Here is an 83,426-nt window from a genome sequence, read left to right on the forward strand (position 1 = left end):
ACCGAAAACGGCGGAACGCCTCGCACCCCGTTGGCCGCCGGCAGACCTGGCCTCGCCGTTCCCCGAGCCCCTGACGGGGCTGAGCGGGGACAGCAGATGGCCATGGCAGCGGCGGGCCTCAAGACGGGGACCGGAAACGGCGGAACGCCTCGCACCCCGTTGATCGCCGGCAGACCTGGCCTCGCCGTTCCCCGAGCCCCTGACGGGGCTGAGCGGGGACAGCAGATGGCCATGGCAGCGGCGGGCCTCAAGACGGGGGCCCGAAACGGCGGAACGCCTCGCGCCCCGTTGGCCGCCGGCAGACCTGGCCTCGCCGTTCCCCGAGCCCCTGGATTCGCACCCCGAGCCTCTGGTTTCGCGCCCGCCTGCGTTGCCGGCTAGCCCAGGATGTTGACGACGTCGCCGATGACGATGACCGCCGGGGGCTTGATGCCCTCGGCGCGGACGGTGTCGCCGATGGTGGCGAGGGTGGCGTCGATGCGGCGCTGGGCCGCGGTGGTGCCCTCCTGGACGACGGCGACGGGGGTGTCGGCGGGGCGGCCGTGGGTGATGAGTTCGGCTGCGATCGCGGCGATCTTGTCGACGGCCATCAGCAGGACCAGGGTGCCGGTCATGCCGGCGACGGCCTGCCAGTTGGTGAGGGAGCGTTCGCCGGGGCCGACGTGGCCGGAGATGACGGTGAACTCGTGGGTGAGGCCGCGATGGGTGACGGGGATGCCGGCAGCGGCCGGGACGCTGATCGAGGAGGAGATGCCGGGGACGACGGTGACGGGCACGCCGGCGTCCAGGCAGGCGAGCAGTTCCTCGCCGCCGCGGCCGAAGACGTACGGGTCGCCGCCCTTGAGGCGGACCACGAACCGGCCGGCCTTGGCGTGTTCGATCAGGGTCCGGTTGATCGCCTCCTGGGCCATGTACCGGCCGTAGGGGATCTTCGAGGCGTCGATCACCTCGACGTGCGGCGGGAGTTCGGCGAGCAGTTCGCGCGGGGCGAGCCGGTCGGCCACGACCACGTCGGCGTCGGCGAGCAGGCGGCGGCCGCGCACCGTGATCAGGTCGGGGTCGCCGGGGCCGCCGCCGACCAGGGCGACGCCCGCGCCGCGGGCGCGGTACTGGCGGGCGGCCAGCGAGCCGTCGCGCAGGCCGGCCACGATGGAGTCGCGGAGGGCGGCGGAGTGCCGGGGGTCGCCGGTGAGGACGGCCACCGTCGCGCCGGCGTCGTGGCCGGAGGCGGGCGTCCAGGCGGTGGCGGCGGAGGCGTCGTCGCTGCGGGAGCAGAACACCCGCAGGCGCTCGGCCTCGGCGGAGACCGCGGTGTTGACGTCCGGGTCGTCGGTGGCGACCAGCACGTACCAGGTGTCGGCCAGGTCGCCGTCCGCGTAGGGGCGCCGGTGCCAGGTCAGTTCACCGGCGTCGGCCATCGCGGAGACGGCGGGGGTGGTGGCCGGAGATATCAGGTGCAGGTCGGCGCCGGCGGCGATCAGCGCGGGCAGTCGGCGCTGGGCGACCTGGCCGCCGCCGATCACCACGACGCGGCGGCCGGCCAGCAGCAGGCCGACGGGGTACGGGGTGAGGCCCTGGGTGGAGGGGTGCGGGTGCGGCGCGGTCATCGGGAGGTGCTCCTGGGTGGGCGGCGGTGCGGTGAGCCCCGTACCGGGCGCGCCCTCGGGCCGGGTACGGGCCGCTCGGGCCGGGTACGGGTCGACGGGCCGCCCCTTCGTACGAGGGGGCGGCCCGTCCGGTGGATCAGGCCTTCTCGGTGACCCCGGCGGAGTCGAAGGTGGCTACATCGTGCATCGCCCGGGCGGCGCTCTGCACCAGCGGCAGGGCGAGCAGGGCACCGGTGCCCTCGCCGAGCCGCAGGTCCAGGTCGATCAGCGGGCGCAGGCCGAGCCGGGCGAGCGCGGCCTGGTGGCCCGGCTCGGCGGAGCGGTGCCCGGCGATGCAGGCCGCCAGCACCTCCGGCGCGATGGCCTTGGCGACCAGCGCGGCCGAACCGGCGATCACGCCGTCCAGGATCACCGGGATGCGCAGCGAGGCCGCGCCCAGCAGGAAGCCGGCGATCGCGGCGTGCTCCAGCCCGCCGACGGCGGCGAGCACGCCGATCGGGTCGGCCGGGTCCGGCTTGTGCAGCTCCAGGGCCTGCCGGACCACCTCGACCTTGCGGGCGTGGGTGGCGTCGTCGATGCCGGTGCCGCGCCCGGTCACCTCGGCCGGGTCGGTCCCGGTGAACACCGAGATCAGCGCGGCGGAGGCGGTGGTGTTGGCGATGCCCATGTCGCCGGTGATCAGCACCTTGTTGCCGGCCGCGACCAGGTCGCGGGCGGTCTCGATGCCGACCTCGACGGCACGGACGGCCTCGTCCCGGCTCATCGCCGGGCCCTGCGTCATGTCGTCGGTGCCGGGCTTGACCTTACGCGGCAGAAGACCGGTGGTGCGGCCGTTCTGGACGGCGTCCGGCAGCTCGGCGGCCACGCCGACGTCCACCACGCACACCTCGGTGCCGATCTGCGCGGCGAACGCGTTGACCACCGCTCCCCCGGCCAGGAAGTTCCCGACCATCTGCGCGGTGACCTCCTGCGGCCACGGCGTCACGCCCTGGGCGTGCACCCCGTGGTCGCCGGCGAAGATCGCCACGCAGCCCGGCTCCGGGATCGGCGGCGGGCACTGCCGGGCCAGGCCGGACAGCTGCGCCGCGATGATCTCCAGCACGCCGAGCGACCCGGCGGGCTTGGTCATCCGCTTCTGCCGGTCCCACGCCTCGCCGAGCGCCTTGGCGTCCAGCGGGCGAATCCCGCGCAGCGTGTCGGACAGCAGGTCGTGCGGCTCCTCGCCGGGCAGCGCGCGGTTGCCGTACTGCTCCTCGTGCACCACCCAGGACAGCGGGCGCTTCTTCGCCCAGCCCTGCTGCTCCAGCTCCGGCTCGTCCGGGAAGGCGTCCACGAAGCCGACGCACAGGTAGGCGACGACCTCCAGGTGCTCGGGCAGACCGAGTTCGCGGACCAGCTCCTCCTCGTCGAAGAAGCTCACCCAGCCGACGCCCAGCCCCTCGGCGCGAGCCGCCAGCCACAGGTTCTCCACCGCCAGGGCCGCCGAGTACGGGGCCATCTGCGGCTGGGTGTGCCGGCCCAGCGTGTGCCGGCCGCCGCGGGTGCGGTCGGCGGTCACCACGATGTTGACCGGCGTCTCGAGGATCGCCTCGATCTTGATTTCCTTGAACTGCTTGGCCCGGCCCTTGGGCAGCGAGTCCGCGTACGCCTCGCGCTGACGCTCCGCCAGCCCGTGCATCTTCTTGCGGGTCTTCGCCGACCGGATCACCACGAAGTCCCACGGCTGCGAGTAGCCGACGCTCGGCGCGGTGTGCGCCGCCTCCAGCACCCGGATCAGCACCTCGTGCGGAATCGGGTCCGGCCGGAAGCCGTTGCGGATGTCCCGGCGCTCCCGGATCACCTGGTGCACGGCGTCCCGGCCGGCCTCGTCGTACCCGGGCGCGGCGGGGCCGCGGTCGGCCTCGGGGGTCTCGGGGGCTTCGGCGGTCTCGGGGGCTTCGGCAGTCTCGGCGGTCTCGGCGGTCTCGGCCTCGGGGGCTTCAGCGGTCTCGGGCTCGGCCTCGGTCTGCGGGACGGCCTCGGGCTCGACTGCGGCAGGCGCGTCGGCGTCGACGGGCTCGGTGGCCGCTGCGGGCTGCTCGGACACGGCGAGTTCGGTGGGCTCGGCGGCTTCGGCGGGCTCCGCAGCGGTCTCGGCGACGGGCTCGCCGGCGGGCTCCGGGGCGGCCTCGGCGTCGGGCTGCGGCTCGGCGGCGGCCTCGGGGGTCTGCTCGGCGGTCGGCTCCGGCGTCTCGGCGGCGGGCTCGGCCGGGGTCTCGGCCTCCACCGGCTGGACGGGCGCGGCGGCCTCCGCTTCCGCGGCGGCCTCGGCAGCGGGCTCGGGCGTCTCCACGGCGGGCTGCGGCTCCAGAACCGGCAGACCTGCGGGCGCGGCGAGGAACGCCGAGATGCGGCGGTGCGCACCCCGTCCGGCGGGCTTCGCGGCCTGCGCGGGGATCGGCTGCTGCTGCGGCACGGCTTCGGCGTCCGGAGTCTCCGGCTCGGCCGCCTGCGGGGCGGGCTGCTCGGGCGACGGCTCGGCAGTCGGCTGCTCGGTGACCGGCTGCTCGGTGACCGGCTGTTCGGCGGTCGGGGCCGCTTCCGGCTGCTCGGCCGACGGGGCATCAGCAGCGGCGGGCTCGGGCTGCGGCTCCGACGGCGCGTCAGCCGCTTCGGCGGCAGTCGGCTCGGCCTCAACCGGCTCGGCGGCCGGTTCGGCCTCGGGCTCGGCGTCGGTGGCGGCCGGGGCCTCCGCAGCCGGGGCGTCGGCGACCGGCGCTTCGGTGGCGGGCGCTTCGGTGGCGGGCGCCTCGGCAGCCTGTGCCTCCGCCGGAGCCGCTTCGACGGCAGGCGCCTCGACGGCGGGTGCCTCCGCCACCGGCTCGACCGCGGCGGACTGCGGCTCGACGACGGCGGGCTGCTCGGCGGCCGGGGCCTCGGCGGCGGACTGCTCGGCTGCGGGCTGCTCGGCCGCGGGCGCCGGGACGGTCGCGGTCGCGGCGGGCTCGACCGGCTCCACGAACACGGGCGTCAGGTTGGCGACGGGCGCGGCGACCACGACGGCCTCCGGCTGCGCCGGGGCCTCGGCGGGCGCAGGCTCGGCCGCGACGGGGGCCACCGCGATCGGCTCGGCGGCCACCGGCTCGGCAGGCACCGGCTCGACGGCGATCGGCTGCGCGGCGGCGACCTCGGGCTCCGCGGCGGGCGTCTCCGCCGCAGGCGTCTCCTCAGCGGGCACCACGGGCGCGGCAGGCGTGGCAGGCGCGACCGACTCGGCGACGATCGCAGCTGCGGCGGCCTCCACCACCTCCGGCTGCACGGGCGCGGGCACCGGCACCGGCGCGGCCGGCACCGCCTGGGCCTGCGCGGCCTGCGGCTGCTGCACCGTTTCGGCGGTGACCATCGGCACCCCGAAGGCGGGCGTGCCGCCGGGGGTGGACGGGCCGCGGTCGGCCAGCGAGCGGACCGGGACGTGACCGGTCATCAGCGACGGGTCCGGGATCGGCGGCCCGGCGTGCAGCGGGCGGCGCTGGTGAGGGGGCGTCAACAGCGGGCCGGCGGCGGGCTGCGCCTGCGGGGCACCGGCCGCCGGGGCGGCGACCGCCGGCGCGGCCTGCTCGGCCGGCGTCTCCGCGGTGAGCACGGGCGGGGCGAGCGGCGGCCAGGACGGTGCGACGGGGGTGCCGGGCGGCTGTTCGACACCCGGCTCGCCCGCAGCAGGGCCGTCGGTCGGCTCGGTCGCGTCGACGGTGCCGTGCACGTTGTCGCCCCAGGCGGTCTGCGGGGCGGGCATCAGCAGGACGTCATCGTCCTCGTCGCCGTCGGGCTGGTCGAGGAAGGTGTACGCGGGCCGCTGTTCGCCGTGCCATCCGGCGGCGGCCGGCGGAAGGGGCGCGCCGAGGTGGTGCTCCGGGACGGGTCCGCCGGGCCCGGTTTCGGGCGCGAGGGGACCGGCGTGGGGGGCGTGGCCGCCGTCGGTCATGTCAATGCTCCTTCCAGGCCGCTTGCGCGTCCTCGGCGGGTGTCCCGGAGGTCCCGCCCACTTCGCCGGGGCGGAGCCGCACCGACCCGTCCCTTGGTCCATCGGTCGTCACCCTCAGGGGTGGCGTGCCATCAGAAACAACGACAGCCCCGGGCAACCGGCACGACGGCGCGGCCGCTTTCGGACCCTCACGGCATTCTTCCGGGCGGGTGCGCACCACGTCGAATGCCCGCGAAGCGGGCCGTTCGGGTTGCAGCCCGTCAAATCGGTGGCAAACGTGCCGAATCGGACACGTTGCCGCCTTGACGTGATGCCCCCGGGGAAAACCCTACCGGGCACGGCCGAACCGTTCTCGAAACCCTGTCCGGATGCGACGGGGATCACCGTACCGTCGGGGTCCGACAGCCGGTCGGGATTGCGGACGCCCGGTCAGTCCTGCGGTTCGCCCCAGATCAGCAGGGTGTAGTCGCCGCGTCCGAAGGAGGGGCCGGCGCCGCCGGCCGGTTCGGCGCGCAGCGGGGCGGACTGGAGCAGCAGGCCGTCGGTGCGGTAGCCGGCGGCGTCGAGGATCTGTCGGGTCTCGCCGGCTTCGGCGAGGCTGCGGGCGACGGCGACGACGCGTTCGGGTTTGCGGGCGACGACGGCGCGGACCATGGCGGGGCCGCCGTGTTCGACGGCGACGGCGTCGGGTTCGGGGAGGACGCCGAGGACGTCGGGTCCGGTGCCGGTGGCGGTCTCGATCTCGACGCCGGCCTTGCGGGCGTTGGCGGCGATCCGGGCGCAGTCGGCGGGTTCGGCTTCGACGGCGACCACGGCGGCGCCGAACCGGGCGGCTTCGACGGCGAGCGCGCCGTCGCCGGCGCCGACGGTCCACAGCAGGTCGCCGGGGGTGGGCGCGAGGCGGGCGAGGGCCAGCGCGCGGACGTGCGGGGGCAGTGCGCGGGGGCGCCTGGTGTCGGCGTCCGCGCCGGCGTACGCCCTGTTGGGGAGCGCCCAGCCGCGCTGCGGTCCGGGGTGGTCGAGGGGTTTGCCGGCCAGCCAGCCGGCGGCGGCCTCGGTGGGCGGGACGTTGCCGATGACCAGGACGACGGAGGGGTCGCGCCAGTCGTGGTCGGGGACGCGTTCGGAGGTGAGGACGGTGACGTCCTCCTCGGGGGTGCCGAGGGCTTCGCAGACCACGAAGGTGCGCGGGACGCCGCGCAGCATCAGGGCGAGTTCGCTGGGGCCGGCGTCGGCGGTGGTGAGGACGGCGACCTTGGGGTGGGCGCGGCAGATGTTGGCGGCGCGGCGCAGCCGTCCGCCGTGCGCGGAGACCACCTGGGCGTCCTCCCAGGGCATGCCGGCCCGGGCGAAGGCGGCGGCCACCGAGGAGACGGCGGGCAGCACTTCGAGTTCGAGGCCGTACTCGGGGCGGCGCAGGGTGCGGACGACGCCGAAGAAGCCCGGGTCCCCCTCGGCGACGACGACGGCGGTGCCGCGGTGGTCGGCGAGGCGGCGGGCGGCGGCCCGCAGGTCGCCGAGGCCGATGCGTTCGGCGCGTTCGGGGACGGGGAGAGCGGCGAGCTGGTAGCCCGCTCCGGCGACCAGGGTGGCTGCGGCGAGTGCGCCGGCGGCTGCCTGGGTCAGTGGTGTGCCGTCCCACCCGATGACCGTGATCCGGTCAGCCATCTGCGGCTGTTCTCCCTATGCCGTGTTCCGCCCCTGGTGAGGGATGCCGCTGGTGCTGTCCGGCGCTCCCTGGGGCAGAGGCTACCGCCTGGCGGGGGTGGTGCGGAGCAGTGGCGCGCGCCCGGGGCGCGTTCAGCGGCGCAGGGCGTGCGGCCGGTCGGCGGGGTGGGCGGGTTCCGGCGGGTCGAGGTCCTCGGGGAGCAGGCTCCACACGATCAGGTCGGTGTGTTCCTCCGGGCCGGGGCCCCATTCACCGCCGCGGACTATCGCGGCGTTGCGGAGCACGCCTTCGCTGATCGCGCCGGTCTTCTGGGCGACCTGCTGGGCGGCGGTGTTGCCGGCGGCGGTGCGCAGTTCGAGGCGCTGGAAGCCGCGGTCCTCGAACAGCCACTGGGCGGTGCCGAGGACGGCTTCGGGGGCGTAGCCCTCGCCGCGGGCCCAGGGGGCGGTGACGTAGCGGACCTCGGCGGCGCGCAGGTGCCAGTCGGTGCGGTCGAGTTCGAGCAGGCCGACCAGGCGCTGGGTGAGGTGTTCGGTGACGGCGAAAACGATTCCGCGCCCGCGGGCGCGGCGTTCGGGCGCCTGACGGGTGATCAGGTCGTGGGCGTCGGCGCGGCCGTAGGGCCGGGGGTACCCGGTCCAGGTCTGGACGAGTTCGTCGGAGAGCATCGCGGTCAGGCCGGGGGCGTCCTGTTCCTCAAGGGCGCGCAGCAGCAGCCGGTCGGTGCTGATGGCTGTCTCGGGGAAGTTCGCAACCATGCCGTCTCTCCTCGCCGGGTCGTGGACACACCGTACGCCCCGCCCTCTTCGGGCGTGTCAGCGTACCTGTTCCGGGCCTCACGGCTCGTCAGCACGGTGCCCCCGGCGGGGAGGCCGGGGGCACCGTGAGGGCTGAGCGTCGATCAGGGCGCGGCTCAGAACGCGGGGACGACGGCGCCCTGGAAGGTGTCCTCGATGTACTTCTTCACCGCGTCGGAGTGCAGCAGCTCGGCGAGCTTCTTGACCCGCGGGTCGTCCTGGTGGCCCTTCTTGACGGCCAGGATGTTGGCGTACGGGTTGCCCTGGGCCTTCTCCAGCACCAGCGCGTCGGTGGACGGCTTGAGGTTGGCGCCGAGCGCGTAGTTGCCGTTGATGACGGCGGCGTCGACGTCGTCCAGGGAGCGCGGCAGCTGGGCGGCCTCCAGCTCCTTGAACTTCAGGTGCTTGGGGTTGGAGGCGATGTCGTCGGCGGTGGCGGTGGTGCCGGCGCCGTCCTTGAGGGTGATGACGTTGTTGTCGGCGAGCAGCTTGAGCGCCCGGCCCTCGTTGGTGGCGTCGCTCGGGACGGCGATCTGGGCGCCGTCCTTGAGGTCGGCGATGCTCTTGACCTTCTTGGAGTAGACGCCGAGCGGCTCCAGGTGGACGGTCTCGACGGAGACCACGTCGGTGCCGTTCTTCTTGTTGAAGTCGTCCAGGTAGGGCTGGTGCTGGAAGAAGTTCGCGTCCGCGGATCCGTCCTGGACCGAGGTGTTGGGGGTCACGTAGTCGCTGACCTCCTTGATGTCCAGCTTGAGGCCGGCCTGGGCCGCCAGGTTGTCCTGCACGAACTTGAGGATCTGCGCGTGCGGGGTGGAGCTGGCGGCGACCACCAGGGGCTTGTTGGGGTCGGCCGAGGCGGCGGAGTCGGAGCTGCCACCGCTGGAGCAGGCGGTGAGGCCGACGACGAGGCCGGCGGCGGTGGCGGTCAGGACGGTGGTCTTCAGAAACTTACGCACGAAAAGTGCCTTTCTGCGGGTGCGAACGGCCCGGGTGGGCCGGGGGCCGCTCCTGGTGGGGAGCGGTGGTCAGGGGGAGGAGACGAGGTCCTCTGCCGTCTTCTCCGTACGCGGCGCGCTCGGCGCGGCCTTCGCGGGACGGAGGAAGCTCAGCGGGCTGCGGTAGTTGCCGCGGTGGGAGAGCCGGCGGGCGATCAGGTCGCCGAGCAGTTGCAGCGCGGTGACGATGATCACGATCTCGGCGACGATGACCCACATGAAGGCGGTCTCGAAGCGCTGGTAGCCGTAGCGGATGGCGAGGTCGCCGAGACCGCCGCCGCCGACCACGCCGGCCATCGCGGAGTACCCGATCAGGGCGATCAGCGTGGTGGTGAAGGCGGAGACCAGCGAGGGCAGGCTCTCCGGCAGCAGGGTCTTGCGGACGATGGTGCCGGTGCCGGCGCCCATCGCCTTGAGCGCCTCGATCAGCCCGCCGTCCACCTCGCGCACCGAGGTCTCCACCAGCCGGGCGAAGAACGGGATGGCGCCGATGGCGAGCGGGACGGTGGCGGCCTGCCAGCCGAGCGAGCTGCCGCCCGCGACCAGCTTGGTGAACGGGATCACCGCGACGAGCAGGATGACGAACGGGATGGAGCGCCCGACGTTGACGATCACCCCGAGCACCCGGCTGACGGCCTGGTTCTGGAGCAGGCCGCCCTTGCCGGTGAGCACCAGCAGCAGCCCGAGCGGCAGGCCGACCACCAGGCTGGCGAGGCCGGCCAGGCCGACCATGCCGAGGGTCTCCCAGGTGGCGGGCCACATCAGTTCCTGCATCCGGTCCCAGGTCATGCCGCCGCTCCGTTCGACAGGTCGAGGACGTCCACCTGGAGTCCCTGTTGGCGCAGGTAGCCGATCGGCACCACGTTGTCGGTGTGGCTGCCGGGCAACTCGACCCGCATCCGGCCGACCAGGCGACCGGCGATGGTCTCCACGGCGGCGCCGAGGATGTTGATGTCGATCTGGTAGGTGCGGGCCAGCTGGGAGACGAACGGCTGGGCGGGCGCGTCGCCCTGGAAGGTGATCTCCAGGACGGTGCGGTCGGGGTGTCCGGAGCCGAAGTCGCCGAGCGGGAACAGGTCGCGGGCGATCCGCGAGTGGCCGTCCGCGAGCAGGTCGGTGAGCTGCCCGGTCTCCACGACCCGGCCGCCGCGCATCAGGGCCGCGGAGTCGCAGACCGACTTGATGACGTCCATCTCGTGGGTGATCAGCAGCACGGTGAGGCCGAGCTGCTGGTTGAGGTCGCGCAGCAGCTCCAGGATCGAGCGGGTGGTCTCCGGGTCGAGGGCGCTGGTGGCCTCGTCGGAGAGCAGCACCTTGGGGTCGCCGGCCAGGGCGCGGGCGATGCCGACGCGCTGCTTCTGGCCGCCGGACAGCTGGGCCGGGTAGCTGCCGGCCTTGTCGGCGAGGCCGACCAGGTCGAGCAGTTCGGCGGCCTTGCGGCGGCGGTCGCGCCGGTCCAGGCCGATGATCTCCAGCGGCAGTTCGACGTTCTGCTGCACGGTGCGCGAGGACAGCAGGTTGAAGTGCTGGAACACCATGCCGATCTTCCGCCGGGCCTCGCGCAGTTCGCGGCCGGCCCGCTGCTCGCTGCCGGCCAGCGCGGTCAGCTCGACGCCGTCCACGGTGACGGTGCCGGAGGTGGGGCGCTCCAGCAGGTTGACGCACCGGATCAGGGTGGACTTGCCGGCGCCGCTGGTGCCGACGACCCCGAAGACCTCGCCCTCCCGGACGTGCAGGTCGACGTCGTCCAGCGCCCGGACGTCGCGTCCCCGGGAGCGGTAGACCTTGGTCAGGCCCTTGGTGGTGATCACAGCTGCTTCCATCTGTTCGTCAGCGGACGGCCGTGCGGACATCCGCGCCAATGGCGGGGAACGGCACCTGGTGCCGGGAGGAAGATCGGGGGGCTGACGTCGTGTCGGTCACGGCCGCCGGTCGGACGGGCCGCGCGTGGGCGCGGCCTCGACGGTTCATCGGCGGGCGGAACGTCAGCGGGCGCTGGGCAGAAGCCCTCAGCGACAACACATTCGACGCATTCGACGGCACATGCGTCGCTCACCTGCCGGCGTCGCGCCGGTGGGGATGCATGTCGTCGTCGTGGTCATGGAACCCAGTAAATCAGACAATTGGTGAACGTCCCAATTCCCAGGACGCCCTGTCCGGCATGCGGACACGACCCTTGCGGGACAAGCGCTGCGGCACCCGACCGATGTCCGGTTCGGGTGCCGCGCGGGTGCTTCAGGCCGCCAGCGAGGCCTCGCCGGGCTTGGCCAGGGTGACGATCGACAGCCGGCGGGAGACCTCGCGCACCTCGGTCTCCTGGTAGCCGAGGCTGCGGTACAGCCGCAGGTTGCCGAGGCTGCGGTGGCCGGTGAACAGCTCGAAGCGGCCCGCGCCGTCCTGGGCGAGCCGGGCCTCCAGCCCGCTCAGCAGGCGGCGGCCCAGGCCGTGCCGCTGCATCCGCGGATGCACCACCAGGCGGCCGATCTGGCCGACGCCGGCCTCGTCCACCCAGCCGCGCACCGAGCCGACCACCTCGTCGCCGAGGCGGGCCACCAGGACGCGGCGCTCGGCGAGTTCGGCCTGGAGGCTCTCCAGGCTCTGGGTCAGCGGGTCGAGGGTCCAGTCGCTGTACAGCTCCGCCTCGCTCTGGTAGCCGAGGTACTGGAGCTTGAGGATCTGCTCCGCTTCATCCGGTCGTGCCGCTGCGATGATCACACTCATGCCCATGGATGGGGCCTCCATCGTCAATCGCCCGGCGCGCGCGAGTGAGGGTCCGGCACCGGCCTTGTCCGAGGTGTGCCCGGACGGGGATCGGCCCGGCCCGGGAAAAGCGCGTCACGTCCCACCGGACGGTGGTCCGGGACGCCGGAACTGACGCGCTCGGGCTCAGTATCCGGACGGTCGGACTACCGTCAAGAGAGACGTTCGCCACCGCTCTACCCAGGCGACCGCTTCTCTCAACCTCCCGGATGCCCGACGTGGCGAGCGTCACGCGCCCCGCGCACGCCCCCGTTCACCCGCTCGGGCGAATGTTCTGGTTCACCCGGAACAGGTTCCCCGGATCGTAGTGGTCCTTCAGCGCCACCAGCCGCTCGTACTTCGCCAGCCCGTACGCCTCCACCACCCGGCCCTGCCCCTCCAGGCCCATCAGGTTCACGTACGCCCCGCCCGAGGAGAACGGCCGCATCGCCTCCAGGCACTGCCGCACCCACGCCACCTGCGGCTGGGCCGGGCCCGTGGTCCAGCGGCCCACCGCGCTCAGCAGGTACGGGGCCTGCCGGTAGGTGTACGCGCTGTCCTCCGCGCCCACCCGGGCCACCGCACCTCCCAGGAACGCCAGTTGCGCGTGGGCGTCCGACGAGGGCAGGGCGACGACCTGCTCCGCCAGCCGGTCGATCGCCGCGTCGTCCAGCACCGACAGGAACTCCGACCGGCCGAACACCCCCGCGCCCGGGCCTCGGCCGGTGTCCAGCATCTGCTGCCACAGCGTGTACGGGCGGGTCTGCACGGTGTCCGCGACCACGCCCGGCAGGGCGCGCAGCGGCGCCACCACCTCCCGGCCGCGGTCCGCCCGCCCGGCCCAGCACAGGCCGATCCGCACCGCCGGCCCCGCCGGCAGCTCCGGCACCCCGCGCGCGTGGCCGAACTCGCAGCACACCGTCAGTCCGTCCGGGGCCTGCGCCATGAAGTCCCGCACCGCCGCCACCGTCGCCGCCAGCGCCTCCCCCGGCAGGTACAGCGCCCCGCACAGCAGGTGCGGGCCCACCCGGTGCAGCCGGTACGTGAAGGAGGTGACCACCCCGAAGTTCCCGCCGCCGCCGCGCAGCCCCGCGAACAGCTCCGGGTGCGAGGCCGCACTCGCCGTCAGCAGCCGGCCCTCGGCCGTCACCACGTCCGCCTCGACCAGGTTGTCGCAGGTCAGGCCGTACGCCCGGGTCAGCCAGCCGATGCCGCCGCCGAGCGTGGTCCCCGCGATGCCCGCCCCCGAGTACGGCGCCCCCGGCGTGGCCAGGCCGAACGCCTGCGTCTCGTGGTCGAAGCCGCCCCAGGTCGCCCCCGGCTGCGCCCGGGCGGTCCGCCGCTCCGGGTCCACCCGCACCCCCGTCAGGCCGGACAGGTCGATCAGCAGCGCGCCCTCGCCCGTCCCCAGCCCCGCCACGCTGTGGCCCGCGCCGCGCACCGCCACCGGCAGTCCGTGCTCCCGGGCCACCGCGACGGCCTGGAGCACGTCCGCGACGCCGGTGCAGCGGGCGATCACCTCGGGCCGGCGGTCGACCGCCGCGTTCCACACCCCCCGCGCCCGGTCGTACTCCGCGTCCCCGGGCACCACGATCTGCCCCCGGAACCCCTCGGCAAGCGCCACGGCTGCGTCGGCCATGGGGCCACCCTAGGCAGAAAACCCCTCCCGGGGCCCGACGACGAACGCGTGTCGGGTGCCCTGGGAGGGGTTTCGGGATGCTGCGGGTTCAGCCGAGCCAGGCCTGCTGGGCGGCCAGGTCCTGCTTGATCTCGGCGAGCTGCACGGCGACCGCCGAGGGGGCGGTGCCGCCGCGGCCGTTGCGGGAGGCGATCGCGCCGTGGACGGACAGCACGCTGCGGACGTCCGGCGTCAGGTGGGCGGAGATGGCGGCGAACTGCTCGTCCGTCAGGTCGGACAGCTCGATGCCCTCGGCCTCGCAGACCTTGACGCAGGCGCCGGCCACCTCGTGCGCGACGCGGAACGGGACGCCCTGCTTGACCAGCCACTCGGCGATGTCGGTGGCGAGCGAGAAGCCCGCCGGGGCGAGCTCTTCGAGGCGCTCGCGGTGCACGGTGAGGGTGGCGATCATGCCGGTGAAGGCGGGGAGCAGGACCTCCAGGGTGTCGCAGGAGTCGAAGACCGGCTCCTTGTCCTCCTGGAGGTCGCGGTTGTAGGCCAGCGGCAGCGCCTTGAGGGTGGCGAGCAGGCCGGTCAGGTTGCCGATCAGGCGGCCGGACTTGCCGCGGGCGAGCTCCGCGATGTCGGGGTTCTTCTTCTGCGGCATGATCGACGACCCGGTGGAGAAGGCGTCGTGCAGCGTGATGAAGCCGAACTCCTTGGTGTTCCAGATGATGATCTCCTCCGCGATCCGCGAGAGGTTGATGCCGATCATCGCGGTGACGAAGGCGAACTCGGCGACGAAGTCGCGCGAGGCGGTGCCGTCGATGGAGTTGCCCACCGAGCCGCGCTCGAAGCCGAGTTCGGCGGCGACGGCCTGCGGGTCGAGGCCCAGCGAGGAGCCGGCCAGCGCGCCCGAGCCGTACGGGGAGACGGCGGTGCGGGTGTCCCACTGGCGCAGCCGCTCGGCGTCCCGGCCGAGGGACTGGACGTGCGCGAGCACGTGGTGGGCGAACAGCACGGGCTGGGCGTGCTGGAGGTGGGTGCGGCCGGGCATCGCGGTGTCCGGGTGGGCCTCGGCGAGGCCGACCAGGGCGTGCTGGAGGTCGAGGATCAGCGCGCCGATGGTCCTGGCGTGGTCGCGCAGGTACATCCGGAACAGCGTGGCGATCTGGTCGTTGCGCGAGCGGCCGGCCCGCAGCTTGCCGCCGAGGTCGGCGCCGAGGCGCTCCAGCAGGCCGCGCTCCAGGGCGGTGTGCACGTCCTCGTCGGCGACGGTGCCGACGAACGCGCCGGACTCGACGTCGGCCAGCAGCTGGTCCAACCCGCCGAGCATGCCGGTCAGTTCGTCGTCGCCGAGCAGGCCCGCCCGGTGCAGGACCCGGGCGTGCGCCTTGGAGCCGGCGATGTCGTAGGGGGCGAGCCGCCAGTCGAAGTGGACGGAGGCGGAGAGCTTGGCGAGGGCCTCGGAGGGGCCGTCGGCGAAGCGCGCGCCCCAGAGGCGGACGTCTGCGGGCTGTTCGGCGGTCATCGCGTGGGCTCCTTCGAAGGCGGGTCTGGGTGCGGAGGTGCCCCGGCCACCGTGGCGGATACGGCGGCCGGGGCAGGTACTGGGGGTGGATCAGGCCAGGTCGCGGCGGGCGGCGATCTTCGAGGACATGCCGAAGATCTCGATGAAGCCCTTGGACATGGACTGGTCGAAGGTGTCGCCGGTGTCGTAGGTGGCGAGGTTGAAGTCGTACAGCGACTGGTCGGACTTGCGGCCGTTGACCACGGCGCGGCCGCCGTGCAGGACCATCCGGATCTCGCCGGAGACGGCCTGGTTGGCCTCGTTGACGAAGCCGTCCAGGGCGCGCTTGAGCGGGGAGAACCACAGGCCGTCGTAGACCAGCTCGGCCCAGCGCTGCTCGACCTGCCGCTTGTAGCGGGCGAGTTCGCGCTCGACGGTGACGTTCTCCAGGGCCTGGTGGGCGGTGATCAGGGCGATCGCGCCGGGGGCCTCGTAGATCTCGCGGGACTTGATGCCGACCAGGCGGTCCTCGACCATGTCGAGGCGGCCGATGCCCTGGGCGCCGGCCCGCTTGTTCAGCTCCTCGATGGCCTGCAGGACGGTGACCTTGCGGCCGTCGACGGCGACCGGGACGCCCGCCTCGAAGGTGATGACGACCTCGTCGGCCTCTCGCGGGGTGGCCGGGTTCTGGGTGTACTCGTAGACGTCCTCGATCGGGGCGTTCCAGATGTCTTCCAGGAAGCCGGTCTCGACGGCGCGGCCGAAGACGTTCTGGTCGATCGAGTACGGGTTCTTCTTGGTGGTGACGATCGGGAGGTTCTTGGCCTCGGCGAAGGCGATCGCCTTGTCGCGGGTCATCGCGTAGTCGCGGACCGGGGCGATGCACTTCAGGTTCGGGGCCAGCGACTGGATGCCGACCTCGAAGCGGACCTGGTCGTTGCCCTTGCCGGTGCAGCCGTGGGCGACGGTGGTGGCGCCGTGCTTCTGCGCGGCGGCGACCAGGTGCTTGACGATCACCGGGCGGGACAGCGCGGAGACCAGCGGGTACTGGCCCTGGTAGAGGGCGTTGGCCTTGAGGGCCGGCAGGCAGTACTCGTTCGCGAACTCGTCGCGGGCGTCGGCGACCTCGGCCTCGACGGCGCCGCAGTCGAGCGCGCGCTGGCGGATGACCTCCAGGTCCTCGCCGCCCTGGCCGACGTCGACCGCGACGGCGATGACCTCGGCGCCGGTCTCCTCGGCGATCCAGCCGATGCAGACGGACGTGTCCAGACCGCCCGAGTAGGCGAGTACGACGCGCTCAGTCACGGCTTTCTCCTTCAGTACAGGTTTCATGCGGCGTTAGGCATAAGTATGCACGAGTGCGTATGCATTGCCAAACCGGTGGCACTCGGTGGGTCTCGAACGGAGGAAAGGGCTACTGCGACTTGGCCTGGGCGAGCTGCATCAGGTGGTCGGCGAGCGCCTGCCCGCCGGCCGCGTCGCGGCTGATCAGCAGCACGGTGTCGTCGCCGGCGATGGTGCCGATGATCTCGAACACCTCGGCGGTGTCGATCGCGGAGGCCAGGAACTGGGCGGCGCCGGGCGGGGTGCGCAGCACGACCAGGTTGCCGGAGGCGGTCGCGGAGACCATCAGCTCGCCCGCCAGCCGGGCCATCCGGGCCTCGCTGGCGGACTCGCCCATGGGGGCGCGCGGGGTGCGGTCGCCGCCCTCGGCCGGGACGGCGTAGATGAGCGCGCCGTCCCGGTTGCGGATCTTCACCGCGCCGAGTTCGTCCAGGTCCCGGGAGAGGGTGGCCTGGGTGACCACGAGTCCGTCGTCGGCGAGCAGTTTGGCCAGCTGGCTCTGCGAGCGGACGGGCTGACGGGTCAGCAGGTCCACGATCCGGCGGTGTCGCGCGGTGCGGGTCTGCGGGACCTGCGGCGTGGGTCCTGCCGCGGGGAACTCGGGACGGGGTTCGGTCATAACTGAAGATTCTCCTGAAAGACGCTCAGCTGTTCGCGCCGGGGGCGGTTTCGCGGACCGTTCGGAGGATCGCGGGCAGCGCGGCGAGGAAGCGGTCGGCCTGTTCCTCGGTGAGGATCAGCGGCGGTACGAGCCGGACGGCGTCCTTGACGGCGGCGTTGACCAGGAAGCCGGCGTCCTGCGCGGCGGCCTGGACCCGGTCGGCGACCGGCCGGGTGAGCACGATGCCGAGCAGCAGGCCCTTGCCGCGGACCTCCGCGACCAGCGGGTCGCCGATCGCCTCGATGCCGCGGCGCAGGCGCTCGCCGAGCTTGGCGGCGTGCTCCAGCAGGCCCTGCTCCTCGATGGTGCGCAGCACGGCGAGGCCGGCCGCGGCGACCACGGGGTTGCCGCCGAAGGTGGTGCCGTGCTGGCCGGGGGCGAGCAGTTCGCCGGCGTCGCCGAAGGCGAGCACGGCGCCGATCGGCAGGCCGCCGCCGAGGCCCTTGGCGAGGGTGACGATGTCCGGGTCGGCGCCGTCCTCGGCCTGGTGGGCGTACCAGTGGCCGGTGCGGCCGATGCCGGTCTGGATCTCGTCCATGACCAGCAGGGTGCCGGTGGCGCGGGTGATCTCGCGGGCGGCCCTCAGGTAGCCGTCGGGCATCGGGATGGCGCCGTTCTCGCCCTGGACGGGCTCGATGAAGACGGCGGCGGTGTCGGTGGTGACGGCCTGGCGCAGGGCCTCGATGTCGCCGAGCGGGACGTGGGTGACGTCGCCGGGCAGCGGCTTGAAGGGTTCCTGCTTGGCGGGCTGGGCGGTGAGCGCGAGGGCGCCCATGGTGCGGCCGTGGAAGGCGCCCTGGACGGAGACCAGGTGGGTGCGGCCGGTCAGCCGGGAGATCTTGAAGGCGGCCTCGTTGGCCTCGGCGCCGGAGTTGCAGAAGAACACCCGGGCCGGGCGGCCGGCCAACTCGACGAGCTTCTCGGCGAGTTGGACGGTCGGCTCGGCCATGAACAGGTTGGAGACGTGGCCGAGGGTGGTGATCTGCCCGGTGACGGCCTCGACGATCGCGGGGTGCGCGGTGCCGAGCGCGTTGACGGCGATGCCGGCGACCAGGTCGAGGTACTCGTTGCCGTCGGCGTCCCACAGCAGGGCGCCTTCGCCGCGCACCAGCGGGATCCGCGGGGTGCCGTAGTTGTGCATCAGGGTGGTGCGGTACCGCTCGGTGATCGACGCGTTGCCGGTCGGTGTGTCGCTCATGCCAGGCCCCCCAGGACGGTGGTGTCGTCGTCGGGCACGACCATGGTGCCGATGCCCTCGTCGGTGAAGATCTCCAGCAGCAGGCTGTGCTGGACCCGCCCGTCCAGGACGCGGGCGGTGCCCACGCCGGAGCGGACGGCGCGCAGGCAGCCCTCCATCTTGGGGAGCATGCCGCTGGCCAGGGTCGGCAGCATCTCCTCCAGTTCGGTGGCGTTGAGCTGGCTGATCACGTCGTCGGAGTGCGGCCAGTCCTTGTAGAGGCCTTCGACGTCGGTGAGCACGACCAGCATCTCGGCGCCGAGCGCGACGGCCATCGCGGCGGCGGCGGTGTCGGCGTTGATGTTGTAGATGTGGCCGTCGGCGCCGCGGGCGATCGAGGAGATGACCGGGATCCGGCCGTCGGCGATCAGGGCCTTGACCGCGCCGGCCTCGATGTTGACGATGTCGCCGACCAGGCCGATGTCGACCTGTTCGCCGTCGACCACGGCGTAGCGCTTGACGGCGGTCATGGTGTGCGCGTCCTCGCCGGTCATGCCGACGGCGAACGGGCCGTGCGCGTTGAGCAGGCCGACGAGTTCGCGCTGGACCTGCCCGGCGAGCACCATCCGGACCACGTCCATGGTCTCGGGGGTGGTGACGCGCAGGCCGGCGGTGAACGAGGACTCCAGGCCGAGCCTGTCGAGCTGGGCGCTGATCTGCGGGCCGCCGCCGTGCACCACGACGGGGTGCAGGCCGGCGTAGCGGAGGAAGACCACGTCCTGGGCGAAGGCGGCCTTGAGGTCCTCGTCGACCATGGCGTTGCCGCCGAACTTGATGACGACGGTCTTGCCGTGGAAGCGCTCCAGCCAGGGCAGCGCCTCGATCAGGGTGCGGGCCTTGGGCAGGGCGGCGTTGCTGCGGGCCTGTTCGCCCTTGGGTGCGATCTGCATGGCGTGGGTCGATTCCCCCCGGGTCAGCTGGAGTAGGCGCTGTTCTCGTGCACGTATTCGGCGGTCAGGTCGTTGGTCCAGAGGCTGGCGGCGGCCCGGCCGGCCTTCAGGTCGGCGGTGATGACGACCTCGCGGCCCTTCATGGAGACCAGGTCGCGGTCCTCGCCGACGCCGCCGCCCCGGCACACCCAGACGCCGTTGATGGCGACGTCCAGCTGGTCCGGGTCGAAGGCGGCGGAGGTGGTGCCGATCGCGGACAGCACCCGGCCCCAGTTGGGGTCCTCGCCGTGGATGGCGCACTTGAGCAGGTTGCTGCGGGAGATGGTGCGGGCGACGTCGACGGCCTCGTCCTCGGTGAGGGCGTTGACGACGTCGATCCGGATGTCCTTGGACGCGCCCTCGGCGTCGCCGATCAGCTGGCGGGCCAGGTCGGCGCTGACGGTGCGCACGGCTTCGGCGAACTCGGCCTGGTCCGGGGCGAGTTCGGAGGCGCCGGAGGCGAGCAGCAGCACCGTGTCGTTGGTGGACATGCAGCCGTCGGAGTCGACCCGGTCGAAGGTGGTGCGGGTGGCGTCGCGCAGCGCGGCGTCCAGCTGGGCGGATTCGACCACGGCGTCGGTGGTGAGCACGACCAGCATGGTGGCCAGGCCCGGGGCGAGCATGCCCGCGCCCTTGGCCATGCCGCCGACCGTCCAGCCGGCCGGGCTGGTGACCTGGGCGGTCTTGTGCACGCTGTCGGTGGTCTTGATGGCGATCGCGGCTTCCTCGCCGCCGGTCGCGGACAGCGCCTCGACGGCCTGTTCGATGCCGGGCAGCAGCTTGTCCATCGGCAGCCGGACGCCGATCAGGCCGGTGGAGCAGACCGCGACGTCGATCGCGCCGACGCCGAGTTCGGCGGCGACCTTCTCGGCGGTGGCGTGGGTGTCCTGGAAGCCCTCCGGGCCGGTGCAGGCGTTCGCGCCACCGGAGTTGAGGACGACGGCGGTCAGCTCGCCGTCCTTCAGCACCTGCCGGGACCACTTGACCGGCGCGGCGTGCACCCGGTTGGAGGTGAACACGCCGGCGGCGGCGTGCTGCGGCCCGTCGTTGACGACGAGCGCCAGGTCGGGGGTGCCGGACGCCTTGATGCCGGCGGTGACGCCCGCCGCGCGGAAGCCCTTCGCCGCGGTGACGCCGAGGTTCCGAGTTTCCGTCATGGTGCGACTCCGTTCAGCGGAAGACCGAGCTCCTCGGGGAGGCCGAGGGCGATGTTCATGCTCTGCACCGCGCCACCGGCGGTGCCCTTCACCAGGTTGTCGATCGCGCTGATCGCGATGATCCGCCCGGCGTGCTCGTCCAGGACGACCTGGAGCACGGCCGCGTTCGAGCCGTAGACGGACGAGGTGTGCGGCCACTGGCCCTCGGGCAGCAGGTGGACGAACGGCTCGTCGCCGTACGCCTTCTCGTACGCGGCGCGCAGGCTCTCGGCCGTCGTGCCGGGCCTGGCCTTGGCGGAGCAGGTGGCGAGGATGCCGCGCGGCATCGGCGCGAGAGTGGGGGTGAAGGAGACGGTGACGGGCTCGCCCGCGAGCGGGGTGAGGTTCTGCGCCATCTCCGGGGTGTGCCGGTGGCCGCCGCCGACGCCGTACGGGCTCATCGAGCCCATCACCTCGCTGCCCAGCAGGTGCGTCCTGGCGGCCTTGCCCGCGCCGGAGGTGCCGGACGCGGCGGTGATCACGGCCTCCGGTTCGGCCAGGCCCGCGGCGTACATCGGGAACATCGCGAGCGTGACGGCGGTCGGGTAGCAGCCCGGCACCGCGATCCGCCTGCTGCCCTTCAACGCCTCGCGGTGGCCCGGCAGTTCGGGCAGGCCGTAGGGCCAGGTGCCGGCGTGCGGGGAGCCGTAGAACTGCTCCCAGTCGGCCGCGGACCTCAGCCGGTGGTCGGCCCCGAGGTCGACCACCAGGACGTCCTCGCCGAGCTGGGCGGCGATCTCGGCGGACTGGCCGTGCGGCAGGCCGAGGAACACGATGTCGTGCCCGGCCAGCGTCTGCGCGTTCGTCGGCTCCAGCACCCGGTCGGCCAGTCCGATCAGGTGCGGCTGCAGCGCGCCGAAGCGCTGCCCCGCGTTGGAGCCGCCGGTCAGCGCCCCGATCTCCACCTCCGGATGCCCTTGCAGCAGGCGCAGCACCTCGCCGCCCGCGTACCCGCTCGCTCCGGCGACGGCAACTCGCAATACCATGGCATTCCTTCCTGAAGCCCAGCATGAATATACGCACTCCAGTAAAATCATGCAAGAATGCCGACTGTCGTACCGGCCGCCTCCGGACTGTCGTACGCGGGTTCTAGCCTGCCGCCATGACCGAACTCGCCGTACTGGCCCGCCTCTCGGGCGACGAAGAATTTCCGGTGGAGCAGCTGACCTGCCACCCGCGGCTGCCGCTGGCCGTCGGCACGTCGAGCGGCTGCCGCTCCGTCCGCGTCCTCGACTGCGCCGAGGGGCGGCTGCGCGAGCTCGCCGTGCTCGACGTCGAACCGGGCACCACGCCGTGGGGAGACTCGGGGCCGCAGGCGGTGGCCTGGCATCCGCACCGGCCGCTGCTGGTCGTGGCGGACGGGGAGTCCCTGCTGCGGTGGACCGCCGACGGGCCGTCCGACCCGGTGCGCACCCCGGCCGGGGCGGAGTACGAGGCACTGGCGTTCAGCCCGGACGGGGGCTCGCTGTGGGCCACGCCGTCCGCCGAGGACGGGTGGGAGAGCTCGGACGTCCTCGACCCCGCCACCGGCGAGGTCACCGGCACCGCCCGGAGCTGGGACACCGGCGTCGGCGCCCACCCGTCCGGCGAGCTGGTCGCCACCCTGACCAGCGACCAGGGCGCCACCCACTGCCTGTTCGCCCGGCCCGGCGACACGGCCATGCGGGTGCAGCGGCAGGCGCTGATCCTGGACGTCGACGGCTACCGCGCCCCGCTGTTCAGCGCCGACGGGCGGCACTTCGTGATCCGCGGCAACGCGTACGTCGACATGCTGGAGGTCTTCGCGTTCCCGTCGCTGCGGAGCGTCCTGTCGACGACGCTCGACGAGGACCGGTCCGTCGAGTGGCCGCGCGAGAACCTCGCCTGGGACGCCCGGCCCGGCGTGCTGTGGATCGGCACGCCCACCGGCTCGCTCCTCGAACTCGACGTCGAGTCCGAGGAGGCCACCGAGCACGCCTCCCCCGACGCCCTCCCGATCTCCGCCCTGGCCGCCACCGCCGACGGCTCCCTGCTGGTGGCCCGTGACGACGGCGGACTCGTCCTGCTGTCGGTGCGGCCCGCCGCTCCCGCCCTCGAACCGAACAACGACGTCGCGGTGTTCCTCGCGGGGACGGAGGACGCGCCGCTGGACGGCGAGTTGGAGGACCACCTGGCCCTCACCGACGGCACCAGCAGCTGGACGGACGACGACCTCGCCACGATCACCGAGACCGGACCCGGGGACCCGACCTGGCTTCAGATCCAGGCCCAGATGAACCGCTTCCGGGGCCCGGCGACGACCTGACGCCCGATCGGGCCGGGGCGGGCCGGGGGCGGGCCGGTCCGGCGGCGCGCGCCCGGCGAGATCCGGAGGAGAGGGCCTAGAGTGACGCCATGGCGGCGGAGGGTGACACCGACAGCTACGCGGCCGCGGAGTCCGAGGAGGCGAGCGGCTCGCCGGCCCGCCTGGTCGCGCTGTCCGACGGCGTCTACGCGATCGCCTTGACGCTGCTGGTGCTGAACCTCTCCGTGCCGGCCGATCTGGAGCACGCGGGGTTCGCGCACGCCCTCCACGACGTGTGGCCCCGCCTCGGCACGTACGGCCTGAGCTTCGCCGTCATCGCCTCGCTGTGGCGGGACCACCGGCGGATCTTCCAGTTCGTCGCGCGGATCGACGACGCGGCCATCCGGCTGACGCTGGCGGGTCTCGGCGCGGTGGCGCTGCTGCCGTTCCCGACGACGCTGCTGTCCGACTACGGGGGGCACGAGCCGGAGGCGGTGACGTTCTACGCCGCCACGATCGCCGCGGCCAACCTGATGTACCTGCTGCTGTTCGTCAGGATCCTGCGGCACGCCGGGCTGCGGGCCTCCCCGATCCCCCGGCGGGTCGCCCGCGGCATGGCGACGGACCACGCCGGGACGATCCTGATCGCCGCGGCGACCGCGGCGGTCGCCTGGACCGTCTCGCCCGCCGCGGGTCTGTATCTGTGGCTCGCCGCGCTCCCGTGCGGCGTCGCGGCCCGCAGGATGCGTCGGCCGTCGCGGGCGCGACGGCCGAAGCGGGCGCGACGGCCGAAGCGGGCGCGGCGCACCGGTCAGAAGTCGGGCTGAGTGACCGTCAGTCCCCAGTGCACGTCGGGGGCGGAGGCGGTCACCCCCACGGAGAAGGAGCGGCCCTGTTCGGCCGTCACCACCGCCGAGCCGCGGCCGACGGCGTCGGCCGGGCAGGCGACGGTGAACTCCACCGGGGTGGCGTCGCCGTAGGAGGCCCGGTAGCTGACGTGCACCTCGCCGGCCCCGCCGCTGCCGCCCTGGCAGCCGACCGTGACGGTGACGGGCGGACCGTAGGCCGACGCACCGCCGGTGACCGCCCCGCCGTCACCGATCCAGTCCGGGATCCAGATCAGCCCGTCGGGCCCGGGGTGCGGCAGGATCTGGCCCGTCCCCGGCATCCCGTGCTCCGCGCCCCCGCTCTGCTCGGCGACCGCCGGCCCTGCCGCCACCACCAGCGCCGCCGCTGCGGCCGCCCAGGCGAAACTCGCGCGCCTCATGATGTGTCCCCCTCTGTTTCGGCCGGGCCCGGATGACCCGTCGTGTCCGAACAGTCTTGTCCGGCGCCGGCGGGGCCCACCTGAGTACGGGTACTCAGATTCCCGGGCCGCTTGGCGCGCCGTCAGGCCCTCGCGTCCGTCGAGGCCCGGACCACCAGTTGCGGGGCGAAGCGCTCCACGTTCTCCGCCCGTTCCCTGGCGGTGGCCTGAAGGAGTGTCAGGGCGCGTTCGGCCATCGCGGTGAGCGGGTGGCGGATGGAGGTGATCGGCGGGTCGAGGAGTTCGAGTATCTCGGTGTCGTCGAAGCCGGTGACGGCGATCTCGCCGGGGACGGACACCGCCGAGCGTTGCAGGGTGGAGACCAGGCCCACCGCGAGGACGTCCGCCCCGCAGACGACGGCGTCGATCTCGTCGCGCTGCGCGGCGATCCGCCGCCCGGCGGTGCGGCCGGCGTCGGTGGTGAAGCTGGGGAGCAGAACGGTGGCGGCGCCGTCCCCGCGCGCGGCGGTGAACGCGGCGAGGCGTTCCGCGCCGGAGGAGGAGGCCTGGTCGGCGGCGACCAGGGCGATCCGGTGGCGGCCAAGGCCGTCGAGGTGGTCGAGGAGCAGCCGCATCGCGGCGGCGTTGTCGAGGGTGACGGCGACCGTCCCGGAGTCGCTCGCCCAGCGGTCGAACAGGATGACGGGCGCACGTTCGGCGGCGGCCCGGACGGCGGGGCCGGAGGCTGCGGCGGAGACGGGGACGACGACCAGCCCGTCGACCCGTCCGCCGAGCAGCGTCTCGATCTGTTCGGCCTCGATCTGCACCGAGTTCGCGGCGTCGGAGACGACCAGTTGTCCGCCGGCGGCGCGGACCTGTTGGGCGATGGCGTCGGCGAGTTGGACGAAGTAGGGGTTGGCGAGCGAGGGGACGACGACGCCGATCGTGCCGGTGGTGCCGGTGCGCAGCGCCCTCGCGGAGTGGTTGGTGCGGTAGCCGAGTTCGCGGGCGGCGTCCTCGACGCGGCGGGCGAGTTCGGGGTCGACGTTGCGCGGGGTGCCGGCCAGGACGCGTGAGGCGGTCGCGCGGGAGACGCCGGCGGCTGCGGCCACGTCGAGGAGTCGGGGCGCTGTCACGTGGGGGTCCTCCGCGGTCGGGAAGGGCGCCAGGAGGCGTCGTCGGTAACGGTGTTGGTTGCGGCGCCGGCGCGGGTTCGGTGTCGGAACGGTGTCGGCGCGGTCTCGGATCGGGCGGCCGCGGACCGGTATGTCCGAGCTGGCGGAATGCGCAGCACGAGGGTACTTGACGGTCGGCGAGGGGTGGGCCAGAGTGTGGGAAATCGATCTCCCAAGGAGCTCCCGAGGAGCGCAGATGCCGTCCATCACCGTCGTCGGTTCGGTCAACCGCGATCTTGTGCTGACCGTTCACGGCCTGCCGCGACCCGGCGAGACCGTGCTCGCGGACGGCTTCGTCGAGGGCGTCGGCGGCAAGGGCGCCAACCAGGCCGTGGCGGCCGCCCGACTCGGTTCGCGCGTACGGCTGGTGGCCCGGGTGGGGGCGGACGCGGAGGCGATCCTGCGGGCGCTGGCCGCCGAGGGCGTGGACGTCGCGGCGGTGCTTCCGGCCGAGGACGCCAGCACGGGCATCGCCTCCGTGGTCGTCGACCACGCGGGCGAGAACACCATCGTGGTCAACCCGGGCGCCAACGCCGCGCTCACCGTCGACGACCTGCCGGACCGACTGGCGGGTCCGGGCGAGGTGTTGCTGGTGCAGCACGAGATCGCGGCGGAGGTGGTCGCCGCGGCGGTGCTGCGGGCCCGGGAGCAGGGCGGCACGGTCGTCCTCAACCCGGCGCCGGCCCGCCCGGTCGCACCCGAGGTGCTGGCGGCGGTGGACGTCCTGGTCCCCAACCTGGGCGAACTCGCCACCCTGCTCGACGTCGACCGGCCGGCCGGCCCGGACGGCGCCCGCGACCTGCTGGAGCGCACCGAACTGCCGTGCGGCGCCGTGGTGGTGACGCTCGGCGCGGACGGGGCGCTGGTCAAGCAGTCGGGCCGACCGGCCGTCCACCTGCCCGCGCCGGCGGTGGACGCCGTCGACACCGTCGGCGCCGGCGACACCTTCTGCGGGGCGCTCGCCGACTCCCTCGCCCGCGGCACCGACCTGCTCGTCGCCGCCGAACGCGCCGTCCGGGCGGCCTCGTTGGCCGTCACCGGGCTCGGCGCCCAGTCCTCCATGCCGACCGCGGCGCAGCTCGACTCCCCCGCCCCGGACGGTTCCTGACCACCCCCAGCCCAACTCCTCGCCCGTCGCCGCCCCTTGGCGGCACGTGCGTCAACTCGCCCTACGTCGGAAGATCCTGACGAATCGTCGGCTCCCCCGCACCACCAGTTCAACGGAGAACACCCATGCGCAGCCTCAAGCTCGGCCTGTTCGAGAACGCCCAGACCAACGCGAGCGGCACCGCCACCTGGCGCCACCCCGAGAGCCGTCGGCACCTGTTCGACACGCTCGGCTACTGGCGCGAGGTCGCGCAGCTCTGCGAGGACGCCAAGCTGGACTTCCTGTTCCTGGCCGACGCCTGGGGCTGGTCGGAGATCGACGGGGTGCGCCCGCCGATCGCCACCGAGGAGACCCTCGACCTGCCGCGCCTGGACCCGTTCGTGATCGCCTCGGCGCTGCTCGCCTCGACCACCGACCTGGGCCTGGTGGTGACCGGCTCGGTGCTGGTGGAGCCGCCGTACGCGTTCGCCCGCCGCCTGGCCACCCTGGACCAGCTGTCCGGCGGCCGACTGGGCTGGAACATCGTCACCACCGGCACCGCCGACACCGCCGTGAAGGCGTTCGGAATGGACATGGTGGCGCACGACGACCGGTACGCGATGGCCGAGGACTTCCTCGACCTGGTCTACAAGTACTGGGAGGGCTCCTGGGAGCCGGACTCCCTGGAGAAGGACAAGGCGGGCCGGTTCGCCGACCCGTCGAAGGTGCACCTGGTCGAGCACGAGGGCCCGTACTTCCGCTCGCACGGCTACGGCAACACGGCCCGTTCCCCGCAGGGCACCCCGGTGCTGTTCCAGGCCGGCGCGTCCCCGGCGGGCCGCCGGGTAGGCGGGCGGCACGGCGAGTGCATGTTCGTCGGCAGCGGCAGCGTCGCGCAGCTGGCGGGCCACACCCGGGCGATCCGCGAGGAGGCGGTGAAGGCCGGCCGCTCCGCCGACCAGGTCAAGATCATGTCGGCGTTCTCCTGCGTGGTCGGCGCGACCACCCAGGACGCCGAGCGCCGCTGGCAGCAGATCCTGGACGCGCAGCGCCCGGAGGTCACCGTGGCCTCGTACGCGATGTTCACCGGCCTGGACCTGTCCTCCTACTCGCCGGACACCCCGATGAGCGCACTGTCCACCGAGATGTCGCAGACCCAGGTCGCCCGGTTCGCGGACAAGACCGTCGGCGACGTGCTCGCCGACTGGCACACCCACGGCGTCGGCGCCCGCCCGGTGGTCGGCACCGCCGAGGAGATCGCGGACGAGATCTGCGCGCTCGCCGAGGGCGCGGACCTGGACGGCTTCCTGCTCTCGCCGCCCGTGCAGCCGCACTCCACCGTCGAGTTCGTCGAATCGGTGCTGCCGATCCTGCGCAAGCGCGGCGTGTTCCGCGGCGAGTACGCGGCGGGCGAGTCGCTGCGCGAGCGCCTGACCGGCGCCGACGACCGGGCGCTGCCGGCCAGCCACCCGGCCGCCCGGTACCGCCACTGATCCACCCACCCACGCCATTCGCGACGAGAGGACGGCGACGGCCATGGCCATTCCCGCCCACCACCCCACCACAGCCGGTGACTTGAGCGCCGACGCGCTGCGCCAGGCCTTCGGGGCGTACCCCACCGGCGTGGTCGCGATCGGCGGACTGCGCGAGGGCGCACCGGACGGGTTCGCGGCGAGCTCGTTCGTGTCGATCTCGCTGGAGCCGCCGATGATCGCGGTCAGCGTGGCCCGCACCTCGACCACCTGGCCGCGCCTCGCCGACCTGCCGGTGCTCGGGCTGAGCGTGCTCAGCCACGGCCAGGGCTCGCTCTGCCGCCGGCTGGCCTCGCGGGCGGGCGACCGCTTCGAGGGCACCGACTGGCAGGCGACGGAGGACGGCGCGGTGCTGATCGAGGGCGCCGCGCTGTGGCTGACCGCCCGGGTCGGCGCGGTGTACGACGGCGGCGACCACGAGATCGTCCTGATGGAGCTGCTCACCTCCGAGCTGTTCCCCGGCGTGGAGCCGCTGGTGTTCCACACCAGCCAGTTCCGCGAGCTGTCCCCCCATGCCTGACACCTCTCCGACCTGCCTGTCCGGCACCGTCGTTCACGGTGCCGGGCGGGGCCGGGGGCTGGGCTTCCCCACCGCCAACATCTCCCCCGACCCCGGTTCGGACGTCCCGCAGCCCGCCGTCTACAGCGGCTGGCTGACCCGCCCGGCCACCGGCGCCGTGCACCGCGCGACGATCAGCATCGGCACCAACCCGACCTTCGAGGACGGCCCGCGGATCCACACCGAGGTGTACTGCCACGACACCTCCGACGACCTGTACGGCGAACGCGTGTCGCTCTGGTTCGTCGCCCGGATCCGGGACACCGTCAGGTTCGCCTCGGTGGACGAGCTACTGCTCGCCGCCCGGGCGGACGTCCGCCGCTCGGAGGCGCTGCTGGACTCGGCGCACGGCCGCAACGTGCTGGCCGTAGCCACCGCCTGACGATCCGTCGGATTTCGGGTTCCCACAAGCCCGGTCGGCCCCGCACCCCCGCTTCCCCCGCGGGGCCGACCGTCCCCTCCCCTCCCCCTGCACGGCACGCACCCCCACCCCCACACCCTCGTCTGCGCCCAACGCCCGCGTGCCCGGCCGGCCCCGCCCCCGCTTCCCCCGTAGCGGGGCCGGCCGCTCCTCCCCCGCCTCGCTCCGAACGAACAAAGGTGTGAGTAATGAGCGCATTCCACTGGCTGAACGACCAGTTCAGCTTTTTCGGGCTCCCCGTCTACTGGTCCGACTTCCTGGGCAACATCCTGGCGCTCGCCACCGTCTGGCTGGCGCTGCGCCGGTCCCTGGTGGCCTGGCCGGTGCAGATCCTCGGCTCGGTCTTCCTGCTGATCGCCAGCCTGAACGTGCACCTCGGCGGCAACGCCGCCCGGCAGGTCGTGATCATCGTGTCGGCCAGCTGGGGCTGGGCCACCTGGAAGCGCAGCCGTGAGAAGGAAGGCACCATCCAGGTCCGCTGGGCGAGTTGGACCGAACGCATCGCCCTGATAGCCGCGATGGTGCTCGGCACCTGCGCGTTCGGCGCGCTGCTCAACTGGAAGGACGCCTCGTTCTACCCGGGCGCGCCCTGGTGGATGATCCTCGCCGACGCCTGGATCTTCATCGGTTCGATCCTCGCCATGTACAGCCAGGCCCGCCGCTACATCGAGTTCTGGTTCGTCTGGCTGGCCGTCGACCTGGTCGGCGTGCCGCTGGCCATCCACTCGGAGCTGTACTTCTCGGGCATCGTCTACGCCATCTTCTTCGTCATGGTGGTGATGGGCATCCGCGACTGGGCCTCCCGCAGCAAGCCGCAGGACATCGCCTCCCCGCTGGAGCCCGCCGTCCAGGTCGAGACCCGCCAGCACTGACCCACCCACACCCCCCACGCGCAGCAGGCCGGCTCCCACCCCCACGGAAGCCGGCCTGCTGTCTGCGCCGACGGCGGATCAGGACGCACTGTGTCGACGGCGGGCCTGGACGCTCTGCGTCGACACCGGGTCAGGCGCTCTGCGTCGACGCCAGGTCAGGACGCCCGGAGCGCGTCGTAAACGGCCGCGATCAGGCGGTGGTTCTCCGGGCCGGCGCCGTAGCGGGACGGGAAACCGAAGCGGCGACGGGTGTACGCGTATGCCAGGTCGCTGCCGGGGTCGGCGAAGCCGAGGGAGCCGGTCGCGCCGCTGTGGCCGAACGCGTCCGGGCCCAACGGGCGGAACCGGGCGGTGAGTTCCTCGAAGCCGAGGCCGAAGACGTCCTCGTTGCCGGTGATCACGTCGGTGCCGCGGAACTGCGGGCGGGCGAACTCGGCGATGGTCTCCGGCTTCAGCAGCGCCGCCCGGCCGGCCACCTCCCCGATCGCCGCCGCATACAAGCCCGCCACACCGCGGGCCGTGCCGACACCGCCGGTCGACGTCGGCCCGAGGGCCCGCACGGTGCGGTTGTTGGCGAATGCCACCAGCTCGGTCGGGGTCGCCCCGTTCCGGTTGCCGGCGACGGCGAGGATGCTGGTCGGGTCGTCCTTCCGGGCCGCGAGCCGCTCGGCCTGCTCCGGCGTCGGCCGCAGCGGCAGCGTCTGCGCCCGGCGCGCCTCCAACTCCTCGGGCAGGCCCAGGTAGAAGTCCAGCCCGTACGGGGCGCGGATCCGCTCCTCGAAGATCTGCTGGATCGACCGGCCGGTCACCCGCCGGATCACCTCGCCGGTGAGCGCACCGATCACGAACGCGTGGTAGCCGTACGCCGATCCCGGCTCCCAGAACGGCCGTTGGCCCGCCAAACGGGCCGCGATCACCCGGTCGTCCGCCAACTCCTCGTCGGTGAAGCCGCCGTCCGCCCCGGGCACCCCCGAGCGGTGCGCGAGCAGCTCGCGCAGCGTCAGCCGGTCCTTGCCGTGGACACCGAACTCCGGCCAGTACGAGGCCACTTCGCGGTCCAGGTCGAGCACGCCGTCCTGCACCAGCAGCGCCGCCACCAGGTGCGCCGCGCCCTTCGTGATGGAGAACACGCTCATCAGGGTGTCCGCGTCCGTCCCGCCCCCGGCCCACAGGTCGACCACCTGCCGACCGCCGACCCGCACCACCAGCTGCGCCTCCGGCGACTCGTGCATCTCGCCCAGCACGGCGGCGAATTCGTCCCGCACACCTTCGAATCCCGCCGCCACGGTGCCCTGCACCGCATCACCGTGCGCCGTATCACCCTGCGCCGTATCACCCTGCACCGTGTCGCCCTGGTACGCCATCGCCGTTCCCCCGTTTGTCCGATCGTCCGGCCCCGTCCGACTGTCCGCCGGTCGAAGATCCCAACTTCTGTTCCCCCACGAAGATTCCCACTCCGGGCGCGCTGCCGGGATCACCGCCGTGACCAGCCGCTTCCGCATCGACCGCGTCCTCGCCGACCGCCCCTTCGCCGAGGTCGGCGACCCGGCTCCCGCGGTGCCGGACGACCGCCGCGACCCGGCCGGCGGCACGCCGCGCCGGCGCTCCCCGCCGGGTGTTCCCCGCCGGGCGTTCCCCGCCGGACGTTCCGCACCGACCGGTCGGGAGCCGCGCCGGACGTCGACCACTACCACCGTCCATCCTGCCGACGAGGACGCCGAGTTGACCGTCCGTCGATCGCCTGCGGCACCGTTCGGCGACGCGGCCCGGTGACGGCCGGCTGCTCTCCTGCACCACATGAGGCGGGCGGACCTGCGCGTGCCATGATCGGGCCATGGCCGAACCGGTGATCCGCCCGCGACACGACGACGATCTGCCTGCCTGCGTCCGGACGTTGGCGGCCGTCCACCGGGCGGACGGGTATCCGGCGGCCTGGCCGGCCGAACCGGAACGCTGGCTGACCCCAAGGGAGTTGCTCGGCGTGTGGGTCGCCGTCGACGGGTCGGCCGTGGTCGGCCACGTGGCCCTCACCCGCACCGGCCCTGCACTGGCGGCTTCCGTCGGCCACCCGGAGGAACAACTCGGCGCGGTGGCCCGGCTGTTCGTCGACGTCCCGGCCCGGCGGGGCGGTCTGGCCGCCACGCTGCTGGCCCGGGCGGCGCGGGCGGCCGCCGAGGACGGGCGGCGGCCGGTGCTGGAGGTCGAGTCCGGTGCCGCCGGTGCAATCGCGCTGTACGAGCGCGCCGGCTGGCGGCTGGTCGGCACCGCCCCGGGAGACTGGCTGACGACCGCCGGGCAGCCCGCGGTGGTCCACACCTATGTCGGTCCGGTCTGACCCTCCCTCAGCACACCTTTCCGCCCATGGGACGATACGAACATCGGTTCGCATCCCGACTGCGACGCAGGAGACGTTTCCTGCCCGCGATCGCCGCGCCGATCATCGCCGTCCCGACGCCCCAAGGTGCCGCATGACCGTCCCCGTCCCGCCCGACCGCCCCGAGCCCGAGCCTGCGGCCACGCCCGAGGACGCGTCGACGCCCACTCGCCCCGCCACCGAGCCCGGCCGTCCCGACACCGCGCACGCGCCGGCGTCCGCGACCGAGAGCAAGCCCGGGTCCGAGTCCGACTCCGGGCCTGAGTCCAACTCCGACCCCGAGCCCGAGCCCGACTCCAACTCCGGGGACGCGTCGACGCCCACTCGCCCCGACGCCGCGCACGCGCCGGTGCCTGCGACCGAGAGCAAGCCCGAGTCCGGAGACGCGTCGACGTCCGAGGCGAACTCGTGGACCGCGCCCCCGTCCGTGCCCCTGCCCGCCAGCGGGCCGGCACCTGCCACCAACCCGTGGGCTGTACCGAATCCGAATGCGGCGCCACCGATTCACCCGGCGATGTCGGGCCCTGTTCCGGGTCCGTTCCCCGGCGCTGTTCCGCCGCACGTCCCGCCCCACATCCCGTCCCCGAACGGCACGTACTGGGGTCAGTACCCTGCGCCGGTCCCGCAGCCGCGGAACGGCCTCGGGGTGGCGGCCCTGGTGCTGGGGATCATCAGCCTGGTGCTCTGCCTGCCGCTGATCCTCTTCTGGTTCGCCTGGCTGCCCGCCGTACTCGCGGTGGTCTTCGGCTGCATCGGCCTGAGCCTCGCCCGCAAGCGCCAGGCCACCAACCGGCCGATGGCTCTCACCGGCACCGTTCTCGGCGCCGTCGCCCTGCTGGCCTCGATCGTCACCGGCGGCCTCCTGGTCGCCGATCTGGCCTCCTCCAACGCGGGGCCGAGCGTCACGGTCGGGATGCACGACGACTCCGAGGAGCAGCGCCTGGCGGACGAGCAGGCGAAGGAGGACGCGGCGAAGGAGGCGGACGAGAAGGCCCGGCACCTGTCGTTCGGCGGTTCCTACACGTACTCCGACGGCCTGAAGGTCACCATGGCCGAGCCGGCCGCCACCACGCCGGTCAAGAGCCCCGGCTCGCCGCTCCCGCAGGACGCGACGTTCGTCCGGCTCCAGGTGACCGTGGTCAACACCAGCTCCGCCGAACTGTCGCTGTACGGCTCGGGCCTGCTCATCGTCAAGGACTCCAACGACACCCTGCTCTACCCGCTGTTCGGCAGCGGCCAGTACCAGGGCCTCCCCAAGTCCCTCGCCCCCGGCCAGGAGGCCACCGCGGTGGAGACATACGGCCTGCCGAACGCCTCATCCGACCCGTTCACGCTCCGGTTCACCCACGGCACCGACCTCAGGGACGTCACCTGGATCGGCTCGCCGCCCCGCTGATCCATCGCCCCACTGTCCGACCGATCCACCGCCCCACCGCCCCACCGCCCCACCGCCCCACTGATTCGCCGGAGTTGACCCCCCGTGTCCGCCGTCTCCGAACTCGCCGCCCTCGGCGAACCCGTCCTCGCTGTCGCCGACCCCGCCCGACACCTGCTCGCCGTGGCATGCGCCAACAAGTACGGGGAGGCCCTGAAGCTCGGCCTGTTCGAGACGGGCGACCGGCCCCGGATGCTGCGCCGGATCAAATGCGAGCAGCACATCAACACGCTGGCGTTCCACCCGAGCAGCCCGCTGCTCGCGGTGGGCCTCGGCGACTACGACGGCGGCTACCACTTCATGGGTCAACTGTTGCTGGTGGGGCTCGAAGACAAGTCCAAGCGTCCGATGTTCGCCGAGTCCTGGGGCCGCCAGGTCATCACCGCCGAGTGGCTGGACGAGACCCGGTTGCGCATGCACCTGGCCCCGTACGACGACGACAAGGACGACGACGCCCACCACGAGGCCCACGTGGTCGTCCTGGACCGCCCCGACTGGACGACCGCACTCTCCCGCTCCATCCCCGACAAGCGCCTCCAGGGCCCGCGAATCCCGTTCCCCCGCCCGGCCCACGACCCCTCCGCCGCCCGCCAGTTGGCCACCCGCCTGCTCACCCCGCCGAGCCCGCGCCACCACTGACCGCCCGCGGAGCCCGCGACGGGGCGGTCAGCAACAGAGCTTCCCGACGGTCTCCTCGAACTCGGAAAACGCTACGGCCGCCTCCTCGATCACCCGGGCGACCGACCGCCGCCGCTCCGGCCTGAACTTCTCGGCGACAGCCAGCAGTTCACCCGAGACCGCGCCGCCCGCCCGCGCCGCAGTCGGCCCACGGCAACCTCCCCCGGCCCGAGCCCACCGGCCGACCGGCCGACCGGCAGCGGAACGCACCCAGGTCGCGGGCCGCCACGGCAGCCTCCCGCTCGGAACCGAGAAACACAACGGGCTGCTCAAGGAGCGGGCGCCCCGGCCAGCCCATCGGGGAACTAACGATCATCGGTGCTCATGTCGTGACGAGTCCGCTCGGACATCCGGCTTTCCAGGACCTCGGCCCGCCGCATGAGCCCGCCCGCGATGTCGTCCCAGTCCGGACCGTGGCACAACAAGCTCTGCGAGGCCTCCCGCAGGAGATCGGGCTCGTCGGGCCGTTGGAGCAGCACCAGCCGGTAGGCGAGGTTGCGGATCCATACCGGGAGGTTGCCGTCGACCAGCTGCGGGCTGAGCTCACGCAGCATCGGGAGGATCGCGTCGGCGTCCGCGAATGTCAGCTCCTCGACGAACTGGCGCTCGTCGCATCCCCGATCGCATGCCGGTGTCGGGCGGTACTCGTCTCCGTAGAGACACCGGGCGTATTCGGTCAGCGTGCTGTGGTGCATGCGCCGCAGCCTACGGTCTGGCGATCCGCCGGCCGGGGCCCCGCCCCCAGGTGCGCGGGCTACTGGGTCGTCGCTTCGTCCTGGCCCGGCATCAGGCGCAGCACGTCCGCCACCGGGAGTGCCGGGTTCGCGGCGGCAGCGACCGGACGTCACAACTGGCCAGCGGTGGCCGGTCGGCCCAGGGCAGTTGGGCCGGTAGCCGCCGGACGGGCTCGTGTCACCCACCCACCCGGCGCCTCCCGCTCCCAGGGGATCAAGCCCGCCGCAGGAACGATCGGCCGGCCGGGTTCCGCAGCCCCGCAGTCGCTGCCCCTCCCGCCGGGCAGGACCGATTCACCCACCGCCGAACGGCCCCGCCTGCCGGGCGATCTCCCGTACGAACACCACGCCGTCCACCGACCGCAATGCCTCCGGATCGAGCCCGAAGTATGTGTGGTCCGCCGGCACTCGGGGCTTCGCGCGGCCGGCCGGTGTTGCGGCCAGGAGGCGGGGGTCGAGGACGGTGCGGGGCTCGGGGAGGGTGGCGAGGTGGCCTTCGAAGGTGTCGGGGGCGGGGTCGTCGTCGGGGGCTCGGTGGCCGAAGGTGGTGGCGATGAAGGTGTAGCCGCCGCCGAGGCGGGTGGCGAGGAGGGAAGCGGTGCTCCACCAGCGGAGGTCGTGGGTGCCGAGCGGGATGTGGACGGCCTCGCGCTGGAGGTGGCGGTTGTGGGCGAAGATCAGCGTGGGGCCTCGCCGCGCTTCGCGCCGGGTGATCGCGTCGAGGTTGTCGGCCATCATCAAACTTCGTTGCCGCATCAGGGAGTTGAGCCGGTCCGGCCCGGTGTCCGCCATCGCCGCGTGGTAGCGCAGCAGCCCGGTCGCGGTCCGCGCGGCCAGCTGCGCCCGCCAGTGGCCCTCGGGGTCCGCCTCGGCCGCGAACTGCGGCCCGTGCGTCGCCAGCAGCGTCACCAACTCGTCGGCGATCAGCCGAAGTTGACCGGCCTCCGCCGACCGCCCGACCGACCGCTCGGGCTCGAACGCCGCCGCCGGCTCGGTCCACCGTTCGTCCGGCCCGCACAGCCGCCGCAACTCCCGATCCGGCAGCACGAGTTCAGCCGGAAGGTGCGCGGCCAGGAAGTCCCGCAGCCGGACCAGCGAGGGCCCGGGCGCCGCCGCACCCGTCATCTCCAGCGGGCCGTCCGCTCCGTAGAACCGCAGCCGCTCCTCCCGCTCCCCCAGCCCCAGGTTGAACTCGCGCATCCAGCGCACCAATTCGTGGTTCCCGGCGAACTCCCCGAAGCCGTGGCTGAACCCTTCCCGCACCACCCGGTCGAGTCCGGGTTCGCCGCCCGCACCGCCCACGCCGCCGCCCACGTCAGCGCCCACGTCAACACCCGCTCCGGCGCCCACGTAGGCGTCCACGTCGAGCGCCGCCAGGCAGTCGCTCTCGACGGCGATCGAGCGGTAGCCGTGTTCGGTGACCAGGTGCCGGAAGAGCTCGTTGCGGATGTCGAGGAACGCCTCGACGCCATGGGTGGGTTCGCCGAGGGCCAACACACGGATTCCGGGCGGCAGCAGGTCGGTGACGGCGGAGGGCGAGAAGGGGCGGGCAGCGCGCCGGAGCGAGGGCGAGACAGTCATGACTTCCACCGTATCGCTGAAGTGACGGTGTAAACTTTTCCGCTCTCAGCCCGAGAATCGAGCAGAAAAGTCTCAACCATGGCACTGCGGCCGATCGACCTGGCCCGGGAGCACGGCCTGTCCGCCCAGGCGGTGCGCAACTACGAGGAGGCGGGCATCCTGCCGCCCGCCGACCGTTCCCCGTTCGGGTACCGGCAGTACGGGGAGCGGCACACGGCTGCGCTGCGCGCGTTCCTGGCGTTGCTGCCGGGGCACGGCCACCGCGCGGCCACCGCGATCCTGTGCGCCGTGAACGGCGGGGAGCCGGACGAGGCGTTGCGGCTGATCGACGAGAGCCACGCCCGCCTCGCCGAGGACCGCCGCACCCTGGACGCGGTCCGCACCGCCCTGGAGCACCTGCCGCCGGGCCGACCGGAGACGGCGGACGCCGAGTTCACCCACATCGGCCCGCTCGCCCACCGTCTCGGACTGCGCCCGGCCACCCTCCGCGCCTGGGAGCGCGCGGGGCTGGTCGCCCCGCGCCGGGACGCCCGCACGGGTTACCGGACGTACACGCCGGACCAGGTCCGCGAGCTGGCGATCGCCGAGCAACTCCGGCGCGGCGGCCACGGGTTGGAGCGCACTGCCGAAATCCTGAGCCGCCTGCGCACGGCCGGGCACCCGGATGCCGTCCGCCCGACCCTGGCCGCATGGCAGGAGCGGCTCACCGCTCGCGGCCGCGCCCTGCTCTCGGGCGCGGCCGCCCTCCACGCCTACCTCGAACGGGCCGACGCCACGGACCCGGATCAGAGCTGACGGTTCGTCACCACGCCGTTGGACATGGTCAGCGGCACCGCCGTGGTCGCGAACTCGTCGGCCGGCGTGGTCAGCGGGTCGAGCGCGAAGGCGGTGAGGTCGGCGCGCAGCCCGGGCACGATGCGGCCGGTGTGGTCGAACTCGCCTGCGGCGCGGGCCGCGTGGGTGGTGTAACCCTCCAGTGCCATCAGGGCGGTGAGCGCCTGGTGGGGCGCGACCGGCGCGATGTCGGTGCCGGCGTGGCGGCGCAGCTGCGCGTAGGCGAGGACGCCGCGCGGGTCGTGGTGGGCGATCGGCCAGTCGGAGCCGAGGACCAGGGTCGCGCCGGTGTCGCGCAGGGTGCGGCAGATCCAGGCGCGTTCGGCGCGTTCGGTGCCGAGTCGGGTGGACCAGGCGTCGGTGTGGTCGGCCCGGGTGTACGCGGAGTGGGTGGGCTGCATGGATGCGTGGACGCCCAACTCGGCGAAGCGGACGGCCTGTTCGTCGCTGAGGGTCTCGATGTGCTCGATCCGGTGCCGACCCCGGGCGGTGTACGGCAGCTCGGCGATGGTGTCGAGGACGTGCCGCACGCCCGCGTCGCCGATCGCATGGGTCGCGGTGCGCACCCCGTACGCGTCCAACTGCCGGACCACGTCCGTGTATTCGGCCGGGTCGAGCCAGAGGGCGGCCGTTCCCTCGCCGTGGCAGTCGGGGCGTTCCAGCCAGGCGGAACCGCCCTCGACGGTGCCGTCCATGAACAGCTTCACGCCGCCGACCAGCCAGTTGCGGCCGGACTCGCCCTGGAGGTCGGCGAGTTGGCGCAGGTCGGCGGCGCTCGCGCCGGGCATGCACCAGGGGGCGATGCGCAGTCGCAGCGGCAGCGGGCGGTCGACCTCGATGGCGCGGACCAGTTCGAGGATGTCGCCGCCGGCGTCCATCACGTGCGCACCGGCGAGGCCCCCGGCGGCCATGTCGAGCAGCAACGAGTGGACCGTGTCCCGGCGTTCGGCGAGCGGGCGGCGGGGCATGACGGAGGCGACCAGGTCCATCGCGGCGAACTCGATCAGGTGGCCGGTGGGGGTCCCGTCGGGGTCGCAGACCACGGTGGCGCGCTGGGCGAAGCTGCGCGGCCCGGTGACGCCGGCGGCGCGCAGCGCGGCGCCGGTGGCGAGCGCGGAGTGGCCGTCGTAGAGGCGGATGAACGCGGGGACGTCGGGGCCGAGCACGTCCTCGATCAGGGCGCGGTGCACGGGCCGGTCGCCGAACACGTTGTGGTCGAGGTTCCAGGCGAGCACCCAGCCGTCGCGGCGTTCGGCGCGGGCGAGCGCGGCGCGCAGCCCGTCCAGGTCCTGGACGTCGGACAGGTCGACGCCTTCGGCGAGTTCGAGCCCGAACGCCGGGTGGCTGTGCCCGTCGACCAGGCCGGGGACCAGCACGGCGTCGCCGAGGTCGATGGTCTCGGTGCCGGGCCCGGCCCAGCCGCGGGCGTCGGCGGCGTCGCCGACGGCGGTGATCAGCCCGTCCTTCACCGCGACGGCGGTGACGGCCGGGTACGCGGCGTCGAGGGTGTGGACGGTGCGGGCGAGAACGATGGTGTCGGGCGACACGGTGTGCTCCTGTCGGTGCGTAGGTCTGCGCTGATTCCGGGTCAGACGACGGTCACGGGCGCGCCGTCCGAGGCGTCGACGCCCGCGGGCTGCCGAGCCGAGACGTCGACGCCCGCGGGCTGCCGAGCCGAGGTATCGGCATCCGAGGTGTTGACGTCCGAGGTATCGGCAACCGGGGCGTCGGCGCCCGAGGGTTCCTCCGCCGGTTCGGCCGCGAAGGCCGCGTAGACGTCCGGGCGCCGGGCGCGGGTGCGCAGCGCGTACAGCACGCCGGCCACGAAGACGGCGGGGACGATCGCGATCAGCACCCGGTTGACGGTGGCGGACGCGCCGGTGAGCAGCTCGATGTGGTCGACCACCAGCCACAGGGCGGCGGCCAGCAGCAGGGCGGCGACGACGGGGGCGACGACGGTGCGCAGCACGCCCTCGCCGTGGCTGCGGCGGCGGAACCAGCAGGGGACGGCGATCGCGGCCAGCAGTTGGAGGGCGACCAGCGAGAGCATGCCGGGGGTGTTCACCCAGAGCAGCAGCTGGGTGTAGGGGTCGGCGCCGGCGGCGGCGAACGCCAGGACGACGAGCAGTCCGAGGACGGTCTGGGCGACGCCCGCGACGTACGGCGAGCGGTGGCGGGCGTGGATCCGGCCGAGTGCGCGGGGCAGCAGGCCCTCCTCGGCGAGGGCGAGTCCGTAGCGGCTGGTGGCGTTGTGGAAGGCCAGCAGCGAGGCCAGGATGCTGGTGACGATCAGCACGTGCATCAGGTCCGCGGCCCAGCCGCCGACGTACTGGTCGATGGCGGTGAAGAACAGCCCGCCGGGGTCGGCGGCGGCGGCCGCGACCACGTCGGCGTCGCCGTAGGCCTGGATGACGGTCCACACCACGAAGGCGTAGAACAGGCCGAGGAACGCGACGGCCAGGTAGGTGGCGCGCGGGACGGTGCGGTCCGGGTTCCGGGCCTCGCGGCGGTAGATGACGGTGGATTCGAAGCCGGTGAACGCGGCGAACGCCATCGCGAGGACGCCGGGCATGCCGCCGGTCAGCACGTTCCCGGGCGCGAACGCCTGCAGGCTCAGGCCGTGCGCGCCGCCCTTGAGCAGCACGGCGGCGGCCAGCAGCGCCAGGATTCCGGTCTCGGCGAGCAGCAGGACGCCGAGCACCTTCGCACCAAAGTCGATGGACCGGAAGCCGCCGTACCAGATGACGACCAGTCCGAGCAGCGCCGGCAGCAGCCACGGGACGTCGTACCCGGTAAGCGCTTTCACGGTGTCGTGGGTGGCGGTGCCGAGCAGGCCGTACACGCCGATGTTCATGCCGAGGTAGCCGAGCAGGGCGAGCAGCGCGGCGCCGAAGCCGGCGGGCCGGCCGAGGCCGCGGGTGATGTAGGCGTAGAAGCCGCCGGCGTTGCGGACGTGTCGGCTCATCGCGGTGAAGCCGACCGCGAAGACGGCCAGCGTGATGCCTGCGGCGAGGTAGCCGGCGGGGGCGCCGATGCCGCCGATCAGCAGGGCGAGCGGGGCGACACCGGCCATCACGGTGAGCGGAGCGGCGGCGGAGACCACGAAGAAGGCGATGTCGGCGGTGCCGAGGCTGCCGCTGCGGAGCGTGGGCGCGGCAGTGGGGGATTCGGTCATGGGGGGAGCCCTTCAGGCGGCCGGCTGGTGGGGGTCCGGCTCCGGGGACCATAAACCTAAAGGTTGATGGTTTCCGTTGGTTTCGGCACCATAGCCCGGCCGACTACCCTCTGGGAAGACCCGATTTCCGCGGCGATTTCCGAGGTCAAGGCGTCGGCCACGACGCGCACGACAAGGACGGGAGCACCGGTGGGACGGCCCAGCAAGGCCCTGCTCGACCGCGAACGGATCGGCGCGACCGCGCTCGCCCTGGTCGACGAGCAGGGCGACTTCAGCGTCCCGCAGATCGCCCGCCGGCTCGGCGTGCAGACCGCCTCCGTCTACCACCACGTGGACGGCCGCACCGGCATCATCGAACTCCTGCGCATCCAGGTCTCCGGGGCGATGGACCTGGCCGCCCTCGACCTGCGCCCGTGGGACGCCGCACTCGACGCCTGGGCCCGCTCCTACCGGGCCGCGTTCGCCGCCCACCCGCGCGCCATCCCGCTGCTGACCATCAGTCAGGTCGCCGCGCCCGAGGTGCTGGTCCACTACGAACGGGCGGTCGCCCTGCTGGGCGAGGCCGGCTTCCGGCCGCCCGACGTGATGCCGCTGCTCACCGCCGTCGAGAACCTCGTCCTCGGCTCGGCGCTCGACCTGGCCGCGCCCACGACGGTCTGGGACACCGACGCCGACACCCCGCTGCTCGCCGCCGCCCTCGACGCCGCCGGCCCGTCCCGCACCGACGCCGCCTTCGAACTGGCCCTCGCCGCCCTCCTCGCCCAGGCCCGCACGCTGCTCCCCTGACCGCCCGGCCCGTACACCGCCCGCCGACCGCCCGCGGACGCCGACAACCGCCCGGGGGCGCCGACGCTTTCCCGACGGACCGTCAGCTCAACCTGTCCGAACCCTCCAAAGTCGCCGGACGGGAAACAGTGCCGCCCAGTACCCGAACTCCCGCATACCGCTTGGCAGAGTGGCTGTCACTGACCGAACCGGCCGATCGCCGGGGCGGCACTTGTTGTGCCCTCACCACAAAGGGAGTTCCATCGTGCGCAGGGAATCCGACAGCACCACCGGCAGCCTCGCCGACCCCACCGCCGACCACGTCCTGGTCACCGGCCTGGGGGCCACCACCCCGCTCGGCGGCACCGCTCCGGCCACCTGGCAGGCGATGCTGGACGGCCGGAACGGCATCCGGGCGATCGAACGGGACTGGACGGTCGAGCTGCCGATCCGGATCGCCGGGCAGCTCGCCGTCGAACCGTCCGAGGTGCTCGACCGGGTGGAGGCCCGACGGCTCGACCGCAGCGAGCAGTTGGCGCTGATCGCCGCCCGCGAGGCGTGGGCGGACGCGGGCCGGCCGGAGGTGGACGGGGAGCGGCTGGCGGTGGTGATCGGCACCGGCACCGGCGGCGCGGTGACCATGCTGGACCAGGACGACGTGCTGGAGCGCTCCGGCGTCCGCAAGGTCTCGCCGCACACCGTGCCGATGCTGATGGCGAACGGCCCGGCCGCCTGGGTGTCGATCGACCTCGGCGCCCGGGCGGGCGCCCACACCCCCGTCAGCGCCTGCGCGTCCGGCGCGGAGGCGGTCGCGCTCGGCCTGGACCTGATCCGCCTCGGCCGCGCCGACGTGGTCGTGGCCGGCGGCACCGAGGCCTGCCTGCATCCGCTGCCGCTGGCCGGGTTCGCCCAGGCCCGCGCGCACTCGCTGCGCAATCACGACCCGGAGCACGCCTCCCGCCCGTTCGACCTGGACCGGGACGGCTTCGTCATCGGGGAAGGCGCGGCCGTCCTCGTCCTGGAACGCGCCTCACTGCGCCCGGACCGACGCGCCTACGCGACGCTCGCCGGAGCCGCCGTCACCTCGGACGCCCACCACATCACCGCCGGCCACCCCGACGGCCAGAGCCGCGCCGTCCGCCGCGCGCTCGCCGAGGCCCGCGTCTCCCCGGAACAGATCGGCATGGTGCACGCCCACGCCACCTCCACCCCCAAGGGCGACCTCACCGAGGCGGAGACCCTGGCCCGGGTGTTCGGCCCGCACCGCCCCGCCGTCACCGCCACCAAGTCCATGACCGGCCACCTGTTCGGCGCGGCAGGCGCCCTCGCCGCCCTCGCCACCGCGTACTCACTCCACGACCAACTCGTCCCGCCCATCCGCAACTTGACCACCCCGGACCCTGCCGCCGATCTCGACCTCGTCACCGCCGCCGCCCGCCCCGTCACCACCGGAGCCGCCCTCGCCAACGCCTTCGGCTTCGGCGGCCACAACGCGAGCCTGGTCTTCACCCGAGCCTGACCCGCCACCGGCCCGCCGCCTGACCTGCCGTCGGCCCGCCGCCTGCCCCGCCGCGTCCAGCGCCTCCGCCAGTGCCGTCAACTCCCCTGCCCTCAGCACCCGTTCGGTCGGCGGGAGGGGCACGTGCAGCGGCGCAAGCCACTCCTCGGGGATCGCGTCGACGCCGTGCACCGCGCCCGCGAGGGCGCCGGTGACGGCGGCGGTGGTGTCGGTGTCGCCGCCGAGGTCGATGACGGCGCGCAGCGCGGCCGGGAAGTCTGCGGTGGTGCGCAGCGCCCAGATCGCGGAGCCCAGGCAGGGCCAGACGGCGCCGTTGCTCTCGGTGGCGAGGGACGGGTGCCAGTCCTCGGCAAGGACGCTCGCCCAGCGTTCGCGGTGCTCGTCCCGGACGGCGGCGAGGGTCGCCGGCAGCGCGGCGAGCGGGTCCTCGCCGTCGAGCGCGCGGCGCAGCAGTTCGTGCAGGATCGCGGTGCCTTCCCAGGCCGCGCCGTCGCCGTGGGTGAGTGCGGTGATCCGGCGGGCGGCGTCCATGGTGGCGTCGCGGCCCTGCGGGGCGAACCGGACGGCCGCGGTGACGGCTCGCATCAGTGCGCCGTTGCCGGCCGCCCGCCCCTCGGTCTGGAAGTGGATCTGTGCGGCGAGGTCCCAGGGCAGCCCGCTGCCGAGCACGCACTCGGTGAGGATGCCGATGTCCTTGGGGCCGGCGGCGGCCCAGGCCCGGAACCGGTCGAAGATCCCCGGCAGGTCGAGGCCGCCCGCTTCGAGCAGTGATTCGCCGAGGTGGACGGCCATCTGGGTGTCGTCGGTGGCCTCGCCGCGGTTCCAGCCGCCGCCACCGCACATCGACGCGGCGTACGGAAAGCGCTTGCCGACCACCTCCGGAAAGCCCGTGCCGGCCGCCTGCGGAAAGCGCTTGCCAGCCACCTCCGGAAAGCCCTCGCCAGCCACCTGCGGAAAACGCTTTCCGAACGCCCCGGCGGGGCCGAACTCGAACGGGGCGCCGAGCGCGTCGCCGACCGCCGAGCCGAGTACCGCCCCGACCACCCTGTCCCGCCGTCGCATGCCGCCCCCTCGCGCTCTGTCGCCGTCCGGCGACCCCCACCCCCTCCGATAGCCTGGGGGCACGATGAACAACTCTTTCACCACCGCCTGGGGCACCTTCGAGCTGGCCCGATTCCCGGAGAACCCGCGTGAGCAGCTGCGCGCCTGGGATGCCGCCGACGAGTACCTGCTGCGGTACCTGAAGGAGGGGTCGGACAGCGCCGGGCCTGTCTCGCCGGACGGCGCGGTGGCGGTCCTGGGCGACCGCTGGGGCGCCCTGTCCACGGCGCTCGCGGGGACGGCCGGGTCGCTGACGGCGATCACCGACTCGTACCTGTCCGCCCGGGCGATCGGCGCGAACCTGGCCCGCAACGGCCTCGACCCGGCGCGGGTGGACGTCCGCAGCACGCAGCAGGAGCCGCCGGCCCGGATCGACGTGCTGCTGGTGCGGGTGCCGAAGAGCCTGGCGTTGCTGGAGGACCAGCTGCACCGCCTGGCGCCCGCGCTGCACCCGGGCACGGTGGTGGTCGGCACCGGAATGGTGACCGAGATCCACACCTCCACCCTCCAGCTGTTCGAGCGGATCCTCGGCCCGACCCGCACTTCGCTGGCCGTCCGCAAGGCCCGCCTGATCCACACCACGCCCGACGGGGCACTCGACCGCCCGGCCAACCCGTGGCCGCTGCGCTACCGACTCCCGGACGGCATCGGCGTGCTGTCGGGCCGTCAGATCACCAACCAGGCGGGCGTGTTCTGCGCGGACCGCCTCGACATCGGCACCCGGTTCTTCCTCCAGCACCTGCCCGACCTGGGCAACGCCCGCCGGGTGGTCGACCTCGGCTGCGGCAACGGCATCGTCGGCACCGCCGCCGCCCTGACCGCCCCGCACGCCGAACTCCTCTTCGTGGACGAGTCGTTCCAGGCCGTGGCGTCCGCCGAGGAGACCTTCCGCGCCGCCCTCGGCCCGGACGCCCCCGCCGAGTTCCTGGTCGGCGACGCCCTCGCGGACGTCCCGACCGCCTCGGTGGACGCGGTCCTGCTGAACCCGCCCTTCCACTCCCACCAGGCCACCACCGACGCCATCGCCTGGCGCATGTTCACCGGCGCCCGCCGCGTCCTGCGCCCGGGCGGCGAACTCCGCGTGGTCGGCAACCGCCACCTCGGCTACCACGTCAAGCTCCGCCGCCTGTTCGGCAACTGCCGCACCGTCGCGGGCAGTCCGAAGTTCACCGTCCTCAGCGCGACCCGCCGCTGACGCCGCACAGACTGCGGGACGACGCCCGGGCTGCCGGAACACCGAGCGGGCAACGGCACACCGAGCGGGCCGCCGGCCGCCGCCCGCGCAGCACTCCGACCGAACCGGCAACGCGCCTTCGGCCGGTGCCGCCGGCCGGCCCTCCCCCCGTGACCGGCAGCGTCGATCCGCGGTCGAACCGCGGCCGGACCTCGGCCGAACCGCAGCCGAACCGCCCCGCGCGTACCTGGCAGGAGGCCGGGCAGGGCTGGTGTGCCGCCCGTCCGAGCGGTGCTCTAGGGTGAGCGCCGTTTCGCCGTGGATCATCGCCGTGGACGCCCCCGCGGCCGAGTACCACCGCCCAGGGGAGGCCCGTCTTGGACGCCGCAGAACCCGCCTCGGGAGCCTCCGCTCCCGAGGCCCCGTCACCGACCTGCTTCCGGCACGCCGACCGCGAGTCGTACGTCCGCTGCAGCCGCTGCGACCGTTACGTCTGCCCGGACTGTCGGCGTGACGCCGCCGTTGGCTACCAGTGCGTGGAGTGCGTCAAGTCCGGCCGGCAGGGCGTCCGGCAGGCCCGCACCGCGTTCGGCGGCCGGATCACCTCCCGGCCGTACGCCACCATCGTGCTGATCGCGCTGAACATCGCCGCGTACGTGGTCGAGGTGGTCCGGCCGGAGACCGTTCAGCGGTTCGCCATGCTCGGCTCGGCGCTGCTGCAGAACGACCCGCACGACGACCCGGACGACATCTCGACGCTGTTCCACCCGGCCGGCGTGGCGCACGGCGAGTGGTACCGGCTGTTCACCGGAACGTTCCTGCACCTGTCGCCGGACTCGGACACCTTCCTCGGTCCGATGGCGGTCGTCCACATCGTGTTCAACATGTACTGGCTGTGGTCGCTCGGCCGGGTCGTCGAGGACCGCCTCGGCGTGCTGCGGTTCACCGGCCTGTACCTGCTGTCCGCGCTCGGCGGCTCGACGCTGGTCTACCTGATCGCCCCGCACACGCTGACCGTCGGCGCGTCCGGTGCGATCTTCGGCCTGGCCGGCGGCTACTGGATCCTCAGCCGCCGCCAGGGCTACGACCCGCTCGGCGGCAACCAGATGATGGCCACCCTGCTGATGTGGATGGTGGTCTCGGCGACCTTCGCCTCCTGGCAGGGCCACCTCGGTGGCCTGCTCACCGGCATCGCCGCCGGCGCGGCCATCGCCCACGCCCCGCGCCAACAGCGCGGCCTGGTCCAGTCCATCTACCTGACCGCCGTACTGCTCCTGCTCGTCACCCTGATGTACGCCGCCACCAGCCACCTGAACGTCGGCTGACGTACCGCCGGCCCATCAATGGCGGGGCCGGCGCGCAGTCAGCTCGCCTCCCGCACCGCCTCGCCGAGCAGCGCCGCCGCATCCCGCAGCCGCTGCTCGGCAACTCCCGCGTACCCCAGGGCGATTGCCGGCCGACCGGGGGCGATCCGACCCGGCGCCACCGTCGCCACCCGCACCCCGCGGCGCAGCGCCGCGTCCGCCACCGCCTGCTCGTCCGCACCGTCCGGCAGGTCCGCGTACAGGTGCAACCCGGCGGCGACGCCCCGCAGTTCGGCGCCGGGCAGGTGTCGGCGCAGCGCCGCCACCAGGGTGTCGCGGCGGGCCCGGTAGCGGGGGCGGACGGCACGCAGGTGCCGGTCGTGAGCGCCGCTCTCCAGCAGTGCGGCGAAGGCGAGTTGGTCGATCACGCCGGTGCCGAGATCGGCGTACTGCTTGGCGTGCGCGAACTCCTCCACCAGCTGTTCCGGCAGGACGGCCCAGCCGAGGCGCAGTCCGGGCGCCAGCGTCTTGCTGAGCGAGCCCAGGTACACCGTCCGCTCCGGCGCCAACCCCTGGACGGCGCCCAGTGGTTCACGGTCGTAGCGGAACTCCGCGTCGTAGTCGTCCTCGATCACCAGCCCGCCGGCCCGCGCCCACGCCGCGAGTTCGGTCCGCCGCCGCGCCGACAGCACCACGCCCGTCGGGTACTGGTGGGCCGGCGTGACCAGCACCGCGTCCGCCCCACTCGCCACCAACTCCCGGACCACCAGGCCCTCTTCGTCCACCCGTACACCGATCGGACGGACCCCGTGCGCCCGCAGCAGCTCCAGCGCGCCCGGCGAACCCGGGTCCTCCACCGCGATCCGCTGCCGCCCGGCGGCCGTCAGCAACTGCACCAGCAGCGCCAGCCCCTGCCCCGTCCCGCTGACCACCGCCACCTGCTCGGGCCGTGCCACCACCGCCCGCACCCGGCCCAGGTACGCCGCCAACTCCCGGCGCAGCTGCGGAAGTCCGGCCGGATCCGGATACCCCAGCTCGCTGTTGGCCGCGCCCTGCAACGCCCGCCGCACCGCCGCCGCCCACGCGGCCCGCGGGAACGCCGCCAGATCGGGGGTGCCCGGCTTCAAGTCGTACCGCGGGGTGGCCGGCGCCGCCCGCTCCGCCCTTCCCGGCCCCGCCGGCGCCACCCCCGCCGCGACCCGCGTCCCCGACCCGCGCCGCCCCACCAGGTAGCCCTCCGCGACGAGTTGCTCGTACGCCTCCACCACCACCCCGCGCGAAACCCCCAACTCCGCCGCCAGCACCCGACTCGCCGGCAACCGCTCCCCCGCCGCCAACCGCCCTTCCCGCACCGCCGCCCGCAACCCCCACGTCAACCGCCCCGCGAGGCCTCCCGGCCCGTCCCCCAGCTCAATCAGCAACTCCCGCATGCCCGCCATCATCGCGTGCGCGCCCACGAACCCCTGGCGACCGCTCTCGATTGGTCCCCTTCAACAACCGCTCAGTGGCCCTGGGAACCGGACCACCTCACCCCTAGCGTCGCAGTCATGCCCACCGCCACCACCTTCCGCGCCACAGGCACGTTGCAGGCCGCCGCCGCGATGACGCTCCTCGGGTGCTCCACCGGCGTCACCGCCACCCTCTCCTCGTATCCGGTCGCCGCCGGCCAGGCCCTCCGCTACACCCTGGCGGCCGCCGTGCTGCTCCCCCTGGCCCGCCGCCAGGGGCGTCTTGCCGCCCGGCCGACGGTCCGTGAGGGGGCGCTCCTGCTCGCCCTCGCCGCCACCGGCCTCTTCGCGTTCAACCTGCTGATGGTCACGGCGCTGCGGCACACCGACCCGGCCGTGGTCGGCAGCATCGTCGGCTGCACGCCGCTCCTGCTGGGCGTCCTCGGCCCGCTGCTGGCCCGTCGCCGGCCGACCGCCCGGCTGCTCCTCGCGGCCGGCCTGGTGGTGATCGGCGCGGCGCTCACCCAGGGCTTCGGCTCCGGCGACACCGTCGGACTGCTGTGCGCCACCGGCACCCTGCTCTGCGAGGCGGCGTTCTCGCTCCTCGCCGTGCCGCTGCTGCCCCGGCTCGGACCGATCCGGGTCTCCGCGTACACCACCGCGCTCGCCGTGCCGCTGTTCGCCGTGACGGCCGCGGTCGACCCCGCGCCCCTGCGTCTGCCGACCATCGCCGAACTGCTCGCCCTGCTGTTCCTCGGGCTGCTGATGACATGTGTCGCGTTCCTGCTCTGGTACTCGGCGCTGAGCCGGCTCGCGCCGGAGCACGCCGGCCTGTTCGGCGGCCTGATCCCGCTCACCGCCGCCCTGTCCGGCGCCGTCCTCGCCTCCACCGCCCCCACCCCGCTCCAACTGCTCGGCGCCGCGCTGGTCACCGCCGCCCTGCTCCTCGGCCCGACCCGCACCACCCGCCGCCCGGCACCCGCCTGACACCCCCACGCCGCACCACCCGCACCACACCACCTGCACCGAACCGCCCGCATCCCCCGCTGCCCGACACCCGCCACCCGCCGCCCGGCACCCGCCTGACACCCCCGCGCCGCACCACCCGCACCACCGACCGCGTCGGCACCCGCCCGCCCCACCGCCCGCCGCCGGAACCCCACTCGTCCGGCCGGTGGCCGTTGTCGCACCCCCGGAACCTCCGCATAGGGTGGCCGCGATGACACTCGACCGCCGCAGTGTTCTGCGTTCCTCCGCCCGGCTGGCCGCCTTCACCGCCACCGTCGGCCTCACCGCCACGTGCAGCTCCGGGCCCGACGGCGGTCGCACGGGAGCCGCGTCCGTCGCCGCCCGCCCGCAGCCGTCGCACCTGACGGAGAGCCCGGGCCCGGCCGCCGGTGAGCCGTCCCCCGGGGAGCCGGGGCCGGCCGGCGGGGAACCGCCCGCGCAGCCGCCGCTCGCCCCGGACACCCCGCTGGAGGTCGTCACGGGCCCGCGCACCCGCCCGCAGCTCGCCCTGACGTTCCACGGGCAGGGCGACCCGGCGGTCGCCACCGCGCTGCTGACCGCCGCCGAGCAGCACGGCGCGCGGCTGACCGTGCTGGTGGTGGGCAGTTGGCTGGACGAGCAGCCGCAGATGGCGCGGCGGATCCTCGACGGCGGTCACGAACTGGGCAACCACACCCAGAACCACCTGGACATATCCTCGATGCGTCCGGAGCAGGCGCACGAGGAGATAGCCCAGTGCGCCGAGCGACTGCAGCGCCTCACCGGGTCGATAGGCCGCTGGTTCCGGCCCTCGGCCGCGCAGTACGCGACGCAGATGGTCAAGACCCAGGCCCAGCAGGTCGGTTACCAGCACATACTGTCCTTCGACCTGGACCCGCTGGACTACACCGACCCGGGCCCGGACACCGTGATCAGGCGGGTGCTGAAGTCCGCGGCGGCGGGCTCCGTGGTCGCCCTCCACATGGGCCACCAGGGCACCGTGGCGGCCCTGCCGGCCATCCTCGACGGCCTGGACGCCAAGGGCCTGCACGCGGTGACGGCCTCCGAGCTCTGCTCGTAGCAGAGCCCCGCCGCGAATCCCGCCCCACCCTCAACTTCCGCCCGCCACGCGTGCGATGCTCGGCCCATGCGCTACATCTTCCTCGGCGCCGGCGCGGTCGGCGGCACCATCGGCGGACGTCTCCACCGGAGCGGCCACGACGTGGTCCTGGTCGCCCGCGGCCCGCACCTCACGGCGCTGCGCAAGGACGGCCTGCACCTGACCACCCCGGACGGCGCGCACCTGCTGCCCGTCCCGGCGATCGGCGGGCCCGAGGAGATCGACCTGCGGCCGGACGACGTCCTGGTGCTGGCGGTGAAGACCCAGCACTCGGCCGAGCTGATCGACCGGTGGGCGCCCCGCCCGGTCGCGGGCGGCGGCACGGCCGGTGAGCGGCTGCCGCTGGTGTGCGCGCAGAACGGCGTGGAGAACGAGCGCCTGGCGCTGCGCCGCTTCGCCCGGGTGTACGGCATGTGCGTGTGGCTGCCGTCCACCCACCTGGAGCCGGGCCGGGTCTCGGCGGCGGGCTCGCCGCGCACCGGCATCCTGCACCTGGGCCGCTACCCGCAGGGGACGGACGGCCTGGTCGAGCGGATGGCGGCCGACCTCACCGGCTCGTTCTTCGACGCCCCGGTGTCCGAGCGGGTGATGGAGTGGAAGTACGCCAAGCTGGTGAGCAATCTCGGCAACGCGCTGGAGGCGGTGGGCGGCCCGATCGACGGCGAGCTGCGCATGCAGCTGTGGGAGCGGGTCCGGGAGGAGGGCCGGGCGGTGCTGGCGGCCGCCGGGATCGCCCACCCGTCGGCGGAGGAGCAGCGGGCGGTGCGCGGTGACCGGGTGACGCTGGTGCCGCTGGAGGGCATCGAGCGCGGCGGCGGTTCGTCCTGGCAGAGTCTGACCCGCGGCACCGGCGACATCGAGACGGACTGGCTGAACGGCGAGATCGTGCTGCTCGGCCGTCTGCACGACGTGCCGACCCCGATCAACGAGGCGCTCCAGCAGCTCTCCGGCGCCTTCGCCCGCGAGGGCCGCGCGGCGGGCTCGCTCCCCGACGCCGACCTCGCCGCCCTGCTCGACCTGTGACACCGCACGACCGACGCACGACTGACGCACGACTGACGCGCACAACAACACGCGACCGACACACACCGACGAACACCGACGAACGCCAACGAGCGCCGACGAACGCCGACGAACCCCGGCGCGCCGTCAGGCCATCGGATCGTCCGGCCCGTACGGCCGCAGCCGCAGCGTGCGCGCGTCGGCGGAGCGGATGGCCTCGGCGGCGCCGACCAGGGTCTCCAGGTTGTCGCGTCCGGCGTGCAGGAAGCGGCCGTGCAGGGCGTCGAACCGGCCGCGGGCGGCGTCCACGGTGACGGCGACCATGTAGGGGATGGAGTTCCAGTCCTTCTTGCCCCGGAACATCGGCAGGCCCGCGGTCATGTCGGTCTCGACGGCGCCGGGGCTGATGTCGAGCACCACGACGCCGTGCTGCCCGACCGAGTCGGCGATGTTGTCGGACAGCCGCAGCAGCGCGCCCTTGGAGGTGGCGTACGCGGTGTAGCGGCCGTCGGGGCGGAGCGCGAAGCCGCTGTTGAGGTTGACGACCCGGCCGCGGCGGCGTTCCACCATGCCGGGCAGGACGTGGCGCAGCAGGTTGTAGGGGCCGCGCAGGTTGGTTTCGACGACCTGCCACCACTGGACGGGGTCGGTCTCCCAGATCGGGGCTTCGGCGCGGTCGATCTGCCCGGCGTTGTTGACCAGCAGGTCGACGGGGCCGAGGTCGCGTTCGACGGCGCGGACGGCTTCGCGGACGGCGCCGGGGTTGTTGACGTCCGCGGTGACGGCGACGCCGCGCGATCCGTGCCGGACGCACTCCTTGAGGGTGTCGACCAGCGTCTGCTGGGTGCGGCCGAGCAGGGCGACGGCCATGCCTTCGGCGGCGAGGCCGACGGCGATCTCCCGTCCGATGCCCCGCCCGGCGCCGGTGACCAGTCCGACCTGGCCGGCGAGTGATCCGGTTCCCATCTGCCTGCTCCCTCCTGCGGCTGGACGTTCGCATTCTGGTCCCCGGCCGCGGGGCGGGTGCGGGCGCACCGCCGGTGCTCACCCGTTCGGAAGACCGGGGCCGGGGAGCGGTCCGGGGTGAACGAGCGTTAAGGCAGGTAGTACCGTCGTCCGGGCGGACCGTCGGGCCTCGACCGGGGCGCGGCGGCCGTGACACCACCGGCTGGGTGATCCCCAGCTCCACGTGAAGGGCATCTGAGTGAGTGACATCGCGCGCGTCGGAGTAGTCGGCTGCGGCCTCATGGGGTCGGGCATCGCCGAGGTCTTCGCCCGTTCCGGCCTGGACGTGCTGGTTTCGGAGGCCAGTGGCGAGGCGCTGGAGCTGGGCCGGACCAGGCTGACCAACTCCCTGGAGACCGCTGTTCGGCGTGGCAAGCTGACCGAGGAGCAGCGCGACGAGGCGCTGTCGCGGCTGGCGTTCACCACCGACCTGGCGGACTTCCACGACCGGGACCTGGTGGTCGAGGCGGTCGCGGAGCGCGAGGACGTCAAGGTCAAGATCTTCCAGACGCTGGACCAGGTGGTGTCCCGCCGGGACGCGATCCTGGCGTCGAACACCTCCTCGATCCCGATCGTGAAGCTGGCCGCGGCGACCGGCCGCCCGGAGCAGGTGATCGGCCTGCACTTCTTCAACCCGGCGCCGGTGCAGAAGCTGGTCGAGGTCATTCCGACGCTGACCACCTCGGCGGAGACCACCACCCGGGCCGAGCAGTTCGCCGTCGAGGCGCTCGGCAAGGAGCCGATCCGGGCCCGTGACCGGGCCGGTTTCGTGGTCAACGCGCTGCTGGTGCCGTACCTGCTGTCGGCGGTGCGGATGTTCGAGTCGGGCGTGGCGACGGCCGCGGACATCGACAAGGGCATGGAGGCCGGCTGCGCCCACCCGATGGGCCCGCTGCGGCTGTGCGACCTGATCGGTCTGGACACCATCGTCTCGATCGCCGAGTCGATGTACGAGGAGTACAAGGAGCCGCTGTTCGCGGCGCCGCCGCTGCTGTCGCGGATGGTGGACGCGGGCCTGCTGGGCCGCAAGTCCGGCCGCGGCTTCTACGACTACACCGCCTGACGTTCCGTCGGTGGCCTTCGGCCGTCCCCTGCTTCGTCCGGGGGCGGCCGGAGGTGTTTTCAGGGCGTGGCGTAGCGGGCGATGTCGACGACCCGGCAGCTGACCGGGCCTTTCGGGTCGGCGGTGCCCTGGGCCTGTTGGAGGGTGTCCTGTGCGGGGGCGAGGCTGCTGGCGGCGGCGACGCCTTCGGTGACCTGGCGGCCGGCGCCGTCGAGGAAGGCGATCTGCACCACGTAGTTGCTGGTGGTGGCGGAGTGGTTGGTGATCCGCACGGTGGCGGCGGGCCAGTGAAGTTGGTCGTCGACGGCGCAGGCGGTCAGTTCGACGTCGCCGCTGCCCCGGTCGGTGTCCGCGGCCAGGCCGTACCTGTCGCCGGCCGGTGCGCAGCCGCTCACCGCGAGGACGGCCGCCAGGCAGGCGGCGGTGACGGTCGCGCGGATGCGCATGGCTCCCCCTCGGAAACGGGCGCGGGTCGGGGCCGAGGCTACCGACCGGTCGGGGCGCGGCGTCCGATTGTGTCCGAGTTGTAATAACGGTGCGCATCACGTGTGTTGACGAACCATCGACAACACGGAGGGCGCCCGGCCCGCGCGGTGCGGGAGCCGGACGCCGCCCAGGAGTTCCGCTCAGCTGTTGATCTGGTACGGGTCGCCGTAGACCTTCCACTTCAGCGGCGGGTTGAGGTCGAAGTTCTTGGCGTTCAGGAACACCCGCTGCTCGGTGTCGATCCGGCTGGTGTCGGCGTGCGCCTCCTCCTTCTTCATGACGACCGCGCGGGCGTCCAGGAAGGCGTTCAGGTAGGTCGCCTCGTCGCCGCCCTGGGCGGGCGTCTTGGCCTTCTTCATCGCGGCGGCGCGGATCCCGCCGAAGGAGTCGGAGTCGGTGCCGGGGCCGTGCATCACGATGGCGTCGTAGTAGACGAACTGGCCGAGCGCCCGCAGCCCGTCGGACTTGGCCTGCTTCACCGAGGGGTTGAAGTACACCCGGTCGCGCTCGTCGTTCTGCGCGGTCTGGAAGACGGTGTCCTTGGCGGCGGTCTTCCAGTCGTTGACGAAGGCGGTGCCGAGGCCGGAGTGCGAGGAGCTGCCGTTGACCTTCTTCAGCGCGGGGAGGTACTTCGCCAGCACGTTGCCGGACTTCAGATCGGTGTAGTGCTGCACCAGGTCCAGCATGTCGCCGGTGCCGGAGCAGAAGCCGATGATCCCGGCGGTGTAGCCGCGGCCGTCGCCGATGTCCTCGATGTACTGGTACTGGGCCTTCCAGTCGAGCGAGGAGTTCTCCGCCGAGGAGACCAGCTCCATGGCGATCTCCTTCTTGTGCGCGTCGTCCAGGCCCACCGACGCGGCGGCGGCGGTGCCCGTCCCGGCGACCGCCAGGGTGAGCGGGAGGGCGGCGAACAGGACCGCGAGGGCGGCGCGGGTGGTGCGGTGCTTGGTCTGCATCTGACGCTCCGTCGGCCGGCTGCGGGCATGAGGGTGCCCGCAGGAGAGGGTTAGGAAAGTTTCCTAACCAGGATTGAAGCGTCCGTCCACCGCGCCCGCAAGACGTCCGACCGCATCTGACGGGTACTCGCCAAAGTTTGCGGCGGAAAACCGCTGGCCCACCGCCGACACCGCCCGCGACTGGTTGGCTGCTGACGGCCCCGAACCGCACCGTCGTCGCCGTCGACGACGACGGCACGGTCGTCGGCACCGCCAGGATGAACACCAACCAGTGGGGCAACGGCGCGCACGTCGCCGGCGCCGGCTTGTGGTCGACCCCGACCGCTCCGGCCGCGGCACCGGCCGCGCCCGGTGCGAGCACAGCCTCGACCGGGCCCGCCAACAGGGCTTCCGCGCCATGCAGTTCAACGCCGTGGTCGCCACCGACACCCGCGCCGTGCAGCTGTACCGGTCGCTCGGCTTCAGCGTCCTCGGCACCGTCCCCGAGGGCTTCCACCACCCCGTGCACGGCTACGTCGGACCGCACGTCATGCACCGCCCGCTGTGACGGCCGCGGCCTCCCGCCGCACCGCCCGGCGGGAGGCCGCCGTCACCGCCAACGAGGCCGCCGCCAGCAGTGCGATCGTCCACCCCGGCTCGACCACCTGCGCGACCGCGCCCGCGACGGCCGCGCCGATGCCCTGCCAGGTGATCCGCCCGGCCGACTCCACGCCCTGCACCTGGCCGCGCTCCGCGTCCGGCGTCAACGCCAACAGCCGTTCCTGCAACGGCAGCGTCGCCGCGAACCCCACCCCGGCCGCACCCACCAGCAGCGCCGCCACCACCACCGGCGGGCGCAGCGCCAGCAGCAGGAACGGCCCCGCCAGCAGCAGCCGCAGCCCGAACGCCCAGCGCGCCCGGGCGGCCGCGTCCAGCAGCCGGCCCGTCACCAGGTCGCCCAGCAGCATCCCCGCCGAACCCGCCGCCAGCAGCACCCCCGCCCGGCCGGGCGCGTACGGCAGGAGCAGCGCCTCGCAGCCCACCACCAGCCCGTTCGGCACCCACAGGTTCAGCAGCAGCGCCCGCCGCCCCGGCCGGCCCAGCAGGGCCGCGTTGCCCTGCCAGGTCTCCCGCAGGCCCGGCCGGCGCGCCGCCCGCACCGAACGCTCCCGCACCGTCGCCGCCACCACCACCGTCGCCAGCGCCCCCGACACCCCCGCCAGGCCGAACACCTGATACGGGCTCAGCACCGTCAGCAGCGCCCCGCCGAGCGCGAACCCGAGCACCGACGCACCGCCCGCCGTCATGTTCATCAGCGACCGCGCCGGCGCGTACCCGGACACCGGGACGATCTCCGCCAGCAGCCCCATCCGGGCGCCCGTGCCCAACGACTGGAAGAACCCCACCACCAGCAGCAGCCCGAACCGCGCGAGCAGCGGCAGCCCCGGCACGGCCTGCGCCGCCACCGCCGCCAGCCACAGGCCGTGCAACGCCACCAGGGTCCGCCGCGGCCGGCCGCCGTCCGCGACCGACATCAGCGTCAACGCGCCCGCCACCGCCGCGAACGACGACCCGAACATGCTCAACGCCGTCAGCAGCGGCGACCCGGTCCGCGCCTGCACCAGCGAACCCAACGCGAAGTCCGCCAGCGTCCCCGCCGCCGCCGTCAACGAGAAACTCACGTACAACCCGGCGAACTCGCGCTGCCGCAGCAGCGCCGCATAGCCCACCGGACGGGCGGACCCACCGTCCCCCGTACCCCACACCGTGTCAGAAGCCATAAAAAAAGCCTCCGACGCTGCCGCGGGCGCGTTCGGAGACCGACGGACGGACCATAGCAGCACGACCGCCCGGAGTGTCAACCGCGGCAGCCCGCACACCTTTTCGAGACCGGGCCCGCCACCCGGCGGCGGTCTGGCACAGTGTCCCCCATGCGATCCGTCATCACGCGAACCGCCGTCGGCTGCCTGGCCCTCGGCCTCGCCCTCACCCTCAGCTCGTGCGACTTCCCGGGCTCCAAGAGCGACGCCAAGAAGCCCGCCGCCGCCGCGTCCCCCTCGGACGACAACTGGGACCAGGCCGTCGACGCCGAGATCACCATGCTCACCGACCTGAAGGACATCGACCCGGCCCTGATCGACGACCAGCAGAAGGCCATCGACGCCGCCGCCGAGGTCTGCAAGGAGATCAGGAAGAGCAGCAGCGACAGCACGGGCCTCGGACAGGTCGCCGCGACCGGGTTCGCCGAACTCAAGAGCGGCCTCACCGCGCAGCAGGGCGACCAGATCGTCACCGCGCTGAAGGCCACCACCTGCAAGTGACCCCGTGACACGACAGAGCCCCGCCGCACCGGAACCCGAAGGTCCCGGCCCGGCGGGGCTCCTGCCGTACCGTCAGGCCCCGCGCAGCACCGCGCCGGTGCGCTCCGCGGCCACCGCGACCGCCGACTCGCGGGCCGCCGACGCCTCGTCCGCGGTCAGCGTCCGGTCCGCGGCACGGAAGCGCAGCGTGTACGCCAGCGACTTCTTGCCCGCACCGGCCTGCTCGCCCGTGAACACGTCGAACAGCCGCAGCGACTCCAGCAGTTCGCCCGCGCCCTCGCGCAGCGCCGACTCCACGTCCGCCGCGTGCACGCCCGCGTCCACGATCAGCGCCACGTCCTGCGTCGCCACCGGGTACGCCGACACCGGCGGGCCGGACACCCGGCGGCCGTCCTCGAACACCAGGTCCAGGTCGATCTCCATCGCGGAGGTCCGCTCCGGCAGGTGCAGCGCCTTGATGACCCGCGGGTGCAGCTCACCGGCGTGGCCGACGACCTCGTCGCCGACCAGCAGCTCGGCGCAGCGGCCCGGGTGCCACGGCGCGTACTGCGCCTGACGGACCGTCAGCTCCACGCCCGCGGCCGCGGCGACCGTACGGGCCGCCTCGATCGCGTCCGCCCAGCCGGACGGCGCGCCCTTGCCCCACCAGCCCGACGGCAGCCGCTCGCCGGCCAGCGCGACCGCGACCCGGCGCGGCTGGTCCGGCAGCGCCGCGTTCAGCTCGGCCAGCTGCTCCTCGGTGGGCCGGCGGTCCACCGGCAGCCGCGGCGCGACCTTCGGCTCCGCCTTCGGCAGGAACACCGTGCCCGTCTCGAACAGCGCCAGGTCGGTGTTGCCGCGGCCCACGTTGCGACGCAGCGCGCCCAGCAGGCCCGGCAGCAGCGTGGTGCGCAGCGCCGGCTCGGCGTCGTTCAGCGGGTTGACCAGCTTCACGGTGCGACGGCGCGCGTCGTCCGCGTCCAAGCCCAGGCCCTCGAACGCGGCCTCGCCGACGAACGGGTACGCGTTGATCTCCACGTAGCCCGCGCCGGCCAGCGCCACGCCCACCCGGCGGTGGAAGCGCTGCGCCTCCGACAGGCCGCGGCCCGGCGGGACGACCGGCATCCGGGCGGGGACGTTGTCGTAGCCCTCCAGCCGGACGACCTCCTCGACCAGGTCGTACGGGTCCGTCAGGTCGGGCCGCCAGGACGGCGGGGTGACCTCCAGGACGTCCGCGCCGACGACCGAGCAGCCGACCTCCTGGAGGCGGCGGGTGACGGTCTCGCGGCCGTACTCGGCGCCGGCCACCCGGTCGGGCAGGCCGGCGTCGATGGTGATGGTGCGCACCGGGCGCGGGGCGGCGATGTCGGTGACGCCGGCCTCGGCGGTGCCGCCGGCGATCAGCACCAGCAGGTCCACGGCGCGCTGCGCGGCGGCCCGGGGGGCCTCCGGGTCGACGCCGCGCTCGAAGCGCTTGGACGCCTCGGAGGGCAGCTTGTGGCGCTTCGCGGCGCGGGCGATCGCGACCGGCTCGAAGTGCGCGGCCTCGATGACGATCTCGGTGCTGCCGGTGACGACGCCGGTCTCCGGGTCGGTGACGGGCTCCAGGATCTCGGTGCTCGCCCCGCCCATCACACCGGCCAGGCCGATCGGACCGGAGTTGTCGCAGATCAGCAGGTCCTCGGCGGACAGCTTGCGCTCGACGCCGTCCAGCGTGGTCAGCGTCTCGCCCTCGGCGGCGCGGCGGACCAGGATCGGCCCGTCGACGCGCTCGCGGTCGTACGCGTGCAGCGGCTGGCCGACCTCCAGCATCACGTAGTTGGTGATGTCGACGGCCAGCGAGATCGGGCGGATCCCGGACTTCTGCAGGCGGCGCTGCAGCCAGATCGGCGACTGCGCGCCCGGGTTCACACCGGTGACGGTGCGCGCCACGAAGCGGTCGCAGCCGACCGGGTCGGCGACCTTCACCAGGTAGCCGTAGGAGTTCGCCGGCGGCACGTCCAGCAGCGCCGGGTCGGCCAGCGGCAGACCGTACGCGGCGGCGGCCTCGCGGGCCACGCCGCGCATCGACAGGCAGTAGCCGCGGTCCGGGGTGACGGCGATGTCGAGCACCTCGTCGACCAGCTGGAGCAGCTCGATCGCGTCGGTGCCGGGCTCGAACTCCGGCGGCAGCACGATGATGCCGTTGTGGTCGTCGCCCATGCCCAGCTCGCGGGCCGAGCAGATCATGCCGGCCGAGGTGTGGCCGTAGGTCTGCCGGGCGGCGATCGGGAACGGGCCGGGCAGCACGCCGCCGGGCAGGATCACCACGACCTTGTCGCCGACCCGGAAGTTGGTCGCGCCGCAGACGATCTCCTGCGGTTCGCCGGTGCCGTTGGCGCCGCCGACGTTGACGAAGCAGTGCCGGATCGGCTTCTTGAAGCCGGACAGCTCCTCGATGGAGAGGACCTCGCCGACCACCAGCGGGCCCTTGATGTCGGTGCCGAGCTGCTCGACCGTCTCGACCTCGAGACCCGCGCGGACCAGCCGGGCCGCGACGTCGCGTCCGGTCTCGCCCGCCGGCAGGTCGACGTACTCGCGCAGCCAGGAAAGCGGGACGCGCATCAGATCTCCATCCCGAACGGGAGGGTGAAGCGGACGTCACCCTCGACCATGTCGCGCATGTCGGCGACGTTGTGACGGTTCATCAGGATCCGCTCCAGGCCCAGGCCGAACGCGAATCCGCTGTAGCGGTTCGGGTCGATGCCCGCGGCGACCAGCACGCGGGGGTTGACCACGCCGCAGCCGCCCAGCTCGATCCAGCCCTCCGAGGAGCAGGTCCGGCACGGGCGGTCCGGGTTGCCCACCGAGGCGCCGCGGCACACGAAGCACTGCAGGTCGATCTCGGCGCTCGGCTCGGTGAACGGGAAGTACGAGGGCCGCCAGCGCAGCTCCAGGCCGCCGCCGATCAGCTTCTCCACCAGCACCTCGATGGTGCCCTTCAGGTGGCCGAAGGTCAGGCCCTCGTCCACCGCGATCGCCTCGACCTGGCGGAACACCGGGGTGTGCGTGGCGTCCAGCTCGTCGGTCCGGTACACCCGGCCCGGGGAGACCGCGTACAGCGGCGGCTCGCCGGCCAGCATCGCCCGGATCTGCACCGGCGACGTCTGGGTGCGCAGCACCATGCCGGAGTCGGCGGTGCCGTCCGGGGCCTCGACGAAGAAGGTGTCCTGCATCGAACGGGCCGGGTGGTCGGCGTGCAGGTTCAGGGCGTCGAAGTTCAGCCACTCCGCCTCGACCTCGGGGCCGGACGCCACCTGGTAGCCCATCGCGACGAAGGTGTCCTCGATGCGCTCGGCGAGCGTGGTCAGCGGGTGCCGGGCACCGCGCGGGACGCGGCCGTAGGGCAGCGTGACGTCCACTGCCTCCTCGACCAGCACCCGGGCGTCGCGCTCCGCCTCCAGCTCGGTCTGCCGCTTGGCGAGGGCCTGGTTCACCGCTCCGCGGGCCTGGCCGATCAGCTTGCCCGCGGCGGCCTTGGCCTGCGGGGGCAGCGCGCCGATCTCACGGTTGGCGAGCGAGAGCGGGGAGCGGTCGCCGGTGTGCGCGACCTTCGCCTGCTTGAGCTCGTCGAGGTCGGCGGCGGCGGCGAAGGCGGCGATCGCCTCGTCCCGGGCCTGTTCCACCACCTCGGGCTTGAGGGCCTCGACCTCGACCGGGTCGTACGACTTGTTGGGTGCCGACATCTCTATGCTTCCCGTGCTCCTGCTCGTGATCAGGTCTGCTGCCTCGCCGGGCGTCCGCGAGAACGCCAAGGGTCGAGTGTAGTCGCAGGCCGCGACCGGCCACGCTGGGCGACCGCGGGACGGTCGGGCTCGGGGCGCCTCAGAGCATGAAGTCGGGGATGCCCGCCGGGAGGACGAACCGGAACCGGGCGCCGCCGCCGTCCGCGCGGCTGATCCGGATCACCCCGCCGTGCGCCTCCACGATGCCCTTCACGATGTACAGCCCCAGGCCCGTCCCGCCGCGCTTGGACCCCCGCCAGAACCGGGTGAACACCCGCGGCATCGCCTCCTCCGCGATGCCCGCGCCCTGGTCGCTGACGGTGACGGCGGTGCCCTCGATCAGCCGGGGCAGCGACCCGGCGTCCTCCACCACGTCCTTCGCCGGACCCAGTTCGATGGTCACGGTGCCCTCGCCGTGCCGCACCGCGTTCTCCAGCAGGTTCGCCAGCACCTGGTCGATCTTGTCGGGGTCGCCCCACTGCTCGCCCAGCGGCCCCGCCACCCGGATGTCGAACCGCTCCTCGGGGATGCCCGCCGCGACCTTCCCCTCCACGTGTCGGCGCACCGCCGCCGCCAGGTCCAGGCGCTGCCGGCGGATCTCCAGCCGGCCCGCGTCGATCCGCGAGATGTCCAGCAGCTCCGCGATCAGCCGGGTCACCCGGTCCGCGTCCGCGTCGACGGTCTCCAGCATCACCCGCTTCTGGCCGTCGTTGAAGCGCTCCCACTTCGCCAGCAGCGTCGCCGTGAACCCCTTCACGCTGGTCAGCGGCGAGCGCAGCTCGTGCGCGACGGTCGCGATCAGCTCCGCGTGGCTGCGCTCGGTCCGCCGGCGCGCCTCGGTGCCGCGCAGCGTCACCACCACCCGCCGCACCGGCCCGCCCGGCCGCTCCCGCACGTACCGGGCGCACACCAGCACCTCGCGCCCGCCGGGCAGCAGCAGGTTCCGCTCCGGCTGGCCGCGGCGCACCGCCAGGCCGCCGTACGGATCGGTCAGCTGCCACCAGCGCCGGCCGTCCAGGTCCTCCAGCGGCAGCGCCTGTTCCAGCTCCATGCCGATCGCGCACGGCGCGGAGCGGCCGGTGATCCGTTCGGCGGCCCGGTTGAAGACCGCCACCCGGCCGTGCGCGTCCGCGATCACCAGCCCGTCCGGCAGGTCGTCCGGGTCCAGGGTCGCCAAGCCGTCGTCGCCGCCCATGGGTGTCCTCCCCCGCCCCGCACCGGCTTTGAGGACCGACCCTAGCGCGCTCAGGCCGTACCGCGACACCCGCCGGGGGAGCGCTGGGCGCGCGCGGAGGCGTACAGGCACACGGCGGCGGCCGTGGCGAGATTCAAGCTCTCCGCGTGCCCGTGGATCGGGACGCGCACCACCTCGTCCGCCAGCGCCCGGGTCTCCTCCGGCAGGCCCCACGCCTCGTTGCCGAACACCCACGCGCACGGCCCCTCGAGGGTGCCCTCGTCCAGTTCCTGGTCCAGGTCGCGCTGCCCGGCGCCGTCCGCCGCCAGCACCCGAACCCCGGCCTCGCGCAGCCGCGCCACCGCCTCCTCGACCGGCACACCGGTGGCGAACGGCAGGTGGAACAGGCTGCCCACGGACGCCCGCACCGCCTTCGGGTTGTACGGGTCCACCGACGCGTCGGTCAGCACCACCGCGTCCGCGCCCGCCGCGTCCGCGGTGCGCAGCACGGTGCCCGCGTTCCCGGGGTCGCGCACGTGCGCGAGCACCGCGACCAGCTTCGGCCGGGCCGCCAGCACCTGCTCGAACGGGGTGTCGATGAACCGGCACAGCGCGACGATGCCCTGCGGGGTGACGGTGTCGCAGATCTCCGCGATCACTTCCTCGGTGGCGGTCAGCACCGGCAGCCCCTCGGCGTGCGCGGTGGCCACGATCTCGGCGTGCCGCTCGGCGGCCTCCCGGGTCAGGTACACCTCCACCACGGTGTGCTCCCCGCCGGGCAGCCGCCCGAACGCCACCGCCTCCCGCACGGCCTGCGGGCCCTCGGCCAGGAAGCGCCGCTCCTTGCTCCGCTGGTTGCGCTTGGCCAGGCGGCGGGCGGCGACGACGCGCGGGGAGCGCAGGGAGGTCAGCAGGGGGGTCTCGATGCTCATGCTCACGTTCTTCGTCACGGAGGGGCGGGAGGACAAGGGCGTGTCCGCGGGGCACAACGCACGGACCCGCAGGCCGGGCGGCCTGCGGGTCCGGGAAAAGCAGTCAGGGCACGGCCTGGATCAGGCGGCGACCTTGGGGGCGTTGACGTCCTCCGGCAGCGCCTTCTGGGCGACCTCGACCAGCGCGCGGAACGCGACGGTGTCGTTGACCGCGAGCTCGGCGAGCATCTTGCGGTCGATCTCGACACCGGCGGCCTTCAGGCCCTGCACGAAGCGGTTGTAGGTCATGCCGTTGTTGCGGGCAGCGGCGTTGATGCGCTGGATCCACAGCTGACGGAAGTCGCCCTTGCGCTTCTTGCGGTCGTTGAAGTTGTAAACGAGCGAGTGGGTGACCTGCTCCTTGGCCTTGCGGTACAGGCGCGAGCGCTGGCCACGGTAGCCGGAGGCGCGCTCCAGGATGACCCGGCGCTTCTTGTGGGCGTTCACTGCCCGCTTGACGCGTGCCACTTCATTACTCCTTGGTTCCGGACCCCGGGTTCGTGCCGCCGGTCCGTTATTCGATTCGGTCGGTAAGGATCAGCTGTGCCCGCAGCGCGGCCGCGGGCGGGCGATCACTTGCCGAGAAGCTTCTTGATCTTCTTGGCGTCGCCGGGGGCCATCTCGGCGTTGCCGGCCAGCTTGCGGGTCAGCGTCGAGGGCTTGTGCTCAAGCAGGTGGCGACGGCCGGCACGCTCGCGCAGCACCTTCCCGGAGCCAGTGATCTTGAAGCGCTTGCTGGCGCCGCTGTGCGTCTTCTGCTTCGGCATGTCGCCGTATCTCCTCGTCGGTCCGTTCGCGGCCCGCACCCCTGGGTGCGGGCCGGAACTGGATGGATCACGCCTCCGGGACGGATGCCCCGGAACCGGTGCCGATCCCACCCGGAATCTGAACCCGAAGGCTCAGGCGTCCTGGGCGGTCTCGGCGGGCTGCTCGACCTCGGCGGGCTCGGCAACGGGCTCGACCTCGGTGGCCTCGGTCTCCTCGACCTGCGCCACCTCGTCGGCCTCGTCCGCCTGCTCCGTGGCCGGGCCGCGACCGAGCCGCTCCGCCTTGCGGGCGTCGGCGGCGGCGCGGGCCTCGGCCATCGCCTCGGTCTTCTTCTTGTGCGGGCCGAGAACCATGATCATGTTTCGGCCGTCCTGCTTGGCCGCGGACTCCACGAAGCCGAGCTCCTGGACGTCCTCCGCGAGCCGCTGCAGCAGTCGGAAGCCCAGCTCGGGGCGGGACTGCTCACGACCGCGGAACATGATCGTGATCTTGACCTTGTCGCCCTGCTTGAGGAACCGGACGACGTGACCCTTCTTGGTGTCATAGTCGTGCGGGTCGATCTTCGGCCGGAGCTTCATCTCCTTGATGACCGTGTGCGCCTGGTTCTTGCGCGCCTCACGGGCCTTCATGGCCGACTCGTACTTGAACTTGCCGTAGTCCATGAGCTTGCACACCGGCGGGCGCGCCGTGGCGGCGACCTCGACCAGGTCCAGGTCGTACTCCTGGGCAAGCTCCAGCGCCTTCGCGAGCGGGACGATGCCGACCTGCTCGCCGCTGGGACCGACGAGTCGCACCTCGGGGACGCGAATCCGGTCGTTGATGCGGGGCTCGGTGCTGATGGGGCCTCCTCGGTTGCACCTTCTTCGATGCGGCCGTCGGACGGCGGTCGCACGTAGTGGTTTCGACCACTGGGCGGGGCTTCATTCATGCTCCGCTGCCACTCTGCCGTCTGGCAGAAGCACCGAACGCACGAAAAAAGCCCCGCACGGTACAGGCGGGGCTCCACACGTTCCGGGATGCCCTGACGGGCACCACTGGCAGCGGGCAATCCTTGCGGCGCTCGCCACGGACCGGACCCGTCGGCCCTTCGGCCGCTCGGGTGGGAGACTGTCGCGGTTGCCCTCTCGGGCCTCCTGAGGTGGAGCCTCCACTTGCTGGCCGGGCATCCGTAGAGGATTCCTGGCCGGTCAGTCTCGAAGCATACCAGCGTTCCGGGACCGACCGGTATTCCGGCCCGCCTCCGCCCGCCTTGTACGCTCCCTTTGTACTGCGCTTTCGCACCAGCACCCCGGAGTGACACCTTGACCAGCCAGCCCGACCACTCGTCCGAGTCCGACCAGGCCCTCGGTTTCGACGACCTGACCCGCGACATCGCCGAGGTCCCCGCCGTCGAGGTGATCACCACCGTCGCCGTCCACCTGATGAGCGCCGCCGCCGTCAAGTGCGGCCTGGCCGAAGGCGGCGAGGCCGACAAGGACCTCGACGAGGCCCGCAAGCTGATCACCGCCCTCGCCGGCCTGGTCACCGCCGGAGCCCCCGAGATCTCCAACTTCCACGCCGCCCCCCTCCGCGACGGCCTCCGCTCCCTCCAGCTCGCCTTCCGCGAGGCCTCCCTCGTCCCGGACGCCCCCGGCTCCGGCCCCGGCGAAAAGTTCACCGGCCCGGTCTACTCCTGACCCACCCCGCCCCACCCAAGGCGCCTCCCGCAAACCCCCGCCGGAGGCGCCTTCGCCATCCCCACCCCCTGCCACCTTCGCTTCCCCCTCCCCTGCCCCGCAGGACCCCGCCCTCCCCTCCCCCGCACGACACTCCCCCGCCTCCGCCACGCCCGCCGCAGGCATCCCTCCCCCACCTCCCCGCCTCCGGCCAGGCCCGCCGCAGGCGCCCTTCCCCCTCTCCCCTCCCCGCCCCGCCAGGGGCGCGGGGAACTGCGCGCAGCGGAAGACCCCAACGCCAAAGCCGCCCACCGAAGCCAACCCCCTCGCCGGACGGCTCTCGCAATACGCTCCCGCCCTCCGCCCCCGCCTCCGCCACGCCCGCCGCAGGCGTCCTCCCCCACTCGCTCTCCCCTCCCCGCCCCGCCAGGGGCGCGGGGAACTGCGCGCAGCGGAAGACCCCAACGCCAAAGCCGCCCACCGAAGCCAACCCCCTCGGCGGACGGCTCTCGCCATGTGACTCGCGCCCCTGCCGCAGGCACCATCCCCCCCGCCCCGCCAGGGGCGCGCAGCGGAGGGCCCCAATGCCGAAGCCGCCCGCCGAGGGAACTCCTCCGGCGGGCGGCTTCAGCGCTGCGCGGTCACCGATCAGGCGTCGTACTCGTCGAGCGGCGGGCAGGAGCAGACCAGGTTGCGGTCGCCGTACGCGCCGTCGATGCGCCGCACCGCCGGCCAGTACTTGTCCGCCGGGTTGACGCCCGCCGGGAAGACGGCCTCTTCGCGGGTGTAGGGGTGCGCCCACTCGCCGGCCAGCATCGACGCGGTGTGCGGGGCGTTGCGCAGCGGGTTGTCCTCCGCCGCCCACTCGCCCGCGCCGACCTTCTCGATCTCGCCGCGAATGGCGATCATCGCCTCGCAGAACCGGTCGATCTCGTGCAGGTCCTCGGACTCGGTCGGCTCGATCATCAGCGTGCCGGCCACCGGGAACGACATGGTCGGCGCGTGGAAGCCGTAGTCGATCAGGCGCTTGGCGATGTCGTCGACGCTGACGCCCGTCTCCTTGCTGAGCGGGCGCAGGTCGATGATGCACTCGTGCGCGACCAGCCCGCCGGGGCCGGTGTACAGCACGGGGTAGTGCGGGGCGAGCCGCTTGGCGATGTAGTTGGCGTTCAGCACGGCCACCTGGGTGGCGCGCTTGAGGCCCTCGCCGCCCATCAGGCGCACGTACGACCAGGAGATCGGCAGGATCGCCGCCGAGCCCCACGGCGCGGCCGAGATCGGGCCGACGCCGGTCGCGGGGCCGGCCTCGGCCTGGAGCGGGTGGTTGGGCAGGTAGGGGGCGAGGTGCGAGCGCACCGCGACCGGGCCGACGCCGGGGCCGCCGCCGCCGTGCGGGATGCAGAAGGTCTTGTGCAGGTTCAGGTGCGAGACGTCCGCGCCGAACTTGCCGGGCTTGGCCAGGCCGACCAGCGCGTTCAGGTTGGCGCCGTCGACGTACACCTGGCCGCCGGCCTCGTGGACGAGCGCGCAGATATCGGTGATCTGGGTCTCGAACACGCCGTGGGTGGACGGGTAGGTGACCATCAGCACGGCGAGCTGCTCGCGGTGCTGCTCGATCTTGGCCTTCAGGTCCTCGACGTCCACGTCGCCGTCGGTCAGCGTCTTCACGACGACGACCCGCATGCCGGCCATCGCCGCCGAGGCCGCGTTGGTGCCGTGCGCCGAGGACGGGATGAGGCAGACGTCGCGCTGGGTGTCGCCGTTCGCCCGGTGGTACGCCCGGACGGCCAGCAGACCGGCCAGCTCGCCCTGCGAACCGGCGTTCGGCTGGATCGACACGGCGTCGTACCCGGTGACCTCGACCAGCTGCTGCTCCAGCTCCCGGATGAGCGTCAGGAACCCGGAGGCCTGGTCGACCGGCGCGAACGGGTGCAGCTGGCCGAACTCGGGCCAGGTGATCGGCTCCATCTCGGTGGTCGCGTTGAGCTTCATGGTGCAGGAGCCCAGCGGGATCATGCCGCGGTCGAGCGCGTAGTCACGGTCCGACAGGCGGCGCAGGTAGCGCAGCATGGCGGTCTCGGAGCGGTGGCTGTGGAAGACCGGGTGGGTGAGGTACTCGTCCTCGCGCAGCAGCGCGGTGGGCAGCGCGTCGGCGTCCTCGGCGATCTCCGCGCTCACGCCGAACGCGGCGAACACGGCGGCCAGGTGCTCGCGGGTCGTGGTCTCGTCGCACGACACCGAGACGCGGTCCGCGTCCACCCGGTGCACGTTCACGCCGCCGGCCAGCGCCGCGGCGACGACCTCGTCGGCCTTGCCGGGGACGACGGCGGTCACGGTGTCGAAGAACGCGTCGTGGGCGAGCTCGACGCCGCCCGCGCGCAGGCCGGCGGCGAGCGCCGCGGCGTAGCGGTGGGTGCGGCGGGCGATGTCGGCCAGGCCGTCGGGGCCGTGGTAGACGGCGTACATGGAGGCCATCACGGCGAGCAGCACCTGCGCGGTGCAGATGTTGGAGGTGGCCTTCTCGCGGCGGATGTGCTGCTCGCGGGTCTGCAGGGCGAGCCGGTAGGCGCGGTTGCCGTCGGCGTCGACGGAGACGCCGACCAGGCGGCCGGGCAGGTTGCGGGCGTACTCGGCGCGGACGGCCAGGTAGCCGGCGTGCGGGCCGCCGAAGCCCATCGGGACGCCGAAGCGCTGCGAGGTGCCGCAGGCGATGTCGGCGCCGAGCTCGCCGGGCGAGCGCAGCAGGGTGAGGGCGAGCAGGTCGGCGGCGACGGCGACGATCGCGCCGAGCCCGTGCGCCTGGTCGATGACGGGCTTGATGTCGCGCACCGCGCCGGACGCGCCGGGGTACTGGATCAGCATGCCGAACACGCCGCGCTCGGCGATCTCGGCGGGGATGCCGTTCGACAGGTCCGCGGTGACGACCTCGACGCCGGTCGGCTCGGCGCGGGTCTCGATCACGGCGAGGGTCTGCGGCAGGGTGTCGGCGTCGACCAGGAAGACCCCGCCCTTGACCTTGGTGACGCGCCGGGTCAGGGCCATCGCCTCGGCGGCGGCGGTGCCCTCGTCGAGCAGCGAGGAGCCGGAGGTGGCCAGGCCGGTCAGGTCGGAGACCACGGTCTGGAAGTTGAGCAGGGCCTCCAGGCGGCCCTGGGAGATCTCCGGCTGGTACGGGGTGTACGCGGTGTACCAGGCGGGGTTCTCGAGGACGTTGCGGAGGATGACGGGCGGCGTGAAGGTGCCGTAGTAGCCGAGGCCGATCATCGAGGTGAGGACCTGGTTGCGGCCGGCGAGCTCGCGCAGTTCGGCGAGCACCTGGGCCTCGCTGCGGCCGGCGGGCAGGCCGAGCGCGGTGAGGCTGCGGATGGCGTCCGGCACGGCGGCGTCGGACAGTTCGTCCAGCGAGCCGTAGCCGACCTGGGCCAGCATCTTCTGCTGGGCGTCGCTGTCGGGGCCGATGTGGCGGTGCTCGAAGGGGCTGGCCTGCTCAAGGTCGGTGAGCGTCGGCTGGGCGTTCATGGGGGTCGGGCCTCCTGGTCGCGGACCGGCGGTGGTACGCACGCCGGCCGACCGCTGTGGGAGCGTCGGGGCGCACGAACCCGTCAGCCTCCCCCTCTGTCATCGGTACCTGAGAGCTTCACGCGCCCGGGTGGTGCCCCGGTCGGCTTGCACCGTCGGCGAGGTCAGGGTCCGGTGGCTTCGGTGCCGACGGTCCTGCCCTGCTTTCCAGAGTGACCTGATCCCACTCGGTACGGATGCCTGAGAGATTCCGGGGAGGGGTTGCTCCTTCGGCGTCCCGCAACCCTCTTGATCAGGGGGCCGGGACTCTCCCGAGCGGGCTCGGCGGTCGCCGCCCAGGGTACCAGCGCGGACCTGGACGATCACCGGTACGGCCCCGCGATCGGCCCCGGACGGAGGCGTTCGGGGCGACACCGTCCGTTACGTGCCTTTTGGTGTGGAATAGCGGCCCGGTGCGCTCCTCCGACCGCTCCCCCGACGGGTCCCCCAGGAGCAGCAGCGGGAGGACAGGGTGCAGACCGATATCGATCCGCGCGACCTGATCGGACACAAGGCGGTCGACCGGAACGGCGACAAGATCGGCACGGTCGACGAGGTCTACCTGGACGACGCCACCGGCGAGCCGGAGTGGGCGGCCGTCCGGACCGGGATCTTCGGCCGGGACGCCTTCGTCCCGCTGACCACCAGCGAGTTCACCGGCGACGAGCTGCACGTCCCGTACGACAGGTCGCTAATCAAGGAGTCGCCGGACTTCGGCGTCGGCCAGCACCTGTCCCCGGAGCAGGAGCTGGAGCTGTACCGCTACTACGGGCTGAGCACCTCGGGCGCCGAGGCGCCCGTCCGGTTCACCTCCGCGCCCGCCGGGAAGCCGGCCCCGAAGGAGTACTCGGAGAAGGTCGCCGACCGCGACTTCGGCGACCTCGCCTCCTCCCCGGAGCCCGGCCCGGTCCAGGGCCCGGCCCCCGCGCCCGCCGGCTTCGTCCCGCCGAAGGCCGCGCCCGAACGCCCGACCCGCCCCGCCGAGCCGCCGGCCGCCCGGACCGACCGGCAGAAGCCGGCCGCGCCGGTGGAGATCACCTGCCGCGAGGAACGCCTGGACGTCACCACCGAGTGGCACACCGTCGGCACCACCCGGCTGCGCAAGTACGTCACCACCGAGGCGGTCGAACGCCGGGTGCCGCTGGTGCGCGAGCGGGTGCGGGTGGAGCGGATCCCGGTGTCCGATGCGGAGCGGGCAGCGCTGAGCGACCAGGAGATCGCCGAGGCGGTCGAGGAGGTCACGCTGCGCGAGGAGCGCGCGGTGGTGCGCAAGTACCTGGCGCCGGTCGAGCGGGTGCGGCTGGTGGTGGAGCGGTTCACCGAGGAGGAGGTGATCCGCGAGGAGCTGCGCCGCGAGCGGGTGGAGGTGCAGGGCGCGGCCGGCGGTGCGGCCGACAAGGCCTCGCAGCGGCAGCCGTGGAACGCGCAGCCGCAGTCCCCGGCGGCCTCCGCGGTCTGACGGTTCGCCAACTTCCGGCCCCGGTCCGCCTCGGCGGGCCGGGGCCTTCGACTTTGCCAAAGTTTCACCATTAGATATTTGACAGAGTGAAGCATCTCCCGACATCGTTGCTTCAGTTCCTGCACTATCGCCTGCCTGAAGCAACCCGGAGGATTCCCGTGAGTGAGGCACCACAGCCCACCGCCACGGCCGCCAAGCCCACCAGCGCCAGGGTCCTGCCCGCGCTGATTCTCGCCATGCTGGCCTACAGCGTGGTCCAGACCGCGGTCGTCCCGATCCTTCCGAGTCTGGCCACCGAGCTGAAGGTGTCGGGCTCCGACATCACCTGGCTGATGACCGCCAACCTGCTCTCCGCGGCGGTCCTCACCCCGCTGCTGGGCCGCTTCGGCGACCTGCGCGGCCGCAAGCCCGTGCTGCTGATCTCGCTGGCAGGCCTGGTGCTCGGCTCCGGCCTCGCGGTCTGCACCCACTCCTTCGGCCTGCTGGTCGTCGCCCGGGTGCTCCAGGGCGCGGGCGGCGGCGTGCTGCCGCTGGCGATCGCCATCGTCCGTGACGAACTGCCGAAGCAGAAGGTCACCGCCGGCGTCGCCGCCATCTCCGCCTCGATGGGCGTCGGCTCCGGCCTCGGCCTGGTCGCCACCGGCCTGCTGCTGGAGCACTGGGACTACAAGTCGATCTTCTGGATGGGCCTGATCTTCGGCCTGGCCGCCGTCGCCCTGGTGATCCTGCGCGTGCCCAGCGACCCGGTCGTCGACAAGAGCGGCGGCGCCGACCCGCTCGGCGCCCTCACCCTGGCCGGCTGGCTGTCCGCCCTGCTGATCGCCGTCAGCCGCGGCAACGAGTGGGGCTGGGGATCCACCCGCACCCTCGGCCTGTTCGCCGTCGCCGCCGTCGTCGCCCTGCTGTGGCTGCTGGTCGAGGCCAAGGTCGCCCACCCGCTGGTCGACCTGAAGATGATGGCCCGCCCGGCCGTCGCCTTCACCAACATCTCCGGCCTGCTCATCGGCTTCGGCATGTACGGCTCGTTCATGGTGATCAGCAACTTCGCGCAGACCCCGGAGAAGCTCACCCACTACGGCTTCACCGCCACCGTCCTGCACGCCGGCATCATGCTGCTGCCCTCCGCGATCGGCTCCATGGTCGCCGCCCCCGTCGGCGCCCTGCTCATCGCCCGCCGCGGCCCCCGCCTCCCGCTGGTCCTCGGCGGCCTCCTCGGCGCCGTCGCCATGGCCTACCTGGCGCTGCGCCACAGCGCCGAGTTCGACATCTACCTCTCCTCCGCCGTCTTCGGCCTCGGCGTCGGCCTGGCCTACGCCGCCATGCCCGCCTACATCAACGGCGCCGTCCCCGCCGAACAGTCCGGCATCGCCAACGGCATGAACGCCGTCCTGCGCACCGTCGGCGGCGCCATCGGCACCGCCGTGATGGCCGCGATCCTCACCGGCGACACCCTCAAGCTCCCCATCCCGGTCCACCTGCCCACCCTGAACGCCTACCAGCACGCGTTCTGGGTCGCCGGCGCGATGTGCCTGGTCGCCGCCATCGTCCCCTTCGCCATCCGCCGCACCACCCCCGCCGCCACCCCCATCGAGCAGCCCGCCCCGGCCCTCGCCAAGACCGACGCCTGACGGCGTCCCCCTCGCGTACTGGACACACGCGAGTCACCACGGACACCCCCCGCCACGGGCATCGGCGGGGGGTGTCCGTCGTACCCGCCAACCCCAAAACCGGGCCACGCACCACCAGAGGACGCACCACCAGAGGACGCACCCCCAACGGGCGCACCGCCAGAGGACGCGCCGCTAGGGGGACGCGCCGCCAGCGGAGACACCTCCAGGGGACGCACCACCAGGGGCGCGAGGAACTGCGCGCCCAGCCACCCACCCCCCGCAAGATCGCGCCACCACCCCTGGCCCCACCCACCTCACGCCCGCGCTGACGAAACCCCGCACCGCCGAAGGCACATGCGGGTGCAACCCCAGGGGCGCGAGGAACTGCGCGCCCAACCGCCCACTCCCCCGCAAGGTCGCGCCCGCCCCACCCACCTCACGCCCCGTGCGGCCCCGGACGCCTCAACGGAAGCGCTCCCGAAGCCGACAACTCCTCGTCGTCCACCGCGAACGTCCGCACCCGCCCCGGCCGCTCCGAGTACGGCGTCTCGAACCGCACCGTCACCCGGCCGACGCCACTCCCCTGCACCCACCCCGGCCCGAACTCACGGTGCGTCACGTCCTGCCCCGGCCACCACCGCCGGACCGCGGGCTCGACGGAAGCCTTCTCCGCCCCAACCTCGCCCGACTCCGACTCCGACCCCGAATCCGCTCCCGTCCCCGTCCCCGTCCCTGCCCCCGCTTCCTCGGCGGCCCCTCTCTCCTCCCTCTCCAACTGCGCGAACAGATCCTCCTGCGTGTAGTCCGCGAGCTGCGCCACCCCCACCCCCAGCAGCCGCACCCCACCCGTGGTGTCCACCTGCCCGGCCAGCCGCCGCGCCGTCGCGGCGATGACTTCGGGATCGTCCGTCGGCCCGCGCAGCGTCTCCGACCGGGTCAGCGTCGAGAAGTCGAACCGCCGGACCTTCAGTACCACCGTCCGCCCGGAGCGCCCGGCCGCCCGCAGCCGCCGCACGCACCGCGCCGCCAGGTGGTCGACCTCCCGCAGGATGCGCTCCCGATCGGCGAGGTCGACCTCGAAGGTGTCCTCGACCGAGACCGACTTGGCGTCCCGGTCCGGCACCACCGGCCGCTCGTCCCATCCCAGCGCCATCTGGAACACGCCCGCGCCGTGCGCCTTGCCGAGCAGTCCGACCAGTTCCTCGAACCCGGCCTCCGCCAGGTCCGCCACGCTCGTCAACCCGGCCCGGCGCAGCGCCTGCTCGGTGGCCGGCCCGATGCCGGGCAGCGCCCGCACCGGCATCGGCGCGAGCACGGACCGTTCGGAGCCGGGTTCGATCAGCACCAGCCCGTCCGGTTTGGCCTGCTCGGAGGCGATCTTCGCCATCAGCTTGGACGCGGCGGCGCCGACCGACGCGGTCAGCCCGGTGCGCTCCACGATGTCGGCCCGCAGGTCCTCGGCGAGCGCCAGCACCAACTGCGCGCCTTCCGCGGGCGTCGCGTCGGCCAGCGCCGGCCCGTACGGCCCGGCCTCCAGGTCGACGAACGCCTCGTCCAGGCTGAGCGGCTCGACCAGCGGGGAGCGTTCCCGCAGCAGGCTCATGACGATCTCGCTGTTGGCCCGGTACGCCTCGAACCGGCCGGTCAGGAACGCCGCGTTGGGGCACAGCCGCCGCGCCTGCGCCATCGGCATCGCCGAGTGCACCCCGAACTTCCGCGCCTCGTACGACGCGGTGGAGACCACACCGCGCCCGCCCAGGCCGCCGACGATGACGGGCTTTCCGCGCAGGCTGGGCTTGGACGCCTGCTCCACCGCCGCGAAGAAGGCGTCCATGTCGAGGTGGATGATGCTCGGCACGGACCGCACCGCCCGATCATCCCGCGCCCCACCGACAATCCCTGCCCGGACGGGCGTTCTACCCTCGTGCCGCGTCGGCGAGCGCCCGCGCCACCCCGTCCTCGTGCCGCCCCAGGAACGTCGGATCGGGCCGCACCACCACGTTCACGAACGCCTTCGCCGCCCCGGCGATCTCCCGCACCTCGCCGTAGTGCCAGGTGGTGTCGTGCCACTCCTCCACGCCGACGCCGGACGCGTCGATCCCGGCGGCCCGGCACAGCGCCAACGCGCGCCGCACGTGGAAGGTCTGACTGATCAGCACGGCCTTGTCGACGCCGAATATGCGGTGCGCACGGGTGCAGGAGTCCCAGGTGTCGAAACCCGCATAGTCGCCGACCACCCGCACCTCGGGCACACCGCGTTCGACCAGGTACGCGCGCATCGCGTCGGTCTCGTCGTACTCGCGGGTGCCGTTGTCGCCGGTCACCAGGATCGCCTGCACCTTGTCCGCCCGGTACAGCTCCAGCGCGGCGTCCAGCCGGTGCGCCAGGTACGGGGAGGGCTTGCCGTCCATCAGGCCGGCGCCGAACACCACCGCCACCGGCGCGGCCGACACGCTCTGCACGGTGCCGACCTTGTGGGCCTGCGTCATGAACAGCCAGGCGTCGGGGGTCAGCATCAGCGCCGAACACACCACCAGCGCCTGGAACCATCGCCGCTGCCCGCGTCTGCCGCCCCAGCCGGGCGGCCGCCGCGTCAGCAGCCACCGCCAGCGCCGCCCGAGCCCCTGCATGATCGTCCACACAGGGGACTTGACGATCCGCCCGCCCGGCCGGTTCCCGCCGGCCGACCGGCCGTCAGACCGCGCGGTTGCGGCGCTGCGCCAGTTCGTCCGCCGGATCGTGGCCGAGCAGCGTCTCGCCGGTGTCGGTGCGCTCGCCGTGCAGCCGGCCCAGGGTGGCCTCCAGCTCCTGCCAGACCGCGCCGACCGCGATGCCGAACACGCCCTGGCCGCCGTTGAGCAGGTCGACGACCTGCTGGGGTGAGGTGCACTCGTACACGGTCGCGCCGTCGCACATCAGCGTCAGCCCGGTCAGGCCGGCCTGGTCGGCGGACTGCAGGTGGGTGACGGCCACCCGGATGTTCTGCAGCGACACACCGGCGTCCAGCAGCCGCTTGACGATCTTCAGCAGCAGGATGTCCCGGAAGCTGTACAGCCGCTGCGCGCCTGCCGGGTGCCCGGACGAGTGCCCGGAGCGCACCGAGGGCTCCAGCAGTCCGGTGCGCGCCCAGTAGTCGAGCTGCCGGTAGGTGATGCCGGCCGCCGCGCAGGCCGTGGGGCCGCGGTAGCCGACCAGTGCGGAGGTGGGGGTGAGCCGTTCGATCGCCGGCTGCCCGGGCTGGACGGCCGGGAACCGGCCGAGTCGGGGCAGCTCGTCAGCGTCCGGCTCGGGCCGCCAGGGGCGCCCGATCGGACCGCGGCCGGCGCGCGGCACGTGCACCGCGCACAGGGCTCCGGAACGCGTCTCGTCGCCGGTGCCGCTCATCGCCAACCTCCGTCCATTCCGCCTCAAGGCCCCCGTGGCCCCGCACGGACCCGGGCGGGCCCGGACTGCGGGCGGCCCGTCCGGCGGGCCATCACCTGACGGTAGGCAGTCGCCCAAGCACCGTCAACGATCGCCACGCCGGGGCCTCGCACAAACTTCACCCCATCGAGTGGTTATTCGTGCCCCATGTGCGGGTAGCGGAATGGATTTCTACCACAGCCGAGTTGCGGCCCACGGCCCACCCCGCTAGCAGGACGTCCACCACCGGTCACCGGTGGTGGACGCAGCGGGAACGACCGAACTACTGCGGGCCGCCGCCGAAGTCCTCCGGCGAGACCTGGTCCAGGAACTCCCGGAACTTCTCGACCTCGTCCTCCTGCTCGTCCGGGATCGAGATGCCGGCCTCCGCCAGCACCTCCTCGCTCCCGAAGATCGGCGTACCGGTGCGCAGCGCCAGCGCTATCGCGTCGGAGGGACGCGCACTGACCTCGGCACCCCCGGAGAACACCAGGTCGGCGTAGAACACACCGTCCCGCAGATCGTTGATCCGCACCTCGGTCAGCTGCTGGCCGAGCGCCTCCAGCACGTCCTTGAACAGGTCGTGCGTCAACGGCCGCACCGGAGTCATGCCCTGCTGGGCAAAAGCGATCGCGGTGGCCTCCCCCGGCCCGATCCAGATCGGCAGGTAGCGGTCACCGCCGACCTCCCGCAGCAGCACGATCGGCTGGTTGGAGGGCATCTCCACCCGGACACCCACGACGTCGAGCTCATTCACACCAGCAACCCTATGGCGCGCGCCCCCGATAGGAAAGCGCAGCAGGCAGCGGCCACCGCGATCCGGACGCCGCCGACCCGCCGCCCGCTCAGGACCGGGCCCGCAACCCCGCCTGAACCATCGCCGCGTGCAACCGCACCGACAGCGTCGCCAGCTCCCGCGCCGTCGCCTCCGCGTGCGCCCGGGTCTGCGGGTTGCGGTGCCGGCGCAGCGGCGCCACCACCTGCTCCACCAGCGAAACCTCGCGATCCGCGGCCGCCTTCACCGCCCGCAGGTGCCGCGGCTCCAGGCCGAACCGGCCCAGCTCCGCGACCAGGCGCGCGATCTGCAGCGCCTCGCCGTCGTACCCGCCGTCCGGCCCGGGCTGCACCAGCCCGTACGACTCCCATTCGGCGAGTTCGCGCTCCTGCGCCTCCGCCGCCGCGATCAGCTCCGCCCGGCCGAGGCGCACCCCGCCCGCGGACGACGACCCGGCCAGTTCCCGGTCCGCCTCCTCCAGCGGCCCCGGGCGCGCCTCCGCCCCCGGCAGCGCCGGCGGCTGCTCGCCGCGCTCGATCGCGTCCAGGTGCTCGCGGATCACCCGCAGCGGCAAATAGTGGTCGCGCTGCATCCGCAGCACGTACGCCAACCGCTCCACGTCCGCCGCCGAGAACTTCCGGTAGCCGGACGGGGTGCGCTGCGGCTCGACCAGGCCCTCCGCCTCCAGGAAGCGGATCTTCGAGATCGTCACCTCCGGGAAGTCGTCCCGCAGGAAGGCCAGCACCGCGCCGATGGACAGCAGTTCGTCACCCCGTCGGCGCGCCTCGCCCGCGCGGCGCGAAGCCGGCACGGGCGAGGACCCGAGGGACGGGGTCGGAGTCTGTGGGGTCACTCGGGCTCCAAACGGAGAAGTGGTCAGTACCCCCGGTGGTGACTGGCGAAGAACACCAGCCGGTACTTACCGATCTGCACCTCGTCGCCGTTGCTGAGCAGCACCTCGTCGATCCGCTCCCGGTTGACGTAGGTGCCGTTCAGGCTGCCCACGTCCGCGACCGAGAAGCCGCCGTCGGGCTGCCGGCGGAACTCCACGTGCCGACGCGACACCGTCACGTCGTCCAGGAAGATGTCCCCCTGCGGGTGCCGACCTGCCGTGGTCACGTCCGAGTCCAGCAGGAACCGGCTGCCCGAGTTCGGGCCGCGCTGCACGATCAGCAGCGCCGAACCCGGCGGCAGCGCGTCGATCGCCGCCATCACCTCGGCCGACAGCGTCGGCGTGGCGCCCGTCGACGTCGCGGTCGGGTCGTACGACTCGATACCGGAGATCGAAATGGTGGACGTGGTCTCGGCCGCGCCCTCCGGGAAACCGCCGCCACGCAGCTGAGTACCGCAGTTCGAGCAGAACCGGGCCTGCGCCGGGTTCTGGTTCCCGCACCGCGGGCACGGGCTGGTGCCAGCCATGTTCACAGCCTCCTGGCGCGGCACACCCGACTGGGGGTGACCGGCGTAGGTGTCCGGGGCAAACCCTCCACCGGAGGTTGAGGGTCCTGACGGGAAACCTATGCGCGGGTTGCCCGAGGAATCAACCGACGCGCCGTAACCCGCGTCGAACTGCCCGGTCGGCATGCCGGCCCCCTGGGTCACGTCCTCCCGGTACAGCGGACGCTGCCCGTCCGGCGCCGGACGCGCCGCCGGAACCCCGGCGTCGTCCTGCCGGTACCGGGCGGTCGGCGCCTCCGCCGCTGCCTGCTTGTTACGGCCGAAAAGCTTCGAGAAAAAACTCACGGGCGAATCCCCTTGCGTGTGACAGAACCGCCCGCGGGGCAGGGTTCAGGGCTCAATGTGGCGGTAAGCCCGGCATCCGGCCGGAAACTGACGATCGACAGGACCCAGTGTCGCCGACGCCCCACGGGCACCCACCACCGGGGGCGACCCGCAGTTGACGAACCGTACGGAGCGCGCCCCGTCACTTCGCCGCCGGCTTGCCGTACTGCAACGGCCGCGGGGTTGCCAACGCGTCCACCAGCACCTTCTGCTGCTGGACGATGGTCGCCCGAGCCTGCTGCTTCTCCAAGCTGCGCACCACACCACCGGGAATGTTCAGCGCCGGAGTCAGATCCTGCGGATTGCCCACCACGGTGAAACGGAACGGCTGCGACACGCTCTGCCCGTCGATCCGCACACCACCGCCCGAGGCGTTGTCGGTGAAGGACGTCCCGGCCACCACGCGCACGTCGTTGATCTGAATCGCCTCCGCCCCCGCCGCTCGGAGTTCCTGCAGGGTGTCCAGCAGCATATCCGCCTTCACCTGCCCTTGGGGATCATCAATCGTCAGCACGATGCCCGGACCGGCCGCTTTCTCCGTCCCCGCCAGCACCCCGAGTTCGGCCGCCTTCTTCCGGGTCTGCTCCTGCGCCTCCTTGGCCTGGTTGGAGGAGTTCTCCAACTGCGCCAGGTTCTGCTCCAGTTGCGTCTTCTCGAACTGGAGACGCTGCTGCCGGCCGTCCAGTTCGTCCAGGATCCGCACCAGGTCCTCCTGGCGCGCCCCGCGCAGCTGGCTGTGGTCGTTCGTCGACCGCACCTGGATCGCCAGCGCCAGCCCCAGCGCGAACAGCAGCAGCGCCACCACCAGTTGACCGCGCGACACCCGCGGCGGCCACAGCGCCGCCTTCAACCGGGTCCGCCCGTCCGACGGCAACTCCACCGGCTCCGGCGCGGTCTGACGCGCCCCCACCGGCTTCTCCGCCACCGCCTCGACCGCAGGCTCGACCTCCGGCTCGACCGCCGACTCCCGCCCGGCCTCCGGCTCCACCTCCGGCTCGGGCTTGGCCGGCGCCGCCTCGGGCTCCGCCGGCGCCGTCCGGGGCTCCTCGCTCTCCGGCGCCCCGCCCGGCTGCTCCGGGCCGTCCTGCGGCTTCTTCTCCTCGCTCACAGCCGATCCCCTAAGCCCGGAACACGTGCCGGCGAATCGCCGCCGCGTTCGAGAAGATCCGGATGCCCAGCACCACCACCACGCCGGTGGACAGCTGCGAACCCACGCCCAGCTGGTCGCCCAGGAACACGATCAGCGCCGCCACCACCACGTTCGACAGGAACGACACCACGAAGACCTTGTCGTCGAAGATCCCGTCCAGCATCGCCCGCACGCCGCCGAACACCGCGTCCAGCGCCGCCACCACCGCGATCGGCAGATACGGCACCACCGCGTGCGGCACCTCCGGCTGCACGAATATGCCGACGACCACGCCGATCACGAGACCCAGTACGGCAATCACGGTGTAGCTGCTCCTGTTCCGGTGGGAGTGGACTTCACAGTCGAACGCGCGGACGGCTGCTTCGTGCCCGGCGACTTGCCGGCCGGTGACGACGGCGACGCGGACGACGACGACGGCGGCCCGGACGACGGCGACGCGGACGACGACGGCGGCGCGGGCGGCTGGGACGGCGCGGGCGACGGCTCCGGCGACTGTGTCCCGGCCACCCGCAGCGTCACACCCAGCGCGGCCGGCAGCGTCAACGACTTCTGCACCGACACCGTCGAACGGATCCCGTAGCTGTCCTGAATGACCTTCAGGTAGTGGCCGCCCTCGTTGTCCTGGAACGCCTGCGCCAGCCGCGGCCCGTCCCCGATCGCCAGCAGCGTGTACGGCGGCACCAGCGGCCGGTTGTCCACCAGGATGGCGTCACCGGCGGCCCGGATCGCCGACAGCGCGGTCAGCCGCTGCCCGTTCACCGACACCGCCTCCGCGCCCGCCAGCCACAGGCCGTTCACCGCGTACTGCAGGTCGTGGTCCTGCACCCGGCCCTTGTTGCCGAAGCCGTCCGCGTTCCGGGGGTCGCTCACATTGCCGCCGGCGCCGGTGCCGGACGCCTCCTCGATCACCAGCTTGATGCCCGGCCCGGTGATCGCCCCCGTCCCGGCCTGCGCCGCCAGCCGCGCCAACCCGCCGTCGTCACCCGACTGCAGGGCCTGTTCCTGCGCGTCCGCGACCTTCTCGCGGTCCTGCTCGACCTGCCGCTGCAACGCGTCCGCCGCCTTGTTGGCGTCGTTCACCCGGCTCACCAGGGCGTCCCGCTCCTTCGCCAGGACCGGCGCCGCCTGCTGGGCGTTCACCGCCCCGACCGTCACCACCCCCGCCGCCAGCGCCAGCCCCAGGGCCAGCACCAGCCGCCCCTTCGCCGTCACCGGCAGCCGCGACCGCCCCTCCGCCCCGCGCGCCCGGGCCGCCTCCGCGTACCCGTCGTCCAGCGAATGGTCCATCACCGTGGTCAGCAGGGACATCGAGGCGTCCGGACGGCGGAACCGCCCCTCCGGGTCACTCGGCGTCGACGTTGCTGGCATGCGCCACATCGTTTCACGACCGTACGGCGGCCCACGACCAGCCCCCGGGCCCGCAGGACGGATTCGGCACACGATCGTGACAAACGCCCGGAGGGGACGGGCCCGCAGGCCCGCCCCCACCAGAAACTCTCCGCACTACCTCCCGGCGCCGTCCACGACCGCGGCCCACTCGTCCAGCAGCCGCTCCGTGGCCTCGTCGTCCGGGCCCTCCGCCCACAGGTGCGTCACGGCCTCCGCCGGGTCCGGCAGCACCAGCGTCCACCGGCCGTCCGCCTCGACCACCCGCACGCCGTCCGTGGTGTCCAGCGTCCGGTTGCCCGCCGCCTCCACCACCGAGCGCATCACCATGCCCTTCGCGGCCCACGGCGTCGCGATGTCCCGCTTCTGGATGTGCGCCTGCGGGATCCGCGCGTCGATCTGACTCAAGGTCAGCTGCGTCCGCGCCACCAGGCCGACCAGCCGCACGAACGCCGCCGCACCGTCCAGCACCCCGGAGAACTCCGGCACCACGAAACCGCCGCGCCCGTCGCCGCCGAAGATCGTGCCGTCCGCCGCCGCGGTCTTCGCCAGATCGTGCGGCGACGTCGTCGTCCACACCACCTGGGTGCCGTGGTACGCCGCCACCTGCTCGGCGATCCGGGTCGTCGTCACCGGCAGCGCCACCTTCCCGGCCCGGCGCTCCGCCGCCACCAGGTCCAGCAGCACCAGCAGCGCCCGGTCGTCCTCGATCACCCGGCCCTGCTCGTCCACGAAGGACACCCGCTCGCCAACCGGATCGAACCGCACCCCGAACGCGGCCCGCGAGGACGCCACCAGCTCACCCAGCCTGGCCAGCGCCGCCCGCCGCTCGTCCGCGCCCTCCGTCGGCCGCGCCTCGTCCAGGCCGCCGGCCACCGTCAGCGTCTCCACCCCGAGCCGCCCCAGGATGCTCGGCAGCACCAGCCCGGCACTGCCGTGCGCGGCGTCCACCACCACCTTCAGGCCGGCCTCCCGCACCCCGGTGGTGTCCACCTCCCGCAGCAGGTTCGTCGCGTACGAGTCGAACACGCTCGCCGGGTGCAGCAGGTCGCCGATCTCGCCCGGGAACGCCCGCCGGAACTCCTGCCGCGCGTACACCCGGTCCAGCTTCCGCTGCCCGGCCTGCGACAGGTCCGCGCCGCGCTCGTCGAAGAACAGGATGTCCAGCGAGTCCGGCACCCCCGGCGTGGTCCGCAGGAAGATCCCGCCCGCACTCCCCCGCGCCGTCGCCTGCCTAGCCACCGGCATCGGCACGTTCTCCAAGTCCCGGACATCGATCGCGCTGGTCTGCAGCGCCGAGATCATCGCCCGCTTCAACGCCCGCGCACCTCGCGAGTGGTCCCGCGCGATGGTGACGGTGGCACCCTTCTTCAACGTCGTCGCGTAGGCCCCCGCCAGCCGCACCGCCAGCTCCGGCGTGATCTCCACGTTCAGGATGCCCGACACGCCGCGCACCCCGAACAGGTGCTCCTGGCCGCGGGACTCCCAGATCACCGAGGTGTTGACGAACGCGCCGGCCTCGATCGTCTTGAACGGGTAGACCCGGACATTGCCCGCGATGATCGACTCCTCGCCGATCAGGCACTCGTCGCCGATCACCGCCCCCTCGTCGATCCGCGCCGCCTGCATCACGTCGGTGTTCTTCCCGACCACGCACCCGCGCAGATTCGACTGCGGACCCACGTACACGTTGTCGTGCACCACCGCCTTGTGCAGGAACGCGCCGCGCTTCACGACCACGTTCGACCCCAGCACGGTGTGCTCACGCAGCTCCACGCCGGCCTCGACCTTGGCGTAGTCGCCGATGTACAGCGGCCCGCGCAGCACCGCCTCCGGGTCCACCTCGGCGCCCTCGGCCACCCACACGCCCGGCGAGATCTCGAACCCGTCCAGCTCGACCTGGACCTTCCCCTCCAGGACGTCCGCCTGGGCCTTCAGGTAACTCTCGTGGGTGCCCACGTCCTCCCAGTAGCCCTCGGCAACATAGCCGAACACCGGCTTGCCTTCCTTGAGCAACTGCGGGAACACGTCGCTCGACCAGTCGACCGACTCCCCCGCGGCCACATAGTCGAAGACCTCCGGCTCCATCACGTAGATACCGGTGTTCACGGTGTCCGAGAACACCTGGCCCCAGGTCGGCTTCTCCAGGAAGCGCTCGACCTTGCCCTCGTCGTCCGTGATGGTGATACCGAATTCCAACGGGTTCGGCACCCGGGTCAGGCACACCGTCACCAGTGCGCCCTTCTCCCGGTGAAAAGCAATCAGCTCGGAAAGATCGAAGTCCGTCAGCGCATCACCGGAGATCACCAAAAACGAATCGTCCCGCAGCGCATCCTCGGCGTTCTTGACGCTGCCGGCCGTCCCCAGCGGTGTTTCCTCGTTGGCATAGGTGAGGTGCATCCCCAGTTCCTCACCGTCGCCGAAGTAGTTCTTCACCAACGACGCCAGGAACTGCACAGTCACCACGGTGTCAGTGAGGCCGTGCCGCTTCAGCAAGCGCAGCACGTGTTCCATGATCGGCCTATTGGCGACCGGCAACAACGGCTTGGGCATGCTCGAAGTCATCGGGCGGAGTCGAGTGCCCTCCCCGCCCGCCATCACAACGGCTTTCATTACGGGTGCGTCCTCCTTCGCGGTGGTGAACCCCTGCGGGTCCATCAAAGCGGTCCGACGCATGTCTACCCGGAAGAAATGATCCGACTCACCGTGGAGGCCGTGTGAAACGTCTCAGGCTGATCTCAAACGGTAGCCGTACGCTCCGCCTTCAGCATCTGCCGAGCCTGCACGGCATACAGCGCGCCGGCCCACCAGTACAGCGTCGTCCCCCACCAGATGAACGCCCAACTCACGGCCTTCGCAACCTGGTGCACCCACCCTTCGCCGACCCCCAGCAGCAGAAGCGGAAACGCGTACATCAGATTGAACGTGGCGGCCTTCCCCAGAAAGCTCACGTTCAGCGGCCCGTAACCCGCCCGGTTGAGCCGCAGCAGCACCACCCCGACGAACGCCTCCCGGGCCACCAGCAACGCCGTCAGCCACCACGGCAGAATCTCCCGCCACGTCAGCCCCACCAGCGTCGACACGATGTACAGCCGGTCCGCCGCCGGATCCAGCAACTGCCCCAGCCGGCTGATCTGCCCCCAGCGCCGGGCCAGCTTCCCGTCCAGATAGTCGCTGACCCCACTCAGCATCAGAACGACAATCGCCCACCCGTCGTTCTTCGGCCCCCCGAAGACCGGCCACAACACCAACCAGAGAAAGATCGGTACGCCCACCAGCCGAGCCATGCTCAGCAGGTTCGGGATCGTAAGGATCCGGTCGGTCTGGACGCGCGTCTCCTGGACCTCCACTGTGCGGAGCCTCCTGTGGTACCAACGACAAAGTGTGCGGAATTGACCTTACAACAGAAAAGCCCCCTGACATCCCGTCAGGGGGTTTCTCCAGAAGAATTGTTCGGCGGCGTCCTACTCTCCCACAGGGTCCCCCCTGCAGTACCATCGGCGCTGTGAGGCTTAGCTTCCGGGTTCGGAATGT

70 protein-coding genes, 1 rRNA gene, 4 pseudogenes and 1 riboswitch are annotated in these 83,426 nt (G+C 73.1%); of the genes and pseudogenes, 26 read left to right on the forward strand and 49 right to left on the reverse strand.

Annotation, left to right across the window (positions count from 1 at the left end; genetic code table 11):
* Positions 1-377 precede the first annotated feature (377 nt).
* The 16 genes from cobA to argC all read right to left on the reverse strand — a co-directional run bounded on the left by cobA (position 378) and on the right by argC (position 21,249).
* Positions 378-1,607, reverse strand: coding sequence for a uroporphyrinogen-III C-methyltransferase (gene cobA / locus ACIQF6_RS29465; protein WP_400900351.1), 1,230 nt, complete (start codon positions 1,605-1,607; stop codon positions 378-380).
* Positions 1,608-1,743: 136 nt separating this feature from the next.
* Positions 1,744-5,568 carry a nicotinate-nucleotide--dimethylbenzimidazole phosphoribosyltransferase gene (gene cobT / locus ACIQF6_RS29470; protein WP_400900353.1) on the reverse strand — a complete coding sequence of 1,275 codons (3,825 nt, stop codon included), beginning with the start codon at positions 5,566-5,568 and terminating at the stop codon, positions 1,744-1,746.
* Positions 5,569-5,997: 429 nt separating this feature from the next.
* Positions 5,998-7,236 (reverse strand): precorrin-6y C5,15-methyltransferase (decarboxylating) subunit CbiE, encoded by a 1,239-nt coding sequence (gene cbiE, locus ACIQF6_RS29475; RefSeq protein ID WP_400900355.1) that lies wholly within the window; start codon positions 7,234-7,236, stop codon positions 5,998-6,000.
* A 132-nt stretch (positions 7,237-7,368) separates the two neighbouring features.
* Complete coding sequence (locus ACIQF6_RS29480; RefSeq protein ID WP_400900357.1) at positions 7,369-7,995, reverse strand: GNAT family N-acetyltransferase; 627 nt, start codon at positions 7,993-7,995, stop codon at positions 7,369-7,371.
* A gap of 155 nt (positions 7,996-8,150) precedes the next feature.
* Positions 8,151-8,990 carry a MetQ/NlpA family ABC transporter substrate-binding protein gene (locus ACIQF6_RS29485; protein ID WP_400900359.1) on the reverse strand — a complete coding sequence of 280 codons (840 nt, stop codon included), beginning with the start codon at positions 8,988-8,990 and terminating at the stop codon, positions 8,151-8,153.
* A 69-nt stretch (positions 8,991-9,059) separates the two neighbouring features.
* The gene (locus ACIQF6_RS29490) at positions 9,060-9,818 is read right to left on the reverse strand and encodes a methionine ABC transporter permease (protein WP_400900361.1); all 759 of its coding nucleotides are present in this window, start codon (positions 9,816-9,818) and stop codon (positions 9,060-9,062) included.
* Complete coding sequence (locus ACIQF6_RS29495; RefSeq protein ID WP_400900364.1) at positions 9,815-10,840, reverse strand: methionine ABC transporter ATP-binding protein; 1,026 nt, start codon at positions 10,838-10,840, stop codon at positions 9,815-9,817. Before ACIQF6_RS29495 ends, ACIQF6_RS29490 begins: the two co-directional genes overlap by 4 nt.
* 424 nt (positions 10,841-11,264) lie before the next feature.
* The gene (locus ACIQF6_RS29500) at positions 11,265-11,756 is read right to left on the reverse strand and encodes a GNAT family N-acetyltransferase (RefSeq protein ID WP_400900366.1); all 492 of its coding nucleotides are present in this window, start codon (positions 11,754-11,756) and stop codon (positions 11,265-11,267) included.
* Between the two features lie 286 nt (positions 11,757-12,042).
* Complete coding sequence (locus ACIQF6_RS29505; protein WP_400900368.1) at positions 12,043-13,407, reverse strand: FAD-binding oxidoreductase; 1,365 nt, start codon at positions 13,405-13,407, stop codon at positions 12,043-12,045.
* An 88-nt stretch (positions 13,408-13,495) separates the two neighbouring features.
* Positions 13,496-14,917 carry an argininosuccinate lyase gene (argH, locus tag ACIQF6_RS29510; RefSeq protein ID WP_400900370.1) on the reverse strand — a complete coding sequence of 474 codons (1,422 nt, stop codon included), beginning with the start codon at positions 14,915-14,917 and terminating at the stop codon, positions 13,496-13,498.
* Between the two features lie 90 nt (positions 14,918-15,007).
* A complete protein-coding gene (locus ACIQF6_RS29515; protein WP_400900372.1) occupies positions 15,008-16,201 on the reverse strand; it encodes an argininosuccinate synthase in 1,194 nt (397 codons plus the stop codon).
* A gap of 109 nt (positions 16,202-16,310) precedes the next feature.
* The gene (locus ACIQF6_RS29520; protein WP_400900374.1) at positions 16,311-16,859 is read right to left on the reverse strand and encodes an arginine repressor; all 549 of its coding nucleotides are present in this window, start codon (positions 16,857-16,859) and stop codon (positions 16,311-16,313) included.
* A gap of 25 nt (positions 16,860-16,884) precedes the next feature.
* Positions 16,885-18,099, reverse strand: a complete 1,215-nt coding sequence (locus ACIQF6_RS29525; RefSeq protein WP_400900376.1) for an acetylornithine transaminase — start codon at positions 18,097-18,099, stop codon at positions 16,885-16,887.
* Positions 18,096-19,028 carry an acetylglutamate kinase gene (gene argB, locus ACIQF6_RS29530; protein ID WP_400900378.1) on the reverse strand — a complete coding sequence of 311 codons (933 nt, stop codon included), beginning with the start codon at positions 19,026-19,028 and terminating at the stop codon, positions 18,096-18,098. The genes ACIQF6_RS29525 and argB overlap by 4 nt, the downstream gene beginning before the upstream one ends.
* A gap of 23 nt (positions 19,029-19,051) precedes the next feature.
* A complete protein-coding gene (argJ, locus tag ACIQF6_RS29535) occupies positions 19,052-20,224 on the reverse strand; it encodes a bifunctional glutamate N-acetyltransferase/amino-acid acetyltransferase ArgJ (protein ID WP_400900380.1) in 1,173 nt (390 codons plus the stop codon).
* On the reverse strand, positions 20,221-21,249 hold the full coding sequence (gene argC, locus ACIQF6_RS29540; RefSeq protein WP_400900382.1) for an N-acetyl-gamma-glutamyl-phosphate reductase: 1,029 nt from the start codon (positions 21,247-21,249) through the stop codon (positions 20,221-20,223). The genes argJ and argC overlap by 4 nt, the downstream gene beginning before the upstream one ends.
* 116 nt (positions 21,250-21,365) lie before the next feature.
* On the opposite strand from argC, the gene ACIQF6_RS29545 reads away from it, so the two are divergent.
* Complete coding sequence (locus ACIQF6_RS29545) at positions 21,366-22,547, forward strand: hypothetical protein (RefSeq protein WP_400900384.1); 1,182 nt, start codon at positions 21,366-21,368, stop codon at positions 22,545-22,547.
* A gap of 89 nt (positions 22,548-22,636) precedes the next feature.
* The gene (locus tag ACIQF6_RS29550) at positions 22,637-23,353 is read left to right on the forward strand and encodes a TMEM175 family protein (RefSeq protein WP_400900386.1); all 717 of its coding nucleotides are present in this window, start codon (positions 22,637-22,639) and stop codon (positions 23,351-23,353) included.
* On the opposite strand, the gene ACIQF6_RS29555 is transcribed toward ACIQF6_RS29550, so the two are convergent.
* Positions 23,338-23,793, reverse strand: coding sequence for a hypothetical protein (locus tag ACIQF6_RS29555; RefSeq protein WP_400900388.1), 456 nt, complete (start codon positions 23,791-23,793; stop codon positions 23,338-23,340). The two genes, ACIQF6_RS29550 and ACIQF6_RS29555, sit on opposite strands and share 16 nt — an antisense overlap.
* Positions 23,794-23,915: 122 nt before the next feature.
* The gene (locus ACIQF6_RS29560; protein WP_400900390.1) at positions 23,916-24,908 is read right to left on the reverse strand and encodes a LacI family DNA-binding transcriptional regulator; all 993 of its coding nucleotides are present in this window, start codon (positions 24,906-24,908) and stop codon (positions 23,916-23,918) included.
* Positions 24,909-25,143: 235 nt separating this feature from the next.
* Here ACIQF6_RS29560 and ACIQF6_RS29565 point away from each other — a divergent pair, with 235 nt between their 5' ends.
* The 5 genes from ACIQF6_RS29565 (at position 25,144) to ACIQF6_RS29585 (ending at position 29,418) form a co-directional block, all read left to right on the forward strand.
* A complete protein-coding gene (locus ACIQF6_RS29565) occupies positions 25,144-26,055 on the forward strand; it encodes a ribokinase (protein WP_400900392.1) in 912 nt (303 codons plus the stop codon).
* 125 nt (positions 26,056-26,180) lie between these two features.
* Positions 26,181-27,527 (forward strand): NtaA/DmoA family FMN-dependent monooxygenase, encoded by a 1,347-nt coding sequence (locus ACIQF6_RS29570; RefSeq protein ID WP_400900394.1) that lies wholly within the window; start codon positions 26,181-26,183, stop codon positions 27,525-27,527.
* Positions 27,528-27,570: 43 nt separating this feature from the next.
* A complete protein-coding gene (locus ACIQF6_RS29575; RefSeq protein ID WP_400900396.1) occupies positions 27,571-28,086 on the forward strand; it encodes a flavin reductase family protein in 516 nt (171 codons plus the stop codon).
* Positions 28,079-28,507: a riboflavin kinase gene (locus ACIQF6_RS29580; RefSeq protein ID WP_400900398.1), complete on the forward strand. Its 429-nt coding sequence runs from the start codon at positions 28,079-28,081 to the stop codon at positions 28,505-28,507. The genes ACIQF6_RS29575 and ACIQF6_RS29580 overlap by 8 nt, the downstream gene beginning before the upstream one ends.
* Positions 28,508-28,734: 227 nt before the next feature.
* On the forward strand, positions 28,735-29,418 hold the full coding sequence (locus ACIQF6_RS29585) for a nicotinamide riboside transporter PnuC (protein WP_400900400.1): 684 nt from the start codon (positions 28,735-28,737) through the stop codon (positions 29,416-29,418).
* 155 nt (positions 29,419-29,573) lie between these two features.
* Here the strand turns inward: ACIQF6_RS29585 and ACIQF6_RS29590 are convergent, their stop codons facing one another.
* Complete coding sequence (locus ACIQF6_RS29590; RefSeq protein ID WP_400900402.1) at positions 29,574-30,782, reverse strand: serine hydrolase domain-containing protein; 1,209 nt, start codon at positions 30,780-30,782, stop codon at positions 29,574-29,576.
* Between the two features lie 118 nt (positions 30,783-30,900).
* Here ACIQF6_RS29590 and ACIQF6_RS29595 point away from each other — a divergent pair, with 118 nt between their 5' ends.
* From ACIQF6_RS29595 to ACIQF6_RS29610, 4 genes are all read left to right on the forward strand, one after another.
* Positions 30,901-31,191, forward strand: a complete 291-nt coding sequence (locus tag ACIQF6_RS29595) for a hypothetical protein (RefSeq protein ID WP_400900404.1) — start codon at positions 30,901-30,903, stop codon at positions 31,189-31,191.
* A 61-nt stretch (positions 31,192-31,252) separates the two neighbouring features.
* Entirely contained in the window at positions 31,253-31,753 is a 501-nt protein-coding gene (locus tag ACIQF6_RS29600) for a GNAT family N-acetyltransferase (RefSeq protein WP_400900406.1), read from the forward strand.
* Positions 31,754-32,306: 553 nt separating this feature from the next.
* Positions 32,307-33,188: a DUF4190 domain-containing protein gene (locus tag ACIQF6_RS29605; RefSeq protein WP_400900408.1), complete on the forward strand. Its 882-nt coding sequence runs from the start codon at positions 32,307-32,309 to the stop codon at positions 33,186-33,188.
* Between the two features lie 84 nt (positions 33,189-33,272).
* Complete coding sequence (locus ACIQF6_RS29610) at positions 33,273-33,866, forward strand: hypothetical protein (protein ID WP_400900410.1); 594 nt, start codon at positions 33,273-33,275, stop codon at positions 33,864-33,866.
* A 344-nt stretch (positions 33,867-34,210) separates the two neighbouring features.
* On the opposite strand, the gene ACIQF6_RS29615 is transcribed toward ACIQF6_RS29610, so the two are convergent.
* Both ACIQF6_RS29615 and ACIQF6_RS29620 read right to left on the reverse strand, forming a co-directional pair.
* Entirely contained in the window at positions 34,211-34,600 is a 390-nt protein-coding gene (locus tag ACIQF6_RS29615; protein ID WP_400900412.1) for a hypothetical protein, read from the reverse strand.
* Positions 34,601-34,933: 333 nt separating this feature from the next.
* The gene (locus tag ACIQF6_RS29620; RefSeq protein WP_400900414.1) at positions 34,934-36,220 is read right to left on the reverse strand and encodes an erythromycin esterase family protein; all 1,287 of its coding nucleotides are present in this window, start codon (positions 36,218-36,220) and stop codon (positions 34,934-34,936) included.
* Between the two features lie 78 nt (positions 36,221-36,298).
* On the opposite strand from ACIQF6_RS29620, the gene ACIQF6_RS29625 reads away from it, so the two are divergent.
* The gene (locus tag ACIQF6_RS29625; RefSeq protein WP_400900416.1) at positions 36,299-37,015 is read left to right on the forward strand and encodes a MerR family transcriptional regulator; all 717 of its coding nucleotides are present in this window, start codon (positions 36,299-36,301) and stop codon (positions 37,013-37,015) included.
* On the opposite strand, the gene ACIQF6_RS29630 is transcribed toward ACIQF6_RS29625, so the two are convergent.
* Together ACIQF6_RS29630 and ACIQF6_RS29635 are read right to left on the reverse strand one after the other, a co-directional pair.
* The gene (locus tag ACIQF6_RS29630) at positions 37,006-38,601 is read right to left on the reverse strand and encodes an amidohydrolase (protein ID WP_400900418.1); all 1,596 of its coding nucleotides are present in this window, start codon (positions 38,599-38,601) and stop codon (positions 37,006-37,008) included. The genes ACIQF6_RS29625 and ACIQF6_RS29630 overlap by 10 nt on opposite strands.
* Positions 38,602-38,642: 41 nt before the next feature.
* Complete coding sequence (locus ACIQF6_RS29635) at positions 38,643-40,229, reverse strand: APC family permease (RefSeq protein ID WP_400900420.1); 1,587 nt, start codon at positions 40,227-40,229, stop codon at positions 38,643-38,645.
* 189 nt (positions 40,230-40,418) lie between these two features.
* Between ACIQF6_RS29635 and ACIQF6_RS29640 the strand changes: the two genes are divergently transcribed.
* On the forward strand, positions 40,419-41,015 hold the full coding sequence (locus ACIQF6_RS29640; RefSeq protein WP_400900422.1) for a TetR/AcrR family transcriptional regulator: 597 nt from the start codon (positions 40,419-40,421) through the stop codon (positions 41,013-41,015).
* Positions 41,016-41,259: 244 nt separating this feature from the next.
* The gene (locus ACIQF6_RS29645) at positions 41,260-42,513 is read left to right on the forward strand and encodes a beta-ketoacyl-[acyl-carrier-protein] synthase family protein (protein WP_400900424.1); all 1,254 of its coding nucleotides are present in this window, start codon (positions 41,260-41,262) and stop codon (positions 42,511-42,513) included.
* 48 nt (positions 42,514-42,561) lie between these two features.
* Here the strand turns inward: ACIQF6_RS29645 and ACIQF6_RS29650 are convergent.
* A pseudogene (locus ACIQF6_RS29650) lies at positions 42,562-43,575 on the reverse strand (ADP-ribosylglycohydrolase family protein); the annotation flags it as partial.
* Between the two features lie 64 nt (positions 43,576-43,639).
* Between ACIQF6_RS29650 and ACIQF6_RS29655 the strand changes: the two are divergent.
* Both ACIQF6_RS29655 and ACIQF6_RS29660 read left to right on the forward strand, forming a co-directional pair.
* Positions 43,640-44,809 (forward strand): methyltransferase, encoded by a 1,170-nt coding sequence (locus ACIQF6_RS29655; RefSeq protein ID WP_400900426.1) that lies wholly within the window; start codon positions 43,640-43,642, stop codon positions 44,807-44,809.
* 356 nt (positions 44,810-45,165) lie between these two features.
* The gene (locus ACIQF6_RS29660; RefSeq protein WP_400900428.1) at positions 45,166-46,113 is read left to right on the forward strand and encodes a rhomboid family intramembrane serine protease; all 948 of its coding nucleotides are present in this window, start codon (positions 45,166-45,168) and stop codon (positions 46,111-46,113) included.
* 38 nt (positions 46,114-46,151) lie between these two features.
* Here ACIQF6_RS29660 and ACIQF6_RS29665 read toward each other — a convergent pair whose 3' ends face one another.
* Positions 46,152-47,522: a PLP-dependent aminotransferase family protein gene (locus ACIQF6_RS29665; RefSeq protein WP_400900430.1), complete on the reverse strand. Its 1,371-nt coding sequence runs from the start codon at positions 47,520-47,522 to the stop codon at positions 46,152-46,154.
* Positions 47,523-47,639: 117 nt separating this feature from the next.
* Here ACIQF6_RS29665 and ACIQF6_RS29670 point away from each other — a divergent pair, with 117 nt between their 5' ends.
* The 3 genes from ACIQF6_RS29670 to ACIQF6_RS29680 all read left to right on the forward strand — a co-directional run bounded on the left by ACIQF6_RS29670 (position 47,640) and on the right by ACIQF6_RS29680 (position 50,670).
* Positions 47,640-48,527, forward strand: coding sequence for a DMT family transporter (locus tag ACIQF6_RS29670; protein ID WP_400900432.1), 888 nt, complete (start codon positions 47,640-47,642; stop codon positions 48,525-48,527).
* 232 nt (positions 48,528-48,759) lie between these two features.
* A complete protein-coding gene (locus ACIQF6_RS29675; protein ID WP_400900434.1) occupies positions 48,760-49,608 on the forward strand; it encodes a polysaccharide deacetylase family protein in 849 nt (282 codons plus the stop codon).
* A gap of 66 nt (positions 49,609-49,674) precedes the next feature.
* On the forward strand, positions 49,675-50,670 hold the full coding sequence (locus ACIQF6_RS29680) for a ketopantoate reductase family protein (RefSeq protein ID WP_400900436.1): 996 nt from the start codon (positions 49,675-49,677) through the stop codon (positions 50,668-50,670).
* Between the two features lie 126 nt (positions 50,671-50,796).
* Here the strand turns inward: ACIQF6_RS29680 and ACIQF6_RS29685 are convergent, their stop codons facing one another.
* Positions 50,797-51,615, reverse strand: a complete 819-nt coding sequence (locus tag ACIQF6_RS29685) for an SDR family NAD(P)-dependent oxidoreductase (protein ID WP_400900439.1) — start codon at positions 51,613-51,615, stop codon at positions 50,797-50,799.
* A gap of 238 nt (positions 51,616-51,853) precedes the next feature.
* On the opposite strand from ACIQF6_RS29685, the gene ACIQF6_RS29690 reads away from it, so the two are divergent.
* Entirely contained in the window at positions 51,854-52,717 is an 864-nt protein-coding gene (locus ACIQF6_RS29690) for a 3-hydroxybutyryl-CoA dehydrogenase (RefSeq protein ID WP_400900441.1), read from the forward strand.
* Between the two features lie 59 nt (positions 52,718-52,776).
* Here the strand turns inward: ACIQF6_RS29690 and ACIQF6_RS29695 are convergent, their stop codons facing one another.
* Both ACIQF6_RS29695 and ACIQF6_RS29700 read right to left on the reverse strand, forming a co-directional pair.
* Positions 52,777-53,163: a hypothetical protein gene (locus ACIQF6_RS29695; protein WP_400900443.1), complete on the reverse strand. Its 387-nt coding sequence runs from the start codon at positions 53,161-53,163 to the stop codon at positions 52,777-52,779.
* A gap of 180 nt (positions 53,164-53,343) precedes the next feature.
* Positions 53,344-54,159 (reverse strand): chitosanase, encoded by an 816-nt coding sequence (locus tag ACIQF6_RS29700; RefSeq protein WP_400900445.1) that lies wholly within the window; start codon positions 54,157-54,159, stop codon positions 53,344-53,346.
* Positions 54,160-54,344: 185 nt separating this feature from the next.
* Between ACIQF6_RS29700 and ACIQF6_RS29705 the strand changes: the two are divergent.
* Positions 54,345-54,706, forward strand: a pseudogene (locus ACIQF6_RS29705) (GNAT family N-acetyltransferase); the annotation flags it as partial.
* On the opposite strand, the gene ACIQF6_RS29710 reads toward ACIQF6_RS29705, so the two are convergent.
* Positions 54,687-55,919 carry an MFS transporter gene (locus ACIQF6_RS29710; RefSeq protein WP_400900447.1) on the reverse strand — a complete coding sequence of 411 codons (1,233 nt, stop codon included), beginning with the start codon at positions 55,917-55,919 and terminating at the stop codon, positions 54,687-54,689. The pseudogene ACIQF6_RS29705 and the gene ACIQF6_RS29710 overlap by 20 nt on opposite strands.
* Before the next feature lie 150 nt (positions 55,920-56,069).
* On the opposite strand from ACIQF6_RS29710, the gene ACIQF6_RS29715 reads away from it, so the two are divergent.
* Positions 56,070-56,459 (forward strand): hypothetical protein, encoded by a 390-nt coding sequence (locus ACIQF6_RS29715; protein WP_400900449.1) that lies wholly within the window; start codon positions 56,070-56,072, stop codon positions 56,457-56,459.
* 72 nt (positions 56,460-56,531) lie between these two features.
* On the opposite strand, the gene pheT is transcribed toward ACIQF6_RS29715, so the two are convergent.
* The 7 genes from pheT to infC form a co-directional block, all read right to left on the reverse strand.
* Positions 56,532-59,042: a phenylalanine--tRNA ligase subunit beta gene (gene pheT, locus ACIQF6_RS29720; protein WP_400900451.1), complete on the reverse strand. Its 2,511-nt coding sequence runs from the start codon at positions 59,040-59,042 to the stop codon at positions 56,532-56,534.
* On the reverse strand, positions 59,042-60,163 hold the full coding sequence (gene pheS, locus ACIQF6_RS29725; RefSeq protein ID WP_100589939.1) for a phenylalanine--tRNA ligase subunit alpha: 1,122 nt from the start codon (positions 60,161-60,163) through the stop codon (positions 59,042-59,044). Before pheS ends, pheT begins: the two co-directional genes overlap by 1 nt.
* Positions 60,164-60,302: 139 nt before the next feature.
* Positions 60,303-61,397 (reverse strand): ATP-binding protein, encoded by a 1,095-nt coding sequence (locus tag ACIQF6_RS29730; RefSeq protein WP_400900454.1) that lies wholly within the window; start codon positions 61,395-61,397, stop codon positions 60,303-60,305.
* Between the two features lie 50 nt (positions 61,398-61,447).
* The gene (locus tag ACIQF6_RS29735; RefSeq protein ID WP_400900487.1) at positions 61,448-62,302 is read right to left on the reverse strand and encodes a TrmH family RNA methyltransferase; all 855 of its coding nucleotides are present in this window, start codon (positions 62,300-62,302) and stop codon (positions 61,448-61,450) included.
* A gap of 126 nt (positions 62,303-62,428) precedes the next feature.
* Positions 62,429-62,815, reverse strand: a complete 387-nt coding sequence (rplT, locus tag ACIQF6_RS29740) for a 50S ribosomal protein L20 (protein WP_387643012.1) — start codon at positions 62,813-62,815, stop codon at positions 62,429-62,431.
* A gap of 104 nt (positions 62,816-62,919) precedes the next feature.
* Positions 62,920-63,114: a 50S ribosomal protein L35 gene (gene rpmI / locus ACIQF6_RS29745; RefSeq protein WP_030268653.1), complete on the reverse strand. Its 195-nt coding sequence runs from the start codon at positions 63,112-63,114 to the stop codon at positions 62,920-62,922.
* Positions 63,115-63,246: 132 nt separating this feature from the next.
* The gene (infC, locus tag ACIQF6_RS29750) at positions 63,247-63,954 is read right to left on the reverse strand and encodes a translation initiation factor IF-3 (RefSeq protein ID WP_400900489.1); all 708 of its coding nucleotides are present in this window, start codon (positions 63,952-63,954) and stop codon (positions 63,247-63,249) included.
* Positions 63,955-64,416: 462 nt separating this feature from the next.
* Between infC and ACIQF6_RS29755 the strand changes: the two genes are divergently transcribed.
* A complete protein-coding gene (locus tag ACIQF6_RS29755) occupies positions 64,417-64,791 on the forward strand; it encodes a DUF1844 domain-containing protein (protein ID WP_043908889.1) in 375 nt (124 codons plus the stop codon).
* A 627-nt stretch (positions 64,792-65,418) separates the two neighbouring features.
* Here ACIQF6_RS29755 and gcvP read toward each other — a convergent pair.
* Positions 65,419-68,289: an aminomethyl-transferring glycine dehydrogenase gene (gene gcvP, locus ACIQF6_RS29760; RefSeq protein ID WP_400900457.1), complete on the reverse strand. Its 2,871-nt coding sequence runs from the start codon at positions 68,287-68,289 to the stop codon at positions 65,419-65,421.
* A gap of 218 nt (positions 68,290-68,507) precedes the next feature.
* Positions 68,508-68,613, reverse strand: a riboswitch (glycine riboswitch).
* A 187-nt stretch (positions 68,614-68,800) separates the two neighbouring features.
* Here gcvP and ACIQF6_RS29765 point away from each other — a divergent pair.
* The 3 genes and pseudogenes from ACIQF6_RS29765 to ACIQF6_RS29775 form a co-directional block, all read left to right on the forward strand.
* Positions 68,801-69,226, forward strand: a pseudogene (locus ACIQF6_RS29765) (PRC-barrel domain-containing protein); the annotation flags it as partial.
* A gap of 147 nt (positions 69,227-69,373) precedes the next feature.
* Positions 69,374-69,787, forward strand: a pseudogene (locus ACIQF6_RS29770) (YsnF/AvaK domain-containing protein); the annotation flags it as partial.
* A gap of 158 nt (positions 69,788-69,945) precedes the next feature.
* The gene (locus ACIQF6_RS29775; protein ID WP_400900459.1) at positions 69,946-71,415 is read left to right on the forward strand and encodes an MFS transporter; all 1,470 of its coding nucleotides are present in this window, start codon (positions 69,946-69,948) and stop codon (positions 71,413-71,415) included.
* A 418-nt stretch (positions 71,416-71,833) separates the two neighbouring features.
* On the opposite strand, the gene ACIQF6_RS29780 is transcribed toward ACIQF6_RS29775, so the two are convergent.
* The 12 genes from ACIQF6_RS29780 to rrf all read right to left on the reverse strand — a co-directional run.
* A complete protein-coding gene (locus ACIQF6_RS29780; RefSeq protein WP_400900461.1) occupies positions 71,834-73,264 on the reverse strand; it encodes a DNA polymerase IV in 1,431 nt (476 codons plus the stop codon).
* 49 nt (positions 73,265-73,313) lie between these two features.
* Positions 73,314-74,027: a vancomycin high temperature exclusion protein gene (locus ACIQF6_RS29785; RefSeq protein WP_400900491.1), complete on the reverse strand. Its 714-nt coding sequence runs from the start codon at positions 74,025-74,027 to the stop codon at positions 73,314-73,316.
* A gap of 64 nt (positions 74,028-74,091) precedes the next feature.
* Positions 74,092-74,781 (reverse strand): MerR family transcriptional regulator, encoded by a 690-nt coding sequence (locus ACIQF6_RS29790; protein WP_400900463.1) that lies wholly within the window; start codon positions 74,779-74,781, stop codon positions 74,092-74,094.
* Positions 74,782-75,082: 301 nt separating this feature from the next.
* A complete protein-coding gene (locus tag ACIQF6_RS29795; protein ID WP_043908895.1) occupies positions 75,083-75,556 on the reverse strand; it encodes a bifunctional nuclease family protein in 474 nt (157 codons plus the stop codon).
* A gap of 88 nt (positions 75,557-75,644) precedes the next feature.
* Positions 75,645-76,385, reverse strand: a complete 741-nt coding sequence (locus tag ACIQF6_RS29800; protein ID WP_400900493.1) for a MerR family transcriptional regulator — start codon at positions 76,383-76,385, stop codon at positions 75,645-75,647.
* A gap of 65 nt (positions 76,386-76,450) precedes the next feature.
* Positions 76,451-77,317 carry an FHA domain-containing protein gene (locus ACIQF6_RS29805; protein ID WP_400900465.1) on the reverse strand — a complete coding sequence of 289 codons (867 nt, stop codon included), beginning with the start codon at positions 77,315-77,317 and terminating at the stop codon, positions 76,451-76,453.
* 181 nt (positions 77,318-77,498) lie between these two features.
* Complete coding sequence (locus ACIQF6_RS29810) at positions 77,499-78,464, reverse strand: DUF881 domain-containing protein (protein ID WP_400900467.1); 966 nt, start codon at positions 78,462-78,464, stop codon at positions 77,499-77,501.
* Between the two features lie 10 nt (positions 78,465-78,474).
* Positions 78,475-78,807, reverse strand: coding sequence for a small basic family protein (locus ACIQF6_RS29815; RefSeq protein WP_400900469.1), 333 nt, complete (start codon positions 78,805-78,807; stop codon positions 78,475-78,477).
* On the reverse strand, positions 78,804-79,874 hold the full coding sequence (locus tag ACIQF6_RS29820) for a DUF881 domain-containing protein (protein WP_400900471.1): 1,071 nt from the start codon (positions 79,872-79,874) through the stop codon (positions 78,804-78,806). The genes ACIQF6_RS29815 and ACIQF6_RS29820 overlap by 4 nt, the downstream gene beginning before the upstream one ends.
* Before the next feature lie 135 nt (positions 79,875-80,009).
* The gene (locus ACIQF6_RS29825; protein ID WP_400900473.1) at positions 80,010-82,505 is read right to left on the reverse strand and encodes a sugar phosphate nucleotidyltransferase; all 2,496 of its coding nucleotides are present in this window, start codon (positions 82,503-82,505) and stop codon (positions 80,010-80,012) included.
* Positions 82,506-82,630: 125 nt separating this feature from the next.
* On the reverse strand, positions 82,631-83,242 hold the full coding sequence (locus ACIQF6_RS29830; protein WP_400900475.1) for a CDP-alcohol phosphatidyltransferase family protein: 612 nt from the start codon (positions 83,240-83,242) through the stop codon (positions 82,631-82,633).
* Positions 83,243-83,343: 101 nt separating this feature from the next.
* Positions 83,344-83,426: ribosomal RNA gene (gene rrf / locus ACIQF6_RS29835) — 5S ribosomal RNA — on the reverse strand; the annotation flags it as partial.

Source organism: Kitasatospora sp. NPDC092948 (assembly GCF_044754805.1).
Lineage (GTDB): Bacteria > Actinomycetota > Actinomycetes > Streptomycetales > Streptomycetaceae > Kitasatospora.

Bases quoted from the DNA above. Each gene is read 5' to 3' on its own strand.
- cobA (WP_400900351.1), bottom strand. From the start codon at position 1,607: ATGACCGCGCCGCACCCGCACCCCTCCACCCAGGGCCTCACCCCGTAC.
- cobT (WP_400900353.1), bottom strand. From the start codon at position 5,568: ATGACCGACGGCGGCCACGCCCCCCACGCCGGTCCCCTCGCGCCCGAA.
- cbiE (WP_400900355.1), bottom strand. From the start codon at position 7,236: ATGGCTGACCGGATCACGGTCATCGGGTGGGACGGCACACCACTGACC.
- ACIQF6_RS29480 (WP_400900357.1), bottom strand. From the start codon at position 7,995: ATGGTTGCGAACTTCCCCGAGACAGCCATCAGCACCGACCGGCTGCTG.
- ACIQF6_RS29490 (WP_400900361.1), bottom strand. From the start codon at position 9,818: ATGACCTGGGACCGGATGCAGGAACTGATGTGGCCCGCCACCTGGGAG.
- ACIQF6_RS29500 (WP_400900366.1), bottom strand. From the start codon at position 11,756: ATGGGCATGAGTGTGATCATCGCAGCGGCACGACCGGATGAAGCGGAG.
- ACIQF6_RS29505 (WP_400900368.1), bottom strand. From the start codon at position 13,407: ATGGCCGACGCAGCCGTGGCGCTTGCCGAGGGGTTCCGGGGGCAGATC.
- argH (WP_400900370.1), bottom strand. From the start codon at position 14,917: ATGACCGCCGAACAGCCCGCAGACGTCCGCCTCTGGGGCGCGCGCTTC.
- ACIQF6_RS29520 (WP_400900374.1), bottom strand. From the start codon at position 16,859: ATGACCGAACCCCGTCCCGAGTTCCCCGCGGCAGGACCCACGCCGCAG.
- ACIQF6_RS29525 (WP_400900376.1), bottom strand. From the start codon at position 18,099: ATGAGCGACACACCGACCGGCAACGCGTCGATCACCGAGCGGTACCGC.
- argB (WP_400900378.1), bottom strand. From the start codon at position 19,028: ATGCAGATCGCACCCAAGGGCGAACAGGCCCGCAGCAACGCCGCCCTG.
- argJ (WP_400900380.1), bottom strand. From the start codon at position 20,224: ATGACGGAAACTCGGAACCTCGGCGTCACCGCGGCGAAGGGCTTCCGC.
- argC (WP_400900382.1), bottom strand. From the start codon at position 21,249: ATGGTATTGCGAGTTGCCGTCGCCGGAGCGAGCGGGTACGCGGGCGGC.
- ACIQF6_RS29545 (WP_400900384.1), top strand. From the start codon at position 21,366: ATGACCGAACTCGCCGTACTGGCCCGCCTCTCGGGCGACGAAGAATTT.
- ACIQF6_RS29550 (WP_400900386.1), top strand. From the start codon at position 22,637: ATGGCGGCGGAGGGTGACACCGACAGCTACGCGGCCGCGGAGTCCGAG.
- ACIQF6_RS29555 (WP_400900388.1), bottom strand. From the start codon at position 23,793: ATGAGGCGCGCGAGTTTCGCCTGGGCGGCCGCAGCGGCGGCGCTGGTG.
- ACIQF6_RS29565 (WP_400900392.1), top strand. From the start codon at position 25,144: ATGCCGTCCATCACCGTCGTCGGTTCGGTCAACCGCGATCTTGTGCTG.
- ACIQF6_RS29570 (WP_400900394.1), top strand. From the start codon at position 26,181: ATGCGCAGCCTCAAGCTCGGCCTGTTCGAGAACGCCCAGACCAACGCG.
- ACIQF6_RS29575 (WP_400900396.1), top strand. From the start codon at position 27,571: ATGGCCATTCCCGCCCACCACCCCACCACAGCCGGTGACTTGAGCGCC.
- ACIQF6_RS29580 (WP_400900398.1), top strand. From the start codon at position 28,079: ATGCCTGACACCTCTCCGACCTGCCTGTCCGGCACCGTCGTTCACGGT.
- ACIQF6_RS29585 (WP_400900400.1), top strand. From the start codon at position 28,735: ATGAGCGCATTCCACTGGCTGAACGACCAGTTCAGCTTTTTCGGGCTC.
- ACIQF6_RS29590 (WP_400900402.1), bottom strand. From the start codon at position 30,782: ATGGCGTACCAGGGCGACACGGTGCAGGGTGATACGGCGCAGGGTGAT.
- ACIQF6_RS29600 (WP_400900406.1), top strand. From the start codon at position 31,253: ATGGCCGAACCGGTGATCCGCCCGCGACACGACGACGATCTGCCTGCC.
- ACIQF6_RS29605 (WP_400900408.1), top strand. From the start codon at position 32,307: ATGTCGGGCCCTGTTCCGGGTCCGTTCCCCGGCGCTGTTCCGCCGCAC.
- ACIQF6_RS29615 (WP_400900412.1), bottom strand. From the start codon at position 34,600: ATGCACCACAGCACGCTGACCGAATACGCCCGGTGTCTCTACGGAGAC.
- ACIQF6_RS29620 (WP_400900414.1), bottom strand. From the start codon at position 36,220: ATGACTGTCTCGCCCTCGCTCCGGCGCGCTGCCCGCCCCTTCTCGCCC.
- ACIQF6_RS29625 (WP_400900416.1), top strand. From the start codon at position 36,299: ATGGCACTGCGGCCGATCGACCTGGCCCGGGAGCACGGCCTGTCCGCC.
- ACIQF6_RS29635 (WP_400900420.1), bottom strand. From the start codon at position 40,229: ATGACCGAATCCCCCACTGCCGCGCCCACGCTCCGCAGCGGCAGCCTC.
- ACIQF6_RS29655 (WP_400900426.1), top strand. From the start codon at position 43,640: ATGAACAACTCTTTCACCACCGCCTGGGGCACCTTCGAGCTGGCCCGA.
- ACIQF6_RS29665 (WP_400900430.1), bottom strand. From the start codon at position 47,522: ATGCGGGAGTTGCTGATTGAGCTGGGGGACGGGCCGGGAGGCCTCGCG.
- ACIQF6_RS29670 (WP_400900432.1), top strand. From the start codon at position 47,640: ATGCCCACCGCCACCACCTTCCGCGCCACAGGCACGTTGCAGGCCGCC.
- ACIQF6_RS29675 (WP_400900434.1), top strand. From the start codon at position 48,760: ATGACACTCGACCGCCGCAGTGTTCTGCGTTCCTCCGCCCGGCTGGCC.
- ACIQF6_RS29680 (WP_400900436.1), top strand. From the start codon at position 49,675: ATGCGCTACATCTTCCTCGGCGCCGGCGCGGTCGGCGGCACCATCGGC.
- ACIQF6_RS29685 (WP_400900439.1), bottom strand. From the start codon at position 51,615: ATGGGAACCGGATCACTCGCCGGCCAGGTCGGACTGGTCACCGGCGCC.
- ACIQF6_RS29695 (WP_400900443.1), bottom strand. From the start codon at position 53,163: ATGCGCATCCGCGCGACCGTCACCGCCGCCTGCCTGGCGGCCGTCCTC.
- ACIQF6_RS29700 (WP_400900445.1), bottom strand. From the start codon at position 54,159: ATGCAGACCAAGCACCGCACCACCCGCGCCGCCCTCGCGGTCCTGTTC.
- ACIQF6_RS29710 (WP_400900447.1), bottom strand. From the start codon at position 55,919: ATGGCTTCTGACACGGTGTGGGGTACGGGGGACGGTGGGTCCGCCCGT.
- ACIQF6_RS29715 (WP_400900449.1), top strand. From the start codon at position 56,070: ATGCGATCCGTCATCACGCGAACCGCCGTCGGCTGCCTGGCCCTCGGC.
- pheT (WP_400900451.1), bottom strand. From the start codon at position 59,042: ATGCGCGTCCCGCTTTCCTGGCTGCGCGAGTACGTCGACCTGCCGGCG.
- pheS (WP_100589939.1), bottom strand. From the start codon at position 60,163: ATGTCGGCACCCAACAAGTCGTACGACCCGGTCGAGGTCGAGGCCCTC.
- ACIQF6_RS29730 (WP_400900454.1), bottom strand. From the start codon at position 61,397: ATGGGCGGCGACGACGGCTTGGCGACCCTGGACCCGGACGACCTGCCG.
- rpmI (WP_030268653.1), bottom strand. From the start codon at position 63,114: ATGCCGAAGCAGAAGACGCACAGCGGCGCCAGCAAGCGCTTCAAGATC.
- gcvP (WP_400900457.1), bottom strand. From the start codon at position 68,289: ATGAACGCCCAGCCGACGCTCACCGACCTTGAGCAGGCCAGCCCCTTC.
- ACIQF6_RS29785 (WP_400900491.1), bottom strand. From the start codon at position 74,027: ATGCAGGGGCTCGGGCGGCGCTGGCGGTGGCTGCTGACGCGGCGGCCG.
- ACIQF6_RS29790 (WP_400900463.1), bottom strand. From the start codon at position 74,781: ATGAGCGGCACCGGCGACGAGACGCGTTCCGGAGCCCTGTGCGCGGTG.
- ACIQF6_RS29820 (WP_400900471.1), bottom strand. From the start codon at position 79,874: ATGCCAGCAACGTCGACGCCGAGTGACCCGGAGGGGCGGTTCCGCCGT.
- ACIQF6_RS29825 (WP_400900473.1), bottom strand. From the start codon at position 82,505: ATGAAAGCCGTTGTGATGGCGGGCGGGGAGGGCACTCGACTCCGCCCG.